The organism is Epilithonimonas sp. JDS (genome assembly GCF_021261315.1).
Lineage (GTDB): Bacteria > Bacteroidota > Bacteroidia > Flavobacteriales > Weeksellaceae > Epilithonimonas.
The window spans coordinates 115,343-230,685 of sequence record NZ_JAJSAX010000002.1 but is presented as its reverse complement, the minus strand read 5'-3'; the positions used below and the strand labels follow the sequence as shown (position 1 = coordinate 230,685).

The following is a 115,343-nucleotide window of genomic DNA, read 5'->3' as shown; positions in this document are numbered from 1 at the left end:
CTTGACGTTATGAAGTTCTGCCCAGCTTTTTGCATAATTAAAATCGGGCTGAACCAAAGCGCAAGGCATTTTCTCGCCATCACCGACAACCATAATCTGTTCTATGAATTTTGAAGCTTTTGCCAGATTTTCAATCACTTGTGGTGCAATGAATTTACCGCCAGATGTTTTGAACATTTCTTTCTTTCGGTCTGTAATGAACAGGAAATTATCTTCATCCAGCATTCCGATATCGCCGGTTTTGAAGTAACCATCGCTTGTAAAAGCTTCTTTCGTTTTTTCCTCATCTTTGTAATAACCTTCGAAAACAGAAGGTCCTTTTACTACAATTTCGCCGTCAGATTCTATTCTAACTGTAAGGTTTTCTAATGGAATTCCGACAGATCCGGCTTTCACTTTCCCGAAACTATTTACTGAAATTACAGGTGAAGTTTCCGTCAGTCCATAACCTTCCAGGATTGGAATTCCTGCGGCGTGAAACATCACGTTCAGTCGTTTTGATAATGCAGCCGATCCGGAAACTAATGTGATCAGATTCCCGCCCAGACCTTCTCTCCACTTTTTGAAAACCAATTTGTCAGCAATCGTGTGCATAAAGGTTTTTGGCTTTTCAATCTCGTATTTTTCGGCGATGCCCAATGACCAAAGGAAAATCTTAGATTTTAGTCCACCGGATGCAGTTCCTTTGTTATAAATAGAATCGTAAACTTTTTCAACAAGCCTTGGTACAACCGTCATATAATGTGGCTTCACTTCCTTTACATTTTCACCGATTTTCTCGATGCTTTCAGCAAAATATAAAGAGATTCCGTTACTCATATAAATATAAAAAATCATCCGTTCGAAAACGTGGCAGATCGGAAGGAAACTCAAAGATTTCAGTTCTTTATAATCAAGGCTTTTATCTTTTGGAACTCGCGGATTGCTTGCTATTACATTAGAAACCAAATTATTATGAGTCAAAGGAACACCTTTTGGTTTTCCAGTTGTTCCGGAAGTGTAAATGATGGTGGCGATATCTTCAGGATTGATGGCTTTTGCTAGATCATCAACTTCGTCCTGCGTCAGGTCATTTTCTCCAAGGTCCAATATTTCATTCCAGTTTGGAGCGCCATCGATATCATCAAATGTAAACACACCAACCAGCGATGGAATCTGAGACTTTGCGTTCGTCAGTTTTTTATAAAGATCTTTATCGGAAACGAAACAGTATTTGATCTCAGAATTATTAAAGATATAAACATAATCTTCCTCAGAAATGGTGGGATAAACAGGAACAGTCACAACGCCAATCTGAGAAATTCCCAAATCCATAATTGCCCATTCTGTTCTGTTGTTGGAAGTTACAAGTCCGATTTTGTCGCCAGGTTTGATACCCAATTTCAAAAGTCCGCGAGAGATTTTGTTCCCTTGATTCACGAATTCCATCGTAGAAGTTTTGACCCAGGTTCCATTTTTTTTGGTCACGAGACAATCATCTTTGGGGAATTTTTCCAACGCCAGCGCAGAAAAATCAAAAATTCTTTTAACGTTCATAAAATATTGTTGTTAATATATTATTAAAATTGAGTTTACATTATCGTAAATATAATTTTTTTTTCTCAGATAACAAAATGCTGCATTTTCCTTTGATTTTTTGCCAAAAAGTTTATATTTACGAACGAAAAATATAATAAAAAAACTTATGGATTTCAATCTTACGGAAGAGCAGCAAATGATTCAGCAGGCCGCAAGAGATTTTGCTCAGGCAGAACTTTTGCAAGGCGTTATCGAAAGAGATAATGAACAGAAATTCCCTTACGATGCCGTGAAAAAGATGGGCGAGATGGGATTTTTGGGGATGATGGTAGATCCGAAATATGGTGGAGCAGGCCTGGACAGTATCTCCTACGTTCTGGCAATGGAAGAAATAGCTAAAATTGACGCTTCAGCGGCTGTTGTAATGTCGGTGAACAATTCTTTGGTTTGTGCAGGAATCGAGAAATTTGCCAGCGAAGAACAAAAAATGAAATATCTAGTGCCTCTTGCAAGTGGAGAAGTGATAGGTGCGTTTGCATTGTCTGAGCCGGAAGCCGGTTCTGATGCGACTTCACAATCTACAACAGCTGAAGATAAAGGTGATTATTATCTATTAAACGGAACCAAAAACTGGATCACAAACGGCGGCAATGCAACTTATTATGTCGTTATAGCACAAACTGATCCGGAGAAAAAACATAAAGGCATCAACGCTTTCATCGTAGAAAAAGGTTGGGAAGGTTTTCAGGTTGGTAAGAAAGAAGATAAATTGGGAATCCGTGGAAGCGACACACATTCACTGATGTTTACTGATGTGAAAGTGCCTAAGGAAAACAGAATTGGCGAAGATGGCTTCGGATTCGCATTTGCAATGGCTGTTCTCAATGGTGGCAGAATCGGGATTGCTTCCCAGGCTTTGGGAATTGCTGCCGGTGCTTATGAACTGTCACTTAAATATGCCAAAGAAAGAAAATCTTTCGGGACAGAAATTATCAATCATCAGGCAATCGCTTTCAAATTGGCAGATATGCACGTGAACATTATGGCTGCCAGAATGTTGATTTACAAAGCAGCAGCTGAGAAAGACGAAGGCAAAGACATTTCAGAAAGTGGTGCGATGGCAAAACTGTACGCTTCTCAAGTAGCGATGGATACGACGATAGAAGCCGTTCAAATCCACGGCGGCTACGGTTATGTGAAAGAATATCACGTGGAAAGAATGATGCGTGATGCGAAGATTACGCAGATCTATGAGGGAACTTCCGAGATTCAGAAAATCGTGATTTCCAGAGCGATTTCCAAGAAATAAGAATTTCATCAGATAGAATTTTAAGCCTTTCATTTTGGAAGGCTTTTTTGTTGAGCTGAAATAAAAATTTCTATAACATGATTTGAATTGCTAAATTTGGTTTTAAAATCAGTTATCATTAATCATTTATCGATTAATTAATGTCGGAATTAAAAAAAATTAGAGAAGAAAAGAATCTCACGCAGGAAGAATTGGCTGAAAAGTCTGGTCTTTCTGTTAGAACCATTCAACGCATCGAAGCAGGAACAGAACCGAAAGGCTATACGCTGAAAACTTTGGCTTCTACGCTTGAAATTTCTGAAAAAGATTTATTGATTCCAATTATTCAAACTGAAGAAATTAAAATTGAAGAGCCTATTTTAATTAATGAATTTGAAACTGAAAAACCAATTTCAACCTCAGAAAAAATTGAAGTTTTCAATTCAACTTTAATCAAAATCACCAATCTTTCTTCACTTCCTTTTGCGTGGTTTCCAGTCGCCAATTTTTTGCCTCCATTATTTGTTATGTTATTTACGAAAGAGAAGTCTTCAATCGTGAAGCAAATCATTTCTCTCCAAATATTTTTAGCGATTATCGCGCCCCTTATTTTTATGATTGTTGCTTTGTTAAAAGTTGGTTCCGGCTCTGTAATGGTCACGATGATAGGTTTAGCGCTTACAAATGTCTTCATTATTTTGAGAAACGCTTACGAAATTGATAAAAATCAAACTCTTCGTTACAAGCTGAATTTCAATATTATATAAATTTTAACGGTAATTGTCGGGTTTTTGTCGGGTAGATTTTTTGAATATAATTTGATTAATTCCGAATCTTTGTCAAAAATAATTTCAATGACAACAAGGTTCTACATCAGCATTTTCATTCTCTTCTTTTCTCTGGGAAATCTACAAGCTCAGATTGATAAAAATTCACCATTATTTTTAGAGCTCAAGAAACAGGACAGCCTTTTTTTCGAGCGTGGTTTTAATAAATGTGACATCGCTTATCTGGAAAAAACGATGGACGAAAATCTGAAATTTTACCACGATAACGGCGGTTTTCAGGACAAGAAATTGTTTCTGGAAAGAACAAAACAAAATATCTGCGGTAACCCAAATCAAAAACCAATTCGCAAAGTGATCGAAAGCAGTCTGGAAGTTTTTCCTTTGTATAATAACGGCGAATTGTACGGCGCAATCCAAACCGGAGAACATCAATTTTTTATTCGGGAAAAAGATAAGGAAGATGTTTTGGGCGGACAGGCAAAATTCACATCCGTCTGGACAAAGAAAGATGGAAACTGGATGATGAGCGATGTTCTAAGCTACGATCACGGCGATCCGAATAAAACAAAAATCATGGATGATTTAGAAAAATTGTTAAGAGATAGCAATATTCCGACATTGGGATTGGGCGTGATTGAAGACGGGAAAATAACTCAGATAAAAGTCTATGGAACTTTGGATGGAAAGAAAACTGCGCCTTACAACAGCCTTTTCAATGTTGCATCTCTGACAAAACCAGTTACGGCAATGACTGTTTTGCGCTTGGTAAGTCTCGGAAAATGGAATCTCGACGAACCGCTTTACAAATATTTTACAGATCCTGATATTGCGAATGATCCAAGAATCAAAAAACTGACCGCAAGATTAATCTTAAGCCATCAAACCGGATTCCCGAACTGGAGATGGATGAATAAAGACAATAAATTGAAATTTGAATTTGATCCCGGAACTAAGTACCAATATTCGGGTGAAGGTTTTGAATATTTAAGGAAAGCTGTCGAGAAGAAATTTAATAAAAGTCTGGAAGCATTAGCCAAAGAATATGTTTTTCAACCTTTGGATATGGATGATACGAGCTACATCTGGAATGAGAAAAAGGAAGCTGACAGAATCGTTATCGGTTTTGATAAAAGTGGAAAACCGTATGATATTGTTAAAAACAAAACTGCCAGTGGAGCAGACGATTTGGTAACTTCGGTTGAGGATTACAGTAAATTTTTAGTCGCTGTAATGAATAATGATTTGCTCTCGCCAGATGTTTTTGAAGCGATGAAAACCAAGCAGGTTAAAACCAAAGACAACAAATATTTCGGACTTGGATTTGAAATCTACGACTTAGGGAATAACGAAATTGCTCTATCACACGGCGGTTCTGACAAAGGCGTCAACACGATTGTTTTTATTTTGCCAAAAACAAAACAAGGATTGGTAATCTTTACCAATGTTGATGACGGTTACAAAGTTTATGAATCTATTATCAATCAATATTTTGGAGCAGTCGGGAAGAAGATTGTGGAAATTGAAACAAAATAAAAAGGTCAGAAAATAATTACAGTTATAAAATTTAACTGTAATTATTTTTGTTACATTTAAAATTATTTATAAATTTGCACCATTATGAGCAACACAAGATTTGCAACCGCCATCCATATTATGACACTTCTTGCCAAAGATCCGCAGGAATGGCTCACGTCTGACTGGTTGGCAGGAAGCATCAATGTGAATCCGGTGATTGTTCGGAAAGAATTGGGTAACCTGAAAAAATCTGGTCTTGTAGAAAGCCGACAAGGAAAAGATGGAGGTGTCAGAATTGGTAAAAATGCAGACGAAATCAACGTTGCGGAAATCTATCAGGCGATAAAAAACTCAGAAGTTCTCGGTAAGAAAAACTTAAATCCAAATCCGCTTTGCAACGTAGGGAAAGACATTAATAAAAATCTAAACGTCTTATTTTCCGAGACAGATGATTTGGTTGATCAATTTCTTAAAGACAAAAAGTTATCAGATTTTACGAACCAATTCGATTAAAAAATTTTAATACAAAATGTAACAAAATACATTACAATTAATTTAAATAAATTATTATGAGCAAAAAAGTAGCAGTTATCGGAGCAACAGGCTTCGTAGGAAAACAAGTTGTAAACGAATTAGCAAACAGAGGTTATGAAGTGAACGCCATCGCAAGAGACAGCTCAAAAGTAGAGGCGAAGGACAATGTAAATGCAGTGAGCGCGGATGTGAACAATGTGGAAGAATTTGCAAAAGTTTTGGAAGGAAATGATGCGGTGATCAATACTTTCAATCCTGGATGGACAAATCCAAATCTTTATGATGACTTCCTGAATGGTTCTAAACACATCGAAAGTGCGGTTGAGAAATCGGGTGTTAAAAGATTTATCACGGTTGGCGGAGCAGGAAGTCTGTTCATCGATGGAAAGCAATTGGTGGATGGTCCGGATTTCCCGGCTGACATCAAACCAGGTGCAACTGCAGCAAGAGATTATCTGAATGAAATTAAAAAGAATGAAACCTTAGACTGGACATTTTTTTCACCAGCTATCGAGATGCATCAGGGAACGGCTGGCGTACGAAAAGGAACTTACAGGACAGCTTTGGAAAATCCTGTTTTTGATGCGGACGGAAGAAGTATACTTTCTGTAGAAGACGTTGCTGTGGCTTTGGTAGATGAGTTAGAACAAAATAACTTTGTAAAACAGCGTTTTACAGCGGCTTACTAATTTAAACCACAAAAAGTAAAAACCCTTTCAATTCCAATTGAAAGGGTTTTGTTATTTTAAGACTTAATAAATCTATTATCTGTTAGTCTATTATCTTAAAGTACAAAAACTTATTTCTCATAAACCAAATATCCAAAAGCGTCCAGACTCACATCCGAACCTTTGATAAACTCGTTCTTCGATTTTGTAAAGACGTTTTGGAAACTGCCGATTGAGTTGTCATCTTCCAATTTGAAATTCACAGGATCTTTGGTTGTATTAATCAAAACCAAAACTTCACGGTTTCCATTTTTTCTAAGGTAAGCAAGGATTTTGTCGTTTGCGGTTGTGTTGACCCAGAATGTTGTCACCGCAGGATCGCCGCCTCTGAGTGCAGGATTTTCGGATTTCAAAGCGAATAATGTTTTGTAGAAATCTTCCAGCTCAAATTTTCCAGTCCAAGGGATTGGATCTTTCTCGAAGAATTCCAAACGTTTTGTTTTCATTGGTAATTCCTGTCCGTTATACAACAACGGAACACCATTCCAAGTTGCTGAGAAAACTGCCAATGCAGGTGCGAAATCACCATATTTTTCATACTCGGTTCCGTTCCAGGAGTTTTCATCGTGGTTGCTGGTGAACCAGGCTCTCATTGAGTTGTCTCCGATTTTTGAATATTGTTCTAATAAATTTTTCAGATCAGAAAGCGGCAGATGTTTTTGGTAGAAATCTTGTGACAAATGCATCCATTTCCAGCTGTAACTTGCGTCGAAAACTTTACCGTAATCAGGAGCTTCTAACTCGTCAAACTCACCTAAGAAGAAAAGCGGTTTTAGTTTTTCAACTTCGGGCCTTGCCTGTTGCCAGAAATCGACTTCTACCCAGCTTGCAAGGTCGCAACGGAATCCGTCGATGTTGGTTTCTTTGACCCAATATTTCATGGCGTCGATCATTGCCAGGCGCATTTCTTTGTTGGAATAATCCAGTTCTATAATGTCATCCATTCCGCTGGCTTTGTGGAAACTTCCGTCGGCGTCTTTCAGGTAATATTCCGGGTGGGATTTTGTCCAGACGTGGTCCCATCCAGTGTGATTTGCCACCCAGTCGATGATGACTTTGAAGCCCATTTTGTGCGCTTCGTCCACCAGATGTTTGAAGTTTTCCAGTGTTCCGAACTCGGGATTGATGGTTGTGTAATCGTATGCTGCGTACTGGCTTCCTAAGGTTCCTTTCTTGTTGAGCTGCGCAATTGGTGTGATTGGCATAAACCAAAGAGTTTCCACACCCATTTTTTTGAGTCTCGGAAGTTCTTTTTCGAAAGCGGCGAAAGTGCCTTCCGGTGTGTATTGTCTTACGTTGACTTCATATATATTCGTGGTTCGTTTCCAATCTTGCGGGTTTTCCATAGTTGTTATTTGTGGTGATTGCTGGGTTTTACAGGATACTAATAGGGCTGCGATTGCCGGAATAAGAATCAGTTTTTTCATCTGTATATTCTCTTGAGGTTGTGAATTTTTGTTTTGTCTATTCTGTAAATGTAATAAAAAATAAGAAAGGCGAAAAAATAGGGTTTGTTAATGTTTTATAAATATTTATTTCTGCAGATTCTTTGTTGAATTTTGGAATAGCCTCGATGAAGTTTCGAGTAGCCTTGTTAAAGTTTGGAGTAGTCTTGTTGAAGTTTGAAGTAGCCTTGTTGAAGTTTGGAGTAGTCTTGTTGAAGTTTGGAGTAGCCTTGTTGAAGTTTGGAGTATTCTTGTTGAAATTGGTGTAGTCTTGTTGAAGTTCGGAGTAGGCTTGTTGAACTTTGAAGTAGCCTTGTTGAAGTTTGGAGTAGTCTTGTTGAAATTGTATGATGCCTTGTTGTGTTTAAATTTTAGGAAAACTTTAATATAAATTAAAACAATAAGGTATCATTGTTGTATAATGAAGCAATGAAACATTAATACAAAATCATGTCAAATTTTAAAGGAAAAACAATCATAGTTACAGGTGCAGCAATGGGTTTAGGTCTTGCGGCAGCTGAATCATTGGCATCAAAAGGTGCTGACATTACATTAGTGGATTATAATGAGGAAGCATTGGACAAAGCCAAAGCAGAACTGGAATCCAAATATCCCGAAAGTAAGTTCTTAACTGTCAAAGCAGATGTTTCTGTAGAGGAGCAGGTGAAAAATTATGTGGATGAAACGGTAAAGGAATTCGGGAAAGTGGATGGACTTTACAACAATGCAGGGATTGAAGGGAAACAAGCGTCATTGGTGGATTATGACATTAATATCTTTAAGAAAGTAATTGATATTAATCTGCTTGGTGTTTATTACGGAATGAAATACATCATCCCGGAACTTCAGAAAAATGGAGGCGGAAGAATTGTAAATGTAGCGTCTGTAGGAGGAATCCGTGGGGTTCTGAATCAAACTGCGTATGTTGCAACGAAACATGCTGTAGCCGGAATGACGAAAAATGCGGCTTTGGAATATGGAAAATATAACATTCTGACCAACGCCATTGCGCCGGGAGCAATCCTGACCCCAATGGTTGCAGAGGCTTTTAACCAGGTGAATCCACAGGATCCGAAAGCGGCAGAAGCGGAATATGCTTCCCATAACCCAACCAGAAAACTCGGCGATCCGAAAGATGTCGGAAATCTTGTAGCCTATCTGTTAAGTGATGAAAATGGTTATGTTTCCGGACAAGTGATTGCTATCGATGGTGGTGAATCCAATATGTACGGGAATCCTTAGAATAATATTTTAAATTTTAAGTTTAGTTTTAGTTAGTGAAGAATGTCTGCAGAAATGCAGGCATTTTTCTTTTATCTGCCTAGTTGCACATTTTTTGTTGGTACTCAGCAAAACTTCAAAACTTACTTTATGAGAAATGTATTTTTAATTTGCGGTCTTGTTTTAATTTTCAGCTGTAAGAATGAAAAGGATAAAGATGGTTCTGTTTCTTCCAATGCCATCAGTACGAAAGTAAAATCGCATTCACTCAGTCTGGGTAAGGATTTGAGCTCAGTGAATGGAATAAGACAGGAATATCAGTTGGTCAATTCTCAGCTTTCCGAGAAGAAGCTGGATTCGGTGGGTTTTAAATATGAATGCGACGAGATCTCTGGCAATGTCGTCTATTATTCTGAAAACGGTACTTTGAAAGTTGTAAAGCATTTCCAGGCGGACAGTCATTTTTCTTCGACAGATCATTATTTTGTGAATGATGGAAAACCCTATTTTATCTTTAAAGATGAAACCGTATGGAGTTTCGATGGTGGAACTGCCGACAAGCCGGAGACGAAAGATGACGTCACGCAGCAGCGTTTTTATATTGTGGATGGTAAATCAATCCAATGTCTTGAGAAAAAATATACTTTGAAATCCAACTCTACCAGCAATCCGAAATCTGAAAATGTTCCGAACAAGGAAATGAAAAATTGCTCAATTACGACCTTGCAGAAAAGTTTTGATTTGCTGATGAAAAATATTAATAGGAGAGATGGTGGGAATTGTTTGTAGGGATTAAATTAAAATTTTAGAAAATTCTTAGATATTAATCATATTTTTGAATTCTCTATATGAGGATTTATACTTTTATAAATTTTCTTTTAATGATTTATATTCGCGATGATTATTAAACGGTTTTTTGCTTATGCTTTTGATGTATATTTTATTACAGTAGTTCAATTGTTGTTATTTAATTTTTACAGATATTTTTCTACAGGAGTTTCTTCCTTGAGTATGGTTTATATTTTAGAAAATTTTAGAAATTATTTTGTTGCAATAAGTATTTTTTATTTTTTAGCTACAGAATTCTTATTTAATAAAACACTGGGAAAGAAGATTTTTAAACTGGAAGTGATTTTTACAGATAAAACCTTTTTATCCGCTTTAATTAGAAGCATAATTCGATTATTTCCATTTGACATTTTTTTCATACTAATCTTTAAGGATAGATTTTTACACGATTATTTATCAAAAACTTATGTTGTTGATAGATCTAAATTAGAAGATAATAAGTAAGTCGAGATATATGATCTGAATAACTTAAACAAAGAGAAAGTCCTACCAATTGGCAGGACTTTCTCTTTGTTTAAGTTTAATTTTCTATGGTTTATAAATAAGTTTACTGGTCATTGCTTTTATTAGTCTTAGACCCGTAATATAATATTAAAATAACACCAGTAACAAATAATCCAAATTCTATACTCAGTATTTCAACCATCATATCAGGATTTGTCCTTATGGTTTGGAAATAAGTTTACCGGTTTGCTGTTTGCCGTTTTTGGCTTTCAATTGGTAGAAATATGTTCCAACAGGCAGTTTCATTTGCAAAGCATTTGTTTTATCAGATAAAACTTTGCTCACAACAACTGATCCTGCTGCGTTGTAAATAGTAAGATTCGATCCCAGATTGCTGTCATTCAGACTCACATTAAGAACTGAGGTAAATGGATTTGGGTAAAACTTAGCTTCTTGTTTATCTAAATTTGAAGCGCCTGTTGCCAATGTTCCGGTATTACAACCAGCGGTCATTACGGCATTGATGCTGGCAGTTGCTACAGCTCCGGTGGTGGTAAGAACGCGGCCTTCAATGTCTACACCGGTATTCAAATTAATTGCACCGTTGTTGCCAATTAAAGTTCCTTTGAATTTGGAATAGTCGTTTAAGCTAATTGCTCCGTCTACTTTCCAGAATACATTTTTTGCCTGAGCGCCGTTTTGCAAAATCACTGAAGCGTAAGTACTGGATGACAAAGCGCCAACAATTTTGATCACGAACACTGCATCTTCATTACCTTGTGCATTCAGGATTACATTTCCGTTCAGAACTGTAGCTGCATTTAAAAGATAAGTATGCGGCGTCAAAACAAGATCGTTTCCGAATGATGCAGGATAAAGTAACTCAATATCTGTAGGTAATACATTAAGATAAGTATAAACCGTACCTAGATCTGCAGCACAAGCGGCTGTTGACATATCCGGATTGGAATGGATAGTTCCCGTTACATTAAGTGCTGAAAAGCCTGTTGTAAGACCAACGTTGGATCCAATATCACCTGTCACTGTGGAAACACCCGAGTTGGTAACCGTTCCGCTTCCTGTAAAAATCGTGTAGCAAGCCACAGAATTTAGTACCGGCTTCACCGGTCCTGTAAGCGTTGGAGAGCCACAACCAATTGGTTTGGTAACTGTAACACCAGATACTGAGATAGCACCTGTGGTGGAAAGTGCGCGGCCTTCAATTTTTACGCCGGTATTAAGGACTATTGCTGCATTGTTTGCAATCACAGTTCCTTTCATTTCTGTATTTGTAGCAAGGTTTACAAGACCTTCAATCTTCCAGAAGACGTTGCAGGCAACCGCACCGTTTGTAAGAATCACCTTAGAACCCGAAGTAGAGGAAAATGCACCTTGAATCTGAATGATAAAAACAGAATTTGCATTTCCGCCACCGTTAAGTGTCAAAGTATTATCTAGTGTAGCACTTTGCCCGATGGAATATGTGCCGGCGGTCAATGTTTGTCCATTCCCTAAAAGTGGTGCCGGGAAAAAATTAGGAACCGCAGCATTAAGGTAATTGTACGCAATCGTTAACGAAGTAGCAGCAGCTGCAGCAGCGCCATCTGCGTCGTGCATCACGCCATCTACATTTCCGAAATTGGTGGCAGCGCCATTTGCAGTTCCTACATCACCAGTGAGATGAGAAAGTCCTGTGTTTGTCACGGCACCATTGCTGGAAAAAAGAGCAAAGTTGGAAGAAGCGCCAAGAGTTGGAGCTTGAGCCATCAGTAATGAGTTAAAACCCACGAAGGCAACAGAAGCTACCAGTTTTAGATATTTTTTCATATTATTATTTAATAAGTTAAAATGTAATTAATTTAACTTATTAATTTATGTTCTAAAATCGTACCATAAATTATTTATTTTTATAATTATTTTAATAATATTGTTTATTTGTTTAAAATATATAAATTATTTTGTTTAATTATTATTAAATATTTAAAAATTAGCTTATGTATATTTTGTTTTATTTTTAATCATACTTATAAATATTTTAATAATTAATAATTTTATTTAAACTATTGACCGTCAAGACTGTTATGTCGAATCTTAAAGAATTAGAATGATCTTTTGAAAATCTGATTTTTCGGTTTTAAAATACCAAACAGACTTAAAATTAGAATTTTAAGCATAAAAAAACCCGAACAAATCGGGCTTTAAATATTTTTAAAAAAAGATTTTTAATCTTCATCGTCTTCTTCGAAAACGTCGTTGTATCCTTCTTCTTCCTCGTCATCATTGTAATCATCATCCTCATCCTCGAAGCTTGTTGCTTTGAACTCAGATTCGAAATCTCCAAAATCATCGTCCAGCAAAGGCATTGCGGAGTTTTTGCTTTTTCCGTTTAATGAAGATCCTGTTTTGCTCGGCGCTTTCAAAGGCACATTTCCGAATCTGTAAACCGTAATCGGGTAGTTGACCGCCGGTTTCTCATCAATAATTTCCAAAAGCTCGCAGAAGAAATCCCAAAGCTCTATAAATCCGTACTGGAATCTCATTTTCTCCCCAACCGCAGGAAAACCTTCCGGCAGATAGATGTCAGACATTATCTCACCGTCACCATCATCACTCATATCCTCCAAAGGAACCGCGCGGCCTTCATTCCATTCATCATCCGAAAAATAAAAAGAAGACAACTCTTCGCCCGGTAAGCTGAACGCGCTTTTGATACCCAGCTGCAGATTCCAAAGTGTCTGTTTTTCTTTCACCTCGATGTCTCTGAAGATCGTATCCTTTGCGTCTAGAATTACTCTTATCTTATAAACCATTGTTGTTTTACTTTAACTTTATTAGCTTGATTAATGTTGCAAATATAAAACAAATGAAATTCCATAAAAATTTCTTGTAAATTTTTTTTCAAAAAAGATTTTTATAAATTCAGCGTTTTTGAAGTGCCGCATTATTCGATAAAACTCGCTTTGGATTTCTTGATTTTGTCAACAGAAGATTTGGCGAGCTTGAATTTAAATTTAGTTCCGGAAAGATAAACACTTTCTACCACAATTGTTTGTTTATGGGCTTCCATAATATGTTTTACGATGGCCAATCCAAGTCCGGATCCGCCTTCTTTGCGGTTTCTGCTGGATTCCACACGGTAAAAACGTTCGAAAATTCTCGGCAGATTCTCCGGTTTGATTCCCATTCCGTTGTCTTCCACAGAAATATGAATACTCTGCGTGCCTTCTCTTGTGGAAACGATGATTTGCGCTTCTTCCCGGTTGGCATATTTTACGGCATTCGAAATTAAATTAATCAAAACCTGCGAGATTTTCTGCTTATCCGCAAAAACAAATAATTGCGACTGAGTCGTCTGAAGCTGCATCGTCATCGATTGTCTTTCGGCTTCCATTTCCAAAAGATCGAAAATCTCCTGAATCAAATGGTTGATGTCAAACGTGCTGAATTTCAGATTGATTTGACCGGATTCAAAACGGTTGATCATATCGAGATCTTTCACGATATTAAGAAGTCTCTCCACGGAACTGTCAATTCTTTGAAGATATTTGTCTCTAATGTTGAGGTCTTCAACGCCGCCATCACGAAGCGTTTCTATGTATCCTTGGATTGAGAACAAAGGCGTTTTCAGCTCGTGAGAAACGTTTCCGATGTATTCTTTCCGGTAATCTTCCATTTCCTTCATCAGATCCATTTCGGCGTTTCTCTGGTTCATCTCGTGCATCTTTTCGCCGAGTTCTTTGAAGCCGAGATCCGTGTCGTAATCGTGGATGATGTCTTCCGGAAGGATGTTGGTAATTCTTCTGATTTGATTTCTACTGTAGAAACTGAACAGGAACTCCAGCACAAAATAATTGAGAACGAATAAAAACCAAAGTGTGAAAGCCAGAAAATAATTGAAGTCGCGGGTTTTGAAATAAACGTCGTCCGTGTAAAATTCAAACATTAGAACCACGACGCCGACTACAGCCACCAATAAAAATGATGCTGCAGCTGATATCCAATTGATCTTTACCGAACTTCTAAATCCCATTTCACAAAAAAGATTTTCTTTTCAGAAAACCTTAAACTACTAATTTATAACCAATTCCTTTGAGTGTCTGGATGGTGTTAATTCCTAATTTCTCTCTTAATCTACGAATGTGTACATCGATGGTTCTTTCTCCCACAATTACGTCGTTGCCCCAGACTCTTTCCAGGATTTCTTCTCTTTTGAATACTTTTTCAGTATTAGAAGCTAAAAGGTAAAGCAAATCGAATTCTTTCTTCGGCAGCAAAAACTCTTCTTTCGCTTTTGAAACTTTGAAGTTGTCTTTGTCGATGATCAAATCACCGATTTCGATGTAATTCGAATTTTCGTTTGAATTGGCACCCAATTGCAGAAGTGCTGCAACCTTAGAAATCAGAACTTTTGGTTTGATTAATTTGACAATGTAATCATTTGCCCCAGCCTGATAACCAGCTAATTGAGAAAATTCCTCGCTTCTTGCAGACAAAAATACGATCAGCGTTTTTTGCAACTCTTTAATCTTTCTGAGGTCCTGGCAGGTTTCGATGCCGTCTTTTTCGGGCATCATAACGTCCAGAAGTATTAAATCCGGCAAAATCTCTTTTGCTTTTGCGATTCCTTCATTTCCGTTTCCTGCGGTGAAGACCTGATAGCCTTCTTTTTCCAAATTATAAGAAATGATTTCAAGGATGTCCTGTTCATCATCAATTAAAAGGATTTTTTTACGATTCATTTCGATTTATTAATATGTCAAAATTAAAAAAATTTGAACTCTATATGACTAAATGTTTAAAGTTCACACAAATTTAACATTTAAAAGTCAATAAAGAACGTTTACAGAAGCTTTTTTTATATTGAAAATGATACAAATTTATAGATGGAATTCGTTTCATTTTTTGAGTAAATTAAGTTAAATTTGCACCTCACGTTTCAGATTATGGAAGAAGAAGAAAAAAAATCACTCAATTTTATAGAACAAATTATAGAAGACGATTTGGAAAACGGCCTGAAAGCCTCGCAGCTGCGTTTCAGATTTCCGCCGGAGCCAAACGGTTATCTTCATATTGGTCATACAAAAGCAATCTGCATCAACTTTGGTCTGGGTCAGAAATATAATGCACCAGTAAACCTCCGTTTTGATGATACGAATCCGGCTAAAGAAGAGCAGGAATTTGTAGATTCCATCAAAGCTGACATCGATTGGTTGGGTTTTAAATATGAACAGGAATTATTTACTTCAGATTATTTTGAACAGCTTTATAATTGGGCTGTAGAGCTCATCAAACAAGGCAAAGCTTATGTAGATGAGCAATCTTCGGAAGACATTACCGCTCAGAGAAAAACACCATTTGAGGATGGCGTTGAATCGCCTTTTAGAAACCGCCCAATCGAAGAAAGTCTTGAACTTTTTGAGAAAATGAAAAACGGCGAATTTGAGAAAGGCGCGATGAGTTTGCGTGCAAAAATCGATATGACTTCCCCAAATATGAATATGCGTGACCCTGTGATGTACAGAATCCTAAAAGAGCCGCATCACAGAACCGGCGAAAAATGGAAAATCTATCCGATGTACGATTGGGCACACGGAGAATCTGATTATATAGAGCAAATTTCGCATTCGTTATGTTCATTAGAATTTGAAAATCACCGTCCACTTTACGAATGGTATTTGGATCAAGTTTATGATAACGAAAGCGTTGCGCCGAAACAGAGAGAATTTGCAAGGATGAACGTTTCTTATATGGTGACTTCTAAAAGAAAACTTCAAAGATTGGTTCAGGAAAATATCACGACTGGTTGGGACGATCCAAGAATGCCGACCATCTCTGGACTCAGAAGAAAAGGTTATACGCCGACGGCCATCAAAAATTTCATAGAAAAAGTGGGTGTTGCAAAACGTGAAAACCTGATTGATATACAATTGTTAGAATTTTGTGTGAGAGAAGACCTTAACAAAGTGGCGACTAGAGTGATGGCTGTGGTAAATCCAGTAAAACTGATCATCGAAAATTATCCGGAAGATAAAGAAGAATGGTTGGAAACTGAAAACAATCCTGAAGACGAAAACGCCGGAACAAGACAAGTGCCTTTCTCAAGGGAGATTTACATAGAAAGAGAAGATTTCAAGGAAGAAGCTGATAAGAAATTTTTCCGTCTGAAACTGGAGGGAGAAGTTCGTTTGAAAGCGGGATACATCATCAAAGCGGAAAGAGTTGAGAAGGATGCTAATGGCGAAATCACAACTATTTTTGCAACTTACGATGAAGATTCAAAATCGGGAAGCGGCACTGAAGCAAGTCTGAGAAAAGTGAAAGGAACGCTGCATTGGGTTTCTGCAAAACACGCTTTGCCAATTGAGATCAGAACTTACGAACGATTGTTCACCACCGAGCAGCCGGATGCAGAGAAAGATGTTGATTTCATCCAATTTATCAATCCTCAATCTTTAAGTGTAACACACGGATTTGCTGAACCAAGCCTGAAAGATGCTACTTTGGAAGATCATTTCCAGTTCCAAAGAATTGGCTATTACAAAAAAGACAGAGATTCTTCTGAGGAAACTTTGGTGTTCAACAGAACGGTGACTTTGAAGGATGGTTACAAACCTTAAAAATGTAAAAAAGTAGAATGTAAAATGTACAAAGTATATTTCCATTTTAATAAATATAAAATTGAAAATCAGGCAATTGTCTGATTTTTTTTGTTTTGATGTAACAGAGTTGTTCGCTGATTTGTCTCATTTCAAGAATAAGCTTTACTATGAAAACTAAATTTTGTATTCTCGGATTGATTCTCTTTTTTGGGCAGATTACTGCACAAAAAACAATTGCTGCCGATAGTATTGTCAGACGGCAAATGAGTGCTGTGAGAACAGACAAGTCTATAAAAATTGACGGAATCATTGATGAGGAAGCCTGGGCCAATGCAGCCGTCGCCGACAAATTCATTGAGTTTCAACCGTCAAATGGAAAATTGGAATCAGACAATCAAAAAAGTGTAGTAAAAGTCTTGTATGACAATACTGGAATTTACATCGGAGCGACACTTTATGACAGCGAGCCTGCCAAAATCGCAAGACAGTTTACAGAAAGAGATGCTATCAACAATGATGATTTTTTTGGTGTTTTCGTCAATGGTTATAACGACAAGCAGCAGAGTTATGAGTTCATCGTAACCGCGGCTGGTGTTCAGTTTGATGCAAAAGCAACGAATGACAATGGCGAAGATCCTACTTGGAACGGAATCTGGTATTCGGCCGTGAAAATCACTGACAAAGGCTGGAATGTAGAGATGAAAATCCCTTATTTTGAGTTGAGATTTCCAAACAATAACGTTCAGCAATGGGGCGTCAACTTTTTCCGGAATATCCAACGTGAACGTAAAAAACTCGCCTGGAATCACATCGATAATACCAAGGGAAGCTTCACTTTATATGACGGGATTCTAAACGGAATAGAAAATGTAAAAACCCCAACCAGACTTTCTTTCACCCCATATTTTTCAACGTATGTCAACAATTTCGATGGCAAAACTGAAATGAACGTGAATGGCGGAATGGATTTAAAATATGGAATTAATGATGCTTTCACTTTTGATATGACTTTGGTTCCGGATTTTGGTCAGGCTAATTTTGATAATTCGATTCTCAATTTAACACCATTCGAGCAGCAATTTTCCGAACAGCGATCATTCTTTATGGAAGGCACGGAACTCTTCAGCAAAGGCGATATGTTCTATTCCAGAAGAGTAGGCGGTGAACCGTCAATTTACCCAACAGTGGGCGAAAATGAAACCGTCACGGAATATCCGGGAAAAGTAAAATTATTTAACGCTTTCAAAATTTCGGGAAGAACCCAAAAAGGTCTTGGAATCGGGATCTTCAATGGTGTGACAGAAAAAATGGAAGCTGTAATCCAAAATAATGAAACTGGTGAAACCCGAAAAGAAACAGTAGAACCTTGGACCAATTACAATGTTTTGGTTTTCGATCAGAGATTTGGCGGGAATTCATCCGTGACTTTTGTCAATACAAGCACGATGAGAATGGGTGATTTCCGCGATGCCAACGCAACTGGACTGCTTTGGAATATTGCTAATAAAAAGAATACTTACAATTATTTTGGGAATTTCAAAGGCAGTTGGGTCAGAGATGGCGATACGAAATTTGGCAACAGAGGAAATCTCGGAATCGGAAAATATTCAGGAAAAAACCGTTTTGAAATCATTGGAAATTATGTCAACAAAAATTGGGATATCAATGATTTGGGATTTTCAACAAAAACTAATTATGCCTCATATTCAACGTGGTACGGGTACAGAATTTTGCAGCCAACAAAGAACTTTAATAATATCTTTTTGAATTTCAATCTCAATTACGATCACCGTTTGGAATCGTTTCTTTACAGCACACTGAGATTCAATCACAATAACCAATTTACCACTAAGAATTTCCAGAATTTCGGTGGTGGAATTGAGTTCACGCCGATTGGTGAAAATGATATTTACGAACCAAGAACTTTTGGACGACATTTGAAAGTTCCCGGCTATTTTGACAGCTGGATTTGGTTTGAAAGCGACAGCCGTAAAAAACTTCAGTACAACATCAATATTGATTATTATGCTTACGATGAAAAAGGTAGAAACAAAGTGATTCCGTCACTATATCTACGTTACAGAGCTTCGGACAAACTGAATTTGATTTGGCAGTCCAATCCAGTTTTCAGCAATAACGAAGTTGGTTTTGCAGGAAAAGACGGCGACCAGATTTATATGGGAAGAAGACAGCGAAATACGTACGAAAATGCAATCACCGGCCAATACACTTTCAATAACAAAATGGCATTATCATTAGCTTTCCGTCATTATTTTTCGGATGTTACTTACAAACAATTTTACAGTCTTAACAGCGATGGAAGCCTGAATGAAAACACAACTTACAGCCCAAATCTTGCCGGTACATACAACTCCTGGAATGTAGATTTGCGCTATTCGTGGTGGTTTGCGCCAGGAAGTCAATTGACTTTGCTCTACCGAAACGCGACGAGCAATTATCTCGAAGTTTCAAGAATGAGATTTAAAAATAATTTTGATCAGCTATTCGATGCGCCGATGATCAATAATGTTTCACTGAGAATCACTTACTTTCTGGATTATAATCGAGTTAAAAACTGGTTTTAAAATAATTTGACTTCGTCGAACCACTTTGTTAGGTTTGGGCAGCTTTATCCGCCTTCCACTCCCAATCTTTTTGCCCTCGCTTTTCCAACCGCAAAAAGGATTTTCGTTCAAGTCGGGCTGCGGATTCAATTCATATTTAAAAAAGAAATCCATTTCAAATTTTCTTGAAATGGATTTTTATCATCAACTTATAATTTATCATTTATAATTACAAAACATCTCTGATCTCTTCATTCTTTTTAAAAGTCGCTGTCGCAAAAGGACAAAGCGGAATGATTTTCAAATTATTTTCTCTTGCAAATTCTACAGCTTTATAAACCAATTCTTTCCCAACGCCTTTCCCGTTATATTCAGGTTCTACTTCAGTATGATCAATGATGAATTTGTCTGCTCCAGCCCAGGAATATGTCATCAATCCGGCTTGTTTCCCATCAAGAAAAGCTACGAATTCGCCTTTTGTTTCTTTATTATTTTGTTTTATTTCCAGCATTTTATTTAGATTTTAGTTAAGATTTCTATATTGTTTGTCAATATTTTATGGATGGGACACGCATCAGCAATTTTGAAAAGTCTGTCCTTTATTTCTTCGCTGATCTCCGTTGTTCCAAAATCAATTACTCTGCAGAACTGCGCCATTTTTGTCTGCGGAAAATTTTCCAAATCCACTTCTACATTGATCACGGGAATATCCCAGCCTTTTCTGTCGATGTACATTCTAAGCGTTGCAGCTGTGCAGCTTGCCAGAGATGTTGCAAGAATTTCGAATGGATTGAAGCCTTTGTTCCCTCCGCCTTTATCCACAGGTTCATCGGTAATGAGTCTGTTTTCACCAGCAATTACTTCTGTGTAATATTTTTCGGTTCCAAGTGTTGCTTTTACTTTGACTCCCATTTTTATGAATTTAATTTGTAGCTTAATGCGCCAGACGGACATTTTTCAATTTGATTTTTCAGTTCTTCAGCGGTTGCATTTTCTGTTTTGATCCAAGGTCTTTCTTTTGGATTATAAACTTTCGGAAGCATTTTTACGCAAACACCTGCGTGGATGCAGACTTTCGGTTTCCAAAGTATGGTGATTTCGCCTGCGTTATATTCGTGAGTGTCCATTTATATTTGATTTTTAAAGTTTTCAATTTTCGAATGGATTGTTTTCAGTAATTCCGGTTCCACAATTCCGTTTTCTAAATCAAAATTTTCATAAAACTTAGAAAGTGAAAAAGTTTCCTTGATGTCTGCACCAAACTGCGGAAAGAATTTTGACGCTTCTGCCATCACATTTCCACCGCCGTATCCGCCTGGCGAAGTCGTCATCAGGAACATTGGTTTATCCTCGAAAACTTTCACATTGATTCTGGAAGCCCAATCAAAAATATTCTTGAAAGCTGCGCTGTAGGAACGGTTGTTTTCCGCCAGAGAACAAATGATGATGTCAGATTCTTCTATGTTTTTTAGAAATTTATAGGCTTCTTCCGGAAATCCTTTTTTCTCAAGATCTACAGAGAAAACGGGCATCAGATAATCATTAAGATCGATCAGATTAACTTCATCACTCGGAAAACTTTTCAGAACAAATTTTACCAATTCCTTATTAATAGACGTGGAAGAGTTGCTTCCTGCAAATGCAAATATTTTCATAGTTTGAAATTTTAAAGTTTATCGTAAGCCCCAAATTTTTCATCTACAATCGCTTTCCATTCCGGATGTTTCTTGATGAATGCAAAAACGTACGGGCAGAATGGCAACAGCTTTTTGCCACTTTCTTTTATGAACAACAAAGTTTTTTCAACCACAGCTGCTGCTGCGCCGGTTCCTGCCAATTCTGGTTCGGCTTCTGTATGAACTAAGGCAATCTGATTGTCAGTTTCTCCGTAATTGATAAAGGCAAAATGACCGTCAACTTCTATTTCGAAACGTTTTTTAGATTCATTTTTTGCAAGCGGAATAGATTCGAATTCAGTTTTCATATTTTATTTTTTTAAAGTTAGCAATTATTTATTTTTCAAAATTAGAAAAACAGAATGCGACAGGAATTGATCTAGGATATGTAATTTTTCGTGTGATAAAAAACAGAAACTCCCATAAAAATTCATTTATGGGAGTTTCTTACAAACTAATAATTACTAATATGGATTACTTAAAGTAGATCTCTGATTGATGTATGATGTTTTTACAAGATCCATAGTATTTTTAAATTTATCAAACTGATTTTCAGGCAACTGTCCAATCTTATAATAGAAGTTTCTGATGCCTCTTTTTGTATTGATACTGATTACTAAAATATAGGTTATAATGCCTTTTTCTGTTTTTAGGGAAATGACCTTTTCAATTGGTACTTCCAAAGCTGGCTGTCTGGAGCGAAATAATGGATGGCTGTATTTGACCGAAAAAATATGTTCGGAAACTTCCAGAGAAAAAATTTTCAATGTCATTATTTTCCAAACAAAGAAAACAAAAATGACCAAAAAGATAACATAAACACTTGATTGCCGAATATTAATGAATTGTCTGGCGAAGATTAAGAATAGAAGATCCAGAAAAATTAGTAGTAGGAAGCCGTACATCGCTGTCGCGATCTCTTTTCGATTGTTGATTTTCATTGCTCATTTGTGTTTGTATAAATCTATAAAAATAAAATGAATTTTATTCAAAAATTAAATTGATTTTATTAATTGATTTCTGATTTTGTTTTTAATGAAATCTATTTTAAAAATGATTACACAAAAAAGCTTCAAGACTGAAAAAAACATAATTACAGATTCTGTACGAAACTGTAATTATGATAGTGGAATTTGCATTTGTGTTTTAAAGGTCTTTATTTGTGTTTTTGCCCTTTCTTTGGTGTTTTTACAATAATTGTATTTTAACACCGGATTCCATCATTTGTATCTTTAGAATCTTTGATAATTTGCGCTTCACCATTTGTGTTTCAAGAACCAAATATCAAATCTTATTTTCTTTGTGTTTTTATTGTCGATTATCTTGGTACAAAAATACCAACATCCACAATAAAATTATCCTAAATCATTTCGATATATATCGCTGCGTCTGTAGATATTTATCTACAAAAAAAGCTGATTTTCTAAAATCAGCCTTGTTTATGAGGAATATTGAATGACTCAGCTAAGAATGATCTTTCATCAATTCTACCAATTCTACGATATTCTCAATCTTCAGTTTGTCAAAAATTCTTTTTTTGAGCGTGCTTACCGTATTTTGTTTGATGTCGAGTTTATTGGCAATCTCGAGGTTTCCAAGACCTTCAGCATACATTTCTGCAATTTCACGTTCTCTTTCTGTCAATGAGAAAAGAGGATTGATCAGGTTTCTGTTTCTGAAAGAATTGACAAGCAAAGCCTGTGTTGCGGGAGAAATATATTCTCCTTTGTTTATCATTTCGAAAATGGCATTCTTCACATCTTCTTCTTCGCTCAATTTGCTAAGAAAGCCGTTTGCGCCTGCGTTGAGGAACTTCAGTGAATGCATATTTTCATCAATGCCCGAAAATATTAGGATTTTTAGATCAGGATTTATTTTTTTGATTTCGGAGATGATATTCAAACTGTTGCCATCCGGAAAATGCGCGTCTATAATTGCGATTTCAATTGGATTTATTTTTACAGATTCCAATATTTGCTGCAAGTTGGAAGCATGGAAAACAGCAAATTCCAAGTCCATCTCCTCCAAAAGGAAAACAATGCCCTGGCGAATAAGGCTGTGATCATCAGCTAAAAGAAAAGTAATCTTTTGATTTAATTCAATCATTTATTAATCTTTAAATTAATTGTGAAACTCACTGTAGTTCCTTTGTTTAGTTCGCTGTTCACAGATATTTTTCCGTTATATAACTCTACTAGTTCCTTACAAAGACTCAGTCCCAAACCGGCACCCAGATTTTCCACATCTTCGGACAAAATCCCTTGGTAATAAGGTTCAAAGATCTTTTCCAGATCCGATTTAGAAATACCAACACCGGAATCCTTTATTTCTGTAACTAATGAAACTGTATTGTTATCGATTGGCGATGCAGAAGTGTTGACTGTAATTTGTCCGTTTTCAGTAAACTTATTCGCATTGCCCAGAATATTCATAAAGATCTGATTAATTTTCGTGCAGTCGGAATAGACTACAATATTTGGATCTATATTTTTATTAATGACAAATTTGTTATTTCTAGTCTCAATATAAGGTTCAATAGACCTGAGAATCGCATTGATTTCATTGTCTAGATTGAAAACGGCTGGGTTCAGTTTGTTTTCGACTTGTTGATTTTTTGTGTATTCCAGAATTTGATTAGCCTGCATCAATAATGTATTATTTGTGAAGCTAATGGATTTTAAATAATCCTGTACAGTTTCGTCAGTTGTTTTTTTACTGATTCTTTTAATGAAGATCCCAATGATTTTAAGAGGTGATCTCAGCTCGTGACTCAGCATTCCCAAAATTCTGTTTTTGAAATTAAGATTTTCTTTGATCTGTTTATTAGCAGCATTCAGCTTTTTCTCATAAATAAATGCAATTCTGGTGAAATACATAATTAATATAGAGACGATGAACATCAGTATCATCGCGCCCAAAACAAGATACATTCTGATTTTATTGTTGATAGAATTTTGATGATCCAATTCTTTCTGCAATTCTGATTTGGAATCTTTGATCGCAACTTCATAAATGTTCATCAGATCATTGCTGTAAATCAGCATGTTATTGAAAGTTTTGTAAAACTTCCCATTGCTGTTTTGGTTTTTTGTGACGTTGACCTGTATCTTTTGAACTTCTTTGGAATAATGATTATTAATGGATCTCATCAGGCTGTCAAGCTCCGATTTCATTTTTGACGCATCGGTGGTTCTGCCATTTTTTAGAGTGATGACAGTGCTTTCTTTTTGGACATTTACTTTTCCTGCAATCGCATCTCCCAAACGTCCAAACAGACCTTTCTTCTCAATCGTATCAGCGAATGTCTGCTGCTGAATGTCAAATTTATCAAAGTTATAATTGAAATCGTATTTTTTAAATTTCGGCAGTTCATCTCTCATTTTGAAAGTCGATTTCGTTGAAAACTGAAAGGTAGAATCTACCAAAAGTTTTAATTTTTTCAGTTCTGCCGTATCTTTTTTCTGAGTGATCAGAATGGATTTTAGTTTCGGATTTTTTGCTTTATAGCCGTTGATGCTGTCGAGATTTTGACTTAGTTTATTGACAGATTGAAAGTAGGACTCAAGAAATTTATTATCATCCGTAATCAAATATTTTTGGAAATAATCCTGAGAATTAATGAGTTCTTTTCGGGAATTTTCTGTCAGATTTTCCAAAGAATGGACATCTTTCAGCTGATTCTCGATGAATGCCAGGTTCTTTTTGTTGTTGAATTCATTATAAAAAAAAGCGGCGATAATGATCTGTATCAGCAAAATACAGAGGATAAGCGAGTAGTGGACGAATTTTCTTAATTTAAAATTCAGTGATCTTGATTTCATGTGTTTTTTTATTTTCAAGTTTATTCTAAAATGAATAATGTTGAATGATAATCTTATATTATGTAAAAATAAACAATCTGTTGAAGATAGGAATAATTTATTACAGTATAATAGAGAAATCAAAATCCTGTGAAAATTTTTCACAGGATCAGATTTATATAAGACTTATTTTTTTTATAGACTTTTGAATTGCTCCAGCATTCTCACGTCATTTTCGAAGAACATTCGGATGTCGCTCATTTGGTAAAGCAGCATTACGATTCTCTCAATTCCCATTCCGAAAGCATAGCCTGAGAATTTATCTGGGTCGATATTTACATTTTTAAGAACTGCAGGATCTACCATTCCGCAACCCATAATTTCCAGCCAGCCAGTTCCTTTTGTGATTCTGTAGTCGGTTTCTGAGTTCAATCCCCAATAAACATCAACTTCCGCACTCGGCTCTGTGAAAGGGAAGTAAGAAGGTCTCATTCTGATTTTCGACTTTCCGAAAAGTTCCGTCGTAAAAAATTGAATGGTTTGTTTAAGGTCTGCAAAACTCACATTTTCGTCAATATAAAGTCCTTCGATCTGATGGAAAATACAATGCGAACGTGAAGAAACAGCCTCATTTCTGAAAACCCTTCCAGGCGCCAAGATTCTCATCGGCGGCTCGTTTTCCTCCATATATCGGATTTGAACAGATGACGTGTGCGTTCTCAGTAAAACATCCGGATTTTGCTCTATGAAAAACGTGTCCTGCATATCTCTCGCTGGATGATATTCCGGAAGATTTAGTGCAGTGAAGTTGTGCCAGTCGTCTTCGATCTCAGGTCCGTCTGCAACGGCAAAACCAATGGATTTAAAGATTTCGATGATTCTGTTTTTAACCAGATTGATTGGATGACGGGAACCAAGTTCCAGAGGAAATGCAGGTCTGGAAAGATCTTCCTTTTCAAGAATGATTTTGCTTTCTGTAGCCAATTTTAATTCTTCCAGTTTTTCATTCACAGAGTTTCTTAAGATATTGATTTTCTGTCCAAAATCTTTTTTCTGCTCATTGGGAATTTGCTTCAAAGAATCATAGAAATCATTCATGATTCCTTTTTTTCCATTGAACTTCAGTCGGAATTGTTCTATTTCATCTTTGGCAGAGGACTGGAAATTCTGTACTTCTACCAATAGGTCATCAATTTTCTCTAGCATTGTATATATAAAATATAGATTGCAAAAATACGATTTTAAAATAAAAAAATCTGCCTTTTTGTAAAGCAGATTTCAATTTTTAATTCTAAATCCTGATTCTTAAGTCTTGTTTCCAGAATCTTTAAATTATTTCTTTTCCAGTGCTTTTATTTTCACCTGAATGTTGATTTCGTTTTTAATCAATCCTTCCGCAGCTGGCATTTGGAATTTAATTCCGAATTCATCTCTGTTGATGTCCTTTGGTTCTGTAGCAATCATCAGTTCTCCTTTGTCAACTTTTACATTTGCGTTAAAACTGAATGGTTTTGTAATACCTTTTAAAGTTAGATTTCCGTCGAGAATAGTGTTGTAGTCGCTTCCGGAAGGTGCTTCAGTCACTTTCGTGATTTCGTAGGAAGCATTCGGGAATTTGGCAGTGTCGAAGAAATCCGGACTTTTCAAATGTCCTAGAAGTTTTCCGTTCGATTCTGCATCGGTCAAATCCTCGTTTGTAAGTGAATTCATTGCCAATACAAATTGCCCGCTTTCCAGTTTTTTGTCTTTTACGGTCACTTCGCCGCTCTCAAACTTAAGGCTACCAATGTGGCTTGTGTTATCAGACTTTACAACTTTGAAACCTTTCCATTCCGCTTTACTATTTAGCGTATCCACAACATAAACTTGTCCGTCGGATGTTGTCAAAACTTCATTGCTTTCGCTGGTCACAGGTTTGTCTTTTCCACAAGAAATAATGAAAACCGAAGCGGAAATCAATAAAATGGCGGAGATTAAAGTTGTCTTTTTCATAATGAAATTTTTAAATAATGTCTAAATTTGTGTTTTTGCTAAAATAATAAAATTATTACGATTTCAACCACTAATTTTGCAAGATGTTGTTAGAAGTTAAAAACCTGTATTTCAATTATCAGACCGATAAACCATTGTTTCAAAATCTTAATCTGAATGTGGATGAAGGACAAATCATCGCTTTGGTTGGCGAAAGTGGCTGTGGAAAATCGACTTTATTAAGTTTGATTTATGGTTTGATTGATTGGCAAAGTGGCGACATTTTGTTTGAAGGCGAAAAACTATTTGGACCAAAAGGCAATCTCGTTCCAGGTGAATCTCAAATGAAATTTGTAGCTCAAAACTACGATTTGATGCCGTACGGAACCGTTTATGACAACGTCGGGAAATTCATTTCCAACATCAATCTCAAAGAGAAAAAAGCGAAAGTAGAAGAATTATTGGATGTCGTTGGTTTGACGGAATTTGCGAAAGTGATTCCAAAGAATCTGAGTGGCGGACAACAGCAAAGAGTTGCGATTGCAAGGGCTTTGGCAGTTCTTCCTAAAATGCTTTTGTTGGATGAGCCTTTCAGCAACTTGGATTTTTCCAGAAAATTTGAGTTGAGGGAAAAGCTTTTTAATTATGTCAAAGAAAATAATCTCAGTTTGATTATTTCAACGCACAATTTGGAAGAAGTTTTACCTTGGGCAGATAACATTGTGGTTCTCCAGCAGGGAAGATTAATTCAAAATGATTCTCCGAAAGAAACCTACGAAAATCCTTACAATGATTACGTTGCAAGGCTTCTTGGAGAAGTCAATATTTTCACGGAAGCAGAAAAGTCTCAATTGAATTTAAAGAAAACCAATTACTTCCCACATCAAATAAAAATTGCCGAAAGTGGAGTAGAGGCCACCGTTTCTGACAGCCGTTTCGCCGGTTCTCATTACCGAAACAAGTTATTGATTAATGATAAGCCAATCATTATATATACAGACGAATTTCTGGAAGGGAAAGTGAATCTTAAATTTTTATAATTAAATTATATTGCCTGATTAATTATAAACTTTGATGAGTTTTACGTCTTTGCGAACCTTAAAATATTTTCAATAATTTCAAAAAAAATCTTTGCGGACTTTGCGTTAAAATTCCCACTCAATAATTAAATTGTTTTTTTTGTGGATAAAATATGGATAACTTATAGATTTCCAGTTTGTTGAATTAAAAATAATTTCTAATTTTGCTAAACGAAAATACATCAGGAAATTTTTGGTTAATTCTCTTTCTGCCCCTAAGGACCGAAATTAGCGCAAGCAATCAAAGTCTTTGAAAGTCGACCCTGCCAAATTTTTCCTTTTTTTTGTTTAATATCTAAAAGGCTTCGACTCCGCTCAGCCTGACAATTAATATTAAACTTGTCACACTGAGCGGAGTCGAAGTGTTTTTTATCTATTTTTTCAACTAAGCTTTTCTCACAAACTCAGACTTCAAAGCCATCGACCCAAAACCATCAATTTTACAATCAATATTGTGGTCACTTTCTGGTCTTAGTCTAATGTTTTTTACTTTCGTTCCAGCCTTGATATCTTTTGGAGCGCCTTTTACAGGAAGGTCTTTGATGACAATCACAGAATCTCCGTTTTGCAATTCCTTGCCAAGAGAATCGAAAATTTTTCCTTCCGTAGAAACTTCCGCCGGGTCCCATTCGTAGAAACATTGAGAGCAAACCTGCAGATTGTCTTGTTCGTAAGTGAATTCGGATTGGCATTTCGGGCAAAGAATCGTGTCGCTCATAGTTTTTATTTTGAATCGCAAAGTTAACATTAATGTCGCAATCTAAAAATGATATTAATTTGGAAATGTAACTTACCATTCATAACCAAAAACTCATAATAAATTTTTAGATTTGCTTGCAATAAATAAATTAATAAAAAAGTAGATGAAAAAGACCGCTTTATACGATAAACACGTTTCTTTGGGAGCTAAGATTGTTCCTTTTGCAGGTTTCGAAATGCCTGTTCAATATGCCGGAATCAACGAGGAGCATTTTGCTGTCCGCGAAAAAGCGGGAATGTTCGATGTGTCTCATATGGGACAGTTTTTCATCGAAGGTCCGTCTGCCAAAGACCTTTTGCAATTTGTAACTTCCAACAATGTGGATGCGCTTGAGAACGGAAAAGCACAATATTCTTGTTTGCCAAACGAAACTGGTGGAATTGTGGACGATTTGATTGTTTACAAAATGGAAGATGAGAAATATTTCGTCGTCGTAAATGCTTCAAACATCGATAAAGACTGGAATCACATCGCTAAATACAATGAGAAATTCGGAGCGAAGATGACCAACGCTTCAGACGAAATGTCATTGATTGCCATCCAAGGTCCAAAAGCAACTGAGATTCTTCAAAAACTGACCGAGACAGATTTGTCAGCGATTCCATATTATCATTTCACAGTGGGTTCTTTAGCCGGTTTTTCGGATGTCATCATTTCGAATACAGGTTACACAGGAAGTGGCGGTTTTGAGATTTATTTTAATAATGACAATGCGGAGCAAATCTGGGACGCGCTTACAGAAGCTGGACAAGATTTTGGGTTGATTCCTTGCGGATTGGCTTCCAGAGATACTTTGAGATTGGAAAAAGGATTTTGTCTCTACGGAAACGATATCAACGACTCAACGTCTCCACTTGAAGCTGGATTAGGTTGGATTACAAAATTTGATAAAGATTTTGTGAATAAAGCATTTTTGGAAAATCAAAAAGCAGAGGGAGTTATCAAAAAATTGGTAGGTTTCGAAATGCTGGAAAAAGCAATCCCAAGACACGATTATGAAGTGGTGGATGCAGAAGGAAAAATCATCGGAAAAGTAACTTCCGGAACAATGTCACCAATGAAAAAAGTCGGAATAGGATTGGCTTACGTGGATAAACCGAACTTCAAATTAGATTCAGAGATTTTCATCAGAATTAGAAACAAAGACATTCCTGCGAAAGTGGTAAAATTGCCTTTTGTTTAAATCGATTTTGATTTTAAAATAATACAAGCGACTATTTTGGTCGCTTTTTTGTTGACTAAGGTTTTATTAAATTCAAAAAAATAATTTGTTATGAAATTAAATAATCTAAGTTTAGTAATGCTGCTGTCGGGAACTTTGTTTTTGCAAGCTGCTGACAAGAAAGAAATTGCTTTTAAATCAGAAATGAAGTCAACTAATGTTTCATTGAATTTCCAGCAAATGCCTGCAAATATCAAAAGCTTTCTGGCAAAATATTATCCAAAAGCAACGGTATCTAAGTACGAAGCAAAGACGACGGTTGTTGGAAAGAAGTATGAAGTGAAACTGAACAACGGCGCAGAAATCGACTTCGATAAAAATGGCAATTGGGAAGAAATCAGCGACAAACAAGGCGTTCCAGCAGCTTTGATTCCAGCAAGCATCAAGACATATCTTGCTAAGAACTATAAAGGTGTAAATGTTGAATCAATCGATAAGGAAAATAATAAAATAAAGGTTGATCTCATCAACGACATTGATTTGGAATTCGATAAAAATGGAAAGTTTTTACGAATCGATAAATAGAATAGAAAACGCGTTCAATAATTTGAACGCTTTCTTTTTTTTAACTTTTGACTTCCATCATCCAACTTCCGTCTACTTCAAATATTTCGTGATGCTTTCGCTCGTTGGATTTGTGGTGCTGATGAAGCTGTCAATCACATTTCCTTTTTCATCAAGCAAAATCTTGGTGAAGTTCCATAGGATTTTTGTGTTTTTCACACCGTTTTCTTTCTTGTCTGTCAGGAATTTGTAGATTGGCGCGATGTCGTCACCCTTTACAGAAATCTTTGCAGCCATAGGAAATTGGACACCGTAATTTCTTTGACAGAAGGTAGCGATCTCGTGATTTGCGCCAGGCTCTTGTCCTCCAAAGTTATTCGCCGGGAAACCAACGACAACCAATTTGTCTTTGTACTGCTCGTAAAGTTTTTCAAGATCAGCATATTGCGGTGTAAAACCACATTCCGAGGCCGTATTTACAACCAATATTTTTTTGCCTTTGAACTTAGAAAAGTCAATCGTAGAGCCATCCAAGGCTTCTACTTTGAAACTGTGAATCGATTTTGCCTGCGCTTTGTTTTTTGAAAATCCGAAAAGTGAAAACATAATTATAAGTAAGTATTTCATAAAAGTAATTTAAATTTTTTTTAAAGACAATTTAAAAATCAAATTTAAAACAAGTTTGGGGATTTTTAATGTGATTTTTTACAAATCTGTCTATGAAGATGATTATCAAAACATTTAAGGTTTGTCTTATTGATGAACCACATAGAAACATAGTTTTTATAAGGCAATTAAGAGAAAATAGTTGAACGACTATTTCTATTTTATCTAACTTTAATAAATTTGCAGTTTTTCTATGTGCCTATGTGGTTAATTTTAAACTCTCTTTTGTCAAATTTAAATACCTTTAATCAAATTTAAAATCGATAATGAACCGAAAAGATTTTATCGCCTTGTCTTCGTTAGGATTTTTAGGATTGTACACTTGCGGAACTTCAAATATGATGAATATTAGAAAACCTTTAGCCATCCAATTGTACACGGTTCGGGATGCGATTTCTGATAACTTGGAAAAAGCGTTGGAAAAGTTAGTGAAATTGGGATTTAATCAAGTTGAAATTTACGGGTACGACGGCACTTTCTTCGGGAAAACCAGAACGGAATTTCTAGCGATTCTGAAGAATGTCGGTTTGGAAGTCATCAGCTCGCACCACACGACCGGAATTGTCCATAATACTAAAGGAACTTTGCTCAACGATTGGGAAAAATCTGTGGAAGATTTACATTTCATCGGTTCCAAATATATGGTTTGCTCTTATCTTTTCGAGGAAGAAAGGACTTTGGAATATTATAAAAAACTGCCCGAATTGCTTAATCAATCTGGCGAAATAACCAAGAAAGCAGGAATCGAATTCGCGTATCACAACCACGATTTTGAATTTGGAAAATTTGATGAAATAACTGTTTATGATTTCATTTTAGATAATACGTGTCCTGATTTGGTCAAAATGGAACTCGACCTTTATTGGATGGCGAAAGCGGGTTTGAATCCGCTTATATATTTTGAAAGATATCCCAAAAGATTTCCGCTGTGGCACGTGAAGGATATGAAAGCTGGGACCAAAGATTTTACCGAGATTGGAAACGGAACGATTGACTTCAAAACTATTTTCGAAGCAAGAGAAAAAGCTGGACTGAAACATTGGTTTGTAGAACAGGATTCCAGCGATAAGGATATGTTTGATAGCTTAAAAATCAGTGCAGATTACATCGCAAAAAATAATTTTTTCAAATAAATCGTCACTGCTTCGACTTTATTATTTTAACAAAATTTTATGATTTGTAAAATAAATCCCTTTTCTTTGTCGTTCATTTCTTTATGAAACAACTTTATGAGCGTTTACAGTAAGCTTGCTGAGAATCTACAATACATTTCGCCAACCTTCTACAAAAGCCGATTTTTCAAAAAACTGAAAGGTCTGGATGCTCATAATCTGTTGGCAAGAAAAGTGGAGCCTGAGTTTCTTTGGATTAAAAATATTCTTTCGAAAGATGCTGTCTTTATGGATGTTGGAGCCAATGTTGGTGCCTATCTTTTCACTTTGGAAGACCACTTGAAACCAGGAAATATTTACGCTTTCGAACCCAATCCGCAGTTGTTCAAAAGATTGGGAAGATTGTTCCCGAAAGTGAATTTGTCGTCGGTTGCTTTATCTGATATTTCAACAATCGCCGAATTTAAAATTCCTGTAATCAATGGTGAAAAAATCCATACGAGAGGGACTTTGCAGACTTCCATCAAAGAGAAAAATGAAGAGAAAACCATTCTTCAAAAAGTAGAGGTGAAGCCTTTGGATGACTTGGTCTTCGACGCTCAGACTGACAATTTGAATTTTCAACAACTCGATTTTATCAAAATTGATGTGGAAGGCAATGAGATGCAAACTTTGCGAGGCGCGAAAAAAACGATTGAGAGATTCAAACCAATTTTGATGGTGGAAATGGAACAACGCCATCACGAAGACAATCTATGGACTTTGATTTCCGAAATTGCAGAGTGGGGATATTCTGTCAATTATCTCGACAGAGAATCTTTGAAGCTGAAAACTTTGACAGAAGAATTCCTGAATCTGCAAAACCCTGACAATGTGAAGAATTACAAAGATTACATCAATAACATCATATTTTTACCAAGTCTTCAAGAACTACAGGCTGACAAAAACTTAGAACTTTAAATTGAAACTATGAGCGTCGTTGCAAGACAAGGTATAAAATATTCCATCATTGGTTATCTCGGTTTTTTGCTGGGAACGTTTTCGGCGATTTTCATTTTTCCGTACGATATGGAGTTTTATGGAAAGCTCCGTTACATTTTGCCAACTGCCGAAATGATAGTTCCAATCGTGGTTTTTGGACTCAGTTTTTCCAACGTCAAATTCTTCAGCAAAGTGAATGCTGATGGGAAACACCATAATATGTTGTCGCTCAGTTTGCTAGCGATTTTCATCAATTTTGCGATTTTTATCGGCGCTTATTTTCTACTCAATAATCTCTTTCCGAGTCTCAAGGAAAGTCGACTCTGGGAAATGAAACGCCTGATTCTGCCAATGGTTTTGGTTTTGGCCTTGTCTTCGGTTTTCAATAAATTTCTGACCAATTACAAACGAATTGTAGTTCCGAATATCTTCGAAAACTTTGTCCCGAAGATTGCCAATCTTGGCGCATTTTGCCTTTTCTTTTTTATGGGATTCGCAGAAAAATCGGCTTATGGGTTTTTCTTTATGATGTTCGTGATTTCATTGTTTGGATACGGATTTTACACCAATCGTTTGGAGAAAATCAAACCGGATTTCAATTTGGATTATTTCAAAAAGGACAAATTTTACAGTGAGATTTTCACTTACAGTTTGTTCGGATTTCTTGGGAATATTGGGAATTACATCGCCATCAGAATTGATAATTTTATGATTGGCGAATACATCAGTTTTGAGGAAAACGGGATTTACAGCAATATTTTTTCAATCATCTCTATTATCGTAGTTCCGCAGATGGGACTTTTCAATATTTCTGCGCCTATCATCAATAAAGTTCTTGCGAACGGCGATTACGACGAGCTGGACAGGTTTCATAAGAAAACCTCGCTCAGTCTGTTTTTTTTAGGCTTGGTTTTGTTCTGTTGCATCGTTGTAGGATTTCCTTATTTGGCAGATTTTATGAAGAATGGCGAGGATTTGCGAAGTGCAGAGCCAGTTCTTTGGATTTTAGGATTTGCGATGTTGTTTGACTTGGCGACTGGTTTCAACGGTCATATTATTTCGTTGTCCAAGTTTTACAAATTCAATATTGTGGTGATGCTGATTTTAGCGGTTCTCACGATTAGCCTTAATATGATTTTCCTGACTTACACAGACTTGGGAATTCTCGGAATTGCCGTTGCTTACGCGATTTCGTTGTCTTTATTTAATATCATCAAAATCGTTTTCAACTACGTCAAGTTCAAAGTTTTTCCATTGGGAATCGAGATGATGTACGCTTTGATTTTGGGATTTCTGTCAATCAATGTGGCGATTCTGTTGCCAGATTTTGAACATAATATTTTGAATCTTTTCTACAAACCAAGCGTCGTTTTGATTCTGCTTTTCATTGGAAATTACTTCCTGAAAATCTATCCGTTGGACAAGTTTTTGAACAAGGATTTTATCAAGAGTTTGTTTAAATTCTAATAATTAGACCTAATCATACTTCGGATTAATTAAAATTTCTTCCTTTTCGTTTGATTTCGTGGAAGTTCTGGTTTGTTTCAGGCAAGTTCCATTTTCGTCTTTTGAGATGCATTTTATTGTTAATTCATCAATCTTTTGATTGTCTTTTCCTGTGACGACAATCTTGGAAAGTTCATCATTAGCATAATGAAATTGACGCGTGTTGAAGGTCTCAAAATTATCAACTATTTTGTCGATGCTACCGTTTTTGTTGTAATGGTAGATGCTTTCGTTCTGTTTGTATTGTTTTTTCGTGTAGCAACTGATGCGTTCCCGCTGATTCGGTTTCCATCGCGTTTTGCAATAGTAGGAATCTTTGTCGGGATATCTTTCCACCGTGAACCAAAGTTTTTTTTCGGTGGTTTGCAAGAGCTTTCCGTCGGAATCAACGGTTTTGGAAGATTTGATTCTGCCATTTTTGGTGAAGACCATTTCCTTTTTCTGGAGAAGTTTTCTTTGACCATTTGAAACGTCATAGACTTCTTCTGTCGCAGATTTTATGCCTTTGGGAAGTAAGTTGGCTTTGGTGTATTTTTTTGTCGCGCAAGAGGTGATTGCTAAAAATAGAATTGAAAAACAAATGATTCTCATAACTTTCATTTTGGGAAAGCAACAGCAAAATGCTTTCCAAGAATGGTATTGTTTGTTCTGGTAATGTGTGAAGAATTTTCTTCTGGGAAATTATTTTACTGCTTCATTATCGCGAAATCGTGCAAACCAATTTGCTGAATCATATAGGGCCAAATTTCTGTTCCTTGTGCATTGGGAAAAGTTCCGACATTTGAAGTTTCTTTGAATTCTCTATCCTCAACAGTCTGGATATCTGATTTGTAGGAAAGAGCATATTTTGTCCTGTTCTTCATCAAAAGCAACACTTTCATATTTTTTTGTTTCTCTTCTTCGGTCTTGCCGTGTGTTCCTAAACAAAAGTAAAATTCTATTGTTCCATCCAGACCTTTTTCCTTAAATAGTTTACTTTTTTCCCAACTATCGATTACTTCTTGAAATGGTTCAAATTCGATGATTGAAAAATCAAAATTAGTAGAGTCGGTAGGATGTAGTTTGATTGTAAACTTTGTTCCGATAGGGAAGGCAAAACCTTTTGCTGGTTCGGTTGGCAATTCTTGTGCAGAAGCGAGGATGCTGATTGTAAAAAATAAAGTTAGTAGTAGTTTTTTCATCTCTTGATGTTTGAGTTTTTATGATTGATTTGTTTTAACGGAATTGTTGTTACTTTTTTTATTATAATTATGAAGTTTTCTATTTAAAATGTTAATTAACTCATCTCGTTTTATGTCAATCATATCGCTGTCTATCCACAAAAGTTCTGGCTTGGAAGTGAAGTAAAGTCCAAAACATTTTTTTCGTGGAAAGTGATTTGGATTTATTGGTTTAATGTAGATTTGGCGGGTTCTGAAATGTCCAATTTCAAAGGTGCTAATCTCACTCCAGCTGATGAAATAACTTTTAGCTTGCGTATTGTTTTCAATACCGAATTCATCAATTTTCAGCGCAACATTATTTCCTGAACTGTACATTTTGTAGAATTGTTTTAATCTAAATATTAAGACAAATAAAATAGCAATTAGAAACAAACTCAGTGCAACTCTTTCAGGAATGTTGTATTCATTGTAGATTAAATAGGAACAAACAATGATAGCACCAACACAAAGAATAATGCTGGTGTTGAAAGCGCTTCTTTTAAAATTGATTTCTGTCATTGGATTCGGACAAGATGATTAAATAGTCAACGGTATGTGTCTCGTCACACTGCGAATATCCCGATTACTGTGAATACAGCCTGAACAGACATAGATTGTTCCGTTTTTATCACAAACGATGTTAATCATCCTTATTTCATCTTCGGTCAATTTTGAGTCAGCGGTTTTTAATTGTTGAAGTCCTTCAACTGCGTACACTTGTTTTTCTGCATTTGCTGATTTCAACCACTTTATTATTTCGGTTTTATTATTAGATTTGACCCATTCGTCCATTTGCGCTCTGCCTTCTGGACTTGTGCCAGCAATACCACATTGTGAACCGTACACAAAATCTGTTATAAATAAATCATTTTCATTTAAATCTAACTGATAAATGCTCTTGAAAGAACTTTTTAATTCACCAAAAACACTATCATTTTTAAAACTATCAATGGTCTCATAGTACGGTTGCCAATCGTTTCCAACACTTTTGTATTTCTTTTCACTAAGTTCATAGTACACAATATTGGTTTTGGTCGTAACGAGGTTCACACGATAAGTGTACATCGAACTTGTCTCTGGATTGTGTTTGTCTGGAACTGATTTGTCAAAAATAAAGACTCCTTCCTGAAAATCAGTTGTCAGGTCACGCAAAAATGCCCAATGTAAGCTTATTTGCTTTTCATTTTTTGATAGATTGTCAGTATATTTTTTTAACGCAACGAAGTCCTTTGTAGCGAGAACTTTTTTAACATCATTTTGAACTTGTCCAAGTAATGGAATTGTCCAAAGTAGTCCAAGGAAAATTGATAAGAATTTTGTTTTCACGTAATTATGCAAAGTATTTCGGCTAATAAATTTGGAATGTAATAAAGCCAAAAATATGAATAGATTTTTCAAGGTCCTTCACTGCGAGATTGATAAAAATTTGTTTTGCCATCATTACTGTCTTAAAATTTTGTCCATTTTTTTTCCTTTTGCCAATTCATCAATCAGCTTATCGAGGTATCTTGTCTTTTTTGTCAAAGGATTTTCGATTTCTTCGATCTTGTATCCGCAGATTGTTCCTTTGATCAGTTCTGCATTGGGATGAAGTTTTGCAAGATCAAAAAAAGTTTCGAGGGTTACTTTCTGATCAATGAGTTCCTGAATTTTTTTGTAATCAAAACCTGTCAACCATTCAATGACTTGCTCCAGTTCCTCCAATGTTCGTCCCTTTTTTTCAACTTTAGTTTTGTAATGGGGATAAACGGAAGCAAAGGTCATTTTTGCAATTCTTTCGTTGTGTTGATCCGTTTCTTTCATTGTTTTTCTTTTAACTAAAAGTACAAATTTTGAGGAATGCACGAAATGTAAATTGGAAATTTTCCGCCCGCTATTAAAAATTTGTAGTTAGGTTTTATTCAACAAGTTAATTTTCGGAGTACTCTACAATTTATATATTTAGAAAATCTTTTAATGTCGGTCAGATTTTCAGTTTCAGTTTCGTCATCAAAGATTTTGTCTTCCAATAGTAAACTGTCTTTCAAATAATCTTCGAGCTCAGACCTTGTTACCCGAAGCAGATTTCCTATCATATCCATAAGTGAAATTTTATTTTCATTAAATTAAGAATTTATCATTTCAATTGATGATTTGGATAAAACTGAACTAATTTTTTTTTGCCTTTATGCATTAATAGGTTTATGTACACAATTTATTAAAAGTCGATATACCAATTATATCGACGAGACTTCAAAATCACTTTCTTTGATTTTTACAACTAGATGAATTCAATTACCATCAAAGAATTTTACAAGGATATTTTATGAGAAAGTTGTCTGGACATCAATTGGTTTTTGACGGATAATATCAACAAAGACGTTGATCATTTCAATATTTTTGATATTTCTGAGCTTTCCTAGAACTGTACTTCGAAGATAGGAATGCCCTATAATAGAAGAACATATTACCAAATAAGTCTGATGAATGGTCAGAAGAGAGCAGAGTACGCAGATAAAACCATTTAGATTGAGGATTGTGCAGACTTGTTCGCTTCTCCATAAATCCCTTACAATTGCGCAAATCTCTGCGCGGAGCAATCCGGATATTTTTGCGTCTTTACCGAAGATTTTCCACCACTACCAGCTAAAATTGGATTGGAGATGACCAACTTCCAGTTTTCTCAGTTTCTGGCGGGTTCAGAATTTAATTCAATCAAAAAATAATCAAAAAATCCCATTCGGCTGAGTGTCTAATGGGATTTTCAAATTATTGCTAGCTGTGGTTTTTTAATGATCAAAAGGAGTTTTGATTTAAGTTTTTCTGACAGCTCTATTTTTTTGAGATATCTCTTCTTTCAGAGTGCTTCCTCTATATTACTGGGACGAGTGCTGAAATTTCCATTTTGTTGCAAGACCAATTCATACTCCAAAATATTATTAAACAATGATTGAGGGTCATCTTTCCCTACTTCTTCGTTTGATACGAAACCACCCTCTAGTTCTCCATTTTTCATGACTTTGTTTGGGTTCCAACCTTTTCCATAATAGAAAAAAGCTTGGTAAGTTCCGTTTGGAAAAGAAAAAGTGTAGCTGTCTCCTGCTTGAATATAAGCGTGGCGAACGACCTCATCATTCTTTTTAATGGTAACTAGAACATCAGAATTACTGGCCGTTACATTGATTTTTGAACATCCTCGATCTTCGCAATCTGAATTGTCACCATAATATTTGGAGTAAGGAGTAGCGCCGGTTTCCAATGAATTATTCCCATACAGTTGTTCCGCTTCTTTTTCCTTTCGAAGTTTTTCTTCATTATTTTTACGGATTTTTTTTTCTTCTTCAGTTTCTTGAGGCGTTACGTTTTCATAATTGTTAACTGAAGAAGTACTATCATGAATGATATTCGTTTCATTAAAATTTGTTCCTTCTTTTTGTGTGCAAGAGAGAAGTGATAAGCTAAGAACTGTTACCAAATTAATTTTTTTCATGGTTTTTTTTATTTTTTAAAATTGAAATAATTAGAAATACTGCAACCACCACATCTATAATATTCCAAATAAATCTGCCGAGTGCAATTTTTATAAATGGCTGAAACAATAGTGCTAAAGCGATAAATGCAATAACCATTTTCTCATCTTTGTTTTTGTTTGCTTCAAATGCCAAGTATCCGAAACCTACAAAGCTGATAAACCGCACGAGTTGGTAGTAGCCGTAGGGCATTTTTAGAAGACAGAGTAGGAGGAGGGTGGCGAGGATGAGTTTGATGATGGTCATTTTCGGAAGCCAATTTTATTATCTTGAGGATTGTTATTTTCTGCTCTTTCCATTTTAGCTCTAATTACTAAATAGCTGTTCAATTCCTGTAAAGAAACCGATGGTTTGTTATTTCTAATTGTTTCCAAAACAATAACGTTTGTTATTCTTACACTTTCTTTCAAAGCTTTTCTTGAAGCTTCATCACATAGAAATTTGATGTCGCTTGAAACATAGTTTTCTGTTGACTTTGCTAGTTCTTCGTAATTCAAACCGATTTCTGTCGGACGTTTTTTTAAGTACAATTCAAACATCAATTTTCGAGCTTCAAAGTCCGGCGGTGGCAAATAAATGTGTTTGTCCAGTCTTCCTGAACGTAAAATTGCTGGGTCAATAGCATTTGGTCTGTTTGTAGCACCAACAATAAAAATTCCGTCTTCTCCGCAATTATTCATTTGTGCTAAAAATTCATTTACGGCACTAGTGTTCATATGGCTTATGTTTGATGTATCTCTGTTTGGAACAAGTGCATCTAATTCGTCAATAAAAATGATACTTGGTGCGTTTTGTTTTGCTTCATCAAACAAATTTTTAATATTTTCCTGCGAAGCATTAACCCATTTACTTTGAATGTCAGAAGGTTTTATTTGATAAAAATTAAAGCCGATTTCTTCTGCCATTTTCTCCGCAAAAAAAGTCTTTCCGCAACCTGGCGGACCGTACAATAACATACCGTTCGGAATAGTCAAGCCGTATTCTGCGTACCTTTCTTTATGATTCAAAGCATCAATCACATCTAACTGTATGGTGTCTTTCAGTTCTTGCATTCCTGCAATGGCTGAAAATCCTTTTCCTTTCTTAATTTCTTTGGGCTGAACTTTGGCAAATTTTTCTGATGGAATTGAAAGCTCAACTTCCAGTTCTCCGTTCAATGTTTGAATAAATTCTTTTACAGATTTAAAACGGTTTTCTGCTTTTGGTTGTAATGCTTTCTTTATGATGTTTTGTGTCCGTTCGTCAATCTTGTCAGAAAACTTTAAAGGCTTTTTTCGCTCATCTAAAATAACATCCTCTAATTGTATTTTATCGGATTTATATTTTGAGATTTCTACAAAATAGGGTGGAAGACCTGTCAATAATTGATAATACAATGCACCTACAGAATAAATATCACTTTGGAATGAAAAGACTTTATTAAAAGTTTCATTTGCTGTATAAAATAAATTCAAACCGTCTTTTAAAAAATCTTTATTCGATTGTTTTAAGAACCGAGCATAACCAAAATCTATGATTTTAGGAATGGCGACTTTACCTGATAAGTCTAACATTACATTTTGGTTGGTAATGTCGTTGTGTATGATTTGTTTGTTGTGTAAATTATTCAAACCATTTAAAACACTTAAAATAATATTTTTTGCTTCATATAAATTCAGCGTGTTCTCACGTTTCATTTTATCTGCTAAAGTTTCGCCACTTACAAAATCCAACACTACATAAGCCAATTTTTGGTTGTCAATTACGATATTTCCATCATCGCTGTACTTTACTAAATTGGAATGTTTGATTTGTTTTAGTATTTCGATTTCCAAAATATCTCCGCTTTCTGTAAACTGTGTACGATGCAATTTCGAAAAGTCAAAAAGTTTTAGAAATTTCGTTTCTTTAGCTTCGTTTTGCACACGATAAGTTTCGGCATAGCTTCCTTTTTTCAGAAAGAAGCTAACCGAATATTTGTTGTCAATGATTTGACCTTTTGTTAATATAGATTTCGTGTTACTCATTTATCCTTCAAGAATACATTCATTGTTGCAACCTAATTTACCACAAGAAGGACAAGCCTTGCTTGGGTCAGAAACCATTAAATTGATTAATTTAATAACAATGGGATGTAAGTCCTCTGATGTTGGATTTTCTCCAATTTGTTGCAAACCTTCATTTAGCAATTGTCTTGCTCTGTTACTATCTTTCCAATGGTATGAACCAAAATTTTGATTGTGTTGTCTGATGAAGTTAATCAATTGATATACTAAAGTCATTTGGAAGAATACGGAATGAATTTCTTCTGCTAACGCTTTACCTAATTTTATGTCTTGCGTTTTCAAAACTTCTTCCAGCTGGTTTCGTAATTGATTTACAATTTGAGTTGTTTTATCATTCCCTAAGTCCTTATTTACTTTCTCTAATCTGTAAAATTCCTCTTTTAGTTCTTCTTCTAATTTTGGCCATTCTGTGGTTTCACTTAACTCATCAATGGATTTAAGCGTTTTTCTAAGGTTGGTCAAAACTTCTTGTTTGCTGTCCGCATCATTTTTGTTGTTTTCAAATTTCTTTTCTAACTCAGCAATTTCACTTTCTATTTTCTGAACTTTATCTTCTTGAATTCCTTGTTCTTTGAGTTCTTCAATACTTCCTTTTGCTTTTCGGATTTCATTAGAAAGCCAATTGGTTTCTACTGATTGAACGGTTCTTTCTACAGTGGCTTCAAAAGAAAAGTCTAAGTAAGGGAAATAGGCTGTTACGGTAATCTTTTCTGACCTATCTACATTTACAGTTAAATCTACATCACTGTTTTCCGGAAGTAATGCAGGTAAATCTAACCCACTAATAATTATATCTTTTACGTGATTATTGTAAAGAGCTCTCGTTCCATCCGCTTCGTGTTCTCCTTCATAGATTGGAATTTTAATAAAATCAGAATCCATTCCTGGGCGGATTTGTTTTTGTGTTTTCAGCCCATTTCTTGTGCCAACAGCAGGAATAGAGTTGTTTTTTTCTAGGTTCTTCACCGTTTCAAAAACAATTTTTCCCGTTTCTCGTTTCTTGATTTCAATACCTATATTATAAGCCAAAGTTGCACTTCCGATTTTTGAACCTTGAATTACCGTAAACTCTTTCGGTTCACTTTCTAAAATGTTTCCTTTGTCATCATATAATGTAACTACAAAACGATTAGTCCTACCTTCGTTTAAATGAGTTTCAATCACTTCGCCAATTTCATTGATTTCAACTTTTCCGCTTGACCAGTCCCTTCCAATTCCACTCTGGCTAATTTCTGCAAATACTTTTTGGGGAATATTTCCATCCGTCTTGTCAGCTAGTATTTTCAGCGTAACAAATTCTTCCAATTCTACGGTTGATGCTTCGTGTCCGATTTCGATTTGAATTTTTGATTTATCTCGTGTTTGTTCTTTGATTTCTTCTAAAATATCAACAGTTGAAGCATATAATGCCGCACCTTTTGAAACCACTGTCATTGGGTCAACGCTTGTATCGGGTTTACAAATTTGTTGCTCCAACATTTTTCTAACAACAGGCGAAAAAGTCGGTCCGCCAACCAAAATCAAAGAATCTAAAGACGAAACTTTTAAGTTGTTTCTATCTAAAAGTTTCTTACAAATATCAATAGATTTTTGGAAAATAGGAGCTAATGCTCTTTCCATATCGTGTTGTGTAACAGTAATGTCCAATTCAAATTCTTCTCCGTTATCGTCTTCGCCTGGAATATCTCCTAAATCAGATAGTACATTATGTGTTTCGTTAAACGAAAGTTGTATTTTAGCTTCTTCTGCATAAAATTTCATTGCATTACGCAAAATCTGCTTTTTATTATCATCCTCCAGAATGGAATCAATTGAATAATTTTCCTTGATATAAGGCAAAATAATTTCATCAACAATTGCTAAATCTAAATTTTTACCACCTAAATAATTATCCCCTTCCGTATCTGCAACCTTCATAATTCCATCTTCTACCTTCAGTAAAGCCGCATCAAAGGTTCCACCTCCAAAGTCGAAAACCAACCAATAGCCGTTTTTCTTTTTGCTATCCAATCCATAAGCCATTGCAGCAGCTACTGGCTCTTGCAATAATTCAATATGGTCAAAACCAGCTAATTTTGCTGCTTCTCTAGTAGCTTCTTTTTGATTATTTGCAAATGCAGCAGGAACAGTAATCACAACAGCGTTGATATTCTGGTCATCTTTTACAAAAGATTTTAATGTTTTTAAAACTTCTGCCGACAATTCTTCTGAATTTAAAGAGAATCCCAAATTAGAACTAGAGTATTTTTTATCAGTTCCTAAGGTTCGTTTAAATTCGATAAAGACATTAACCTCATCACTCCAATTTTTCATAGCTTTAAGTTTGTCATTTCTCAATCTATTGTATGAGGTGTCACCAACTTTAATAGCCTTTTTTGGGTCAAAATATACACAAGAAGGCATTGTGTCTTTTCCTAAATCTGTTTTTTTTATAATAATTTCTCCATTTTCCATTCTTGAAATAGCGGAATTGGTTGTACCTAAGTCGATACCATAATCTATTTTTGTTCTTGCCATAGTTTTGTTTTTTTATTCACCTACACTGACTTCAATTTGTGCAGATTGAATCATTTCGTTTTTAAAATTAACTTGAGGTTTGATAATTCTTGTAATAATTTGTTTTCCTGTTTCAATATCTTCGCTTGGAATAAAATTGGCTATTACTTTCATTCCTTCGTTGTATTCTTTTCCAAGCATTTCAACTAATTCATAACCGTTGGAAGCGAAATTGTCTTGGATTCTTTTTACAGATGCAGAAAGTTGTTTTAATCCTTTGGTATTGACATCCATTTGCTGTAAATTTTTATGAATACGAACAATTTCATCAGCCACTTTCAAAGCCAAAGAATGGTCGATTTCGATAGTTGAATTTGCAGAAACGATTTGTTTTTCTTCTTGTCTCAATTTCAATTGAGTGTCCAACACCTCCACCAGTTTGCTGTCTAATTTAATGCTTTCTTCTTCCAAAGATTTTTTGGTGTTTTTGATTTGTGTTTCTACATCGGTTTTGCTTGTTGCTATACGTTTGCCTAAAAGCCAATATAAAACACCACCTAAAAGCAAGGTTGCTAAAGTTGCAATAATCCAATACAAACGGTTTGTATTTACATCTTTGTCCAACTTGGAAATGCTGTCTTTTGCAGTAGTTTCTGTTTGTTGAATTTTTGTACCTAAATCATTGGCAATTGCTTGAATATTTTGAACATTCTTATTTGTTTCAATTTTCAGACTATCAATTTGTTTTTCCTGTTTTTCGGTCTTAACAGAAAGTTTTGCAAGTTCAGTTTTTTGTTTACTGATTATAATTTGTTGATTGTTTAATTTTTGGTTTAATGCAACAATTTCCTTCTGTTGCAAGTCTGATTTTTTTTCTTGTGCGAAAAGTGGCGTTGCACAAAGAAGAATGGGAATGAGTAGTGTTTTGTTCATTTTAATAGTTTAATAAATTGATTTAGTCCTTTTCTGATAAGATCATTTATAGTTTTATTATTTTTTAAAATTTTAACAAGCTTAGGTGAAATAGAATAGTAAATTTTAATAAAAAGCCTACCTGCAAGAGTCTTTCGCAAAATTTCATCTCTAAATTTTCTTAATTCTAATACTTTTGGATGTTCATAGCTTCCGTATGCCATAGTGGCGATATAACAACCGTCAGTAGCTTTTCCAATAGTTGACCCAACTTGTTTGGCGGTCGATTTAGCTTGTTGTGGTGTTACATCCTTCCAATAGCAAAGATGTTTTAACTTGTTTATCTGAAATGGACCAAGTTTTGAGAATAGGAAATTGACAAGTTCTTTATACTCGTTTATTTTCGTTTGATTTGAACTTCGTTGGATTATATTTGCATCATTTGCATTTATTCCATTACTTACCAGTTCAACCACTTTATCCCAATTAAGACATTTTGCTTTCATATTGTCTATTTTAGAATAATTGATTGATTGATTAAATGACATTGTTATTCTCATCTTTGCAACCTGTACATCAATCTCAGTGATTGCCTTTTCGTAGGCAAATTTAATGGAACTCAATATCGCAATAGCTTGATTAAGCTCTTTGTCTTTCATCCCTTCAATCGTCTTAATATCTTCTCTGACCTTAGATTTTGTGGCTTCGCTAACAGCTACGCTTTCTGCCCATTTTGATATTTTTAAAGAATCTTCAAGGTAATTGTTACTTTTTTTTAATGCTTGGCTTTCGTTGAAATAGTCGACTGAACATTGCAGTAATTCCTTAGCTATGTTATCAGCCAAGATTTTATATTGCAGATTGGTATTTCCTAAAATAGATTTTAAGAGCGTTAAATCACTTTTCGTATTGTCATATAATTCCCTCCCAAAACGGAAACTGTCAATTTTTTTCTTGCTACGTTTGTTTTTTGTTTGCTCAATATGAATTTCAATTTTATGAATCGGCCCCTCGGTAAACTTTTTAGAAAGGTATTTCTGTATATTTCCGTTGCAGCTACTGAACAACTCCATTGTTTCAGAAATGGAATATTTATTTTTAAATTGAATTAACAATTGATTAATCAATGTTTCAATTTGTTTGTTTTTATCAATGGAAAAAGTTTCATCAGCAACTGAATGAACAAAGTCTATAAAACTTTCCGATTCTATTAGTTTTATTTTAGATGTAATTCCGTGCTTTATCTTTTCTTTATTTTCTTCAAGTAAATAAAGTGTTCCGATATTATTAAACGCAGAAAAGTTTTTCGAATTAATTTCTTTATTTTGAGTAAGTTTACCCCAAATTTCTATCGCTTTAAATCTTTGCCCTCCAACTAAATATTGTATAGCTGTATTGTCAACGGGATTCGAATTTGTAAACCAAAAAAGAGAATGGATTACTTTATTCTGATTTTGTTCTATATCCGAAACTGCTTTTTCTAGTATGATACTATCTCTCTTTATACTTTGCAAAAAGCTAAAATCAAATTCAGACGTAATTTGTTTTCCAACTTTGGCATAAGCTTGTATTTTACCTTTACGAGCTTGTATTTCTCTTGCAGACGCATTAGCTGTTATGCCAATTATCCGATAAGGATTATGTGTTATAAAATTCATTGATTATTATAAATATTACTAGTTTTTCCTCACAAAACAAAACCCCGCATCCTCCGTATAGCAATAGCTCTGTTTCTTATAATTATACACGATCGGCGCATTCATTTCAGACTTCATGTATTCAGCCAGAGTTTTTGGATTACCCGTTTGCTGGATGTTGACCAAATTGTGTATTCTGATGATAATTCTAATGTCCATAAAGGCAAAATGCAATACGAAACACAATTTTAATATATCGTACTGCAATAATATTTCAGTGATTCGTTATTTATTTGCAAACCTACATTTGCACATTCAATTTTTTGTACGGTTTTCCGTAAAAGACAAAATATTCTCAAAAAAATCAGAAAAAAATTACCTATTCCTATTTTGCATATATAACTTATTGATGTTCTAATTGAAAACAAAGTATAAAAGTCACAATCCATCTCAATGCAAGTGGAAAACAAATCCAATAACTTACCACAAAACATTAACAAAACACCAAAAAAGACAAGATTGAAAAAGAATTATGGTTAAGCGTTGTCGTAGGAAACCTTGTTGTAGACAATGTTGGCGATATGGTCTATGTTCGTGAAAAATGGAAAAACCAAAGCGGATTAAAAAAAAAACAGAAGCCAAAAATCATCAAAATGATTTCGGGCATAATGAAGGATTTAACTCCATAGTAACTAAGGCCACCTTCAATCTATCACGTATTATCAAATTAACAAAAAAAAATTCTATGTATCGATTAATTTCTTTATCTTGGTAAGGTTGTAATATTTGATCATAAATCATTTATCAATTATCATTCACCAGCAATATTCTATGACCGTTCAGCCTTATTCTCTATTTTCCGATTTTGATATTTATCTTTTCCGCTCGGGAAAACACACCAGACTTTACGAAAAGTTTGGTTCTCACAAAGTTGAAGTGGATGGCGTTTCCGGCGTTTATTTTTCAGTTTGGGCACCAACGGCAACGGAAGTTTCTGTGATCGGAAATTTCAACCAATGGAATTCGTTTTCTCATCAATTGGCGGGACGTTGGGACCAATCTGGGATTTGGGAAGGTTTTATTCCAGGTCTTGATTTTGGGGAAGTTTACAAATACGGAATCCGAACCAACACAGGAATTCTGCTGGAAAAAGCAGATCCTTACGCTCTTTGTCTGGAAAACGCTTTGCAGGCAGGTTCAATAGTTGCCACTACTTGGTGCGAATGGGAAGACAAAGAATGGATGAAAAACCGCGCAAAGCACAACAGCCTGGAATCTCCAATGTCTGTCTACGAAGTCCATCTGGGTTCGTGGATGCGCGATCCGGGAAATCCAGAACGCTATCTCAGTTATGGTGAAATTGCAGACAAACTTGTTCCTTATCTCAAAGCCATGAATTTTACCCACGTAGAATTTATGCCCGTTATGGAATATCCTTATGATCCAAGTTGGGGTTACCAAATCACTGGATTTTATGCTGCTACAAACAGGTTTGGATCTCCTCAGGATTTAATGTATTTGATTTCTGAGCTTCATAAAAATAATATTGGCGTTTTCCTGGATTGGGTGCCTTCCCATTTTCCGGGCGATGCCAATGGTTTACATTTTTTCGATGGTTCTTTTTTGTATGAACACGAAGATCCGAGAAAAGGTTTTCACCCCGACTGGAAATCTTATATTTTCAATTACGGAAGACCAGAGGTCAAATCATTTTTAATTTCAAATGCCATCTTTTGGCTGGATCGTTATCATGCAGATGGTTTGAGAGTAGATGCCGTTACATCAATGCTGCATCTCGACTATTCCAGAAATGAAGGCGAATGGGAACCGAATATTTACGGAACCAATGTGAATCTGGAAGCGAAACAATTCCTTCAGGATTTTAATATCGCGGTTTATGGCGAATTTCCGGATGTGCAAACAATTGCTGAAGAAAGCTCCGACTTTCCAAGACTTACAAAACCTGTCCACGCTGATGGAATCGGCTTCGGGATGAAATGGATGATGGGCTGGATGCACGATACTTTGGATTATTTCAAAGAAGATCCGATTGCGAGGAAATATCATCACAACAAGATCACTTTCACAAGTGTCTATATGTATAATGAAAATTATATGATGCCACTTTCTCACGACGAAGTAGTTCACGGAAAAAGTAGTTTAATTTATAAAATGCCCGGCGACGAGTGGCAAAAGTTTGCTAATCTGCGTGCGATGTATGTTTACATGTTCACAAATCCGGGCGCAAAATTACTCTTTATGGGCGACGAAATTGCCCAAACCAACGAATGGAATTTCACAACCTCATTAGATTGGCATTTGCTGGAATATCCGATTCATAAAAACCTTCAGGAGTTTGTAAGAGATCTTAATGGACTTTATAAATCAAATCCGGCTTTGTACGAACAGCAGTTTTCGCCAAATGGTTATGAGTGGATCAACGCCGATGATTGTGATAACTCAATTTTTATTTTTCTGAGAAAAAGTAAAAACAACAAAGAAGTTTTGATGACAGTTCTGAACCTGACGCCAAACACTTTTGATTACAGAATTGGCGTTGAGAAAGATACAAAATGGGAAGTCATGCTAAATTCTGATGATGAAAAATACAGCGGAAGCGGAGTTGAAGCGGTAATTTCTCAAGAATTGGATGAAGGCTGGGACAATAAGGAAAACTCAATTATTTTAAAATTACCACCATTGTCAGGTTTGGTTTTAAAACAGTCAAAAGTGAGTAAGCCAAAACTGGAGAAACCAAAAGTTACTAAAAAGAAAAAATAATCTTGTAAGAGAAAAATATGAAAATATTTCACCTTTCTATGGAGTGTTATCCTGTTGCAAAAGTCGGCGGACTTGCAGATGTAGTGGGAGCATTGCCAAAATATCAGAACCAAATGGGATTGGATGCCAGCGTGATTATGCCCTGGTACAACAAACCTTTTTTCTATAACCACGATTTCGAAGTGGTGTTTGATGGTTTTATCCATCAGTCTTTTCATATGTATCAGGTTCAGGTTTTCAAAGAGAAAAGCAATGCGCTTGGTTTTGACCTTTATCTGGTTAAAATTCCAGGACTTCTGGATCGGGAAAGTGTTTATGGCTATTGGGACGAGAGTCAGCAGTTCATCGCTTTCCAGCACGGTGTTCTGCATTGGCTGAGTGCGATGCATATTCGTCCGGACGTTTTTCATTGCCACGATTATCACACAGGATTGGTTCCGTTTATGATTGATAATTGTTATGAATTTCAGTATTTAAAAGGTGTAAAAACAGTCGGAACTATTCATAACGGCGAATATCAGGGAAGTATGGATTGGAAAATGTCCAGTTTTCTGCCACATTTTGATGGCTGGAAATCCGGACTTCTGGATTGGAGTGGCAGAATCAATCCAATGGCGGCGATGATCAAGAGTTGCAATGCTTTCAATGCAGTTTCAGGTGGCTATCTAGAAGAATTGTTTTACAGTTTTCAAGGTCTGGAACCATTGATGAATCAGGAAAGACAGAAAGCTTTCGGAATTATCAACGGAATTGATATGGAAGTTTGGGATCCCGAAAAGGATGAAATGCTGAAATTTAATTATAACAAAGATTACGCAGAAGAAGGAAAATGGGAAAACAAGAAAGTAATCTGCGCAGAATACGGACTGAATCCAAATCTTCCACTATTCGGTTTTATCGGACGTTTTGCCGGTGAAAAAGGCGCCGATCTTTTACCCGAGATTGTAGAAAGGAGTATCCAGGAAACCAATGGCTCGTTGAATATTATTGTTTTGGGTTCTGGAAATCAGGAGATTGAAAATAAACTCAAAGAATTACAATACAAATACAATATCAATCTGGCGATAGATTTGGGCTACAAAGAATATTTATCACACCAGATTTATGCATCAGCAGATTTTTTATTAATGCCAAGCAGAGTAGAACCTTGTGGACTGAACCAAATGTATGCGATGAGATACGGAACTGTTCCGATTGTGCGATACACTGGCGGATTGCGTGATACGGTTCAGGATATTTCCACTGGCGGAAGCGGACTGAATTTTACCAATGCGGGTGCAGAAGATGCTGTTCACGCCATCAAAAGAGCATTACACATCTACAGCCAAAAGGATTTGATGAAAGGTTTAATCTACAGCAATATGTCTTTTGATTTCTCCTGGGAAAAGTCAGCAAGAAATTATGAAAATCTTTATAATTACTAATAATTTCCATTCACATTGGCTTAATATTGGTAAATAAATTTTAACTTTAGTCAAATAATAAACTTATAAAAATAACCAAACACATCTATGAAAGAAAGTGTAATCTCCATTGTCTTAGGAGGCGGAAGAGGAAGCCGGCTTTTCCCATTGACCAATACAAGATCAAAACCAGCAGTTCCGATTGCAGGAAAATACCGTTTGGTAGATATTCCAATTTCAAATTGTCTTAATTCGGGACTCAACAGAATTTTGGTTCTGACTCAGTTTAATTCTGCATCATTAAATTCTCACATCAAAAATTCTTATCACTTTGATATTTTCAGCAAAGGATTTGTAGATATTTTGGCAGCTGAGCAAAATGTTGAAAATGAAAACTGGTATCAAGGAACGGCGGATGCAGTTCGTCAAACGATGAAACATTTGGAAAAATATGAGTACGAATATATTCTAATCCTTTCCGGAGATCAGCTTTATCAGATGGATTTTAAGGAAATGATAGAATTTCATAAAGAAAACGGCGGCGATATTACCATTGCAACCATCCCTGTAAATGCCAAAGATGCTACAGGTTTCGGAATTATGAAAGCGGATGAGGAAGGCAATATTACTTCTTTTACAGAAAAACCAAGCTATGAAGTATTGGGCGACTGGAAATCCGAAGTAAGCGACGAAAGCAGAAACCAAGGGAAGGAATATCTGGCTTCTATGGGAATCTACGTTTTCAGCAAAAATGTTCTGAGAAAATTATTTGATGAGCACGAAGGCGATGATTTCGGTAAAGATTTTATTCCGGCTGCTATTGGAAACTACAGTGTTTTGAGTTATCAGTATGATGGCTATTGGACAGATATTGGGACGATAGAATCTTTCTACGAAGCGAATTTAGATCTTGCTCAGGATTTGCCTCAATTCAATTTATTTAGCTCAAATCCTATTTATACGAGAGCGAGAATGCTTCCACCTTCCAAAATCAATGGATCTTACGTAAGCAAAACCATTATTGGAGACGGATGTATTATTTTAGCAGATAAAATAGAAAATTGCATCATTGGCAACAGAACCAGAATCGATCGTGGTTCTACGATTGTCAATTCTTATGTAATGGGAGCAGATTATTACCAGACTGCCCAGCAAGTTGCTCAGAATGAAGCTGATAATATTACAAGTATGGGCATTGGAAAGTATTGCTACATCGACAAGGCTATTCTGGACAAAAACTGTTACATTGGGAATAATGTAAGAATCATAGGAGGGAAACACCATCCGGACGGCGATTACGACACGCATTCTATCAAAGAAGGAATTGTGGTTGTAAAGAAGAACGCAGTCATTCCGGACGGAACCAATATTATGTAATTTTAATATACATTTACAAAACCCTTCGCCAAGAAGGGTTTTTGTTTTTTAAATTTGGCAAATAATTTGTCTTAGAATATTTACAAACAACAATTAATGAAGAATATTTTTTTATTTGTCGGAATTTTTATCTTTTCTGCGCTTTCTGCTCAGTTCGATAATATCAATGCAGGGGAAACCATCAGTTTTAGAATTCACTACGGATTTATTACGGCTGGTAACGCAACGTTGTCAACCACCAAAACTTCTTATAACGGTCAGCCTGCTTTCTACGTGAGAGGCGTTGGGAAAACTAGTGGAGCAGCCAAAGCTTTCTTCAAAGTTGAAGATGTCTATGAAAGTTATATCAGTGCCAGAAAAGAGCCGCTTTACTATGTCAGAAATGTTTCCGAAGGCAGTTACACACAGCATTTGCAAAGTACTTTCAATACCAATAATAATACTTTGGTTTTAGTCGATAAAAAACATACGGACAGACCGGCAAAAACGATTAAAGTTCCCAATGATGTTCAGGATATTCTGTCGTGCTTCTATTATTTGAGAAGTATGGACAATCTGAAAGTTGGGAGCGTAGTGAAAATGAATGTTTGGATTGATGACGAATTATTTCCGTTTCAGCTGAAAGTGGTGGGAACTGAAAACCTTTCTACCAAGTTTGGTAAAATCAATTGCTTGAAAATTATTCCTTCAGTAATCAGCGGCAGAGTTTTCAAAGACAAAGAGGGTGTCACAATGTGGGTGACGAATGATCAAAACAGGGTTCCGGTTCTGATAAAAGCAGAATTAGCGGTAGGCTCACTCAAGGCAAGTATTGACAGTTACAGCAATGTCAAATACCCTTTGAACTTCAAAAAATAATTATATTGAAAATCACTCTATTACGGGTGATTTTTTGTTTTATTAAGAAGATATTGCCTTATGACAAGTTGCGAATTGCAGAAGAATTTTAACTTTGAAATAAAACAAATTCAAAACAACTAAAAATGCAAAAACTTACAGTCACAACAGAGATTAACAAGCCTGTAAACGAAGTCTGGGATTTCTTCAACAATCCAAAACATATCGTTAATTGGAACTTCGCCCACGAAAGTTGGGAATGCCCGTCGGCAAAGAACAATTTGGAAGCTGGCGGAAAACTTGAAGTGAGAATGCAGGCTAAGGACGGAAGTTTTGGTTTCGATCTGGTTGGGATTTATGATGAGGTTAATGAAAATCAAAATCTGAAATATCATTTAGAAGATGGCAGAAATATCGAAGTGATTTTTGAAAAAATATCTTATGATAAAACAAAAGTCACAGAAAATTTTGATCCTGAAAATCAAAATCCTTTTGAGTTTCAGAAAGAAGGGTGGCAGGCGATTTTGGATAATTTCAAAAAATATGCTGAAAGCCATTAATGATGGATGCTCATAGTTTTAATATCAGCTTCCTGATCGATCAGACACCAAAAGAAGTTTTTGATGCAGTTGTAAATGTTCGTGGCTGGTGGTCGCAGGATTTGGAAGGCAGTTCAGAAAAGTTAGATGACGAATTTTCTTACAGACACGGCGATATTCATTACTCAAAACACAAATTGATAGAAGTGATTCCAAACGAAAAAATAGTTTGGTTGACTCTGGACAGCAAACTCACATTCGTCGAAAAACAAGATGAGTGGAATGGTACCAAAATGATATTTGAAATTTCAAAACAAGATGAAAAAACCAAATTGGAGATTGTCCATTCAGGTTTGATTCCAGAATTTCAGTGTTATGAAGGATGTTCAAAAGGCTGGACATATTATCTTCAGAACAGTTTATTACCATTGATAACCAAAGGACAAGGCAATCCTGATCTAAGTAAAAGATAGTTTGATATTATTGATCTAACATCTAAAGTCTAATTTCTAATACCTCAATTATGAATAACGATATTTTTCCCTGCATTTGGTTCAATCAAAACGGGAGCGAAGCGGCTAAATTTTACACTTCAATTTTCAAAAACTCAAAAATTACAGTTGATACACAGATCGTCATCAATATAGAAATTGAGGGTCAAAAGTTAATGTTTCTGAGTGTTGGTCCGCAATTCAAGCCTAATCAAACTTTATCTTTGATGCTGATGTGTGATTCCCACGAGGAAGTGGAAGATTACTATCAAAGACTTTCCGAAAATGGAAAAGTAATGATGGAACTGAACTCTTATCCCTGGAGTGAAAAATACGCTTGGGTAGAAGATCAGTACGGAATCTCGTGGCAATTGTATTATGCATCGGAAAAAGCAAAACAGAAATTTTCTCCGACAATGATGTTCACCGGAACCAATGCCGGAAAATGCAGAGAAGCCATCAGTTTTTACACCGATATTTTCCCAAATTCTCAAGTTGAAGGAATTATGGATTATCCGGAAGGACAAGGCGAACCAGCCGGAAATATTGCCCATTCTCAGTTTCAAATCGATAATTACACGATGATGGCGATGGACAGTTCCCACGATCACAAAGTCCAATTTTCAGAAGGCACATCAATGGTCGTGATGACAAATGATCAGGAAGAAACTGATTTTTACTGGAACAAACTGACGGAAGGCGGCGAAGAAAGTATGTGCGGCTGGTTCAAGGATAAATATGGTTTCAGCTGGCAGATCACCCCAAAACGGCTGATCGAACTAACAAATAGCGGCAATCCGGAAACTTCCAAAAAAGCATTCGACGCTATGCTGAAAATGAAAAAAATCATTATCAAAGATATAGAAGACGCCGTAAATTCTTAAAATCAAAAAGTTATGGAAACATTAAAGTATCAAACAGAAATTAATGCATCTGCAGAAAAAGTCTGGGATGTTTTGTGGAATGAAAATACCTATTCCAAATGGACGCATTTTTTCAGTCCGGACTCTAATATGGTAACCGATTGGGAAGTTGGCGGCAAAACTTACTTTACCGACAGCAGCAAAAAGAACGGAATGGTAAGTACAATCGAACGTATTGAAGAACCAAAACATTTGGTGTTTAAACATTTGGGCGAAATTACGGATGGCGTAGAAGATGTTACCAGCGACAAAGTGAAAGCCTGGAACGGTAGTCTGGAAGGCTATTATCTCGAAGAAAATAATGGAAAAACAATTTTGAAAGTAGAAGTTGATTCCAATGACGAATTCAAAGATATGTTTGACAACGGTTTCAAAAAAGGTTTGGAAATCATCAAAGAATTATCTGAAAAAAAATAAAAAATGGACACGCCAAAATCAAACAAACTGGATATCATTATTCCTGCATTTCGTGGTCATTCGCAAAACTTCTTACTGGTTTTGGATGGCATTTCAGAGGAAGATGCAAAGAAAAGAATCGAAGGGAAAACCAATCACATTGTCTGGATGGCTGGTAATTTCCTCGATATGCGTTATGCTTTGGGAAATGTCCTGGGACTGGATGAGAAAAATCCACAAGGCGAATTGTTCTTTCAGGGAAAAGCGCTGGACGAGAATTTTGTTTATCCGACTTTGGAAGAATTGAAAGAAAGTTTTCACAAGATTTCGCCTTTGGTTTACCAAAAGCTTTTGGAAATTTTTGATGAGGAATTGGACAAAGCTTTCCCAATGGGAATGAACATCGATTTTTTCCCAGAGAATGTTCTCAATTTTGTGGGAATGTGTATCGGAAGAGAAGATTATCTCTGCGGACAAATTGGCTTAATGCGAAGAATTCTCGGCTACGAAGGGATGAAATACGATTTCGACACCAATATGAAATATTAATGGAACCAATCTTAAAAGGCTTCAAAAACGCTAACGGAATCAATCTTTACTATGAAATATACGGTGAAGGAAAACCGTTGGTGCTGATTCACGGAGGCGGCTCTTCCGGCTTTTTTGACTTTGAAGAAACTGTAAAAAGACTATCTGATAATTTTCAGTTGATCCTAATCGATTTGCAAAATCACGGAAGATCTGAGCATCGCGATATTCTGGAAACTTTTGATCAGGATGCAAAAGATATTGTGGCTGTGTTAGATCAATTAAATATAGACAAAGCAATGTTTTTTGGTTTCAGTAATGGTGCAACAACTGCTTTGAAAATCGTCCATCATTTCCCTGAAAGGGTTGAGAAAATAATTTTCGCTTCAGGAAACACCAGCAGAAACGGACTCATCGACGGATTCTTTGAGAATATGCTGGCTTCAACTGTAAAAGATATGCCGGAATATCTCAAGTCAAATTTCCAGAAACTTAATCCTGATTTGGACAAATTCTACAATATGTTCGAAAAAGACAGCCAGAGAATGGTTCATTTCAAAGATTTTGAAGATGACATTTTAGAAAATATAAATATTCCGGTTTTCCTAATCGCCGGCGACCGAGATGTTGTGAAAGCAGAACATTTTGTAGAACTGAACCGGAAAATTCCAAATTCCCGGCTGATGATTTTGCCCGCAACGCACGGCAATTACATAATGGCTGACGAAAACGGAAAAACAAACACAGAATTGATTGATTTTACAACTAATCAAATCAAATTTTTTTTAACTTCATAAATTAAACTATAAAAATCAACAAACTATGGCAACAGTAAACCCTTATCTCACATTCCACGGACAGTGCGAAGAAGCTTTCAAATTTTATGAATCCGCATTCGGGACCAAAGTTCCTTTTTGGGGAAGATTTGGCGAAATGCCTCCAATGGAAGGAATGCCGCCTCTGGCGGACGAATATAAAAACCAAATTATGCACGTCTCACTTCCTATTTCCAAGGAAACTACTTTGATGGGCAGCGATTCACTTCCGGGAATGGGCGAGTACAAAAACGGCAACGACTTTTCAGTTTCCATCAACACAGAATCTAGGGAGGAAGCACTAAATCTTTTCACCAAACTTTCCGAAGGCGGCAAAGTGACGATGGAACTTCAAGACACTTTTTGGGGCGCTTATTTCGGGATGTGGGAAGACAAATTCGGAATCCAGTGGATGGTCAATTACGATGATCCAGCGAAGGCTCAGGCTCATTAATAAAATTCAAAAACCTTATTTTAACCACAAAAGTCACAAAAGATAAAGTTTATTTACTATGAAAATTTGAAGTTTAAAAAAGTAATAATAAGAATTAAAAACTTTGTCAACTTTATAAACTTTAGAAGATCTATTAGTTCTTTTGTGACTTTTGTGGTTTACAATTATTAAAAATTAAGTTATGCCAAAATTAAATTCATACCTCAATTTTGATGGGAAAGCGGAGGAAGCTTTCACATTTTACAAATCCGTCTTCGGCGGAGAATTCGTCGGCGGCGTGATGAAAATGGGTAATGCACCCGGAACGGAAAATCTTTCCGAAGATGATAAAAACCGAGTGATGCACATCGCATTGCCAATTGGAAAAGACTTATTGATGGCGTCTGACATCGTTCCGTCTATGGGTCAAAAACTAAATCAGGGAAATGGGAATTACATCTCAATTTTTCCGGAAAGCAGGGAAGAAGCGGACAGGATTTTTAATGCATTGTCTGCTGGTGGTGAAATAGAAATGCCAATGGAAGATCAGTTTTGGGGCGATTATTTCGGGAGCTTCAAAGATAAATTCGGCGTCTACTGGATGGTAAACTTTAGCAAAGATTCAGGCTACGAAGGATAATTGGCAATGAGAAAACTAATTTCTTTTATGCACATATCTCTCGACGGTTATGTGGCTGGTCCAAACGGAGAAATGGATTGGATAAAAGTTGACGATGAGATTTTTGATTTTGTAGCGAAACGCATTGGTGAAAGTGATACGGCAATGTACGGACGCGTGACTTACGAAATGATGGAAAGTTACTGGCCAACCGCAGCAGACAAACCGAATGCGAGCAAGCACGACAGAGAACATTCTAAATGGTATAAGGATGTTGAGAAAATCGTGTTGTCCAAGACATTGAAATGTAATCTTTCCAAAACAAAAGTAATCAATGATCATCTTGCGGAGTCAATCCATAAGATAAAGAGTGAAGCAGGAAATGATATACTGCTTTTTGGAAGCCCGTCAGCGACCCATTCGTTAATTCGTCAGAATTTGATTGACGGCTATTGGCTGTTTGTCAATCCAATAGTTTTGGGTTCAGGCATTCCGTTGTTTGTGGACATTAATGAAAAAATTAACCTGAAACTTTTGAGTACACACCAATTCGCCAATGGCGTAACTGAACTGAACTACATCACAGAAAAATAATTATGGAAAAACTGACGGCAAAAGCATCCATCGGAATCCAGAAACCGGTTTCGGAAATTTTTGAAGCAATAGTGAATCCGGAAATTATGCAGAATTATTTCATTTCAAAAGGTTCTGGAAGAATGGAAACTGGAAAGGAAATCTTCTGGTCATTTCCAGAGTTCGAAGGTTCTTATCCTTTGACGACGAAAGAAATAATCCCTGATGAAAAGATCATTTTTAGCTGGGATCCAAAGTCTGTTGTAACCATAGAATTACAGAAAATGTCTGAAAATGATACCGTTGTGAAAGTTTCAGAAGAAGGTCATCAAAGTGATGAAAAGGGAATCAAATGGGCAATAGGACAAACGGAAGGTTGGGCAAATTTCCTAGCGTGTATGAAAGCCTGGCTGGAATATGGAATTCATCTACGGAAAGGTGCTTTCGACTTTATGAAAACGAATTAGAATAAAAGCTTTCCGATTGCAAAGCTTTTTGATTTTGTATGCAGTTACTTTTACATTTTCCATAGGCTCCATTTTGATTTGATGGAGGTAGGATTTATAGCTTTCAGCTTTTCATAAAAAAGGAGAAAATTTTTGTTCCAAATAGTATAATTGTGTGCGAACTTGAAAATTAATTTTTCTTCTTTATGATTAATTTTGACTTGCCATATTGTACTGTTATTAATTCTGATGGAAGTCCTGCTTAATTCTGTAATGCTATTCAGATTAAATTTCGCAGTTTCGTTATTATCATTCAATACATAAAAATTTTCATCATCAAAATAAAACTCACCGTCCGAAATTATTTTCTTTTCGAGACCAAACAAAAAGGGTCTCTGTGAAATCTTATTGAGATTTTGAACATTTGAACTGGTGTATTCTAAGTTGTAATTTTTTGGTTTCGAACCAGCAATGTATTGTTTATAAACTTCGAATATGATTATAATTCCGAATCCTAAACCAGAAATCACGATTGCTAATAGAAAAAGAGTTTCCATTTCAGACAATGTATAAACAATGGTGATGAGAATTGCGGCATAGATTATTAAATAAATTATAAGTCTTTTAATCATAAAAAGTTGTTTTTATTTTTTTAGTCTCGTTTATCTAAAAACATTTCATTACCAAATTTACATAAAAGTTAAATTGCAATCTAATAACAAAAACCTTCAACTCTGCGAAGCGCGCCCCGGCTTGAACGTAGCTCTTTTTGTGATTGCGATTGTTGAAATAGTCAACTGAATGGTTCACTTCTTTCGCAATCACAAAAAAGCGGGAGTGGAAGACGGATAAAGGCGCCCAAGAAATTATTTAAGGTAAACAAATTCACATTGCGTCTTCCTAAATGTAAAACGTAAAATTTTAAAATAATGAAAAAAGGAATTTTAGCGATCGCAGGTTTGGCCGCCATCGCAATCATCGCAAAAAAAGCACAAAAAAGAAAAGCATTCGTAAAAGGGATTTTTGACGAATATGATGTGAAGGAAAGAACGCCGTTCGGTTTCGCAGACAGAATCAGAACAATGAATGACGAGGAGTACAACTCGCTGAAAGAGAAAGTGAGAACGCAATTCGGAAGAGGATGCTGCAAAAGCAGAACTGCGGAAGCGGAGTAATTTTTAGGAAATTAAATTAAATTGTTAGAAAAACGGGAAGTTATGCTTTCCGTTTTTTGTTTTTGAACGCGCGAAATCGTTAAATTTGTTCTGTGAAGGACTATTACTACTTTCTCGGGATTCCTCAAAATGCTTCTGCGGAAGACATCAAAAAAGCCTATCGGAAATTGTCTTTGAAATACCATCCGGACAAAAATGAGAACGATGACTACTTCTCCGACCGTTTCAAGGAAGTGAAGGAAGCGTACGAAACACTTACAGATCCTCAGCGAAAGACAATCTACGACCAGAATCTTGGCAGCCAGCAACGCAATGTCAAAAGTATTTTGCCTCCTAAGATCAAAAATTTTTCAGCCAGTAAAATCCGTGCTCAGAAAGATGAGGAAATTACAATCTATTGGAATACGTATGATGCTGATCTTGTGAAAATTGTGCCTTTCGGATTGGAAAAACCTAATGGTGAACGAACGATTAGGATTAAGGAATTTGATTCTCAGGGGAAATTTCAGATTTTACTTCACGCGACGAATACTATTCTTCACAAAACCGTTGTTCAGGGAATTACTATTACAGAAATGTTGGGAGCAGAAACTGAGTCTGACCAAAAAGAATCATTGAGCAATCCATCCGAATCTTTCCAGAAAGTCCAAAAAAAAGAAACCAAATCTAAAAGACTGGTTTCCTTAATTATATTTTTAGCATTGGCTGCTATGATCATCTGGCTGATGCTTAACTGATCTTTTCGCGACCAGGACACTTTTTGCAGCGTTTTCCTTTTTTGAATTTCTTACAACAGGTCTTTTTTCCACAATACATCTCTTCTGTATTTCCCAATGCGGGTGCGAGAGGTGCAATTCTAAATGCGATAACTGGCTGATTCATATCTGCAAATATATAGTAATTTAGACTAAATACAAATAGAAAATGAAATATTTGTTTATTTGCTTCGAGAGCCTTAGCATGACATTCTAATTTGTCAGTCTGCGGCTCTTGAAGCATTTAGAATTACAGTTGAGGTTCTCGAAAATTATTTTAGATATGGCGCCATTACCTTTGTCCAAAGTTGGTAGCCTTCCGGTTTCATATGCAGCATATCTTCTAAGAAAATGTCTGTTCTAACTTTTCCGTTTTCGTCGTTCATTACTTTTGTAATGTCAATGTAATCGGTTCGTTTTTGAGTTTTAAGATAGGATTCGATCATTTGATTGACTTCCGTTACGATTGGCCAGAATTGCTCTCGGCTTGGTGAGTATTTGATGGAAACATACGCTACGGGAACTTTCGGATATTTTGCTCTGATCTTTCCAAAAAATGTTTTGAATCTTTCAAATACTTCTGCAGCTGTTGGATTTTCCATTGCAACATCATTTTCGCCGCAGTAGATCAGAATCTGTTTTGGTTTGTAAGGATTCAGCAATTCATCAGAATAATTATTAAGATCCAATAATCTTGAGCCGCCAAAAGCTCGGTTGACAATTGTCTTCCCTGGAAAATAATCGCTGACATCTGTCCATTTTGTGAAAGACGAACTTCCAACCAACAAGATTGGTTTCCTCGGAATTCCGTTTTGTTGATCTAGTTTTTTGAATTCCTGAATCTCTTTCCAATATGGTTTTTCCTGACCAAAGAATAGGAGAGAGTTGAGAATGAAGGCTAAGAATAAAAATTTGAATAATCGGTAATGTCTCATTATTTAAAGGTTTTGAGATTTCAAGGTACAAAAAAACAGCTGCTTTGGGCAACTGTTCTGGTGATTTTATTATTTGTTTTTGTGTGCTTTTCCGTTATTGGATTTATACACTTTGGCTTTTTTTGCCATGTTTTTGTAGCGTTTGTTGTTGTTTTTGTTACTGTTATAAACGGCTACGGGATTTTTGCCTTTGTAATATTTGGTTTTGAACTTTGTGTATTTTGTAGGACCAAGGATTCTTTCTATCTCCGTGTATCTGTCTGTTCTCCATCGGTCTGGATTACTTCCGTAGACTCTGTTCCAGGCGTCGTAGTCTGCGTATCTGTCATTCAGGGCATAAAGTTCATTTGCCTGAGTTGCAGACAATACCAGATCTACCGCTACTGTCTGCCAGTTGACGTCTGTTACACTTCTTCTGTAATCATTGTAATAGTCTGACTGTGCATATCCCAAACTAAATGTTCCGAGGAATAATGCTGTGATCAATAATTTTTTCATTATTAATATTTTTTTATTTGTATCAATCCTATTTCCAATATAGATGCCAGAATCAGAATTTAATTCATAACATTTGTTAAATTAATTAAGAATATAAAAATGAAAAAGGCAGAAACGTTAATTTCTGCCTTGTCAATTGAGTATTATAGAATCTTATTCTACAATGAATTTAGTGTTCAATTCTCCGGTTTTAAGGATGTAAATTCCTTTAGGTAAATTATTCAAAGTAATTGTACTTCCGTTTTGGAAAGGATTTTCAATGGTCTGAACATTTTGTCCTACCATATTGTATATCATCGCTTTCTTGAATTGTTTCAAATCTTTGTCTCCGGTTACAGCAATTACATTTCCTTTTACAGGATTTGGTGCGATCGTCAGATTTTTAGAGAAAGAAGCATCATCTACCGCCATTGGCGCAGCGCCCCAGATTGCAGTAATCCATTCCGGATGATCGATGTACGGATTTCTGTTTCCCTGATAATTATAAACTGCAACATTTCTGTCAATCTCTTTTTGAGAAACCGGATCCTGCTGATTCCATTTCAATAGCATGGATAGGAAAGGCTCTGCAAAAACTTTGGTTTTAGAACCGTCGTACATATCGTAAACGAACGTTTGGATGTTGTTTTCGTAGCGTGTCGCAAAGTAAAAATAGATTCTTGCAAGGTCACCTTTGAACTCATTGATTGGCTCGAAAACCGTTCCGGCGTAACCATTTAGCTTGCTTGAACCCAACTTTGAACCGTTTTTTGAAGTCCAGCTCGCAGTTCCCACTTCCCCGTAAGGCCAGTTGCTTCTTTTTCCGTTCACATAGCCGTCCGTTGGTAAAAGGTGGTTGTAATCGTTGTGCATCGGCGTTCTATCATCAAATGTAGATTTGGGAATCGTGTGCTCTCTGTTGTAGCAAGATGCTTCGCCACTGTAATTTCCGCACTGGTTGGTTCCGATGCTGTATTTATAAGGATCTGCACCGGTCGGATTTTCTGAATAGATATCCAAAACACTATTGTCATTTTCATAGTATTTGTCTCTGTCCGCAGTAGAGAATACAGCCCAGTTATAACCTTTGTCCTGATGACCGTTTGTTATAATCTGACTGATTTTAGTCTTCAAAGCAAAACCGGTAAGTCCGGTGGTACCGTCGTAATAACCTGTTGGGATCTGAGCCAGTCCTAAGCCAAAAACACCTACAGATAGAAAAGAAATTATTTTTTTCATTAATTTTAATTAGGGCGGCTAAGGTATAAAAATATTTAAATATTAAAGTATTAAGTTGTTAACAATAGAGATTGTGAAATAGTGTTAAATAAATATTTTCAATTGATAATAAATTGAAAGTAGTTCATTACTGTTGTAAAATAAAAAAAGACAGAAATTAATTTCTGTCTTTTTCTTAATCATATTCTTTATTAATTATTCAATAATAAACTTAGTGTTTAATTCTCCGGTTTTCAGGATGTAAACGCCTTTTGGTAAATTGTTCAAAGTAATTATATTTCCGTTTTGGAAAGGATTTTCAATGGTCTGAACGTTTTGTCCAACCATATTGTAGATCATTGCTTTTGTAAATTTCTTCAAATCTTTGTCTCCAGTCACGTTGATCACATTTCCTTTCACAGGATTTGGAGCTATGTTAAGGTTTTTAGAAAAAGAAGCATCATCTACAGCCAGTGGAGCAGCGCCCCAGATTGCTGTTACCCATTCCGGGTGATCGATGAATGGATTTCTGTTATTCTGATAAGCATAAGCCGCGTTGTTTCTTGTGATTTCTCTTTGAGAAACAGGATCCTGCTGGTGCCATTGCAACATCAGATTAAGTTCCCAATCTGTAAGACCCTTGTTGACATTGCTTGTGTTAAGGATATTTCCGCTGGAGAATCCGGATAATCTTGTTTGATATCTTGTTACAAAATACAAAAGTACTCTCGCAACATCACCTTTGAACTCATTGATTGGTTCGAAAACAGTTCCGCCATAGCCTGCTGAAGTATTAGGGCCAACTTTAGAACCGTTTTTAGAAGTGTAGGAAGGATTGCTTACTTTCCCGTAAGGATAATTACTTCTCATTCCGTTCACTTTACCGTCCGTTGGCAAGATGTGCTGGATGTCAGAAACCATTGGACTCGCTTCATTGAAAAGACTTTGAGGAATCGAATGTTCTCTGTTGTAGCAATCGCCTTCTACAGAATAGTTTCCACATTTTTTCACACCGTGCTGATAATTGTAAGGATCAGCTCCCGTTGGATTTTCTGAGTAGATGTCCAAAACACTGCCGTCGTTTTCATAGAATTTGTCGGTGTCTGTAGATGGATAGCCATTGTAAAGATTATCATAACTTTTAGTCTGATAACCTGCGGTAATGATTTCGCCAAGTTTTGTTTTCAGTGCAAAACCGGTAAGTCCCGTTGCTGTACTGTAATAGTTTGCAGGTTCCTGGGCATTCGCAAACCCAAAAATTCCAACAAATAAAATAAGGATAGATTTTTTCATTTCAAAAAATTAGGGCGTAAAGTTAAGATTAAATTTTATTCAATATTCATTCCTAATATTTTTTAAGCAAAATTTAAGATGATGTAATATTTTGTTAAAATTCCTAAGGTAATTGTTTATTTCTCAACAAGATATCTCTTATTGATTTTTGAGAACAAAAGAGAAATAATAATCCCGAAAAACAAAGCCACTGCGGAAACTACCACGTAATTGAAGATCTCAATTTTCACGGGAAATGCCAGATTTTCACTCGCTTTGAAAAAGCCTGTCTGGATCTGCGTGAAACAAATCGCCGAGCCAATCAGAAGTCCGCACACAACTCCAAAAAATACAATCAGAAGTCCTGTAAAGAAATACGTCAGCCGAAGATCTGTTTTGTTGAAACCCAATGCAATCAAAGCTTTTGCCTGCTCTTTCTTATCAAGCTGAAGTATTGTAATCGCGCCGGCCAAATTGAAAGTCGTAATGAAAATCACCAGTCCGAAGATCAAATAAATCATCAGTTTCTCCGTATTGATCATCTTCCAAAACGCTGCATTTTCCTCAGATTTGGTATTGACAGTGATTTGATTACCAAACTCTTTAATTAGATTTGATTTTACCAATTCCGAATTCGCAGAGTTTTTCAGTTTGATCACAATTTGGTAACAAGCCGATTTTGGAAGTCCCAGAAGTTCCTGTGCCAATTCTATCGGCGCAATGATGTAATTATCCAGCTGATCATTTCCAGGAAAAATTCCGCTTACGAAAATATCTTTTTTATTAAAAATATCATTTTCCTGCTGTATGATTCCTTTCCCGGCTTTCGGCATCAGGATCGTTGCAAAATCCTCGCTGGAGTTCACGGGGAGCGAAAGTCTGTTGTCTAGACCATTTTCCATAATGACCTCATTGCTGTATTTGAAGTCAGGATACTTTCCGTAAAAAATAGTTTCGTTGATGGGATTGACGTGCGTGTAAGTGGAATCTACACCGCGCAGATAAGCAATCTCGCCATTGTCTTTGTAGCCGAGATAGACTTTTTCTTCTATGACTTTAGAAAAATTTGTAACATCGGTATTTTTCTGAAGCGCATTTTCCAGTTTATCAATATCGGGAATGATTTTTCCGTTCTTGCTTTTGATCGTAAGATCCGCGTGCAGATTGGCAATCATATCTTTGTTCAGCTCTTCCAGACCGGAAAAAACCGAGATGATGATGAACATTGCCGCCACTGCTGCCACCATTGCAAACGCCGCCAGCCACGTGATAAACGTAACGGCCGTGCTTCCTTTTTTAGAAATCAGGTATCGGGATGCTATGTAAAAAGCATTTCTCAATCTTTCGGGAAATTAAAGAATTGGGTTGTCGCCTTCGCCTTTCAGCTCTCTCTCGATGCGTTCTACATCATCAAGACTTGTGTCGATGTAAAAGGCAAGTTGCGGAATGATACGCACTTGCTTGGACATTTTCTGGCCGATGTAATTTCTGTAAAAAGAATTATTGGTGTTGATTTCCTTCATAATCGGCTTGCGCAATTCTGCCGGGAAAATGCTGAGGTATATTTTGGCAATGCTGAGATCCGGCGTTACCTTCACGTCCGAAACCGAAACCATAAAGCTCTGTTTGCTTTCTGATGCCTGCTTGCGGAAGATTTCTGCCATATCTTCCTGAATGATTTGTGCTACTTTTCGTTGTCTGTTACTTTCCATAAATGCTGCAAATTTAGTGTTTTTGTTTTGATTTTTGAGAAGCAAATTTCAGTAGTGACCGATGCTTTTGATATTATTAATTATTATGGCAGCCTATGCGATAAAAACCTATTTCAACAACCAGATTAAGCCCGCCTTCAATTCCCGTTTCCAGTAACTTTCAGAATGTGTTCCGTCTTCATCTATCTTTACAACGATATTCTTTTTCGGAACCGATTTTTTCAATAGTAATCCATTCACATTTTCAATTTCCGGCGCCATCGTTTCATCTTCATTTTTCCCGGCTACAAAATAGAATTTGGAATTTTTGAGATTGTTTTTGTTGACATTCAAATACATTTTCAGATCCTTGGAAACAAACCAAAACGCAGGACTGAAGATTCCCGCTTTTCCAAAAACATTCGGATATTTTGCAGAAGCATAAAGAGAAATTAATCCGCCCATCGAACTTCCAATGATGATGGTTTTGGATGACTGTCTTTCAGTTCTGTAAGTTTTATCGATGTAAGGTTTTAAAGTTTTAGCCAGAAATTCAACATAGAGATCGCCTTCACCGGTGGTTTTGTATTTCTCATTATTCCAGGGAGAATATTCTGCCAGACGCTTGTCGCCGCCATTATCGATTCCTATGACGATTGCAGATTTCCCGGTTTCTTCAAAAATTTGATTTAAGCTTTCATCCACGCTCCATTCGCCTGAAAAACTGGTGAAATCATCAAACAAATTTTGTCCGTCGTGCATATAAATGACGGGATATTTTTTCTTCGAAATTTCATAATCGGGTGGGAGATAGATCCAGATTTTCCGGCTTATATTCAGCTGTGGAATTGTAAAATTTTCACTGAGGATTTTGACATTCGATGCCAAAGTATGCTTCTTTTCTTTTGCCGTACTCCAGCCTTTGATTTGTAATTCTACCGTCTGAGCTTTGGTTGAATTTTCCAAAATCCGGTTTGATATTCCGTTTCCATTTTCATCCGTTTCGGAAAAATCCCAGCTTCCCTGCGTGATTTTATATTCAATCTTTTCTGTCTGAGAAGGAATTGTCAAAGAGTAATAGCCGTCAGTATTTTTCTTAAACTCAAATTTAGAGTCATCGGGTTTCCAGCCATTGATGTTGGAAGCCATAAAAATTTTTGCGTTCCCTTTCGTGTTCGCAGGAATATCTTTAATGTTAAATGTAATCTGTGCATTTGTCATTGCAAACATCAATACTGAAATGATTGAACAAAATCTTCTGAAAAGTAAATAATTAATTGACATAACTTGTATGAGATTTAATGAAATCTACGGTTTTCTTCGAAACGTCCTTGGCTTCATTCAGCGTAATATTTCCGAAAGTATGTTTTGCATTTTCTACAGCGTGCAGCTGATATGGAATTTTGTTCTTTTTCAAAGCTTCTTCCAACTGCTGAGACTGCGCAAAATTTACAACTGTATCTCCGGTTCCGTGAAAAATAAGAGTCGGCACAGTGGTTTTCGATACATATTTGATGGGAGAAAATGCCGTTGATTTTTCCACCACTTCTTTCTTGTTTGTATTAATGTCAAAACCTGTTAATTCTCGTATTTTATCGTGTCTGGTCTGAAATCTTTTAGGTGAATAAATTTTGAATAAGTTAAGTAAAATGCCATTTGCTTCCGTCTTGAAAAGCTCATTCAAATCCGTTGGTCCGTAGAAATCAACCACATATTTCAGATTTGGATAGGTGAGGTCTGAATTGTTTTTTTCAACATCCTGATTGTAAGCAGTCATCAGCGCAATGTGAGCGCCGGCAGAACCGCCCCAGATTCCCATATTCTGGGTGTCCATATTATATTTGTCAGCATTATCCTGTATCCATTTCAGGGCATCTTTGGTATCCTGCAAAGGTTTTTCGAGGTGTGTTTCCTTATTGAGTAAGGTGTAATTGATGCTAACAACTGTGTAATTATTTTTGAGAAGTTCTTCTAAAATATATTCTCTAAAGTTCTGTCTGATCATCGTTTTGTCGCCTTTGTCCCACGCGCCGCCGTGAACGTAGACCACAACTGGCGATTTTCCTTTGCCACTTGTTTTTGGCTGATAGATGTCGAGCGTCAGAGAATTGTTTTTGTACTCGATGTCATTATGCAGATTGAAATCGAACTTGAGTGCTGGCAGATTGATATCAGATTTTATTTTTTTTGCACTGAGTTTGTAGCTCAGAATACTCAGGATGATGAGAGAAAAAACGAGTATGATTTTATAAGTAGTCTTCATCTAAAGGCTTATGGAATCTCAAATATAGAAAAATTAAAGTTTAATATTATGTTAAATCGTAATTTATGAAAAATTTAAGTCCGGGTTTTAAATTTAATCTTTTTAGGTTTTGTAAATTTGGAACACTTTTTACCAATTCTTTTTTGTAGATGCGGTATTTAATTTAAATCAACAATTGAAATGACGACAAAATACGAACAGATTCCGAGTTCATTATTCGTAAAAAACAGAAAGAAATTTGCGGATTCATTATTGCCAAAATCTTTAGCAGTTTTTAATTCCAACGATATTTATCCCATCAGCGCAGATTCTACAATGCCTTTTCAGCAGCACCGCGATATTTTTTATCTCAGCGGCGTAGATCAAGAAGAAAGTATTCTGGTAATTTTCCCTGATGCTTATTTGGAAGAGAACCGCGAGATCTTATTTTTAAGAGAAACTAATGATCATATTGCAGTCTGGGAAGGCGAAAAACTGAATAAAGATCAGGCTTTTGAAACGTCAGGAATCAAAACTGTCTATTGGCTGAGTGATTTTGATAAGATTTTCAAGACATTAATGTACGAAGCGGAGAATGTTTACCTTAATAAAAATGAACATTACAGAAGTTCTGTCGAGACCGAGACGCGCGAAGATCGCTTTATCAAAAAGATAAAAGCAGATTTTCCGATGCATAATTACAAGAGAAGCAATCCCATTCTTCAGCGTTTAAGAAGTATCAAAGAGCCAGAAGAATTAGCCCTGATTCAAACGGCTTGCAACACCACAGAAAAAGGAATCAGAAGATTGTTAAACTTCATTAAACCAAATGTTTGGGAATATGAAATTGAAGCTGAACTGATCCACGAATTTGTAAAAAACAGAAGCAAAGGTTTTGCATACACGCCAATCATCGCAAGCGGAAATAACGCCAATGTTCTTCATTATATTGCTAATAATAAGCAGTGTAAAGATGGCGATGTGATTCTTTTGGATGTAGGTGCAGAATATGCAAACTATTCAAGCGATTTGACCAGAACAATTCCTGTGAACGGAAAATATTCCGACAGACAGAAGGAAGTTTATAACTCGGTTCTGCGATGTAAAGTGGAGGCAGAACAACGCTTGGTTGCAGGAAATAACTGGCATAAATTCCATAAAGAAATGGGCGAAGTTTACACAGCGGAATTACTTCAATTGGGATTAATCGACACGGCTGATGTTCAAAACGAAGATCCAAAATGGCCGGCTTACAAGAAATTTATGATGCATGGAACGTCTCATCATATGGGATTGGACACGCACGATTACGGGATTTTGACGGATGATTTTGTAGAAAATATGGTTTTCACAAACGAACCAGGATTTTATATTCCGGCAGAAGGTTTCGGTGTAAGAATCGAGGATGATTACGTGATTCAAGCTTCCGGAGCGCCATTTAATTTGATGGCCAATATTCCGATTACGGTGGAGGAGATTGAAGATCTGATGAATTCTTAAGGTAGAAATTAGAGTTTAGATGTTAGAATTTAGAATAATTTTGCATCAAAATTCCACATAAAAAATCCCGATCATTTAAGTAATGGTCGGGATTTTTGTGTTATTAAGTCTGATTATTTCTTGAAGAACTCCATCAGATCTATATAGTTTTTCTGATTTACGCCGTGTCCGGCCATATATTCTCTGAAAGAAAAGTAAGCGCTGAGATCGTACAGCAATTCGGCACCTTTTTTTGCCCATTCAATAGGGATTGCAGCGTCGTCAGTTCCGTGAGAAATGAAAAATCGCAGATGCTCCAGTTTTTTCTTGTCTCTAACTATGTTTTTCAACAATCGGTCTTCGGGAAAAGTGCTTAGAAGAGCCACTTTAGAAAACAATTCCGGATAATGCAATGCCAATGAATAACCAATCATTCCACCTTGGCTGAAGCCACAAAGATGGGTTTTGTTGTTGGTCAGACCATAATGGTTGGAGATTTTCAAAATATTTTCCAAAACCTGTTTTACGGCAGCTTCGGCTTGAGGTTCGTTAAGAAAATTTTCTTCACTCATAAAATCGATATCAAACCAAGCATAGCCGCCATTGTTTGCATCTCTTGGTGCGCGGAAACTTACGACCAACCAATCTTCCGGCAGAGTCGGGATAAAGCTGAAAAGATCCTGTTCATTGCTTCCGTACCCGTGAATTAGAAACAAGACCGGCGTTTCGGGGGTGATATTTTGAGGTTCTCGTACGAGATATTGTAAGTCCATAAAACAAAGATAACTAATATCAGAAATAGTTTAAAATTTTTGACTTAAAATAACTCATCTCAAAGGATATTTCAAATTTCCAATCATGAAAGTCTTCGAAGCGTTGAGTGCTCTTGAAGTAGCTGTATTTTCCTTTACAACACCTTGATGGTTAATATAATTGGAATGAATGAAATAAGTGTCTTTATTTTCCCGCGTCACAAAACCTGTATGAAAATCTAGACCAACGATGTACACTTGATTTCTTTCTTTGTTTAAAACATAATTTTCCAAATCTTCTCGCTTAGAAAAATATTTGATGTCGGTACACAGCTGTTTAATCATCACAGAAGAGGCTTGCTGAGCGAGATATGCTCTTTTTATATCAAAACCATAATCGCTCAAAATATTGGTCACAAAATATCCGCAGGCAATGCTTCCTTTCTGTGGTTCGCGCGAAGTTCCGCCAAAACTCCAAGGTGTATTTTGCCAATGTTCTGGGATTTCTGAATTGATGTATTTGAAAAAATAATTCTTCTTTTCTTCTTCGTTTTTTTGTTGAATGTTGTTTAAAAAATCTTTGTAACTGAGCTTTACAACAGGAACTTGTTTTTCTGTGTTTACAGTGTTTTCATCAGATTTTTTGCAACTTAAAATAGCAAGGAGCAAGGAGAATAGAATTGTTTTTAATTTCATCATTTTTAGTCTTCTCTTTTTATAAATATTGATGGGTCGTCAATCATTGTTCTTTTGAAAAATTTAAGAGCTGGAACCAAAATTAATCTGTAAACAATAAAATAATAAAAGAACCCAAAAATTAAATTTAGCAATATAAACCAAACTTCAGTTCTTCCTTGTGTGATGTTTTTCGTTCAAGTCTATCTATTGTTATTGCTTTAAAAGGATGTCCTTATCCTATATCTTTCATAAGTTGTTAATTCTTCTGTTTCACCACCGGTATGAAACGTTATTTCAGTAGTTTGATTATTATTATTTTGTCCAATTTGATCTTTATAGGTAAACAATCCCCATTGATAACCTTGTTCAAAATCTTTTTTTTCGTAAAGGAATAGCAAAAGCAGTAAGATGAATTTTTTTGCGCAAAAATTTACCTTTTTCTCCACGCTAATTTGATAAGGTTGAATTTATCAATAATATTTCATTCAATATATTCCTTTTTTCTTCTTTGATTTTTTTCGTTTTTTGAGAAATAAGTTTTCAATTAAAATCCGGAAATAACCAACCAAACAAAGCGCAAGAAAAATTCCCAATCCCGATAAAAATATTGCAGAATTTCTGCTGGTGTGTCTTTTATTAAGCAAAAAATATTCATAGCCAATATTTAAAAATAAATAAATCAGAACCCCAAAAGCAATGGGAAAAATCACAAAACCAAATATGGCAAGAGCGACTGTTCCTACGTTTTCAAAGGATTGGGTCTTGGCGTAATTATAAAAAACATAATAGAAAATGATGAGAAAACACAGCACTACAATGTTGATCACAAAGGTGAAATTCTTGATGGGCGTTATCATCCTTGCTTCATTATTTTCTACAATTATTTCTATTTTATCGCCAACCGCTTTTTGATTGTTTGCACTGAAAGAGACATCTCCGAAAGTTTTTTTGAGATTTCCATTGGTGTCTCTGTATTCTAACAAAGGTCGGTAAAAAGTATTTCTTCGAGTTCGTGAGCCTATGCTTTTTCCGCTTCTGGAAGTGGATTTACTAATGTGTTTTTCATACTTTAAGATCGTTGCGAATTGTTTGTTTGGGTTGAAATTATCTTTTACTGTGGTGTACGAAAATTGCAAGATCCCGAAGAAAAATATCGCAACAAAATAACTTGCGAAACCACTGATCCCGGCACCAATTAATCGCAAAATCAATTTCACGTGGGCAGAATTGTAAAGCCAAGTCCCAACAACAAAAAGGGCAAGAAGAACAGAGATTATTTTGAATACTAAGTTGTCACTTTCGTGAAAGCTAATGGAATAGGGATGCATCGATTGTGTTTGAAAAACTAAGATAACATTATTTTGAAATTAATTCTGAAATTTGGTTACAAAAAAACCACTCGAAAGTGGTTATATAAATTTTTATCTGTTGAATTTCTAAACAGCTTTCACAATGAAATAATTCTTTTTCCCTTTTTGAATAAGCAAGAATTTTCCATCGATCAAATCATTTTCGGAAACTGAATAATCTTCTCCGACTTTAGTTTTATTAATAGAAATTGAATTTCCGGCAAGTTCTCTTTTGGCTTCGCCTTTGGATTTTAAAAAACCTGTTTTCTCAGAAATCAAATCAACGATATTAGTTCCAATTGCTTCTGCTTTTGACAATTCTTTTTGTGGAACGCCGTCAAAAACCTGAAGGAACAATTCTTCGTTCAAACTCACGAGATCTTCCGCTGTCGATTGTCCGAAAAGTATCTGAGAGGCCTTTACCGCTTTTTCAAATTCTTCTTTTCCGTGAACCCAGATTGTTACTTCCTCAGCCAGTTTCTTTTGAAGTTTACGTTCGTGAGGTGCGGTTAAATGTTCCTCAATCAAAGTTTCAATCTCTGCTTTTGGAAGGAAAGTGTAGAACTTGATGAATCTTTCTGCGTCTGTATCAGTGGCGTTCAGCCAGAATTGGTAGAATTTGTAAGGCGAAGTTTTCTTAGCATCCAACCAGTAATTTTCGCCGCTTTCTGACTTTCCGAATTTGGATCCGTCTGCTTTTGTAATCAGCGGAACCGTTAAAGCGAAGGCTTCTCCACGGGCTTTTCTTCTGATTAATTCTGTTCCGGTTGTGATATTTCCCCATTGGTCAGAACCTCCCATTTGAAGTTTGACACCTTCGTTTTGGAAAAGGTGGAGGTAATCATAACCTTGCAAAAGCTGGTAAGTAAATTCGGTGAAACTCATGCCGTCCACTCCGGAATCGCCGGAGAAACGTTTCTTCACAGAATCTTTCGCCATCATATAGTTTACAGTGATGTGCTTTCCAATGTTTTTAGCAAAGTCAAGGAAAGTGAAATTCTTCATCCAATCGTAATTGTTGACAAGAATCGCCTTGTTATCGCCATCGCCAGCAAACTCCAAGAATCTTGACAATTGGTTTTTCAGACAATCCACATAATGGAGTAGAGTTTCTTCACTTAGAAGATTTCGCTCAGCAGATTTTCCGGACGGATCGCCGATCATTCCTGTTGCGCCGCCAACTAAGGCAATTGGCTGGTGACCGTGCTGTTGGAAATGTGCCAGGATTTTAATTTGAATCAGACTTCCGATATGCAAAGAATCTGCTGTGGGATCAAATCCGATATAGGCTTTCGTCAATTCTTTATCGAGTTGTTCTTCCGTTCCCGGCGTCATATCAGAAAAAAGTCCGCGCCATTTCAGTTCTTCTATAAATGCATTCATTGTCTTAAAAAATTTCGTGCAAAGATAAGAATTAGAAGCTGTACTTCATTTGTGATCTTTTGAAATGTTACATTTTGCTTGATAACGATAATTTTATTATAATTGATTTAATTACGGATAAAATAGTTCTTAAAACATTTGAAATTAATATCCTGAACGCCACAACGCTAATCGCAGCAAAAGTAGAATACAAATTATTTTGATATCTTGTGTCAAACCTGGATCTGAAGACAAATCCCTAGCCCTGATGGAAACGGCATCCTTTTTTATTTTTTTTTGCGCAACAATGATTCTTATACGAATCGTCGGAAAAATAAAAAAGATATAGTGGACAGCAGGTTCCCGGCTCCTAAAATTGCTCAAAATCACGTAACTTTGCAAGATGAATCAGGATACAATCTGTGCATTAGCAACGGCAAACGGAATAGGCGCCATCGGAATTATCAGAATTTCCGGAGCGCAGTCTTTTGAAATCGTGAACAAGATTTTTGAAGGAAAAAACTTGGAAAAAGTAGATTCTCATACAGTTCATTACGGTTTTATAAAAGATGAAAATGAGGTAATTGATGAAGTGATGCTATCCGTTTTCCACGCGCCAAGGACTTTTACGACGGAAAATTCTGTGGAAATCTCTTTTCACGGGTCGCCTTACATTGCCAAAAGACTTTTGGAAGTTTTGATTAAAAATGGCGCTCGAATGGCGAAAGCCGGAGAGTTTACGATGCGCGCTTTTATGAACGGACGGATCGATCTCTCTCAGGCAGAATCTATCGCAGATTTGATTGCTTCTGATAACGAAGCGTCTCGGAAAGTGGCTTTGAATCAGCTGAAAGGCGGGATTTCGCAGGAGATTTCGATTCTTAGAAATGACCTTTTAAATTTCACATCCTTAATTGAACTCGAACTTGATTTTGCGGAAGAAGATGTGGAATTTGCTGACAGAACGGCGCTGAACCAATTATTAAATAAAATTGAGATAAAATTAAGTTCTTTGATAGACAGTTTCCAATACGGAAATGCTATCAAAAATGGAACTGCGGTTGCGATCATCGGGAAACCAAATGCGGGAAAGTCCACGCTACTAAATGCCTTGCTGAAGGAAGAAAGAGCAATTGTCAGCAATATTGCCGGAACAACGCGAGATACAATTGAGGAAATTCTGCACATTAAAGGGAATGCTTTCAGGTTAATTGATACCGCCGGATTGCGTGAAACTGTGGACGAGATAGAAGCAATCGGCGTAAAAAAAGCAAAGGAAAAAGTGGATTCTGCGGATGTTTTAATTTATTTGGCTGATGCAGCAACAGAAGACTTTTCGGAAGATTTTGAAATTCTAAAACCTCTGTTGAGAGAAGATTTGAAACTAATCATCTGTGCTACTAAAATCGATGAAGTGATACCTACAAAATATGATTTGGTAGAGCTGGCTTTTCGGAAAGAAATCATTTCTGATTTCGATTTTATAAAAATTTCTGCCGTTGAAAATCAAAATATTGAGGATCTGAAAAATGAGTTGTCCTCCTTCGTAGAGCATTTGAAATCGGAAGAAAATAACGTCATTATTACCAACCAACGTCACTATGAAGCTTTGAAGAAATCTTTGGAATCTGTCGGCAAAGTTGAAGATGCAGTCAAATCTCAAATCACAACAGAACTTCTCGCCTATGAATTGAGAAACGCTTTGGAATATCTTGGTGAGATTTCAGGGGAGTTTAGCAATGACGAGGTTTTGGGGAATATTTTTTCGAAGTTTTGTATCGGGAAATAAATCCGTTTTCTCTTAGTTTCTTTTGATTTCTTTTATTTGATTTACAGCATTTTATGTAAATTTTATTTTCTTTTGTCAGAGTTTGTTTATACTTTTGTTACCACATATGTACTACTTCAAAATAATAATTGGTGTAAAGTAGTACAAAAAGGTACAAAAGACAAATTATGAAAATAGCATTGAATAAAAGAAAACTGAAAGATAGTAGAATCAGCCTTTCTATCGAGTATTATCGTGGTTCTGAAATTTCGGAGGAAGGTAAAAGAAGACATCTCCGAAGTTTTTAAAATTTAGACACCTACATTTTTTTAAACCCAAAAACACCAGCTGAAAAGAAACATAATAAGCAAAGTCTTGAATTTGCTGAAAATGTATTGTCTATTCGTAAAGCTGAGTTTGTACAAGGGAAATGTGATTTAAAGAACACCACTAAATCAAAAAGAACATTTCTAAATTACTTTGCTGAGAAAACTGAAGAGAAACAAGAGCAAGATTCTTCCAACAATTACGGCAACTGGTTTTCAACTCACCAACATTTAAAAAAGATTATTTCGAAAAATCTAACTTTCGATGAGATTGATGAAAATCTAGTCAAAAAAGTGAGGTCCTATTTTGATAATATAGCTCGGACAAAAAGTGATTTACCACTGTCCCAAAATTCTAAATATTCTTATTTCAATAAATTTAAAGCTGCCTTAGGAATGCTTTTGATGATGGCTATTTGACTATCAATTACGCTTCAAAAATAAAATCTTTTGAGCAAGCAGAAAGTCAGAGAGAATATTTGACTTTTGAGGAAGTTCAATCCTTAGCTAAGTCAGAATGTAAATATCCTGTATTAAAACGAGCTTTTCTTTTTTCTTGTTTATCCGGCTTGCGCTGGTCAGATATTAATACTTTAGTTTGGTCAGAAGTACGTGATGAGGGCGATGTGACCAAAGTGAATTTCCGTCAGGAAAAAACTGATGGTGTTGAGTATTTATATATCTCAAAGCAAGCGAGAGAATTGCTTGGAGAAAGGCAAGACCAGCAGGACAGAGTTTTTAGGGGCTTGAAATATGGTATGACCTACAATACTGAAATCATACGTTGGTGCAACCGTGCAGGAGTTCCTAAACACATTACCTTCCATTCTGCTAGGCATACAAATGCTGTCTTGCTCTTAGAAAACGGAGCGGATATTTACACAGTTTCCAAAAGATTGGGACATCGGGAAATTAGAACCACTGCTATTTATGCCAAAATAGTTGATAAGAAAATGAAAGAGGCGGCTGAGATGATTCCGGAATTAAAAATTGAAATTTGATTTTTTTTTATGACAATACCTTTGGAAAGCAGAGAATTTCTCTGCTTTTTCTGATAGATAGAATTTTTGAAAAAATGAATGCTTGTACGAAAGTTGAGATATTCTGGTAAAATTAAACTTCAAAAAAAGTAGTTTTTAAAGTTATTTATTAGTCTTTAGACTTCAACACACTGATTCTCTTGTATGTTGTATTTCCAATGCTGACTTTTGTCTCATTAAAACAAATAAATGCAAAAAAAAATGAACAAAGAAGAAATCATTATTACAGCGCTTAATCAGGTTCTTCAAGAAGTCTCAGACTTAAAGGAACGGCTTTACCTATCAAAAAAAGTTTTCAATGTTAAAGACTTCAGTTTTTACAGCGGATTTAAAGAATCTCATATATATAAACTCACATCTCAAGGAGAAATCGAATTTTCCAAACCAAATGGAAAAATGGTCTTTTTCGACAAAGAAATAATTGATAAATATTTATTGCAAAATTCAGTAAAAGCGAGAACATCAATTGAGAGTGCAGCAATAGAATATGCTTATCGAAAAAAATAATTTTATGAATACAGATAATATTTTTACTCCAAAGCATCATAAGATGGTTTTAGTTTCAAAGGACTTCCGAAGCTTTCTTGCAACTAGAGAAACCACACTTATAGAACAGCGGATTATTTTCGTAATTCTTTCAGCGCTTAAGGGGGATCAATCACTTTTTATTGCTCCAAAAGGAGATGCATCTTTCACTAAATCACCAATTACGTTCGAAGAATATCTCGAAGCGTGGCCAAATCAAGAAGCGGTTGACTTTACTGCTACATTCAAACACTTTAAGTCAGACATAATGCTGAAAAATATAAGTATCAAAAATGCCATAAATAAAATGGCTGATAGTGAATGGTTAAGACTTGAAGACGATCTAACCAGTACATTTAAAAGCTTTCCGTATATTATCGAACCTAGATATAATCTCAAAAATATTTCGTTCAAAATTCATAAAACTGTATTAAAGTATTTGATGAATATGAGTCCGTATATTTCAGTAAAACAAGAACTACCATTTAAAGCCTCTTCCAAAAATACGCTTAAGTTTTTGTTGTGGCTGTCCCCATTTAAGAAAAGAGGATTTGCTATCAGAGAGTATAGTCAACTTCTGAGAGAACTTAACATTTCTAAAAGTAAATATGAGGGCCGTAGCAGGTTTGAAAGAGATTTCATAAAGAGTGTGCAGAATGATTTAGATAGTTATAGTGATATTAGCTTTAATTATTCCTGTAATAATGATATATTTAAATTTACCATTCAGAAAAATAAATTTCTAGTTGGTGAAACTGAAAAACATAAAATAGCGGAAGATATACGTAGAGAAAGGTCAATGAAATACCTTAAAACTGCAAGAGATTTAAGTCAAGATGAGTTCAGTGCAATAAACAGTTTATATATTGTAAGGGGATATGAAGAAATGGCTGAAATAATAAAACGTAAAATTGATATAAATTTAAAAGGTTCGAGTTTCCTAAAAGAGGTTTATGCCCGACTCTAAAATAGCTAGGATATTAATTCCTACTTTAAGGTTTTTTTCTCCCTAATTCAAGATATTTTTTCCTCATTTATAGATAATAATACCGAGTTTTGGGATGCTATTTCCAAATTTAGGGATATTATAGCCGTAAATTGCAGGGTAATAATCTTCTAAAATCCCTTGTTAAGGCCAGTTTTGAGCTGGCTTTTTTTTGTTTAATTATATAAATATTTTTAAATATTTAATTTTTATAAATAAATAATAAAAGTGGATAGCTTTCTTTAGTATTCTAAAAAAAAAACAAAACACCTGCTAAGTCCTACTTTAGTCTTATGTAGGTCTTAATTGTTCAACATACTAAAAAATAAGCTGTCGTAATTATTAAGATTGACTCGTATAATTTCTATTTTAAAAAATATACTGCGGAGAAAAAAAACTTTATATTCTTGGAATTCAACAAAAATTAGAAATTATTAAGCTCAAAATAATCAAATCATGCTTTGTAATTTTATTAGAAAAACATACAGGCTTAACCCCATTTCTTACTTGCTTGAAAAAGTACGAAATTTTAATTCATTACCTGCCTAAAATAGTACTAGCTGGATTTCAGTGACCTGCTCGAAAAAGTATGGAGTTGTAATTCATTACCTGCCTAAAATAGTACTAGGTGGATTTCAGTGACCTGCTCGAAAAAGTACGGAGTTGTAATTCACTACCTGCCTAAAATAGTACTAGGTTTCTCACAAAACCTGCCTAATATAGTACAAGGTTGTACTCCCCAACCTGCCTAGAAAAGTGCAAGGTTACAATACTAACAATTTAATAGCCAAGTAGATGTGTTTTTTAGAGTTATAAAAAGACAATTAATTCTTTTTTCTTTTTTCTGCATTCTTTTTATCTTATTTTAAATTTCCGACACTTTTCAAAATAAGAATAGAAAATTAACACAATGATAATCAGGGTGTTATGATTTTTTTCTTATCTCTTAATTTTTTTTGCGAATAGTTTATAAAAAATCGGTGTGAATAGCAAGATGTGTCTTTGTACCCACAAACTTTTCAAGTTTGGGTACAAAGACCTTCTTGCCTTTTTTGCAAAAGGGGAAAAAACTTCGGAACTCGTTATTTACATTAACTGTCAATTTTTTAATGATTTTACTGATTTGATCTTATCGAATTCGGCTTCTAATTTACAGTGAACCTGTTCATAATTTTGAACCAAAATTGATAAAAATTTCAGTTCCTCAGATTCTTCAGAATCCTCCTTCAAATCCATCTTCATCAAAATATATATCCTCTTTATATAGCTTTCATACTGTTCTTCTGTTTCGAGTAGCTCTAACATAATCAATTCTTACAGTATTTATTATATTTTTTATTAGTTATAGGAAAATAGTAATTGTTTGCAGCTTTTTTTTAAATCTTGACAAAAAAATTTGAGTGATTCTATTCCTCAGTTTCACTAAATTAAATTTTTATAGACAGAGAAAACATATTATTCCCAAACCACAGGAATATTTTCAAAAACAGCACTGTACGGATTACTCTTGTTATCTTTTGCGTATACTTTCAGAGTTAGAATCTTTATGATAGGGAAATCAGTTTGTTTTAAATCAGCCACTGAAAATGTCATAGTCGCTTTAGTTGGTATTTCTGGTAAAATGTTCTGTGCTCTAATTCTTTTGTTTGGGGCAACAAGGACTTCGGAGGTTTGGAATTGATTTCCCTGTGGATCAATTAGAAAAGCTTCTTCACATTGAAAAGATTTTCTCGCAGTAGATTCAGTATTCTGATAAATAAAAGTGACAGAAATTGTCTTACTTAATTTTGTACCATTTACTTTCACAATGTCTAATTTCATCCCATCAATATTTACAGTTCGAATTGGTTTCAAAAGACTCAAAGTTTCTTTGTAGTAATCTACTTGCTTGCTGAGTTCTAAAATTTGTTCTTTATTATTTTTTAGTTCATTTTTCAAATCGGAGCAATCTGATTTTTGAGCAAATAGAATTTGAGAAAATGCTAATGTGATTAAAATTAATTTCGATTTCATTATCTATGTTTTTAGGTAATTTTAAGAAGCTTGCGTATCTCTACTAGCATATTGCTTCAATATTTCTTCATAGTCAGTATGTCGAAGAAAATGTTGTCGTATTTTTTCATATTGTTCTTTTGAGAGATGGTTCGCACTCATTGGAATAAAATTCAAAATTTCGGAAAAATGCCCTTTCATAAACATCAATATCTCCTCAGGAATCTCCTTTTGATGAACGAGCTTCTGCGCCATTTCAATTTCCTGGAATTCTTGATCATCTTTGAAATTATTTTTTGGATTCAGAAGTTTGAGGATCTTTTTGGCTGTTCTGACATTACTTTCCATATAGCACAATACCAAATTCATGCGGTCAGATTTCGTTGATTTTACAACAAATTTTCTAAAAATATTTTCGAAATAAAAGATCGCTGATTTAATGTCAGATTTGCCATCAGCCGTGATTTCTTCGATATGTTTTACAAATTCAGGATTAAACGGGTAAGCTTTTTCCGAAATCAATTTCGGTTTTACTGAATTACCAAAAAGATAAAAATTAATGAACTTTTCAAGAACTACAAAATAGTCTTGGTTTTCAAGAGATGATTGTGATTTCATTTGTGTATTGGCTTGAAATACAGTCCCAGTATTTCGGATTTAAAATGAGAAAGCGTGGAACTGGAAGCCAATCTGTAACAGAGGTACCGCTAAGAACCCACAATCCAAATAGAACTTACAGCCCACGCCTATATAAGACACGGGCGTAAGCCTATCGAATTTGGATTGTTTTGAAAATTAGCGGTTTTCTGTTACCAATACGATAGCTTACGCTTTACGTTGATTTAATTTTTTTCTAAAGCAAAGATAATTAAAAGCTTTAATTTAACATATTTGAATATTAAACTTTGCTAATTTTTTTAGTGTTTTATGGTTTTCCGTTTTTTCTTTTGTCCTCCTTTAGTAATATCTACGATTTAATAAAGAAGATGATAATTTTTTAAATACATAATACTCTAAAAACTGTTTAATCGTTAATGTGCATTCCTTGTATACGAGGAACCTTCTTCGAAAATATTTGATAATTACTTTTACAACGATGATTTTTATTGCGGAAAGATTTTAGTAGAAGCGAGCTTTGCTACTAAATATATATTATTTCGTATCATTTTATTTGATTTTTTTTGACTCATTACGGTTTCCCGTATTTTCGAAGAGTTTGTTTTTTATAGATTTACGATAAGTAATTCTAAGTCAAAAATGGCAACCAATAAAAACGCACAACTTCGTTACAAAGCATTAGATAAATGTTTTTCCAATCCGTACAAAAATTTTTTTATCGATGATCTAATTGAGTATTGTTCACAAAAATTATCTGAACACAATACCACAGAAACTACAGTTTCTCGGCGTCAGATTTTTGATGATATAGATTTTATGAAGAGCGATGGCGGATTTGAAGCTCCGATAGAATCTTACAAAGAAGGGAGAAAAGTATATTATCGTTATTCAGAAAAAGATTTTTCAATTCTGAAAAAACCATTAAGTTATTCGGAACTAAACATTTTGAATGAAGCATTGGAAACACTCAGTAGAATGAATTCGTTACCAGGTTTTGATTGGGTAAATTCTTTGCAAACTAAATTGAAATCGGGCTTGGATTTAGACAAAAATACTCGTCAAATCATCGGTTTTGAGGAGAATGAATTTTTGAAAGGCTTAGGATTTCTAAACGTTTTGTACCAATATATTTCACAAAATCAATCAGTGGAAATTACCTACAAAAGCTTCAAATCTGATGCAGAATCCCATTTTATAATTTCGTCATATTACCTGAAGCAGTACAATAACCGTTGGTTTTTATTTGGATGGAATCACCAATTTGGAAACATTCAAAATTTAGCATTAGACAGAATTATTAGTATTAAAAATTCAAAAGAAACCTTCATTAACAATGAAATTGATTTCAACGAATATTTTGAAGACATCGTAGGTGTAAGCAATAATCTGGAAGAAAATGCAGTAAAAATTTCGATAAAACTTTCAGACAATATTCTTCCGTACATCATTTCTAAACCAATCCACGGTTCGCAGAAAATGTCTGGAAATACTTTAAATCTTGAATTAAAACTCAACTACGAATTAGAATCTCTTATTCTTTCTTTTGGCGAAAATATGCAGGTTTTGGAGCCTGTCGCTTTAGTTAAAAAGATTAAAGAAAGAGTTTTGAAAATGAGTAATTTTTAATGATGCAGATCTACTGCATAGTTGATGTTTAATGTTGTAAAAAATAACCAATGAGCGAATTTGATAAAATCTTAATTTCCAGAAATATTAAAAATCATTTTGGAAATCCTTTGTGGAAGTTTCAATTATCAAATACTGAATTTCAGCAATTGAAAACTTCTTTTTCTCTTTGTGAAAATAAAAATAGGATAAACCCTATCGATACTGCATTGTATTTTGCCGAATGGTGGAAAAGATGCTACAACGGAGGAAAACCAAGCAAAGAAGTTATTTTTCAATCTTTGGGAAGTACAGTAGAAAAGATAATTGATTGCGAAAGTTTTTTTAAAAAAGCCAAAACTGGAGCAGAGATTTTGGGTGTAAAATGGTTGAAAAAACAGAATGTTTTATTTTTCAGAACATTGCTTTTGCAAGGTGGTTTGCCAATTCAGCATATTTCTGAAAACGAAGGAAGTTACAAGAATTTCTTACTTGCTGTCTTAGAGGAACAGCCAGAAAGTATAGAAGATTTTATGTTTCAACCTCAGATTACGAACTTATTGCCTCCTTCCAGCAGGAATGATATTGTTTATGAAAATTGTTTAGAAATTGTAAAATCAATTTTAAATGACGAAAATACGTATGATGATTTATTGAATTCTAATGTTGCAATCACAAAAATCACAAAAGAATTAAGGGACAGAAAAGTTCATTTACAAAAAAAAGAGAGGGTTTCCAAAATTCAAAATTATTGGTTATTAAATAGTGACCCGCAAAAAACAAATTTAAGTCTGCGATTGGGTTTAGGAGCTCATTACACCAAAGAATCTTTAGAACATATTTTGGGTTTTGAAGTGACTGAAAAAAGTTATCAGTTTTTCATTAATGACCAATTGGTATGCGTTTTCCAAAGAATGCTGAGCGGGAATTACAAAACAGATTGGAACAATCAGCTTTCGCAAGATTGGACCAATGAAAATCTTTTGCCCAATTGTTATGTAATTGTGAATGATAAAAAAATTGAAGTAAAAGATTTTATCACCTTGATTCCGGATTTTTCTGAACCTACGCTTTGGGCGCCTTTTTCTGATAACGAGTGGCGACTGATAAAAGGAAATAGCACGAATAGTGAGACGGCCGCCGTTTTGTTCCCTGAAACTTGGAAATATCAAAGAGAATCGGAAGTATTGAGTATTTTTAATCTAAATTTTAATTGGGTCAGATTTGAAGGACAAATTGAAATTAGCAATGATTCATTTACAAGACATTACACCAGCAATGTATGTTCTTTTGATTGGACGATTATCAGCCAAAATCCGAAATGGATGGTAAAATCTAATATGGTAGTTGTGCAATCTATCCCGAAAATCATTGTTTATAACGACCAAAATGAAATTTTAAAACTCAATGATTACGAAATATTTCTAAAAACAAAATCTGCTAAAGAATGGGATAATATCAAAGAATTAAACCAAATTCCGGCAGGTTGTATCGATTTAAAAATTCTGAGAGACCAAACTATCGCTTACGACTGTTTTTATAATTTAGGAAACCTTAGAATAGATTTTCAGAACCAAAGTATTTCTTCAGCAGAATTGTCTATTTCTAATGCTAGTTTTGATGTTAAGATTAAAGAAACACCTATTTTACAAGTCTTTGAACAATCAAAAAATCAATCATACAAACTTTCGGTAGACACTTTACACAATAAAATACCAAACAGTATTCTCGCAAGTTTAAAAAAGGGCAACTCAAAAAGTTTGTATTTTGAAATCGCCTCGCCATTTGTAGGAATGACACTCATAGACCAAGATGGAAAAATTATCCCAGAGAAAACGCATCTTACCTTCAATCATTTGCACGGCATCAGAATCCTAAGCCAAACCAATGAAACTGTCATTATTAAATTTAAAAATATTCTAAGACCAGAAGTCATCATCTCAAAAGAATTGCATTTGAAAGCGCAACCTTTGATTTCTTTCAGGGATGAGCTTATCCGTTTGTACTATTTGGCAGATGCTATGAACCACGAAAATATGGTCAGTATAGAATTACAAAAAGACGGCATTTGCAGACAATATTTTTTGAAAGGCTTTACGCATTCTTTGAATGTAGAACATCAATCTCAAGGAAAATTAAGTTTATGGAATTCTGACGATGACCTTTCTTTGTACGCCGTTCCGCTCAATTGTTCGGCAGAGAAAATCAATTTAATTCCATTGTTTAGAGAAGATAATAATTATACGATTACGCAGACTAATTTTACCAGTCAATACATCATTATCTCCTCTTATGAAAAAAACAGGCATTTGATGCCAAGATTTGTGAATACTGACAATGATTTTCAAGGTATTGGCAAAAACGAAAGGATAGAATTGTATCATAATCAGCTCAATAGCTCAGATTTTAATTCTAATATTTGGAAAGAAGTTTTAGCTTATTTTACTATTTGCATCAACCAGAATATTCCCTTTTCTACCTTCGACCAGTTAAGGGCGGTTTCCCGAAGTTCTGCTGTAGCTTCCAGAGTTTTCTTTTTTTTAGGTATTAATCATATAAATCCTGATGAGTTTATCCAGAGAATAATTCCGGAATTTGAGAAAGATTTAGGTTTCTGCTTCCATTGGGTAAAAAAAGAAGACTGGGGAATTTCGATTAATGAAACATCTCAATTTATTGTAGATAGATATTTTACAAAAGGTGATGAATCATTTACAAAAGTTGTTGAATTATTTTCAAAATATATGTGTGAGAATAATTTGTCCCAACTTATTCAATATTTTAATAATCAAAAAATATCTACTCAAAAAGTCTATAATCCTTTTGTAGATGAAATAAGAGCCAATTTGGGACAACGTGTTTTGAAAGAACTTCCCGATATGAAGCCTAATGTAACTCATTATTACGACATCCCCAAAAACAATTACGGAAAGTTTTCTCTATTGATAAAAGCGCCGATTGCAGTCGCTGAATCAATAAAAAATGTTCAAAAAGAATTCCCTATTTGGGGCGGCAACGATTTCCGGGAACAAATACGAAGAAACATTCAGTATGCGCAATATCTCTCGCCAGAATTTTACAACAGAATCATCTTGCAAGTATTATCTTAAAAAACAAACACCTATGAATTTCAAAAATTTTTATACAAAAGCAGAGAATCGTTTAACAGATTCTATCCTTTCACTTTGGGCTACAGGAGACAAAGAGATGCAAGATTATTTCAAATCGATTTTAGCTGATGAGCCTATAATGGCAGATGTTGTTTTTCAAGCTATGTTTCCTTGGGAGCAATCGCAAACAAGTTTTGAGAATACCAATTCTTTGTATCATTCCAATTTTATAAAATCCTTAGACTCCATTAAAAATCCGGAATTTCAGTTCCCAAAAAAGCGATTTCCATACAAACACCAAATAGAAAGCTGGAAATCTTTATTAAATGAAAACAAATCTATCGCAGTAACCACAGGAACAGGTTCTGGAAAAACGGAGTGTTTTATGTTGCCCGTTTTACAAGATATTTATGAAAACAGCAGAAACCAAGAAGGTGTAAACGCTATTTTTCTTTATCCTCTAAATGCTTTAATTGCAAGCCAACAAAAGAGAATGCACGCTTGGTGCGATGCTTTGGGAGGAATCAATTATGCTTTGCTCACAGGAAGTACAGAAAATAGAGAATCCAGCATCGAAAAAAAAGACAAAGCAAAACCGCAACTTATTTCACGAGAACAAATTAGAAATTCGCCACCACAAATTTTGTTTACTAACCCAACAATGTTAGAATATATGTTGGTTCGTAATGCAGATGTTCCCATCATAGAAAAATCTGAAGGAAAACTACGCTGGATTTTACTAGATGAAGCCCATACTTTGACGGGTTCTAAAGCTGCAGAAATGGCATTGCTCATCAGAAGAGTGATTTCAGCTTTCAAGGTTGATATAAAAAATGTACGTTTCGCCATCACTTCTGCTACAGTAGGAAATGGTAATGCTGATGTTTTGAGAAAATTTATGTCAAATTTATGTGGGATTTCCGAAAACCAAATCAAAGTAATAACAGGTTTCAGAGTGAATGATTTGCCAGATGAAAATATTCCCAATATTTCTGAAGTTTTAAATCAAAATCAAATTAAAAATCTAAGCAATGAATTGCTGAATCGTTCGGGTTTAACCAATACAGAAATCGGGCAACGTTTAGGTATTCAAAACAAAACAGACCAGATTGAAGCAATGGACATTCTTGCAGAGCAAAACATCAATGGCAAAAATCTTTTACCATTGCGAGGTCACTTTTTCACAAGAGGAATTGGTGGCGTTTACGTTTGTACCAACGCCAATTGCACAGAGCCGCATATTCCCAGAAAAGCTTTGGGGAAAATGACAACCATTGCAGAAACCCATTGCAGTTGTGGTTTCCCGATGTTGGAATTAATTGCCTGTAATAGCTGCGGAAATATGATGATGGAAGGAGAACAGAAAGACAATAAAATCTCGCAAAAAGCCAGCAACGGCTACGAAGCCTTCCAAATTGATGAGGAAAATGAGGAAGAAACAACAAACAATGTTTCACCAAAAATCATAAGATTTATAAAAAAAAATACCACTCAGCGACTAATAAACGAAGATTTTATAGAATGTTCTATCAATCAAGAAGGGAAGATTTTATATGAAAATGAAAATCTATTAAAAATTGATGACTGCAAGTGTCCTCATTGTGGAAATCAAAATGAAAAATCAATTCATTTCCGGATTTCTTCTGCGTTTACCAATCGTATTTTATCAGATATTGTTTTAGATGAAACCCAACCCTCATCTAATCCCACAACCAAAACATTGTACGACGGCAGAAAATATATTTCATTTACCGACAGCAGACAAGGCACAGCAAAAATCTCAGCTTTAATTAACATTGATGCAGAAACTGATTGGATTCGGTATCAGGTTTATCATTTGATGACAAGCAAACTAGCTCATCAAGCAAATGGATTTTCTGTTGACGAACTTTTACAGGAAAGAGTTTATAGAACAGAAGAATTAGAAACTGCACCTCCATTTTTAAAAACAGGAATCGAAGCCAGATTATCAGAAATTGAAAGGCTATTAGCAAATGAAATCAATCATACAGCAACCAGAACAGGATGGCAAGAAATTATAGATGAAATCAAAACCAAGCACGGTTTCAAAACACTTTTCTACAAAGCAGCAAAAGGACAAGATTTTGAAAGAGATTCAGAAGTTTATGCTAAAAGCCTATTGTACGGTCAGTTTGCTAGAAGAATTGGAAGAGAAAGGTCATTGGAAAATCTCGGTTTAATCAATGTGGTTTACCCAGATTTAGATACTATTATTTTACCAGACGAAGCTTCATTGCTGAATATCAATCTTCAAGAATGGAAAGCATTACTGAAAATTGCTGCAGATTATGTCGTTCGTTATGGTTTCAATTTTACTTTTGATGATGGTATGCGTAGATTCAATTCTAAGTTATACAGACCCAATTTAATTTTTCCAAGTTTATCTGAACAAAAAAATAAATGGAAGTTGTATAAATCTGATTCAAAGATTCAGCCCCGATTGATTTTGTTAATTTGCGCCGGTTTAGGTTGGCATAATCACGATGTTATAGATGCTGTAAGAGAAAGCCAATTAAATGATTTATTAGAAAGAATCTGGAAAACTTTACAAGCGAAAATTCTAATCAAAGATGGAGATGGTTACAAATTAGATTTCTTTAGCAAAACAAAACTTGAAATTGCAGGCAGAGAAACGCTTTGTCCTATCACGAACCGACTTTTAGATGCTACTTTCCGAGATTATACGCCTTGGATGAAAGGTTCTCTGACGGATGAGAATATTCAGAATTATAAAATTCAAGATAAAGTAGAAATTCAAATTCCTGTTTATCCAAATCCTTTTCATTTATCTGCTGAAAATGAAAATTTAAATGATGAGGAAATTAATAATTGGTTAAACGAAAATAGCACGGAAGCCAGAGAAAAAGGCTTGTGGAATGATTTACACGAAAGAATTTTCGATAATGAAAAATTATACCTTGCAGGCGAACATTCTGCGCAACAGCAAAAATCCCGGTTAGATGAGCTTGAAGATCAGTTTGAAAAAGGAGAAATCAATATTTTGAGCTGTTCCACAACGATGGAGATGGGCGTGGACATCGGCGGAATCTCAGCTGTTGTGATGAGTAATGTGCCGCCAATGCCCGCCAATTATTTGCAAAGAGCCGGACGAGCTGGGAGACGAGCTGAAAGTAAATCGCTTGCACTTACATTTTGCGCACCCAACCCAATAGGTTTGAGAACAATGAATAACCCAAAATGGGCTTTGGAGCACCCAATAGCGCCGCCAATTTTGAAATTTGACAGCAAGAATATTGTTTTGCGCCACGTCAACTCATTATTGTTTGGTCTGTTTATAAGAAATAATGCTAATAAAGGCTTAAACATCAAAGAAAATATAGAAAAATTCTTTTTTGGGGAACAGCCTAATCTCGGTCAGGAATTTTTGAATTGGTTATCTGATTTGCCTGTTGCAGATTACAGAGAAGACCTTTTGCATCTTATAAAAGGAACACCTCTTGAAAATACAGATTCTGTTCAGTTAAAATTTTCTGTATTTGATAATTTCATGAAAATAGTGACCGATGTTACAAAACAATTTAGAAGTTTTGAAGAAAAACTTGGTGTATTGTTGGAAACAGATGGGGAAAACAGCACTTCTTACAAAGCAATAAAGTATCGAAAAAATCAATTTCTAAAAAAATATATTCTCACTTATCTTGCCGAAAACGGTTTTTTACCCAACGCTGGATTACCAACCGGAATTGTCGATTTTGATAAAACAACTTATGACGATATTAAAAATAATAACCAGAAGATTATTCAAAACCCAACGTATCCACTTGCGAATGCATTAACAGAGTTTGCACCAGGAAATAGTGTCTTGATAGATGGATTAAGTTACAAATCTGCAGGTATTATAATGAAGAATAACTGGGGACAAGAAGGAGAGAAAAATGCCGTGCAAGCTTGTAGAAACTGTGGGTACCAAAGAATCGTTTCATTGAATAACAAATTGGATGATAGCTGTGAGCATTGCAATGCAACTGATTCTTTAATTGGAATAGATTTAAAAGAGCATCGAGGTAGATATACAGAACTTGTAGAGCCCGTAGGATTTGCAGTAGATTTATTTGAAAGACCTACTCGTGTTATTTCAGAAAAGTCAAAACCGCAATATTTGGAACCCTTGTTATTGAATATTAAACCTTGGAATAACAACCAAAGTAGCATTATAGATATACGGTCTACAGACGATGATAGTTCTGAAATCTTGTTTTACAATATGGGCGATGGAGAAGGTTATAGTCTATGTACAACTTGCGGACGGGTAGAAACCAATGACGAAAAATTAATTGGTCACAACAGATTGCGAGGTGGGAAAAATAATGATGGAGAAAATATCTGTGACGGAAAACAAAAAGACCATATCATTTTAGGGGCAAGATTCAAAACAGATTTTACAGAAATTCGTATTCTTGATGCAGAAGGACATAGAGTGAATGATAAAACTTTGATGTACACTTTGGGTGTGATTTTTACAAAATCTTTGGCAGAATTTTTAGCCATTGAAGAAAGTGAATTAGGATTCGGAATCAAAACTTACCAAGGCTACAATACGATTTTCATCTACGATACTGCAAAAGGAGGAGCAGGCTACTCTTCGCAATTTTCTATGTACACCAAAGAAATATTGAGGAATGCATATCACACCTTAAACAATTGCGATTGTACAAAGGCTTGTACGAAATGTTTGATAGACCGTTCTTCGCAATGGCATCTGGAAGAATTGAACAGAAATATTGCCTGTGATTGGCTTCGTTTTGCAAATACAAACCAAGTGCCCGAAAATCTTCAAAATACTGGTCTTTCTATCTCAAATATTTTTGGAACCATAAGCAATGAAGTGATCAGTTTGCAATACCATCAAGGTGTAAAGGAGATTAATATCCATATCAATAATGAAATTTCTAATTGGGACATTGATGACTTGCACGATCTGGAAGAATTGAAAAGAAATAGGATCACAATAAATTTAATCATTGAAGGTAATTTGGAATACCATAATCATCAGGAAAAAATTTCTGTTCATAAACTTTCAGCTCTATATAATTTAAAAAAAGGAACTTCTCATAAAATAATAAATTGCCCACTGCATTTTTCCGTTGTTTTGAATAATAATCAAGTCATTTCCTACATAGCAGAAGCAGGCTACCCAATCCTTGCAAATAAGATATTGAAAAATACAAACATCACTTATTACAAAGTGGTAGAACAAGAAAATATAACTTTGGAAAACTTTATTCTACCAACATTTACTGCCAATATCTTTGAAGCCAGAGTGGGATCGTTACCCTTTAATTCTAATAGTGATAGTCTTGCAAAATCGATGTTCCATAACCTTGAAAATAAATCGGATTTGATAGATAAAATCAAGGGCAAAACCTTCTCCGTAGATTACTTTGATAAATACAACCAATCCGAATTTTCAATGCGTTTACTCTTGCAGTTTATTAATGAAATTAAAACGATTTCTGATATAACAATTGGTGATTTTAGAATTCATTTATCAGAGAATGATTTTAGAAACAATAGAGAACCTTATTACATTCTAGACAATTACAAAACTATTAATGATTATGAAAATGATTTATACCAGATTTCGGAAGACTTTGATTTCAATATAAATCTTATAAACGAAGACCGTTTGCCTCATTACAGATTCTTTCAGTTTAAGAATGGTGAAATGTCTTTCAGCGTAAGGATTGATGGTGGAATTGCACACGGATTAAAACCAGTAGAGTATTTAAAATCTGAAGAGATGACATTAGTGAATACAATATTTAAAATCAAAAAAGACATCCATCACGACATTATTTACACTATAAATATTGGATGATTATAAATCTAGTCCAACTATGCACATCCGCTGCATTGCTGGATTTTACTTTTGCTTCATTAATATAAACAAAAGTAATTATTATGAAAAATTCAACTACCATTCCTTGCCCTCACTGCGGAAAATCTATTGATGTAAATGATGTACTTAAGCATCAGATTGAAGACAGCATCAGAAATGAGTTTGAAGAGAAGGCAAAACTCAGGGAAAAAGAATTATCTGTCGAGAAGGAAAATTTAGAAAAGCAAAAATTGGAATTTGAAAAAAAGAAAAGAGAAGAGAGCGACCTTTTTGCAGAACGTTTAGAAAAAGCTAAAAAACTATCAGAGAAGGAAATCTCAGCAAAAATAAAAAAAGAACTTGAGGACGAAAATAAAGAAAGTCTAGATGCTCTACAGAAAGAACTTGCTGAAAAATCAGAGAAGGTAAAAGAATTTAATAAAATGCAGGCTCAAATTTCGACACTCGAAAGAGAAAAATCTGAAATGAGAGATGCCATCAAAGCCGAATCTGAAAAAGAACTGAATAAAAAAATACTTGAAGAAAAAGAAAAAATCAGCAAGCAGCTGGAAGATGAGGGTGAATTAAAGTTGGCGACAATGAGAAAACAGTTGGAAGACCAAAAGAAACTGACCGAAGAAATGAAACGCAAACAGGAACAAGGCTCTATGCAATTACAAGGCGAAGTTCTAGAGCTGGCTTTGGAAGATTTTCTTCAGGAAAATTTCAGATGGGATAAGATTGATGAAGTACAGAAGGGTACTTTAGGAGCAGATGTTTTGCAGACTGTAAATAATGATGCTCTTCAAATGTGCGGTAAAATAATCTATGAAACAAAGCGTACCAAAAATTTTGACCAAAAATGGCTAGACAAATTAAAGCAAGACCAGTTGAATGCAAAAGCAGAAATCGCAGTTTTGGTTACGGAAACATTACCCAAAAATATTGAGAAGTTTGATGTACAAAATGGAATCTGGATTTGCTCTTACCAGGAAGTAAAATCTTTGGTCGTCGTACTTCGCCAGATTTTAATTGAAACCCAAAAAGTAAAAATAGCCAACGAAAACCGAGGCGACAAAATGGAAATCTTGTACAGCTACTTTACCAGTGGTGAGTTTTCTCAAAAAACAAAAAGAATTCTGGAAATTTATGATGGTATGCTTTCACAACTTGATGCAGAGAAAAAGGTAACCCAAAAGCTATGGGCAAAACGTGAAAAAGACATCAGCATTATGAAAGAAAACCTCTCCATCGTTTCGGGTGATATTGCAGGAATTACCGGCAAAGAAGTCAATCTTTTGGAAGAATATGATGCAATTATTTTAGAATAAAAACAAATAAAATGAATACTAAAAAAGAACACCTCGCCAATTTCCAGATCGCCGGATTTACTTATTACGATGGCGCTTTAGCTTTCAAAGATTTGAAGATTGGAACCAAACTAAAGCTCAAACTGGATGCTGACAACAAATATGATGCAAGAGCAGTCGCCATCTATTACAAAGACCATAAGTTAGGCTACATACCAAAAGCAGAAAACAGAATTTTCTACAAACTTTTCACCGTTGGTTTGCAACGCTTTGTAAAAGCCCGCATCCAAAGAATTTCTAAAGATGAGCACCCGGAAAATCAAATTCAGGTTGTGGCACATATCATCGATTAAAAATTGTTCAATGTTAAGAGCCTTCTGTACAAATTTTGTTTTGAAGGCTCTTTCTTAATCCTTAAATTTACCCAATACAAATAAAATCAATGATCACAGGCGAATTAAGATCTCAAATAGACAAAATATGGAACGACTTCTGGACCGGAGGTATTTCAAATCCTCTTACTGTAATCGAGCAGTTCACTTATCTTATTTTTTTAAAACAATTAGATGACCGGCAGATCCTGATAGAAAAGGAAGTCGCAATGCTGGGTTCTACACTTAAAGAGAACATTTATTCAGAAAACCAGAAAGAACTTCGCTGGAGCTATTTTAAAGATAAAGATCCGGAAACGATGTTTTTGCTTTTCACACGTCCGCAGGTGCAAATTGACAATCTTACGGCTTTTGATTTTATGAAGACCATTGGTGCAGATGGCGGTAAATTCTCAGAATATATGAAAGGGGCAACGTTTATGATTGCCACACCAAAACTTTTGGATAGAGTTGTTCAGCAGATTGACAAGTTGCCTCTGGACAAAAAAGATACGAAAGGAGACCTTTACGAGTATATGCTCAGCAAAATCGCCGAAGCAGGAACCAACGGACAGTTCCGCACACCAAGGCATATCATCCGGATGATGGTGGAGCTGATGCAGCCTCAAAAAGATGACACCATTTGCGATCCTTCTTTGGGAACTGCAGGATTTCTGGTAGCCGCAAGTGATTTCATAAAGCAAACTCAAAACCAGTGGTTTCTGGAAAAAGATTTTCGTGAACATTTTAACCAAAAAATGTTCAACGGAATTGAGATAGATCCTTCTATGATGCGGATTGCGGCGATGAATCTCCAGCTCCACGGAATAGAGACCCCCAATCTTATTGGCGGAAATGCATTGGCAGAAAGCAATTCTATTACCGGTAAATATTCTTTGGTATTGGCAAATCCTCCGTTCAAAGGAGCTTTGGATTATGATGAGGTGGAGAAAAGTCTGCTTCAAACCACCAAAACCAAAAAGACCGAACTTCTATTTTTATCATTGATTCTTAGAACCTTAAAGTTGGGCGGTCGTGCGGCGGTAATCGTTCCGGATGGTGTACTGTTCGGAAGTTCCGGCGCGCACAAAAACATCCGTAAAGAACTGGTAGAAAACCAGCAATTGCAGGGTGTGATTTCTATGCCGAGTGGTGTTTTTAAACCTTATGCAGGTGTGAGTACCGCTATTTTGTTGTTTACCAAAACCAATTCTGGAGGTACAGACAAAGTTTGGTTTTACGATATGAAAGCCGATGGTTATAGCTTGGATGATAAACGAAATCTCCTGATTTCTGAAGATGCAATGGAACAATGCTTCACAGAGCCGGAAAATATTGTAGCGGAGACCGCAGGAAAATGTGACATTCCAAATATCCTTTTGGATTGGAGTGTCATCAACCAACAACTATCAACCAACAACTATACAGATAGAACACAGCAATCTTTCCTTATTCCCAAAGCAGACATCATTACCAATGATTATGACCTGAGCATCAACCGTTACAAAGAAACCATTTATGAAGAAGTAGAGTACGAAAAACCAAGCGCACTGATTGCAGCCATCAAGGCGATAGACACCCAAAGACAAGTCGCCATCTCAGAACTTGAAAAAATGTTGAGCTGATGTATACAACACAGGAAATCATAGAAATCTTAAACACCGTTGATGAAAATGTAGATTTGGAGGTGAAAAAAGGCAATGCGATAGATAAATCAGTAATGGAATCTATTTGTGCCTTTTCAAACGAGCCCAATCTCAATGGTGGACTGATTGTTTTAGGAATAGAAAGAGAAGAACATTCTTTATTCCCGTCTTATATTGTTTCCGGAGTAGAAAATCCGGATAAACTTCAATCTGACATTGCGTCTCAATGTGCCTCTGTTTTTAATTTCCCAATTCGGCCAAGAGTCGAAATTGAAAGATTCGATGATAAAAATATTATTAAAATTGAAGTAGATGAATTATCTGCGGAGAGAAAACCTTTGTATTTTCAAAAAACAGGAATTCCAAAAGGTATTTTCAGAAGAATCGGTCCCACAGACCAGTCTTGTACTGAAGAAGATCTTTCTGTTTTTTTTGGCAATTCGGCAGAGAATTATGACACCACCGTTATTCACAATTCTTCATTGGATGACATTAGTGAAGAATCCGTAGAACTCTATCGTAGATTGATTAAAAAAGTAAAGCCAAATGCAGATGAGCTTGAATTTGAAACTCAAGAACTACTGTATGCACTCAATGCAATAAATACAACAAAAGAGTCGGCAAAACTTACGCTGACAGGCCTTCTTATTTTTGGAAAAAAAATGGCGTTGCGCCGGCTTTTGCCAATGTGCAGAGTAGATTATATCAGAATTTCTGGAAAAGAATGGGTAGAAGATCCCGACCAACGTTTTGAATCTACCATAGATATGCGAGGATCTCTACTAGAATTGCTACCTAGAGCCATTGCTGCGATTGCTGATGATTTGCCAAAAGGTTTCTATCTTCCCGAAGGTGCTTTGCAATCGAAAACAGAAACAGGATTGCCATACAAAGTGCTTAGAGAAGCAATTGTAAACGCATTTATCCACAGATCATATAAAGTAAACAGCCCAATACAGATCATCAGATATTCAAACCGTATTGAAATCAATAATGCAGGCTATTCCCTGAAATCTATCGACAGCATCGGCGATGCAGGATCTTTTGTGAGAAATCCGCACATTGCTTCTATTTTTCACGATACCAACCTTGCAGAAACCAAAGGAACGGGTATTAAATCGATGCGTAAGCTACTGGCAAAAAGCCAAATGCTGCCGCCAACTTTTGAAAGCTCGCACGCAGCAAATAATTTTACCATCAGATTGCTTTTGCACCATTTAATCAATGAGCAGGATCACAACTGGCTTACAAAATTTGAGAAATTCCTCCTTAATGACGAGCAAAAAACTGCCCTTATCTTTCTTCGGGAAGTAGGCGCTCTGGATAATTTGGCTTACAGACAACTTACAGGTGTCAACCTCTTTCAATCCAGTACAGATCTTAGAAAAATGGTTACCTGTGGGATACTACAACAAAAAGGAAACTCAAAGAAAAACACCTATTATGTACCCGGGAAAATATTTTTAGCATCATTGGAACTCCACCAGTTAGAACGCTTATCTGAGGAGTCCGATCCCTTATCAGTGGAGTTCAATCCTTTATTGGTGGAGTTCGATGGCTTATCTGGTAACCTCCAAGGCTTATCTGGTAACCTCCAAGGCTTATCTGGTAACCTCCCGGGTTTATCTGGTAAGTTAGAAGAAACACAAAAGCCAATATCAGAAGAATTGCAAAAAAAAATAAATACAATAGGACAGCGTACAAGCCCGGAAATAATAAGGGGAGTAATTATAGAATTGTGTGCACAAAACGAGTATAATGGGGAAGAACTTTCGCAATTGCTTAAAAGAAACGAATCCTACATCAAAGAACAATACATCCAGAAACTTTTAAAAGAGAAAAAAATAACATACACTATTCCCGAAGTCATCAACCACCCAAAACAAGCTTATAAAACCATCACTCAATCTGACAATAACGAATAATGAAAGACTTAAAAACGATAGATTCCCATATAAAAAACACCATCTTAGAACTTGAAAAATTGTTGGGGTAATGGAGAAAGTGAAATTAGGAGATGTTCTTTTATATGAACAACCTACAAAATATATTGTAGAATCTGATAGATATAATGATGATTTTGAAATTCCTGTTCTTACAGCTGGTAAATCTTTTTTGTTAGGATACACAAGTGAGAAAACAGGGATATTTAATGATTTACCTGTTATAATTTTTGATGATTTTACTACAGCTATAAAATTTGTTGATTTTCCCTTTAAAGTAAAATCTTCAGCAATGAAGATATTAAAACCGAATAAACAAAAAGCAGACATCCGTTATCTATACTATAAAATGTTAACTATCAAAACCGATAGTGAACAACATAAAAGATATTGGATTTCAAAATTCGCTAATATCCAAATCCCACTCCCTAAACTTCCCGAGCAAAAAGCCATCGCTGCAAAGCTCGACAAAGCACAGGAAATCATCTCGTACAACCAACAGCTCATAGAAAAATACGACCAGTTGACCCAATCGCTTTTTATCGATATGTTCGGCAATCCGGTGGGGAATGAGAAGGGATGGGATTTACTTCAAATCAAAGATGTTGGTTCTTCAAGGTTAGGAAAAATGCTTGATGGAAAAAGAATTATTGGAAACAATTTAAAACCTTACTTAAGAAATTCTAATGTTGGTTGGTTTAATTTTAAACTTGACGATCTACTAAAAATGGATTTCGATGAAAATGACAAAGTAGAATTTAGCCTTAAAAATGGTGATGTATTGATGTGCGAAGGAGGTGAAATTGGAAGATGTGCAATTTGGAGAAATGAAATTGAAGATTGTTATTTTCAAAAAGCGATACATAGAATTCGGTTAAATAGTGAATACGTTTTGCCAGAATATTTTGTCTATATGTTCAAAAATTTATCTGATAAAGGAGGTTTGAATGAATTTAAATCAGCAGCAACCATTTCACATTTAACTGGCGAAAAATTAAAAAAAATGAAACTTCCTATTCCCCCAATCTCCCTCCAAAACCAATTTGCCGACCGCATCGAAAAAATAGAAGCCCAAAAACAAATGGCGCAGGAAAGTCTGGCAAAAAGCGAGATGCTTTTTCAGAGTTTGCTGCAGGAATCTTTTAAATAAAACCCAATGACAGAAGAATTACTAAAATCCATCCTCAATGAGCTAATGAGTCTCAACAAGAAAATCGAAAACATAGAAGAAGTTGTAGAAGTCATCTCTCTAAAAATGACAGAGGCAGAAGACCAAAACAACGCACTCATTGCAGCCTCCAAAGCAATAGAGAAAAGCACAGACGGCGTCCGCACAGATATTTCAGAACTCCAGTCCAAAGTCATTTACAATATGCCAAATCTTGGAAACCTGGAGTACACTGCAGAAACCATCGACTTCAAAGCCATTACAGAGAGTTTGAAGCAGATTGAGAAGAATACAAGATAAGCTTCATCAGCGAAAAATGGAGACTTCTACATTCGTTTACAACAAGCTGCGGATAAAGAAGCCTCAAATTAATTAAAAAAAAAACTACAAAACTAACCGTGAATAAAAATACCATTTTATTATTACCAATCAATAAATTACAAGGTATGACCTTCGAAATTGGTAATTACCAAAGAGGATACAAGTGGGGAAAAAAAGAAATTTTGGAACTCCTCAATGATATTAATGATTACAAAAGTGACTCAGGGTTGTACTGTCTTCAGCCTCTTATTTTAAAACCTACAACTCACGAACCAAAAAAAATGCAGATAGATGGAGAGACCTTAGAAATCTTTCCTAAGAATGAAGTAATAGATGGCCAGCAGAGAACTACGACACTATTCTTGTTGTTGTCTTACCTGGAGTTTATTAATGTTATTGATTCTTCTTGGAAGTATGAGATTGATTTCTCAACCAGAACCCGCAGTGGTGCCTTTCTAAAAACAAAACTTCCGGAGCTTTTTACTTTCAATATAGATGCACTTCAGGATTCTGATGTTACAGAGCGGGATTATAGTGATTTGACTAGAGTCAATGAGCTTTGGTCCGCTTTTATAACGGCGCATAAAGAGTATGATACGGTAGATGTGTATCACTTCTTTGTCGTTAGTCTTTTTGTCCGCAAATGGTGTGAAGTAGTGCTGACTGACAAAGCGGATTTTAAAAATAAACTGCTGGAAAACGTCAAAGTGATTTGGTATTCTTTGGATTCGGCAATGAACAATGATAAAGTGATCGAAGTTTTCCTGAATAACAATAAAGGTAAGATAAAGCTGACAAGCTCCGAACTGATAAAAGCACTTTTCATATTGGACATCAAAAGAAAAGAAGTGCAGGAATTGGCAGATCTCAAGATCAGCCAGTTCGCTTTGGAGTGGGATGCTATAGAAAAATCGTTACAGCAAAATTCCTTTTGGTATTTTATACAGCCAAACGAAAATTTGTACAAAGAAGGAACTAGAATCGATTATCTATTTGATCTGCACCTTAACAAACACAAAAAACAGGATGATCTTTTTGCTTACAGATTCTATGAGAAAAACTACAACCAGAACACAGAACAGTTGTCATCATTCGCAGATGAATGGGAAAAAATAGTACAGCTCCACAATAAAATTGTTGACTGGTTCAAAAATCCTGAGCTTTATCATTACATTGGCTATTTGACTAATGCCCATATCAAAAATCTGTACGAAATAATCAAAGAGCTTAAGAATAAAAATAAGGATGATTCTAAGATCCAGCTTAAAACGTTGATTGTAGAAGCTTTTAAAAAAGAGGCAGAAGATGATAATAAAAAGGTTTATCAGATTTATAAACTTGAAAATCTGCATTTCGAAAAACATAAACCAGAGACGCAAAGGGTTCTCTTGCTCCACAATGTGTTGTACTATATCAATAATATTTCTGAAAACAAATTTCCTTTTGAACTCTATGTAAATATGAAATGGAGCATAGAGCATATTATCCCGCAAAACCCTAAAGAGATTACAGATTTTGAACTGTACAAAAACTGGTTTGAAGAGCAGATGAAATTTCAATATGAAGGAGATGGAGTGGAAGAAATAGAGGTTGTGAATGCTTTGAAAAGTAAAACATCATTTGAAGAATTAAAAGCAGATGCAGATCTTAGTGAAAAGATCAATGAATTGATAACGTCGTTCGCAAACAGAACGCATCAGATCAATAATCTTTTACTTCTCGATAGAAACACCAACAGTGCATTGCAAAATGATCCTTTTGAATTAAAAAGAAAAAAAATATTGAGATTTGACAGAAATGGTCAGACCGATTCAGGGATACGTGTTTTCATACCTGTAGAAACATTAAATGCTTTCAATAAAACTTTCAATGATCATATTTCTTACACCCATTGGACTAATAAAGATGGAGAAGCCTACAAAGAAGGAATTGAAGAAAGATTAAAAGAATTTTTACCAAACTAAAACTAATAAAATGTCAATATCAAATTATACATTTTGGAAACTACTGAACGACCAGGGCGTTGAGATACCATCTATCCAAAGAGATTACGCACAAGGTAGAAATTATGGTAAAATCCCCATCATTAGAAAAAAGTTTCTTGAAGCAATATTCAGTGCGCTTGATGACAAAGAAAAATTAGGCCTTGACTTTGTTTATGGAAAAATTTTTGGTCTCAGAAATGAAGAAGAATATAAGAGAAATAAAAAAGCAATTGAATCCTTGCTGCATAGTATAAAAACTTATGCTAACTCTATTGACCTCACTATTGGAGAAACTTCCGTTGCCGAAAAAGATTTTGAAGATCAAAAGTTAATTTATTTGATTCCCTTAGACGGACAGCAGAGATTGACAACTTTGTTTCTTGTTCATTGGTATTTGGCAAAAAGATTGGGAAAGGTATCAGATTTAGCGATCCTTAAAAATTTTAAGTATAAAACAAGAAAAAGTTCTGAAAGCTTTATTAATTTATTATGTTCTGCTGACAAGTTGGAATTCGGAATTAATCTAAAAGAGGAAATTATCAATCTGGAAGGCTTTTCAAATACTTGGGAGAATGATCCTACAGTCAATTCTATGCTGAATGTTATAGGAGAAATACACGAAATTTTTGTTAGTAATTATTCCGAGGAGCAATTGCTATCATTTTACAATGGCCTTACAGCTGATGATTTGATCTACTTTGATTTTTTAGATTTAAAGGATTTTAATCTTTCTGATGATCTCTATGTGAAAATGAATGCGCGGGGGAAACAATTGTCTGATTTTGAAAATTTCAAAGCTTGGTTATTCAATAAAATTGAGCAGGAAAATTTAATTACAGATCAGTCATTGACAGATTACAGCCTAAATTTCGACATCAGCTGGAATGATATTTTTTGGAATGCGAAAAGTAAAAACGTTTATGAAATTGATGATAGTTATTTTGAATATTTCAAGCTGAGTTTTCTAAGCCATTTCATTAATGATTATGTTGCAAAGGAAAATTCTATAATTCCTATAAAAGCAGAAGAGTTTTATCTCAATTCGGAAGTCGTAGATATATTAGTTAAAAAATCGATAGACTTTGATTTTGAAAAGTTCTTTGATAATAATATTTTTAAGAAAAATCTAAAAACCTATTTTAGATTTTTAGAATTATGTAAGGTGGAAACAACTGGAGAATCTAATATGGAAATTTTGGATTCAGCATTGCAGGAGTTTTTCAGCTTTTATTTGGAGAATGACACTTGCAAAACTTTTAGTCAGTTCTATTTTTCAGAGAATATAATGAACACAAATTGGTGGCAAAAGCTTTATTTTTTTGCAATCCAGCGCTACATTTTAAAAGTTGACAAATACCTTATTCATTACAGTCAAGAGGATCTAAACCACTTAAGTGATTACAATAGAATTATTTCAAACTTGATCTTCAATACCTATGTAGATTCGCCTGATGATTTTAAGAATTATCTTTATTCAATCGAAGTATTGCTTGACTCACTAGATCTTTCAAAATCACTAATATTTCAGAATGATCTAATAGGCGATACATCTTTCAGAAAAATCCAAAAAGATGAGGAAATCACAAAATGCGAACTTTTACAAAATATAAAAGAAGTTGATACAGATTGGAGAACAGCGATTGTGTCTGCTGAAAAGCACCCGTATTTTTATGGGCAGATTAATTTTATTCTAAAAGTTTCGGAAAAAGTTATAGATGCATTCATCACTGTTTTTGAAAAATTAGATCCGTTGTTTGAGAGAGAAATTTTGAATCATAAATCTTTCATTTTACAAAGAAGTCTTCTTACAAAAGGCAATTATTTTGTTTCAAAATCAAATAATAAAGAATCGTTTATCAAAAATACCTTCGGAACAGTTCGAGATAGAGATGAAAACTGGAGACAGGTTTTCAATAACGCGAATAAAGTCCAAATTTTAAAATCTTTGATTTTTGATGTTGATTATGATAAGGAAAATGTTGAAGATTCATTAGACAGGATAATTCAAAAGTATGTTGCCTCTAATCTAATTGATGAGATTAATTTTGAAAAATTACATTATAAAGAATTATACATTAGGTGTCCTCAGATTTTCACTTATGGAAGGGAAAACTTAATTCAACTATTTGATGGTCATTATGCTTATCAGCTTAATTCCTCATCAACTATTGGTTATTTTAATGAGCTTATCACATTCTACATTAAAAATTTATATTTTGATGATTTAGATATAGTCAAATATCGATTTGAAATAGGATGGAATCATAATCCTGGATTAGATATTGAAAATTTTAAAGTCAACTTGATACCTTCAGAAAATGTAATAAATGTTACTGACGGATCTTTGGATAATTATGATGTATATCAAAATCTGAAAGGTGTAGTAGAGAAAATTGAAAGTCTTGTTAGCAATATTTAGAGTGATATCAATAATATTTGTATTTTTAAGTTTGTAAAAACATTATGACCACTAATTTTCTATTTCTTCAAAAAGAATTTCCACAACTCTACGAAGAGATTACCGAAGCAGAGCTGCACACGTTCACGGCACCACGTTATGCCGCACTGTTATGTAGAAGTACGTTGGAGAAAACCCTCTTTTGGTTGTATAAAAATGATGAAGATCTGGAATTTCCTTATGATACCAAACTGGCTTCACTGCTTTTAAATGATGGTTTCAAAAGAATTATTAAGCCAAGTATGTCGGTTGAACTCGACATCGTCCGCCGTTTTGGGAATGATGCGGCACACGGCAAAAAGATCCGAGCATTGGAAGCTTTGCAGTGCCTTAAAAATACTTTTCGGTTTCTCTCCTGGATCAGCAAATATTACAGCGAAGCCGATCCCGATATTCCCGATTTCAAAGAAGGACTCATTCCTTATGGTGATATTGAAGATAAATCCAACAAACAGTTGGAAGAACTCTCCGCCAAATTTGAGCTGCAAAGAAAAGAGGCCGAAAAAGCATCTCAGGAGCAGGAATATCTGTTGGAAGAAAATAATAAGCTGAAAGCGCAGGTAGAAGAACATCTACGGAATATCGCGGAAAGAAAAGAACTCCGCGTACAGGAGTATCAAAATCAGGATCCAGTTCCTGAGCTTACATCTGAGCTTCAAACCAGAAAGATCCTGATAGACCTTTTATTAAGAGAAGCCGGCTGGGAAAATCTCGCTCAAAGTGTGGATGTAGAATATCAGTTAAGAGGAATGCCGCTTTCAACCAATCCCTCCGGAATTGGCTATGCCGATTATGTTTTGTGGGATGACAATGGGAAACCTCTTGCAGTTGTAGAAGCAAAGAAAACACTGCACGATGCTACAAAAGGAAGACATCAAGCCTCTCTCTATGCCGACTGTCTGGAAAATCAGTTCGGGCAGCGACCTTTAATTTTTTACACCAATGGTTTTAATACCTATCTGTGGGACGATACATTTTACATCCCGAGAAAAGTGTATGGGTTTTATAAAAAAGAAGAATTACAAACCTTAATAAGACGCAGGAAAGAAAGGTTAGATCTGCGCTCTTTTCAGGTCAATACAGAAATTGTAGGAAGACCGTACCAATTGCAGGCAATCCAAAGAGTTGCAGAGACGCTGGTGACTGAAAAAAATAAAACGCTTTTGGGCAAAAACCGAAAAGCGCTTTTGGTAATGGCAACAGGAAGTGGAAAAACAAGAACTGCGGCCGCCATCGCAGATATGATGACTAAATGCAACTGGGCAAAACGAATCCTATTTTTAGCTGACCGAAACGCACTGGTAACGCAGGCCAAAAATGCTTTCAAAGAACATTTGCCACATCTCTCTGCCATAGACCTTACCAAAGAAAAAGAAGATATGCACGCACGCGTGGTCTTCTCCACATATCCGACCATTATGAACCGCATAGATTCTGCAAAAACAGATCAGCAGAAGATGTATGGTGTGGGACATTTTGATTTAATCATCATTGATGAAGCGCACCGCTCTGTCTATCAAAAATATCAAGAGATTTTTGATTATTTTGACTCTGTTCTGATAGGACTGACGGCAACGCCAAAAAAAGATATAGACATCAATACCTATCATCTTTTTGAAATCGAAGATGATAATCCTACCTTTTCTTATGAATTGGATGAAGCCGTGAGCAACAATTATCTGGTTCCTCCGAAGGCTTTTTCAGTTCCTGTAAAATTCCCGCGCGAAGGCGTAAAGTATAAAGAACTTAGCGAAAAAGACAAAAAGCATTTTGATGATCTCTTCGGAATAGATACTGTCTCCACAGAAGAGGATGAATATAGTCCGATTATTAATAAAAGTAAAATAAACAGTTTCCTTTTCAATGCTGATACTGTGGATTTGGTTTTAGATTATCTAATGACAAACGGGCTTCACATAGAGCAAGGGGATAAACTGGGAAAAACCATAATCTTTGCAAAAAACCATAAACACGCACTTTTTATAGAGAATAGATTTAATAAAAATTATCCGGAATATAATGGAAAATTTCTACGTGTTATTGATAACTATGAAGACAAAGCACAAGATCTTTTGGAAAAATTTTGCTTCGATAAAGGCGACGAGAAAGAACCTCAGATTGCAGTGTCTGTAGATATGATGGATACGGGAGTAGATGCGCCAAGAGTTCTTAATTTAGTTTTTTTCAAGGAAGTAAAATCCTATTCCAAATATTGGCAGATGATCGGTCGAGGAACACGTCTTTGCAAGAATATTTTTGGACCTAGGCAAGACAAAACCTGTTTTCTGATCTTCGATATTTGCGGAAATTTTGAATTTTTTGATGAGTTTCCCGAAGGTATGTCAGCTACCAAGGCAAAACCTTTACAGCAACAGCTTTTTATTGCACAATTGGAAGTTATCCAAAGTATTAGAACAAACCAAGATGCGAACGAGGAGGACCTGGATTTTGCTAATCTCTATGCAAACGAATTGTTTAGGAAAATTCTGAATCTTGACGAAAACCGCTTTGAGGTTCGCAAACATTGGGAGTTTGTGATGAAGTACAAAAATCAGAAATCTTGGGAGCATCTGACTAATACTTCTGTCATAGAAATAGAAAATCATCTTTCACATTTGGTTTCCTATACAGAGGATAAGGATGAAATGGCGAAAAAATTTGATCTTTTGATTTACCAGCTTCAGTTCGCAATATTGAATACCTCTCAAAGACAGAGCAATCTTATTCAGAATATTAGAAAGGTAGGGAAACTATTGCACAAGAAAATAAATATTACCGCTGTCAAAGCAAAAGAAAATACAATCGATGCCGTAGTTTCAGATGAATTTTGGGAATCCATCAATCTTAAAAAACTGGAAAGAATAAGGGAAGATTTGAGAGGCTTGATTCAATTATTAAAAGATGACGAAAAAGAATTGCCCGTCTATTCCAATTTCAAAGACAGTCTGAATGTTGATATGGTAAAAGAGCGTAACCTTATAAATAGTTACACATCATTACAAAGTTATAAAGACCGTGTTGAGAATTTTATAAGAAAAAACAAAAACCATTTGGTTATAGATAAAATTTATAAGAATGTTCCTATTTCACCAAGTGATTTGGTGGCTTTGGAAGAGTTCCTTACCTATCAAAAATTCTATACTCAGGAAATAGAAAAAGAATACGGAACCAAATCTCTGGGCGTATTTGTACGTCGTGTTTTAGGTTTGGACATTGAAGCCGCAAACCAACACTTTGCAAGCTTTATACAAGAAGAAAACCTCAATGCCAATCAAATTTTATTTGTTCAGAAAATAATTGATTATCTCAATAAAAATGGTGTCCTAGAAAAACATATGCTCACTCAGGCCCCATTTACAGATTTGGATGACCAAGGGATTTTTGGTGTTTTTGAAGAGAATCAAAAATCGGCTAGAATCATCAAGTTGGTAGAAGAAATCCACCGTAGGGCTGAAACTGCTTAAGATGAATGAAGAAAATCACACTTCAATGATTTCAAAAGCATCTACTATATCGAAAATATATCTGAAAATTATTAATAAATATATTGATTGGATTCCGAATCCCATTACAGATAAAAGAGCAATAAATTTGATTTTTAAAAAATTAATCAGATTTTTCTTAATGAGAATAATGGACTTAAATCAGTAAATAAAACATAACTTAGTAATCTTACAGTAATTAATAGACAGTTTCCAAAATTAATACTTTTGGTGAATTATTAGAGTTTTAAGAAAAAAGGATGATTTACTAAATCATAAAATCATATGTTTCATTGATATTATATAATTTTTATAAGTACCTTAATCTTGGAATCTAAATATTTGAAGCAGTTATGATAAATGATTTAAAATAATTTCAATTTGATAACCCTAACAGAAAAACGGTGGTAGACCCAAAGGACTTAACGAAAAATACAAGAAAATTGCTCCTTTGGTTAAAGCTTCGTATGAAAGTAAAGAACTCACAATAGAGGATATTATGAAGGCATTTAATATTGGTAGTAAAACAACTTTTTATAAAATAGTAAATTACAAATAAGTATTTTGTATATTATATACATTTTGTATATTTGGATAAATAAAATTATTACAATGCGTAAGAATATTGATATTGACGATAGCCTTTTAACAAAATTGAAAATCATTTCTGCTTTTGAAGAATTAAGTGTTAAATCTGTTATGGAAAAAGCTGTTTCTTTCTATGTTGAATACAGAGAAAATGAAAGATTGAAATCTTTATCGGAAGAAGATAGAGAAGACATTGGGTTGCTTTTGCTTATGCTACAAGCGGACAGAACAGATGTTGTAAGTCGTGAAGAAATAATGAACGCTTTAGACTAATGGAAGTAATTTTTTTACGAAGTTTTCTAGCAGATATTAAGAAGCTGAACGATAAAAAATTGAAAATTAAAATCAAAGGTTTTATTGAAGAACTTGAAAATGCTCTAACATTAGAAGATGTTGGAAATGTTAAAAAAATGACTGGATATACGACTGCTTTTAGATGGAGAACCGGAGATTATCGTTTAGGTTTTTATAAGAATGAAAACTCTATTGAATTAGCAAGATTTCTAAAAAGGAGTGATATTTACAATGTTTTTCCGAAATAATATATTTAACTAATCTAAAAAACTATAAGATGGAAATTAAAAATTTAACTGAATCACAACTCAATTTACTTTTTTGCTCTGCTATGGGGTGGCATAGTCAATTATCAATTACTGATGATAATTATTCAGTTGAAAAATTTGATAAATTTTGTGAAGGGAAATAAATCGGTTTTCTTTTAATTTAGTTTGTTTTCTTTTATTTGATTTACAGCATTTTATGTAGATTTTATTTCTTTTGTCAGAGTTTGTTTATACCTTTGTTACAGCTTTTGTACACCTTTAACATAGAAAGTAGTACAAAGTTGTACAAGTGTACATCTCAACAAATACAGTATGAAAATAAGTTTAAAACAAAAAAAATTAAAGACGGACGAATCAGTCTTTATTTGGAATTCTACAAAGGTTCGTCAATCGACAATAACGGTAAAAGAATACATCTCCGAGAATTTGAGTACCTGAAGATGTATTTGATTGCTGAACCCAAAAATCCAAAAGAGAAAAAAGAGAACAAGGAAACTTTAGAATTAGCAGAAAACATTCTTGCAATACGAAAGACCTTCTTCCCTTTTTTGCAAAAAGGGGAAAAACTAATTGCACTCACTGAGTTTAGTAAGTACAACAATCAAATACTTCTTTATTATGGCTTCAATTAAATTAGTACTTGCGTACACAGCAGGAAGATGCCACAGGTCAAAGCCCTATTTATATTCGGTTAATCAAAGACCGCAAAGCCAAATTTGTTGCAACTGGCGTTAAGGCAAAAGCAAACGAGTGGGACGATGAAAAGCAAAGGCTAAAAAAGAATTATACCAACAGCGCCAGGATGAATGTTTTCCTTTCGCAAAATGTAGCCGCTGCAAGCGCAGGTAGCCGACCATGAACGCACCAAAAAATCAGTTTCAGCACGTAAGCTTAAAGAAGCCATTAAAGGAAAAACAGACCCCAATTTCTTCGAGTAATGTGAACAGCGATTGGAAGTATTGAAAGGCATTGTTGCTTACCGTACAACCGTTATTTATGGTGTTTACATCAATAAGTTTCAAAAATTCTTAGGACATTGGGAGTTTTATTTCTCGGATATCAATGTGGGTATTTTGAACGATTATGCAACGTATTGCAAGAAGATATTAAAAAATGAGAATACCACCATTTTTACCTCAATAAGAATTTTGAGTTTCTTTTATAACGATGCAATGGAAGAAGAATTAATTGAAATGGCACCCTCTCCTTTCTACAAAGTCAATATTTCGAAAAGTAAAGTAGAACGCTAATACCTCAATAAAAAGCAGATTGAAGAATTAGCAAATTTAGATTTAAGCCAAAGACCAAAAGCTCAGGTGCATCGGGATATGTTTTTGTTTAGTGCCTTTGGTGGCGGTTTGCGTATCAACGATGTGATGCTATTGCAGTGGAAATGTTATGACGAAGAAACCAAAAAAAGCACCAAGGTTATTCAGAAAACACAAAAACAGCATAGTTTTAAATTAGGTGCAAAATAGATTGTCATTCTCAATAAATACAAACCGAAACGATAGACCCCTAAGCTTTTGTATTTCCTGTTTTAGAACATCCGGAAAAGATATTTGCCAATGAAATTAACAAGAGTACACGCATCCGTTCCAAAATCCGTTTGGGCGATGTGCACCTGAAAAAAATGGGCGAAGATTTGAAATTGTCTTTCAACCTGCATTTCCATTTAAGCCGTCATACTTTTGCTACCAATGCTTTGAGCAACGGAATGCGGGTTGAGTATATGAGCAAATTACTCGACCATTCTTCTATCCAGCTAACACAGGTGTATGCAAAAATTGTAAGCAAGGAATTGGACAATGCGGTTGATAAATACATCAATTAAAAATCCAATAATCAACCAGTAACTTATCGGTCTTTACTTAAAAAGGCGGGTAAAATGTTGCGAATTAGTCAACCCCTAAACTTCCCAACAATACAAAATTGAACCTCTCACAAACACCAAACAATCTAAAGTACTTGACCTTTGTAATAATAAAACAATCTTAATTTCAAAAATTATGAACAAAGAACAAATCAAGAATTTATTAGATAGCCAAAGAAAGTATTTCCTTTCGGGAGCAACTTTGGATGTTGATTTTAGATTAGTACAACTGGAAAAACTAAAATCAAACTTTGTAAAATACGAACCACAAATTCTCGAAGCCGTAAAAAAAGATATGGGCAGAAATGAAATGGAAACGTATTTGATTGAATTGGGTTGGGTAATGGATGAACTCAATAATACCATCAAAAATCTGAAAGATTGGACGAAAGACCAGCACGTGAAAACGCCTGCAAATTTTGCTGCAAATGAAAGCATCATAAAACCCCAACCTTTAGGAACGGTATTTATTCTGAGTGCTTGGAATTTTCCAAACTGGCAAATTTTCGGGCCTTTGCTTGGTGCAATTGCAGCCGGGAACACAGCCGTGGTAAAGCCTTCGTCTGATGCGCCTGCTTGTGGCGTAGTAATTAATGAAATTGTGGAAGCTACTTTTTCTCCAAATTATGTAAAATGTATTTTAGGCGATGTAGAGTTGATTAATCGTGTGTTAGACGAGCGATTTGACCTTATATTTTTCACAGGAAGTCCGAGAGTTGGTAAAATTATTCAGGCTTTGGTAGCACGGTTAGATGAAATCACTACACGTCCCAATGCCAAAAACGAACCTAAGAAAGACACCTTCTTAGACAACCAGGAATTTCTTATCCTGATGAAAATCTCCAAGCGCACCGCACAAATTTGGCGTGATGAAGGGCGTATTTCTTTCTCACAAGTCGGCAATAAAATCTACTACAAACTTTCAGATGTAGAAAAACTCTTGAACGAACACTACAACAAATCTTTCGCTAAGAAGTAGCTCGTTCATCGTCATTTCGAGCTTGTCGAGAAATCTTTCCGACCCAGAAATGAAAATCTAAAATCTCAAGTCTAATATCTAAATTCTAAAAAGAATGGTAGTAAGTATTTTTAAAAACTTCAATGAAGTGGTGCAAACCAAAAAATCATTGAGGTATTGGAAGACATCAAAACGGGTAAATACAAAAACGTGATTACCTATTTGAGAAAGTCGTTAGCAGAAAGCAAGATGGAAGCTTACGAAAGGGCAAGAAATCTCACGCCTTCGGCGTGTTTCAAAGGCGGTAGAAAATTAGAATTTATTACATCTTATACGCAAATAGTAGTGTTGGATATAGACAAACTTTCTAAAGAACAATTGACCAATGCTAAAGCATTGGCAAGCCAATCGCCATATACCTTCGCATCGTTCACAAGTCCGTCCGGAAATGGGTTGAAAATTTTTGTAGAAGTCAATTCAGCACAGGAAAATCATTAAGATGCTTTTTTGGCTTTGCAAAAATACTATTAAGAACTATTGGCTTTTCCAATAGACAAATCGGGCAAAGACGTTACACGACTTTGTTTCGTGTCTTTCGACACCGATTTATTTCTGAATGAAAATGCAAGCATTTTCCCTGTTATAGAAGCCGGTAATTCTGAGCCTGTCGAAGAATTTTCTCCAAATTCAATCCCAGAAACTAAAATCGAAGATTTTAGCTCAACAAATTCCAGCATCCATCTTCCGACTTCCTGCCTATTTATGAGCATTGCGTAAGATTTACAGAGAAAAAAAAGAAAGATATATCAATGGCAATCGCAATAATTTCGTTCATCTGTTAGCCTTCAATCTCAACCGCAAAGGCGTACCATTGCATGTGTCAATGGGCTTTATTTTGTCTGATTACAATTACGATGCACAGGAAGTAATGACCACTGTAAACAGTGCGTACAAAAACGTCGTTGAGCACAACAAAAGCAACACATCTATCTTATCGATCATCTTGTTTAAATAACCGGCCTGAGAATGCCTGTAATTCTAAATCGATTTATTGGTGTCTAGTTCAATATTTAGGAGATATTCATGGTAGTGGTAATGATTGCTATTGCGAGGTATTTTGATACGTGTTGGTATCGTCATCAACTAGTTTTAAATTAAGTTTAACAAAAAAAATTAGAATATTGTTGTCGCATATACTATATTTGCGACAACATTTTAATACAAAACAATGAAACAATTAACATTCGCATCTTTACAGGTAAAAAATTTAGAAGCATCAAAAATATTTTACACCGAAAAACTAGGATTTGAGATACAAGATGTCAATCCTCAGGCATGTGTCTTTAAATATAATGAGGGTGAGGCAAGTTTTGCTATTCGTACACCGCTTGAGCCAATTGACGATCGAGAACTGGGTACCGGGGTAGCGCTTTGGTTTGCTGTAGATCAGAACGTAGATGAATTAAAAGAACAATTGATTAAAAAAGGAATACAGACCGCTGGATCAGTTATAGTAACTCCTTTCGGAAGGGCATTTCATGTATTGGATCTTGATGGTTATAAACTCACTTTTTTGGAATCGAAATAGCTTTAAAAGTGTTTCAAGACTTGTTTTTATCTTCAATAAAGAAACGAGCATATCGATTCCGCTCATTTTTTGAGACCAGCAAACAAGATTTCGAGTTAATTATATCAAAAATGCTTTATCTAATGTCAGAAGAAATTGAATTTCACTTTAAGAGCCCAAAGGATAGTCCAGGTTATTTACTTGGTAAGGTAACAATGCTGTGGCAGCGTAAGATCAAAAAATGTTTAGATCCCTTGAATTTGACTCAGACCCAGTTCGTTTTATTGGCTGCCTTAGGCTGGCTTTCCAAGGCCAGTGAGTCAGTGACCCAAGTAGATATTGCCAATCAAAGCAATACTGACAGAATGATGGTGTCAAAAGTCTTGCGTACATTGGAAGAAAAAGGGTTTGTAACAAGAAAAGAGCATGGGAAGGATACCAGAGCAAAAACAATTAGATTGACAAGTGCAGGTGAAGTAGTTTTACAGAGAGCATTGGTTGAAGTAGAAAATAGCGATCTTGAATTTTTTTCTGTCCTAGGTAATGAAATATCTTTTTTCAATAATTATATGTCTTTACTTATTGAAAGGTCTGGTCATTAATATTTAGTGATTTATCTATAGTTTCTAATATTGAAGCAGGGCTGGCAGAAAACAATATGTTAAAAATAGAAAATGCGCCGACTGAAGACAGTTGGCGCTATTTGTATCTTGTAATATAACTCACTCTGCTATTTAATTTTTTCAACCTTTTGTTGAACAAATGATACCAGATCTTTGATTTCCTCATCAGAAATAGAATGTCCCATTCCTTTGTACACGTGAAATTCTGACTGATAATGATGACTGTCCATCCACTTTTTAGAATTTTCTGCCTCACTGAACGGAATTCTTTCATCACGATCACCGTGGGCAATAAAAAAACTTGTTGCTGAGGCTTTCGTTTTATCATGCTCTGTCTTCAATGAATTAAAAATAGTTCCGCTCATCACAGCGATGCCGTTCATAAGGTCCGGGAACTTCAATCCCAGTTTATAGCTCATATTGGCACCCTGACTGAATCCTCCTATAAAAGTTCGCTGTGCAGAAACTTTATATTTTGACTGCAAATGTTTAACTAAAGTCTGCATTTTTTCAATGCTCGATCGAAGTTCTTCAATGTTTGCTTCAGGATTCCCTTCTTTGCTTCTTTCGTTGGTGTACCATTGATAATGCTCGCTCCCGATCTTAAAAGGTGCCTGTGGTGTTACGATGATGTAGTTTTCCGGAAAGGATTGGGAAAGTGGCAGCAGGTCATATTCATTGGCGCCAAATCCGTGCATCAGGATTACGAGAACAGGTTTTTCGGCTTCTTTTGCTTCACGGACTTTATAGAGCAATAAACCTTCTTCGTCATTTTTTTGATGAGTAGGAATATTGATATCTGCTTTATTTTTTTCACACGCAAAGCAAAAACTGGTCGTAATTAACAGGAATGCAAGCGGTGCCCTTTTTTTTAATTTCATTTTTCTAAATTTTGAAGGAATTGTTTTTCTAATTTTTATACAACATTCTATCAAGGTCTAGCAGAAGGTAATTGATGCTCTGGTTGATCGTTCGGGTGATAGACTGCATTTGGTTGAGCATCTGTACGCGGTTGTGAAGTTCTTCGGAGTAATATTTTCCGCCGTCAGAAAAGATGACCGATTGGTCTGCCAATTCTTTTTTGTCATCGAACTGGTATTGAAGCCATCTGCTTTTAATGTTTTCCAGCATTGATTTTCCGGCAACGGGAGAGAATTTTTTCTCGGTGTACATATACCAGATGAATGGTGGGAAGTTTTTGTCCTTCAAATTCTCTGTCCAAATATCTCGCAGGATATTTCTGTGATGATAAAATTCTGTTTTACGACCTTTGGGACTGAGTGTTGCTAAACCGAAGCCTGCTCCCAAAACACCTCCGGCAATCTGAGAACCGTCTTTCCAGGAGTTATTGCTGGCAATTCCACCAACGACCGATGATACCGCACCAGTGACGATTGATGCAATGATCAGTTTGTTGTTTCTGGATTGGTTGAGATTGTCAACGTACCGCGCCATTTGTTCAACCCGTTCTCCTTCACAGTCAAATTCTGCGGTCACGGAACTCAGTTCGGTCAAAGCAATGTTCACTTTTCCATCGATTTGACTTTTAAGTGTCAAAATTTCAAGCTGAGAATTGGGACTGGGATTTTTTTTAAGGTCAACAATCGCTTTTGCTTCATCTACACTGCTCAGCGCATTGAGAATTAAAATACTCTGGTCTTTGAAATAAGGTTTAAGGTCTCGATTGGCGTACAAAATGGAATCTGAATTTTTTGAAGGTAAATTGTATTCATAATCATAAGATTCCGGTGGTTGGCAGTAACTGTTTTTTAAGGTTAAGATGTTCTGCATCAGACTTTGTTTCTTCTGCGAAACACAACTTGTCAATACGAAGAAGGAAAGTAAAATATATAGAGGATTTTTCATAGCGTTTTGTCATTCTGATATCATCAAAATGAATAAGTAGTAAATAATGAATGCAATGGGAATTATGAAATATGCCAGCTTTGATTCAGCATATTCAAAATTAAATCATCGAATGTCCAGCCGATCTTCCTTGCAGAAAGCGCAGTCAAGCTGTCCTGATCCTGCCTTTGAGGTCGGGATGCGCCGGTCATATTGGGTTTCATATTCAAATCGAACAATAGGAAATCACCTTTGTCATTGGCCCTGCAATCGATACGGACAGGCACTTTTGCCTGGACAATAGCTGCAGCTTTTTCACACTCAATCATTGCTTTTTCAATTTCGTGATCTTGTATCTCTTCGTCAGTCAGTACAGCGCTGTTGTCGATGACCGCTACCGTTCCGTTGTACGGGGCGATTCCGTTTTGATGGTTGAATCTCTTAACCGGAGGAAGTGACCAATGTTTATCTTTTTTGACAGTTTTATTACCGATCACATAGTCTCCCGGTGGCATTATGGTAATAGTGATCTCTTCTCCCTGAAGAAATTCTTCTAAGTATAAAGCATCTCCAAACTGATGAGAATCAAACATATTTTTGATCACCGAAATTAGTTCAGAATCATTATTGACGATAGAAACGCCTTGACTTCCTCTTCCTCTGATGGGTTTTGCAACAACGGGAAATGGAAAGTCT

The 115,343-nt window shown here is 35.4% G+C and carries 113 protein-coding genes (2 of these 113 running past the window's edge); 62 read left to right on the top strand and 51 right to left on the bottom strand.

The genetic code is table 11. The annotated features are described in order from the left end of the window. Positions 1 to 1,536: the 5' portion of a long-chain fatty acid--CoA ligase gene (locus LUD75_RS07820; protein ID WP_232705125.1), read on the bottom strand. It extends 231 nt beyond the left edge of the window; only the first 1,536 of its 1,767 coding nucleotides appear in the window; its start codon is at positions 1,534 to 1,536; its stop codon lies off the left edge, out of view. Positions 1,537 to 1,684: 148 nt separating this feature from the next. Here LUD75_RS07820 and LUD75_RS07815 point away from each other — a divergent pair, with 148 nt between their 5' ends. The 5 genes from LUD75_RS07815 to LUD75_RS07795 all read left to right on the top strand — a co-directional run bounded on the left by LUD75_RS07815 (position 1,685) and on the right by LUD75_RS07795 (position 6,332). After that, positions 1,685 to 2,827 (top strand): acyl-CoA dehydrogenase family protein, encoded by a 1,143-nt coding sequence (locus tag LUD75_RS07815; RefSeq protein WP_232705124.1) that lies wholly within the window; start codon positions 1,685 to 1,687, stop codon positions 2,825 to 2,827. 140 nt (positions 2,828 to 2,967) lie between these two features. Then, positions 2,968 to 3,573, top strand: coding sequence for a helix-turn-helix domain-containing protein (locus tag LUD75_RS07810; RefSeq protein WP_232705123.1), 606 nt, complete (start codon positions 2,968 to 2,970; stop codon positions 3,571 to 3,573). Positions 3,574 to 3,660: 87 nt separating this feature from the next. Further along, entirely contained in the window at positions 3,661 to 5,127 is a 1,467-nt protein-coding gene (locus tag LUD75_RS07805; RefSeq protein ID WP_232705122.1) for a class A beta-lactamase-related serine hydrolase, read from the top strand. An 84-nt stretch (positions 5,128 to 5,211) separates the two neighbouring features. Continuing rightward, entirely contained in the window at positions 5,212 to 5,622 is a 411-nt protein-coding gene (locus LUD75_RS07800; protein ID WP_232705121.1) for an Rrf2 family transcriptional regulator, read from the top strand. Between the two features lie 56 nt (positions 5,623 to 5,678). Continuing rightward, complete coding sequence (locus LUD75_RS07795) at positions 5,679 to 6,332, top strand: NAD(P)H-binding protein (protein ID WP_232705120.1); 654 nt, start codon at positions 5,679 to 5,681, stop codon at positions 6,330 to 6,332. 110 nt (positions 6,333 to 6,442) lie between these two features. On the opposite strand, the gene LUD75_RS07790 is transcribed toward LUD75_RS07795, so the two are convergent. Then, entirely contained in the window at positions 6,443 to 7,798 is a 1,356-nt protein-coding gene (locus tag LUD75_RS07790; protein ID WP_232705119.1) for an alpha-amylase family glycosyl hydrolase, read from the bottom strand. 468 nt (positions 7,799 to 8,266) lie between these two features. On the opposite strand from LUD75_RS07790, the gene LUD75_RS07785 reads away from it, so the two are divergent. The 3 genes from LUD75_RS07785 (at position 8,267) to LUD75_RS07775 (ending at position 10,330) form a co-directional block, all read left to right on the top strand. Further along, positions 8,267 to 9,058 (top strand): glucose 1-dehydrogenase, encoded by a 792-nt coding sequence (locus tag LUD75_RS07785; RefSeq protein ID WP_232705118.1) that lies wholly within the window; start codon positions 8,267 to 8,269, stop codon positions 9,056 to 9,058. A 129-nt stretch (positions 9,059 to 9,187) separates the two neighbouring features. After that, positions 9,188 to 9,826: a hypothetical protein gene (locus LUD75_RS07780; RefSeq protein ID WP_232705117.1), complete on the top strand. Its 639-nt coding sequence runs from the start codon at positions 9,188 to 9,190 to the stop codon at positions 9,824 to 9,826. A 108-nt stretch (positions 9,827 to 9,934) separates the two neighbouring features. Continuing rightward, a complete protein-coding gene (locus LUD75_RS07775) occupies positions 9,935 to 10,330 on the top strand; it encodes an RDD family protein (RefSeq protein ID WP_232705116.1) in 396 nt (131 codons plus the stop codon). Positions 10,331 to 10,549: 219 nt separating this feature from the next. Here the strand turns inward: LUD75_RS07775 and LUD75_RS07770 are convergent, their stop codons facing one another. From LUD75_RS07770 to LUD75_RS07755, 4 genes are all read right to left on the bottom strand, one after another. Next, entirely contained in the window at positions 10,550 to 12,157 is a 1,608-nt protein-coding gene (locus LUD75_RS07770) for an ice-binding family protein (RefSeq protein ID WP_232705115.1), read from the bottom strand. A 395-nt stretch (positions 12,158 to 12,552) separates the two neighbouring features. Then, the gene (locus tag LUD75_RS07765) at positions 12,553 to 13,140 is read right to left on the bottom strand and encodes a plasmid pRiA4b ORF-3 family protein (RefSeq protein WP_232705114.1); all 588 of its coding nucleotides are present in this window, start codon (positions 13,138 to 13,140) and stop codon (positions 12,553 to 12,555) included. 131 nt (positions 13,141 to 13,271) lie between these two features. Next, positions 13,272 to 14,360, bottom strand: a complete 1,089-nt coding sequence (locus LUD75_RS07760) for an ATP-binding protein (protein WP_232705113.1) — start codon at positions 14,358 to 14,360, stop codon at positions 13,272 to 13,274. A 31-nt stretch (positions 14,361 to 14,391) separates the two neighbouring features. Next, positions 14,392 to 15,069, bottom strand: a complete 678-nt coding sequence (locus tag LUD75_RS07755) for a response regulator transcription factor (protein ID WP_063969606.1) — start codon at positions 15,067 to 15,069, stop codon at positions 14,392 to 14,394. A gap of 204 nt (positions 15,070 to 15,273) precedes the next feature. Between LUD75_RS07755 and LUD75_RS07750 the strand changes: the two genes are divergently transcribed. Continuing rightward, on the top strand, positions 15,274 to 16,947 hold the full coding sequence (locus LUD75_RS07750; RefSeq protein ID WP_232705112.1) for a glutamine--tRNA ligase/YqeY domain fusion protein: 1,674 nt from the start codon (positions 15,274 to 15,276) through the stop codon (positions 16,945 to 16,947). A 149-nt stretch (positions 16,948 to 17,096) separates the two neighbouring features. Next, a complete protein-coding gene (locus LUD75_RS07745; protein ID WP_232705111.1) occupies positions 17,097 to 19,514 on the top strand; it encodes a DUF5916 domain-containing protein in 2,418 nt (805 codons plus the stop codon). Positions 19,515 to 19,722: 208 nt separating this feature from the next. On the opposite strand, the gene LUD75_RS07740 is transcribed toward LUD75_RS07745, so the two are convergent. From LUD75_RS07740 to LUD75_RS07695, 10 genes are all read right to left on the bottom strand, one after another. Beyond that, positions 19,723 to 20,001, bottom strand: coding sequence for a GNAT family N-acetyltransferase (locus LUD75_RS07740; RefSeq protein ID WP_232705634.1), 279 nt, complete (start codon positions 19,999 to 20,001; stop codon positions 19,723 to 19,725). 8 nt (positions 20,002 to 20,009) lie between these two features. Continuing rightward, entirely contained in the window at positions 20,010 to 20,405 is a 396-nt protein-coding gene (locus LUD75_RS07735) for an OsmC family protein (protein WP_232705110.1), read from the bottom strand. A gap of 2 nt (positions 20,406 to 20,407) precedes the next feature. Further along, positions 20,408 to 20,620 (bottom strand): (4Fe-4S)-binding protein, encoded by a 213-nt coding sequence (locus LUD75_RS07730; RefSeq protein WP_232705109.1) that lies wholly within the window; start codon positions 20,618 to 20,620, stop codon positions 20,408 to 20,410. Next, positions 20,621 to 21,148, bottom strand: a complete 528-nt coding sequence (locus LUD75_RS07725) for an NAD(P)H-dependent oxidoreductase (protein WP_232705108.1) — start codon at positions 21,146 to 21,148, stop codon at positions 20,621 to 20,623. 11 nt (positions 21,149 to 21,159) lie between these two features. Continuing rightward, complete coding sequence (locus LUD75_RS07720) at positions 21,160 to 21,477, bottom strand: GNAT family N-acetyltransferase (RefSeq protein ID WP_232705107.1); 318 nt, start codon at positions 21,475 to 21,477, stop codon at positions 21,160 to 21,162. Positions 21,478 to 21,633: 156 nt separating this feature from the next. Further along, positions 21,634 to 22,110, bottom strand: coding sequence for a hypothetical protein (locus tag LUD75_RS07715; RefSeq protein WP_232705106.1), 477 nt, complete (start codon positions 22,108 to 22,110; stop codon positions 21,634 to 21,636). Positions 22,111 to 22,633: 523 nt separating this feature from the next. Further along, a complete protein-coding gene (locus LUD75_RS07710; protein WP_232705105.1) occupies positions 22,634 to 23,275 on the bottom strand; it encodes a response regulator transcription factor in 642 nt (213 codons plus the stop codon). Next, positions 23,272 to 24,990, bottom strand: a complete 1,719-nt coding sequence (locus tag LUD75_RS07705) for an ATP-binding protein (protein ID WP_232705104.1) — start codon at positions 24,988 to 24,990, stop codon at positions 23,272 to 23,274. The genes LUD75_RS07710 and LUD75_RS07705 overlap by 4 nt, the downstream gene beginning before the upstream one ends. Positions 24,991 to 25,164: 174 nt before the next feature. Further along, positions 25,165 to 26,175, bottom strand: coding sequence for a phenylalanine--tRNA ligase subunit alpha (gene pheS, locus LUD75_RS07700; protein ID WP_232705103.1), 1,011 nt, complete (start codon positions 26,173 to 26,175; stop codon positions 25,165 to 25,167). A 126-nt stretch (positions 26,176 to 26,301) separates the two neighbouring features. Further along, on the bottom strand, positions 26,302 to 26,961 hold the full coding sequence (locus LUD75_RS07695) for a YceI family protein (protein WP_232705102.1): 660 nt from the start codon (positions 26,959 to 26,961) through the stop codon (positions 26,302 to 26,304). 83 nt (positions 26,962 to 27,044) lie between these two features. Here LUD75_RS07695 and LUD75_RS07690 point away from each other — a divergent pair, with 83 nt between their 5' ends. Continuing rightward, positions 27,045 to 27,980, top strand: a complete 936-nt coding sequence (locus LUD75_RS07690; protein ID WP_232705101.1) for an ABC transporter ATP-binding protein — start codon at positions 27,045 to 27,047, stop codon at positions 27,978 to 27,980. A 424-nt stretch (positions 27,981 to 28,404) separates the two neighbouring features. On the opposite strand, the gene LUD75_RS07685 is transcribed toward LUD75_RS07690, so the two are convergent. Next, the gene (locus tag LUD75_RS07685; protein WP_034965113.1) at positions 28,405 to 28,737 is read right to left on the bottom strand and encodes a zinc ribbon domain-containing protein YjdM; all 333 of its coding nucleotides are present in this window, start codon (positions 28,735 to 28,737) and stop codon (positions 28,405 to 28,407) included. A 145-nt stretch (positions 28,738 to 28,882) separates the two neighbouring features. Between LUD75_RS07685 and gcvT the strand changes: the two genes are divergently transcribed. Together gcvT and LUD75_RS07675 are read left to right on the top strand one after the other, a co-directional pair. After that, positions 28,883 to 29,962 (top strand): glycine cleavage system aminomethyltransferase GcvT, encoded by a 1,080-nt coding sequence (gene gcvT / locus LUD75_RS07680; protein WP_232705100.1) that lies wholly within the window; start codon positions 28,883 to 28,885, stop codon positions 29,960 to 29,962. 90 nt (positions 29,963 to 30,052) lie between these two features. After that, complete coding sequence (locus LUD75_RS07675; RefSeq protein WP_232705099.1) at positions 30,053 to 30,526, top strand: PepSY-like domain-containing protein; 474 nt, start codon at positions 30,053 to 30,055, stop codon at positions 30,524 to 30,526. A 72-nt stretch (positions 30,527 to 30,598) separates the two neighbouring features. Here the strand turns inward: LUD75_RS07675 and LUD75_RS07670 are convergent, their stop codons facing one another. Beyond that, entirely contained in the window at positions 30,599 to 31,132 is a 534-nt protein-coding gene (locus LUD75_RS07670; protein ID WP_232705098.1) for a glutathione peroxidase, read from the bottom strand. Between the two features lie 305 nt (positions 31,133 to 31,437). Here LUD75_RS07670 and LUD75_RS07665 point away from each other — a divergent pair, with 305 nt between their 5' ends. From LUD75_RS07665 to LUD75_RS07655, 3 genes are all read left to right on the top strand, one after another. Further along, positions 31,438 to 32,304 (top strand): sugar phosphate isomerase/epimerase, encoded by an 867-nt coding sequence (locus LUD75_RS07665; protein ID WP_232705097.1) that lies wholly within the window; start codon positions 31,438 to 31,440, stop codon positions 32,302 to 32,304. 96 nt (positions 32,305 to 32,400) lie between these two features. Next, positions 32,401 to 33,243, top strand: coding sequence for an FkbM family methyltransferase (locus tag LUD75_RS07660; RefSeq protein ID WP_232705096.1), 843 nt, complete (start codon positions 32,401 to 32,403; stop codon positions 33,241 to 33,243). Between the two features lie 9 nt (positions 33,244 to 33,252). Next, the gene (locus LUD75_RS07655; protein WP_232705095.1) at positions 33,253 to 34,731 is read left to right on the top strand and encodes a lipopolysaccharide biosynthesis protein; all 1,479 of its coding nucleotides are present in this window, start codon (positions 33,253 to 33,255) and stop codon (positions 34,729 to 34,731) included. A 9-nt stretch (positions 34,732 to 34,740) separates the two neighbouring features. Here LUD75_RS07655 and LUD75_RS07650 read toward each other — a convergent pair whose 3' ends face one another. The 12 genes from LUD75_RS07650 to LUD75_RS07595 form a co-directional block, all read right to left on the bottom strand. Then, positions 34,741 to 35,361: a hypothetical protein gene (locus LUD75_RS07650; RefSeq protein ID WP_232705094.1), complete on the bottom strand. Its 621-nt coding sequence runs from the start codon at positions 35,359 to 35,361 to the stop codon at positions 34,741 to 34,743. Positions 35,362 to 35,456: 95 nt separating this feature from the next. Further along, positions 35,457 to 35,951: a hypothetical protein gene (locus LUD75_RS07645; RefSeq protein ID WP_232705093.1), complete on the bottom strand. Its 495-nt coding sequence runs from the start codon at positions 35,949 to 35,951 to the stop codon at positions 35,457 to 35,459. A gap of 18 nt (positions 35,952 to 35,969) precedes the next feature. Beyond that, positions 35,970 to 36,389 carry an STM3941 family protein gene (locus LUD75_RS07640; RefSeq protein ID WP_317207315.1) on the bottom strand — a complete coding sequence of 140 codons (420 nt, stop codon included), beginning with the start codon at positions 36,387 to 36,389 and terminating at the stop codon, positions 35,970 to 35,972. A 120-nt stretch (positions 36,390 to 36,509) separates the two neighbouring features. Further along, the gene (locus tag LUD75_RS07635) at positions 36,510 to 37,298 is read right to left on the bottom strand and encodes a hypothetical protein (RefSeq protein ID WP_232705091.1); all 789 of its coding nucleotides are present in this window, start codon (positions 37,296 to 37,298) and stop codon (positions 36,510 to 36,512) included. A 114-nt stretch (positions 37,299 to 37,412) separates the two neighbouring features. Continuing rightward, positions 37,413 to 37,775 carry a DUF2200 domain-containing protein gene (locus LUD75_RS07630; protein ID WP_232705090.1) on the bottom strand — a complete coding sequence of 121 codons (363 nt, stop codon included), beginning with the start codon at positions 37,773 to 37,775 and terminating at the stop codon, positions 37,413 to 37,415. 98 nt (positions 37,776 to 37,873) lie between these two features. Continuing rightward, positions 37,874 to 38,047 (bottom strand): YfbM family protein, encoded by a 174-nt coding sequence (locus tag LUD75_RS07625; RefSeq protein ID WP_232705633.1) that lies wholly within the window; start codon positions 38,045 to 38,047, stop codon positions 37,874 to 37,876. Between the two features lie 761 nt (positions 38,048 to 38,808). Next, the gene (locus tag LUD75_RS07620; protein WP_232705089.1) at positions 38,809 to 39,441 is read right to left on the bottom strand and encodes a hypothetical protein; all 633 of its coding nucleotides are present in this window, start codon (positions 39,439 to 39,441) and stop codon (positions 38,809 to 38,811) included. Then, positions 39,428 to 39,727: a DUF6804 family protein gene (locus LUD75_RS07615; protein ID WP_232705088.1), complete on the bottom strand. Its 300-nt coding sequence runs from the start codon at positions 39,725 to 39,727 to the stop codon at positions 39,428 to 39,430. Before LUD75_RS07615 ends, LUD75_RS07620 begins: the two co-directional genes overlap by 14 nt. Further along, on the bottom strand, positions 39,724 to 41,487 hold the full coding sequence (locus LUD75_RS07610) for an AAA family ATPase (RefSeq protein ID WP_232705087.1): 1,764 nt from the start codon (positions 41,485 to 41,487) through the stop codon (positions 39,724 to 39,726). The genes LUD75_RS07615 and LUD75_RS07610 overlap by 4 nt, the downstream gene beginning before the upstream one ends. Then, positions 41,488 to 44,043 (bottom strand): Hsp70 family protein, encoded by a 2,556-nt coding sequence (locus LUD75_RS07605; protein WP_232705086.1) that lies wholly within the window; start codon positions 44,041 to 44,043, stop codon positions 41,488 to 41,490. A 12-nt stretch (positions 44,044 to 44,055) separates the two neighbouring features. After that, on the bottom strand, positions 44,056 to 44,955 hold the full coding sequence (locus LUD75_RS07600) for a hypothetical protein (RefSeq protein WP_232705085.1): 900 nt from the start codon (positions 44,953 to 44,955) through the stop codon (positions 44,056 to 44,058). Further along, positions 44,952 to 46,592, bottom strand: a complete 1,641-nt coding sequence (locus LUD75_RS07595; RefSeq protein ID WP_232705084.1) for a CFI-box-CTERM domain-containing protein — start codon at positions 46,590 to 46,592, stop codon at positions 44,952 to 44,954. The genes LUD75_RS07600 and LUD75_RS07595 overlap by 4 nt, the downstream gene beginning before the upstream one ends. An 810-nt stretch (positions 46,593 to 47,402) precedes the next feature. On the opposite strand from LUD75_RS07595, the gene glgB reads away from it, so the two are divergent. From glgB to LUD75_RS07525, 14 genes are all read left to right on the top strand, one after another. After that, entirely contained in the window at positions 47,403 to 49,352 is a 1,950-nt protein-coding gene (gene glgB, locus LUD75_RS07590; RefSeq protein WP_232705632.1) for a 1,4-alpha-glucan branching protein GlgB, read from the top strand. 17 nt (positions 49,353 to 49,369) lie between these two features. Next, a complete protein-coding gene (locus tag LUD75_RS07585) occupies positions 49,370 to 50,776 on the top strand; it encodes a glycogen/starch synthase (protein WP_232705083.1) in 1,407 nt (468 codons plus the stop codon). An 87-nt stretch (positions 50,777 to 50,863) separates the two neighbouring features. Beyond that, positions 50,864 to 52,132, top strand: coding sequence for a glucose-1-phosphate adenylyltransferase (locus tag LUD75_RS07580; RefSeq protein WP_232705082.1), 1,269 nt, complete (start codon positions 50,864 to 50,866; stop codon positions 52,130 to 52,132). A 96-nt stretch (positions 52,133 to 52,228) separates the two neighbouring features. After that, positions 52,229 to 52,990 (top strand): DUF3108 domain-containing protein, encoded by a 762-nt coding sequence (locus tag LUD75_RS07575; RefSeq protein WP_232705081.1) that lies wholly within the window; start codon positions 52,229 to 52,231, stop codon positions 52,988 to 52,990. Positions 52,991 to 53,115: 125 nt separating this feature from the next. Next, complete coding sequence (locus LUD75_RS07570; RefSeq protein ID WP_232705080.1) at positions 53,116 to 53,529, top strand: SRPBCC domain-containing protein; 414 nt, start codon at positions 53,116 to 53,118, stop codon at positions 53,527 to 53,529. Then, complete coding sequence (locus LUD75_RS07565; protein WP_232705079.1) at positions 53,529 to 53,981, top strand: SRPBCC domain-containing protein; 453 nt, start codon at positions 53,529 to 53,531, stop codon at positions 53,979 to 53,981. Before LUD75_RS07570 ends, LUD75_RS07565 begins: the two co-directional genes overlap by 1 nt. Positions 53,982 to 54,031: 50 nt before the next feature. Then, positions 54,032 to 54,883, top strand: a complete 852-nt coding sequence (locus tag LUD75_RS07560) for a VOC family protein (protein ID WP_232705078.1) — start codon at positions 54,032 to 54,034, stop codon at positions 54,881 to 54,883. Between the two features lie 12 nt (positions 54,884 to 54,895). Further along, a complete protein-coding gene (locus LUD75_RS07555) occupies positions 54,896 to 55,339 on the top strand; it encodes an SRPBCC domain-containing protein (RefSeq protein WP_232705077.1) in 444 nt (147 codons plus the stop codon). Positions 55,340 to 55,342: 3 nt separating this feature from the next. After that, the gene (locus LUD75_RS07550) at positions 55,343 to 55,867 is read left to right on the top strand and encodes a DinB family protein (protein WP_232705076.1); all 525 of its coding nucleotides are present in this window, start codon (positions 55,343 to 55,345) and stop codon (positions 55,865 to 55,867) included. Next, positions 55,867 to 56,643: an alpha/beta hydrolase gene (locus LUD75_RS07545; protein ID WP_232705075.1), complete on the top strand. Its 777-nt coding sequence runs from the start codon at positions 55,867 to 55,869 to the stop codon at positions 56,641 to 56,643. Before LUD75_RS07550 ends, LUD75_RS07545 begins: the two co-directional genes overlap by 1 nt. A gap of 25 nt (positions 56,644 to 56,668) precedes the next feature. Continuing rightward, positions 56,669 to 57,115, top strand: coding sequence for a VOC family protein (locus tag LUD75_RS07540; protein WP_232705074.1), 447 nt, complete (start codon positions 56,669 to 56,671; stop codon positions 57,113 to 57,115). A 181-nt stretch (positions 57,116 to 57,296) separates the two neighbouring features. Then, on the top strand, positions 57,297 to 57,734 hold the full coding sequence (locus tag LUD75_RS07535; protein WP_232705073.1) for a VOC family protein: 438 nt from the start codon (positions 57,297 to 57,299) through the stop codon (positions 57,732 to 57,734). A gap of 6 nt (positions 57,735 to 57,740) precedes the next feature. Then, positions 57,741 to 58,307 (top strand): dihydrofolate reductase family protein, encoded by a 567-nt coding sequence (locus tag LUD75_RS07530; protein WP_262908183.1) that lies wholly within the window; start codon positions 57,741 to 57,743, stop codon positions 58,305 to 58,307. Between the two features lie 2 nt (positions 58,308 to 58,309). Then, positions 58,310 to 58,753, top strand: a complete 444-nt coding sequence (locus LUD75_RS07525; protein WP_232705071.1) for an SRPBCC domain-containing protein — start codon at positions 58,310 to 58,312, stop codon at positions 58,751 to 58,753. A 50-nt stretch (positions 58,754 to 58,803) separates the two neighbouring features. Here LUD75_RS07525 and LUD75_RS07520 read toward each other — a convergent pair whose 3' ends face one another. Next, complete coding sequence (locus tag LUD75_RS07520) at positions 58,804 to 59,364, bottom strand: hypothetical protein (RefSeq protein ID WP_232705070.1); 561 nt, start codon at positions 59,362 to 59,364, stop codon at positions 58,804 to 58,806. Between the two features lie 297 nt (positions 59,365 to 59,661). On the opposite strand from LUD75_RS07520, the gene LUD75_RS07515 reads away from it, so the two are divergent. Both LUD75_RS07515 and LUD75_RS07510 read left to right on the top strand, forming a co-directional pair. After that, positions 59,662 to 59,907 (top strand): hypothetical protein, encoded by a 246-nt coding sequence (locus tag LUD75_RS07515; RefSeq protein WP_232705069.1) that lies wholly within the window; start codon positions 59,662 to 59,664, stop codon positions 59,905 to 59,907. Positions 59,908 to 59,999: 92 nt separating this feature from the next. Beyond that, entirely contained in the window at positions 60,000 to 60,644 is a 645-nt protein-coding gene (locus LUD75_RS07510; RefSeq protein ID WP_232705068.1) for a DnaJ domain-containing protein, read from the top strand. Positions 60,645 to 60,934: 290 nt separating this feature from the next. On the opposite strand, the gene LUD75_RS07505 is transcribed toward LUD75_RS07510, so the two are convergent. The 8 genes from LUD75_RS07505 to LUD75_RS07470 all read right to left on the bottom strand — a co-directional run bounded on the left by LUD75_RS07505 (position 60,935) and on the right by LUD75_RS07470 (position 68,518). Then, positions 60,935 to 61,597, bottom strand: coding sequence for a GDSL-type esterase/lipase family protein (locus LUD75_RS07505; RefSeq protein WP_232705067.1), 663 nt, complete (start codon positions 61,595 to 61,597; stop codon positions 60,935 to 60,937). Between the two features lie 69 nt (positions 61,598 to 61,666). Further along, a complete protein-coding gene (locus tag LUD75_RS07500) occupies positions 61,667 to 62,095 on the bottom strand; it encodes a hypothetical protein (RefSeq protein WP_232705066.1) in 429 nt (142 codons plus the stop codon). 153 nt (positions 62,096 to 62,248) lie between these two features. Beyond that, positions 62,249 to 63,313, bottom strand: coding sequence for an endonuclease (locus LUD75_RS07495; RefSeq protein WP_232705065.1), 1,065 nt, complete (start codon positions 63,311 to 63,313; stop codon positions 62,249 to 62,251). Between the two features lie 195 nt (positions 63,314 to 63,508). Next, positions 63,509 to 64,585 (bottom strand): endonuclease, encoded by a 1,077-nt coding sequence (locus LUD75_RS07490; RefSeq protein ID WP_232705064.1) that lies wholly within the window; start codon positions 64,583 to 64,585, stop codon positions 63,509 to 63,511. A 116-nt stretch (positions 64,586 to 64,701) separates the two neighbouring features. Beyond that, positions 64,702 to 65,904 carry an ABC transporter permease gene (locus LUD75_RS07485; protein ID WP_232705063.1) on the bottom strand — a complete coding sequence of 401 codons (1,203 nt, stop codon included), beginning with the start codon at positions 65,902 to 65,904 and terminating at the stop codon, positions 64,702 to 64,704. A 12-nt stretch (positions 65,905 to 65,916) separates the two neighbouring features. Continuing rightward, positions 65,917 to 66,276, bottom strand: a complete 360-nt coding sequence (gene rbfA / locus LUD75_RS07480) for a 30S ribosome-binding factor RbfA (protein WP_232705062.1) — start codon at positions 66,274 to 66,276, stop codon at positions 65,917 to 65,919. A gap of 108 nt (positions 66,277 to 66,384) precedes the next feature. Next, positions 66,385 to 67,539 (bottom strand): alpha/beta hydrolase-fold protein, encoded by a 1,155-nt coding sequence (locus LUD75_RS07475; protein WP_232705061.1) that lies wholly within the window; start codon positions 67,537 to 67,539, stop codon positions 66,385 to 66,387. Continuing rightward, on the bottom strand, positions 67,529 to 68,518 hold the full coding sequence (locus LUD75_RS07470; protein WP_232705060.1) for an alpha/beta hydrolase: 990 nt from the start codon (positions 68,516 to 68,518) through the stop codon (positions 67,529 to 67,531). Before LUD75_RS07470 ends, LUD75_RS07475 begins: the two co-directional genes overlap by 11 nt. A gap of 180 nt (positions 68,519 to 68,698) precedes the next feature. Here LUD75_RS07470 and LUD75_RS07465 point away from each other — a divergent pair, with 180 nt between their 5' ends. Further along, on the top strand, positions 68,699 to 69,997 hold the full coding sequence (locus tag LUD75_RS07465) for an aminopeptidase P family protein (protein WP_232705059.1): 1,299 nt from the start codon (positions 68,699 to 68,701) through the stop codon (positions 69,995 to 69,997). A gap of 113 nt (positions 69,998 to 70,110) precedes the next feature. On the opposite strand, the gene LUD75_RS07460 is transcribed toward LUD75_RS07465, so the two are convergent. The 5 genes from LUD75_RS07460 to tyrS form a co-directional block, all read right to left on the bottom strand. Next, the gene (locus LUD75_RS07460) at positions 70,111 to 70,749 is read right to left on the bottom strand and encodes an alpha/beta hydrolase-fold protein (RefSeq protein WP_232705058.1); all 639 of its coding nucleotides are present in this window, start codon (positions 70,747 to 70,749) and stop codon (positions 70,111 to 70,113) included. A gap of 54 nt (positions 70,750 to 70,803) precedes the next feature. Next, positions 70,804 to 71,427, bottom strand: coding sequence for a hypothetical protein (locus LUD75_RS07455; protein WP_232705057.1), 624 nt, complete (start codon positions 71,425 to 71,427; stop codon positions 70,804 to 70,806). A gap of 197 nt (positions 71,428 to 71,624) precedes the next feature. Next, on the bottom strand, positions 71,625 to 71,852 hold the full coding sequence (locus tag LUD75_RS07450; RefSeq protein WP_232705056.1) for a hypothetical protein: 228 nt from the start codon (positions 71,850 to 71,852) through the stop codon (positions 71,625 to 71,627). A 39-nt stretch (positions 71,853 to 71,891) separates the two neighbouring features. Beyond that, positions 71,892 to 72,734, bottom strand: a complete 843-nt coding sequence (locus LUD75_RS07445) for a hypothetical protein (protein ID WP_232705055.1) — start codon at positions 72,732 to 72,734, stop codon at positions 71,892 to 71,894. 108 nt (positions 72,735 to 72,842) lie between these two features. After that, a complete protein-coding gene (gene tyrS, locus LUD75_RS07440) occupies positions 72,843 to 74,138 on the bottom strand; it encodes a tyrosine--tRNA ligase (RefSeq protein WP_232705054.1) in 1,296 nt (431 codons plus the stop codon). Between the two features lie 382 nt (positions 74,139 to 74,520). On the opposite strand from tyrS, the gene mnmE reads away from it, so the two are divergent. The 5 genes from mnmE to LUD75_RS07415 all read left to right on the top strand — a co-directional run bounded on the left by mnmE (position 74,521) and on the right by LUD75_RS07415 (position 78,743). Next, the gene (gene mnmE, locus LUD75_RS07435; RefSeq protein ID WP_232705053.1) at positions 74,521 to 75,906 is read left to right on the top strand and encodes a tRNA uridine-5-carboxymethylaminomethyl(34) synthesis GTPase MnmE; all 1,386 of its coding nucleotides are present in this window, start codon (positions 74,521 to 74,523) and stop codon (positions 75,904 to 75,906) included. A 374-nt stretch (positions 75,907 to 76,280) separates the two neighbouring features. Further along, positions 76,281 to 76,631 (top strand): phage integrase SAM-like domain-containing protein, encoded by a 351-nt coding sequence (locus LUD75_RS07430; RefSeq protein WP_232705052.1) that lies wholly within the window; start codon positions 76,281 to 76,283, stop codon positions 76,629 to 76,631. Further along, positions 76,628 to 77,212, top strand: coding sequence for a site-specific integrase (locus LUD75_RS07425; protein WP_232705051.1), 585 nt, complete (start codon positions 76,628 to 76,630; stop codon positions 77,210 to 77,212). The genes LUD75_RS07430 and LUD75_RS07425 overlap by 4 nt, the downstream gene beginning before the upstream one ends. 240 nt (positions 77,213 to 77,452) lie before the next feature. Continuing rightward, on the top strand, positions 77,453 to 77,758 hold the full coding sequence (locus LUD75_RS07420; protein WP_232705050.1) for a helix-turn-helix domain-containing protein: 306 nt from the start codon (positions 77,453 to 77,455) through the stop codon (positions 77,756 to 77,758). A 4-nt stretch (positions 77,759 to 77,762) separates the two neighbouring features. After that, on the top strand, positions 77,763 to 78,743 hold the full coding sequence (locus tag LUD75_RS07415; protein ID WP_232705049.1) for a replication initiation protein: 981 nt from the start codon (positions 77,763 to 77,765) through the stop codon (positions 78,741 to 78,743). A 1,116-nt stretch (positions 78,744 to 79,859) separates the two neighbouring features. On the opposite strand, the gene LUD75_RS07410 is transcribed toward LUD75_RS07415, so the two are convergent. The 3 genes from LUD75_RS07410 to LUD75_RS07400 all read right to left on the bottom strand — a co-directional run bounded on the left by LUD75_RS07410 (position 79,860) and on the right by LUD75_RS07400 (position 81,371). Continuing rightward, complete coding sequence (locus tag LUD75_RS07410; protein WP_232705048.1) at positions 79,860 to 80,066, bottom strand: hypothetical protein; 207 nt, start codon at positions 80,064 to 80,066, stop codon at positions 79,860 to 79,862. A gap of 150 nt (positions 80,067 to 80,216) precedes the next feature. Then, positions 80,217 to 80,774, bottom strand: coding sequence for a hypothetical protein (locus LUD75_RS07405; RefSeq protein ID WP_232705047.1), 558 nt, complete (start codon positions 80,772 to 80,774; stop codon positions 80,217 to 80,219). A 21-nt stretch (positions 80,775 to 80,795) separates the two neighbouring features. Beyond that, the gene (locus LUD75_RS07400) at positions 80,796 to 81,371 is read right to left on the bottom strand and encodes a hypothetical protein (RefSeq protein ID WP_232705046.1); all 576 of its coding nucleotides are present in this window, start codon (positions 81,369 to 81,371) and stop codon (positions 80,796 to 80,798) included. Positions 81,372 to 82,010: 639 nt separating this feature from the next. On the opposite strand from LUD75_RS07400, the gene LUD75_RS07395 reads away from it, so the two are divergent. The 21 genes from LUD75_RS07395 to LUD75_RS07300 all read left to right on the top strand — a co-directional run bounded on the left by LUD75_RS07395 (position 82,011) and on the right by LUD75_RS07300 (position 111,110). After that, positions 82,011 to 82,997 carry a WYL domain-containing protein gene (locus tag LUD75_RS07395; protein ID WP_232705045.1) on the top strand — a complete coding sequence of 329 codons (987 nt, stop codon included), beginning with the start codon at positions 82,011 to 82,013 and terminating at the stop codon, positions 82,995 to 82,997. Positions 82,998 to 83,047: 50 nt separating this feature from the next. Beyond that, positions 83,048 to 86,086, top strand: a complete 3,039-nt coding sequence (locus LUD75_RS07390) for a hypothetical protein (protein WP_232705044.1) — start codon at positions 83,048 to 83,050, stop codon at positions 86,084 to 86,086. Beyond that, positions 86,028 to 91,946, top strand: a complete 5,919-nt coding sequence (locus tag LUD75_RS07385) for a DEAD/DEAH box helicase (RefSeq protein ID WP_317207314.1) — start codon at positions 86,028 to 86,030, stop codon at positions 91,944 to 91,946. Before LUD75_RS07390 ends, LUD75_RS07385 begins: the two co-directional genes overlap by 59 nt. Positions 91,947 to 92,029: 83 nt before the next feature. Continuing rightward, entirely contained in the window at positions 92,030 to 93,277 is a 1,248-nt protein-coding gene (locus tag LUD75_RS07380) for a DUF2130 domain-containing protein (RefSeq protein WP_232705043.1), read from the top strand. A gap of 11 nt (positions 93,278 to 93,288) precedes the next feature. Further along, positions 93,289 to 93,609: an HIRAN domain-containing protein gene (locus LUD75_RS07375; RefSeq protein WP_232705042.1), complete on the top strand. Its 321-nt coding sequence runs from the start codon at positions 93,289 to 93,291 to the stop codon at positions 93,607 to 93,609. Between the two features lie 89 nt (positions 93,610 to 93,698). After that, a complete protein-coding gene (locus tag LUD75_RS07370) occupies positions 93,699 to 95,252 on the top strand; it encodes a class I SAM-dependent DNA methyltransferase (protein WP_232705041.1) in 1,554 nt (517 codons plus the stop codon). Next, the gene (locus LUD75_RS07365) at positions 95,252 to 97,198 is read left to right on the top strand and encodes an ATP-binding protein (RefSeq protein ID WP_232705040.1); all 1,947 of its coding nucleotides are present in this window, start codon (positions 95,252 to 95,254) and stop codon (positions 97,196 to 97,198) included. The genes LUD75_RS07370 and LUD75_RS07365 overlap by 1 nt, the downstream gene beginning before the upstream one ends. A gap of 70 nt (positions 97,199 to 97,268) precedes the next feature. Continuing rightward, entirely contained in the window at positions 97,269 to 98,366 is a 1,098-nt protein-coding gene (locus tag LUD75_RS07360) for a restriction endonuclease subunit S (protein ID WP_232705039.1), read from the top strand. A 6-nt stretch (positions 98,367 to 98,372) separates the two neighbouring features. Continuing rightward, positions 98,373 to 98,684: a hypothetical protein gene (locus LUD75_RS07355; protein ID WP_232705038.1), complete on the top strand. Its 312-nt coding sequence runs from the start codon at positions 98,373 to 98,375 to the stop codon at positions 98,682 to 98,684. Between the two features lie 146 nt (positions 98,685 to 98,830). Further along, complete coding sequence (locus LUD75_RS07350; protein WP_232705037.1) at positions 98,831 to 100,669, top strand: DUF262 domain-containing protein; 1,839 nt, start codon at positions 98,831 to 98,833, stop codon at positions 100,667 to 100,669. A 10-nt stretch (positions 100,670 to 100,679) separates the two neighbouring features. After that, on the top strand, positions 100,680 to 103,109 hold the full coding sequence (locus tag LUD75_RS07345) for a DUF262 domain-containing protein (RefSeq protein WP_232705036.1): 2,430 nt from the start codon (positions 100,680 to 100,682) through the stop codon (positions 103,107 to 103,109). A gap of 44 nt (positions 103,110 to 103,153) precedes the next feature. Next, entirely contained in the window at positions 103,154 to 106,612 is a 3,459-nt protein-coding gene (locus LUD75_RS07340) for a DEAD/DEAH box helicase family protein (protein ID WP_232705035.1), read from the top strand. A gap of 630 nt (positions 106,613 to 107,242) precedes the next feature. Then, positions 107,243 to 107,491 (top strand): hypothetical protein, encoded by a 249-nt coding sequence (locus tag LUD75_RS07335; protein WP_232705034.1) that lies wholly within the window; start codon positions 107,243 to 107,245, stop codon positions 107,489 to 107,491. After that, a complete protein-coding gene (locus LUD75_RS07330) occupies positions 107,491 to 107,760 on the top strand; it encodes a plasmid stabilization protein (RefSeq protein WP_232705033.1) in 270 nt (89 codons plus the stop codon). The genes LUD75_RS07335 and LUD75_RS07330 overlap by 1 nt, the downstream gene beginning before the upstream one ends. A 29-nt stretch (positions 107,761 to 107,789) precedes the next feature. Next, positions 107,790 to 107,924, top strand: coding sequence for a hypothetical protein (locus LUD75_RS19110; protein ID WP_262908182.1), 135 nt, complete (start codon positions 107,790 to 107,792; stop codon positions 107,922 to 107,924). 36 nt (positions 107,925 to 107,960) lie between these two features. Then, positions 107,961 to 108,413 (top strand): hypothetical protein, encoded by a 453-nt coding sequence (locus LUD75_RS19170; RefSeq protein WP_317207310.1) that lies wholly within the window; start codon positions 107,961 to 107,963, stop codon positions 108,411 to 108,413. An 8-nt stretch (positions 108,414 to 108,421) separates the two neighbouring features. Then, positions 108,422 to 108,640, top strand: a complete 219-nt coding sequence (locus LUD75_RS07320; protein WP_232705031.1) for an Arm DNA-binding domain-containing protein — start codon at positions 108,422 to 108,424, stop codon at positions 108,638 to 108,640. Between the two features lie 91 nt (positions 108,641 to 108,731). Beyond that, complete coding sequence (locus LUD75_RS07315; RefSeq protein WP_232705030.1) at positions 108,732 to 109,031, top strand: phage integrase SAM-like domain-containing protein; 300 nt, start codon at positions 108,732 to 108,734, stop codon at positions 109,029 to 109,031. Positions 109,032 to 109,399: 368 nt separating this feature from the next. Then, positions 109,400 to 109,615, top strand: a complete 216-nt coding sequence (locus tag LUD75_RS07310; RefSeq protein WP_232705029.1) for a tyrosine-type recombinase/integrase — start codon at positions 109,400 to 109,402, stop codon at positions 109,613 to 109,615. A gap of 97 nt (positions 109,616 to 109,712) precedes the next feature. Then, on the top strand, positions 109,713 to 110,633 hold the full coding sequence (locus LUD75_RS07305; RefSeq protein WP_317207313.1) for an aldehyde dehydrogenase family protein: 921 nt from the start codon (positions 109,713 to 109,715) through the stop codon (positions 110,631 to 110,633). A gap of 156 nt (positions 110,634 to 110,789) precedes the next feature. Further along, positions 110,790 to 111,110, top strand: coding sequence for a BT4734/BF3469 family protein (locus LUD75_RS07300; RefSeq protein ID WP_232705027.1), 321 nt, complete (start codon positions 110,790 to 110,792; stop codon positions 111,108 to 111,110). A 29-nt stretch (positions 111,111 to 111,139) separates the two neighbouring features. Here LUD75_RS07300 and LUD75_RS07295 read toward each other — a convergent pair whose 3' ends face one another. After that, positions 111,140 to 111,382 carry a hypothetical protein gene (locus tag LUD75_RS07295; protein WP_232705026.1) on the bottom strand — a complete coding sequence of 81 codons (243 nt, stop codon included), beginning with the start codon at positions 111,380 to 111,382 and terminating at the stop codon, positions 111,140 to 111,142. Between LUD75_RS07295 and LUD75_RS07290 the strand changes: the two genes are divergently transcribed. From LUD75_RS07290 to LUD75_RS07280, 3 genes are all read left to right on the top strand, one after another. Continuing rightward, on the top strand, positions 111,382 to 111,627 hold the full coding sequence (locus tag LUD75_RS07290; protein WP_232705025.1) for a hypothetical protein: 246 nt from the start codon (positions 111,382 to 111,384) through the stop codon (positions 111,625 to 111,627). The two genes, LUD75_RS07295 and LUD75_RS07290, sit on opposite strands and share 1 nt — an antisense overlap. A gap of 213 nt (positions 111,628 to 111,840) precedes the next feature. Further along, the gene (locus tag LUD75_RS07285) at positions 111,841 to 112,200 is read left to right on the top strand and encodes a VOC family protein (protein WP_232705024.1); all 360 of its coding nucleotides are present in this window, start codon (positions 111,841 to 111,843) and stop codon (positions 112,198 to 112,200) included. A 122-nt stretch (positions 112,201 to 112,322) separates the two neighbouring features. Further along, on the top strand, positions 112,323 to 112,781 hold the full coding sequence (locus tag LUD75_RS07280) for a MarR family transcriptional regulator (protein WP_232705023.1): 459 nt from the start codon (positions 112,323 to 112,325) through the stop codon (positions 112,779 to 112,781). Positions 112,782 to 112,909: 128 nt separating this feature from the next. On the opposite strand, the gene LUD75_RS07275 is transcribed toward LUD75_RS07280, so the two are convergent. The 3 genes from LUD75_RS07275 to LUD75_RS07265 form a co-directional block, all read right to left on the bottom strand. Continuing rightward, positions 112,910 to 113,683, bottom strand: coding sequence for a dienelactone hydrolase family protein (locus LUD75_RS07275; RefSeq protein WP_232705022.1), 774 nt, complete (start codon positions 113,681 to 113,683; stop codon positions 112,910 to 112,912). Positions 113,684 to 113,711: 28 nt separating this feature from the next. Further along, the gene (locus tag LUD75_RS07270; protein ID WP_232705021.1) at positions 113,712 to 114,668 is read right to left on the bottom strand and encodes a hypothetical protein; all 957 of its coding nucleotides are present in this window, start codon (positions 114,666 to 114,668) and stop codon (positions 113,712 to 113,714) included. A 62-nt stretch (positions 114,669 to 114,730) separates the two neighbouring features. Next, positions 114,731 to 115,343: the 3' portion of an ATP-grasp domain-containing protein gene (locus LUD75_RS07265; RefSeq protein WP_232705020.1), read on the bottom strand. It continues 443 nt past the right edge of the window; the window shows 613 of its 1,056 coding nt (coding positions 444–1,056); its start codon lies beyond the right edge, outside the window — the gene reads right to left on this strand; its stop codon occupies positions 114,731 to 114,733.

What these genes read in the sequence shown, in the direction of transcription:
- LUD75_RS07815 (WP_232705124.1), top strand. Translation starts at nt 1,685, where the DNA reads ATGGATTTCAATCTTACGGAAGAGCAGCAAATGATTCAGCAGGCCGCA.
- LUD75_RS07810 (WP_232705123.1), top strand. Translation starts at nt 2,968, where the DNA reads ATGTCGGAATTAAAAAAAATTAGAGAAGAAAAGAATCTCACGCAGGAA.
- LUD75_RS07805 (WP_232705122.1), top strand. Translation starts at nt 3,661, where the DNA reads ATGACAACAAGGTTCTACATCAGCATTTTCATTCTCTTCTTTTCTCTG.
- LUD75_RS07800 (WP_232705121.1), top strand. Translation starts at nt 5,212, where the DNA reads ATGAGCAACACAAGATTTGCAACCGCCATCCATATTATGACACTTCTT.
- LUD75_RS07795 (WP_232705120.1), top strand. Translation starts at nt 5,679, where the DNA reads ATGAGCAAAAAAGTAGCAGTTATCGGAGCAACAGGCTTCGTAGGAAAA.
- LUD75_RS07790 (WP_232705119.1), bottom strand. Translation starts at nt 7,798, where the DNA reads ATGAAAAAACTGATTCTTATTCCGGCAATCGCAGCCCTATTAGTATCC.
- LUD75_RS07785 (WP_232705118.1), top strand. Translation starts at nt 8,267, where the DNA reads ATGTCAAATTTTAAAGGAAAAACAATCATAGTTACAGGTGCAGCAATG.
- LUD75_RS07780 (WP_232705117.1), top strand. Translation starts at nt 9,188, where the DNA reads ATGAGAAATGTATTTTTAATTTGCGGTCTTGTTTTAATTTTCAGCTGT.
- LUD75_RS07775 (WP_232705116.1), top strand. Translation starts at nt 9,935, where the DNA reads ATGATTATTAAACGGTTTTTTGCTTATGCTTTTGATGTATATTTTATT.
- LUD75_RS07770 (WP_232705115.1), bottom strand. Translation starts at nt 12,157, where the DNA reads ATGAAAAAATATCTAAAACTGGTAGCTTCTGTTGCCTTCGTGGGTTTT.
- LUD75_RS07765 (WP_232705114.1), bottom strand. Translation starts at nt 13,140, where the DNA reads ATGGTTTATAAGATAAGAGTAATTCTAGACGCAAAGGATACGATCTTC.
- LUD75_RS07760 (WP_232705113.1), bottom strand. Translation starts at nt 14,360, where the DNA reads ATGGGATTTAGAAGTTCGGTAAAGATCAATTGGATATCAGCTGCAGCA.
- LUD75_RS07755 (WP_063969606.1), bottom strand. Translation starts at nt 15,069, where the DNA reads ATGAATCGTAAAAAAATCCTTTTAATTGATGATGAACAGGACATCCTT.
- LUD75_RS07750 (WP_232705112.1), top strand. Translation starts at nt 15,274, where the DNA reads ATGGAAGAAGAAGAAAAAAAATCACTCAATTTTATAGAACAAATTATA.
- LUD75_RS07745 (WP_232705111.1), top strand. Translation starts at nt 17,097, where the DNA reads ATGAAAACTAAATTTTGTATTCTCGGATTGATTCTCTTTTTTGGGCAG.
- LUD75_RS07735 (WP_232705110.1), bottom strand. Translation starts at nt 20,405, where the DNA reads ATGGGAGTCAAAGTAAAAGCAACACTTGGAACCGAAAAATATTACACA.
- LUD75_RS07730 (WP_232705109.1), bottom strand. Translation starts at nt 20,620, where the DNA reads ATGGACACTCACGAATATAACGCAGGCGAAATCACCATACTTTGGAAA.
- LUD75_RS07725 (WP_232705108.1), bottom strand. Translation starts at nt 21,148, where the DNA reads ATGAAAATATTTGCATTTGCAGGAAGCAACTCTTCCACGTCTATTAAT.
- LUD75_RS07720 (WP_232705107.1), bottom strand. Translation starts at nt 21,477, where the DNA reads ATGAAAACTGAATTCGAATCTATTCCGCTTGCAAAAAATGAATCTAAA.
- LUD75_RS07715 (WP_232705106.1), bottom strand. Translation starts at nt 22,110, where the DNA reads ATGAAAATCAACAATCGAAAAGAGATCGCGACAGCGATGTACGGCTTC.
- LUD75_RS07710 (WP_232705105.1), bottom strand. Translation starts at nt 23,275, where the DNA reads ATGATTGAATTAAATCAAAAGATTACTTTTCTTTTAGCTGATGATCAC.
- LUD75_RS07705 (WP_232705104.1), bottom strand. Translation starts at nt 24,990, where the DNA reads ATGAAATCAAGATCACTGAATTTTAAATTAAGAAAATTCGTCCACTAC.
- pheS (WP_232705103.1), bottom strand. Translation starts at nt 26,175, where the DNA reads ATGCTAGAGAAAATTGATGACCTATTGGTAGAAGTACAGAATTTCCAG.
- LUD75_RS07695 (WP_232705102.1), bottom strand. Translation starts at nt 26,961, where the DNA reads ATGAAAAAGACAACTTTAATCTCCGCCATTTTATTGATTTCCGCTTCG.
- LUD75_RS07690 (WP_232705101.1), top strand. Translation starts at nt 27,045, where the DNA reads ATGTTGTTAGAAGTTAAAAACCTGTATTTCAATTATCAGACCGATAAA.
- LUD75_RS07685 (WP_034965113.1), bottom strand. Translation starts at nt 28,737, where the DNA reads ATGAGCGACACGATTCTTTGCCCGAAATGCCAATCCGAATTCACTTAC.
- gcvT (WP_232705100.1), top strand. Translation starts at nt 28,883, where the DNA reads ATGAAAAAGACCGCTTTATACGATAAACACGTTTCTTTGGGAGCTAAG.
- LUD75_RS07675 (WP_232705099.1), top strand. Translation starts at nt 30,053, where the DNA reads ATGAAATTAAATAATCTAAGTTTAGTAATGCTGCTGTCGGGAACTTTG.
- LUD75_RS07670 (WP_232705098.1), bottom strand. Translation starts at nt 31,132, where the DNA reads ATGAAATACTTACTTATAATTATGTTTTCACTTTTCGGATTTTCAAAA.
- LUD75_RS07665 (WP_232705097.1), top strand. Translation starts at nt 31,438, where the DNA reads ATGAACCGAAAAGATTTTATCGCCTTGTCTTCGTTAGGATTTTTAGGA.
- LUD75_RS07660 (WP_232705096.1), top strand. Translation starts at nt 32,401, where the DNA reads ATGAGCGTTTACAGTAAGCTTGCTGAGAATCTACAATACATTTCGCCA.
- LUD75_RS07655 (WP_232705095.1), top strand. Translation starts at nt 33,253, where the DNA reads ATGAGCGTCGTTGCAAGACAAGGTATAAAATATTCCATCATTGGTTAT.
- LUD75_RS07650 (WP_232705094.1), bottom strand. Translation starts at nt 35,361, where the DNA reads ATGAGAATCATTTGTTTTTCAATTCTATTTTTAGCAATCACCTCTTGC.
- LUD75_RS07645 (WP_232705093.1), bottom strand. Translation starts at nt 35,951, where the DNA reads ATGAAAAAACTACTACTAACTTTATTTTTTACAATCAGCATCCTCGCT.
- LUD75_RS07630 (WP_232705090.1), bottom strand. Translation starts at nt 37,775, where the DNA reads ATGAAAGAAACGGATCAACACAACGAAAGAATTGCAAAAATGACCTTT.
- LUD75_RS07625 (WP_232705633.1), bottom strand. Translation starts at nt 38,047, where the DNA reads ATGATAGGAAATCTGCTTCGGGTAACAAGGTCTGAGCTCGAAGATTAT.
- LUD75_RS07620 (WP_232705089.1), bottom strand. Translation starts at nt 39,441, where the DNA reads ATGAAAAAAATTAATTTGGTAACAGTTCTTAGCTTATCACTTCTCTCT.
- LUD75_RS07615 (WP_232705088.1), bottom strand. Translation starts at nt 39,727, where the DNA reads ATGACCATCATCAAACTCATCCTCGCCACCCTCCTCCTACTCTGTCTT.
- LUD75_RS07610 (WP_232705087.1), bottom strand. Translation starts at nt 41,487, where the DNA reads ATGAGTAACACGAAATCTATATTAACAAAAGGTCAAATCATTGACAAC.
- LUD75_RS07605 (WP_232705086.1), bottom strand. Translation starts at nt 44,043, where the DNA reads ATGGCAAGAACAAAAATAGATTATGGTATCGACTTAGGTACAACCAAT.
- LUD75_RS07600 (WP_232705085.1), bottom strand. Translation starts at nt 44,955, where the DNA reads ATGAACAAAACACTACTCATTCCCATTCTTCTTTGTGCAACGCCACTT.
- LUD75_RS07595 (WP_232705084.1), bottom strand. Translation starts at nt 46,592, where the DNA reads ATGAATTTTATAACACATAATCCTTATCGGATAATTGGCATAACAGCT.
- glgB (WP_232705632.1), top strand. Translation starts at nt 47,403, where the DNA reads ATGACCGTTCAGCCTTATTCTCTATTTTCCGATTTTGATATTTATCTT.
- LUD75_RS07585 (WP_232705083.1), top strand. Translation starts at nt 49,370, where the DNA reads ATGAAAATATTTCACCTTTCTATGGAGTGTTATCCTGTTGCAAAAGTC.
- LUD75_RS07580 (WP_232705082.1), top strand. Translation starts at nt 50,864, where the DNA reads ATGAAAGAAAGTGTAATCTCCATTGTCTTAGGAGGCGGAAGAGGAAGC.
- LUD75_RS07575 (WP_232705081.1), top strand. Translation starts at nt 52,229, where the DNA reads ATGAAGAATATTTTTTTATTTGTCGGAATTTTTATCTTTTCTGCGCTT.
- LUD75_RS07570 (WP_232705080.1), top strand. Translation starts at nt 53,116, where the DNA reads ATGCAAAAACTTACAGTCACAACAGAGATTAACAAGCCTGTAAACGAA.
- LUD75_RS07565 (WP_232705079.1), top strand. Translation starts at nt 53,529, where the DNA reads ATGATGGATGCTCATAGTTTTAATATCAGCTTCCTGATCGATCAGACA.
- LUD75_RS07560 (WP_232705078.1), top strand. Translation starts at nt 54,032, where the DNA reads ATGAATAACGATATTTTTCCCTGCATTTGGTTCAATCAAAACGGGAGC.
- LUD75_RS07555 (WP_232705077.1), top strand. Translation starts at nt 54,896, where the DNA reads ATGGAAACATTAAAGTATCAAACAGAAATTAATGCATCTGCAGAAAAA.
- LUD75_RS07550 (WP_232705076.1), top strand. Translation starts at nt 55,343, where the DNA reads ATGGACACGCCAAAATCAAACAAACTGGATATCATTATTCCTGCATTT.
- LUD75_RS07545 (WP_232705075.1), top strand. Translation starts at nt 55,867, where the DNA reads ATGGAACCAATCTTAAAAGGCTTCAAAAACGCTAACGGAATCAATCTT.
- LUD75_RS07540 (WP_232705074.1), top strand. Translation starts at nt 56,669, where the DNA reads ATGGCAACAGTAAACCCTTATCTCACATTCCACGGACAGTGCGAAGAA.
- LUD75_RS07535 (WP_232705073.1), top strand. Translation starts at nt 57,297, where the DNA reads ATGCCAAAATTAAATTCATACCTCAATTTTGATGGGAAAGCGGAGGAA.
- LUD75_RS07530 (WP_262908183.1), top strand. Translation starts at nt 57,741, where the DNA reads ATGAGAAAACTAATTTCTTTTATGCACATATCTCTCGACGGTTATGTG.
- LUD75_RS07525 (WP_232705071.1), top strand. Translation starts at nt 58,310, where the DNA reads ATGGAAAAACTGACGGCAAAAGCATCCATCGGAATCCAGAAACCGGTT.
- LUD75_RS07520 (WP_232705070.1), bottom strand. Translation starts at nt 59,364, where the DNA reads ATGATTAAAAGACTTATAATTTATTTAATAATCTATGCCGCAATTCTC.
- LUD75_RS07515 (WP_232705069.1), top strand. Translation starts at nt 59,662, where the DNA reads ATGAAAAAAGGAATTTTAGCGATCGCAGGTTTGGCCGCCATCGCAATC.
- LUD75_RS07505 (WP_232705067.1), bottom strand. Translation starts at nt 61,597, where the DNA reads ATGAGACATTACCGATTATTCAAATTTTTATTCTTAGCCTTCATTCTC.
- LUD75_RS07500 (WP_232705066.1), bottom strand. Translation starts at nt 62,095, where the DNA reads ATGAAAAAATTATTGATCACAGCATTATTCCTCGGAACATTTAGTTTG.
- LUD75_RS07495 (WP_232705065.1), bottom strand. Translation starts at nt 63,313, where the DNA reads ATGAAAAAAATAATTTCTTTTCTATCTGTAGGTGTTTTTGGCTTAGGA.
- LUD75_RS07490 (WP_232705064.1), bottom strand. Translation starts at nt 64,585, where the DNA reads ATGAAAAAATCTATCCTTATTTTATTTGTTGGAATTTTTGGGTTTGCG.
- rbfA (WP_232705062.1), bottom strand. Translation starts at nt 66,276, where the DNA reads ATGGAAAGTAACAGACAACGAAAAGTAGCACAAATCATTCAGGAAGAT.
- LUD75_RS07475 (WP_232705061.1), bottom strand. Translation starts at nt 67,539, where the DNA reads ATGTCAATTAATTATTTACTTTTCAGAAGATTTTGTTCAATCATTTCA.
- LUD75_RS07470 (WP_232705060.1), bottom strand. Translation starts at nt 68,518, where the DNA reads ATGAAGACTACTTATAAAATCATACTCGTTTTTTCTCTCATCATCCTG.
- LUD75_RS07465 (WP_232705059.1), top strand. Translation starts at nt 68,699, where the DNA reads ATGACGACAAAATACGAACAGATTCCGAGTTCATTATTCGTAAAAAAC.
- LUD75_RS07460 (WP_232705058.1), bottom strand. Translation starts at nt 70,749, where the DNA reads ATGGACTTACAATATCTCGTACGAGAACCTCAAAATATCACCCCCGAA.
- LUD75_RS07455 (WP_232705057.1), bottom strand. Translation starts at nt 71,427, where the DNA reads ATGATGAAATTAAAAACAATTCTATTCTCCTTGCTCCTTGCTATTTTA.
- LUD75_RS07445 (WP_232705055.1), bottom strand. Translation starts at nt 72,734, where the DNA reads ATGCATCCCTATTCCATTAGCTTTCACGAAAGTGACAACTTAGTATTC.
- tyrS (WP_232705054.1), bottom strand. Translation starts at nt 74,138, where the DNA reads ATGAATGCATTTATAGAAGAACTGAAATGGCGCGGACTTTTTTCTGAT.
- mnmE (WP_232705053.1), top strand. Translation starts at nt 74,521, where the DNA reads ATGAATCAGGATACAATCTGTGCATTAGCAACGGCAAACGGAATAGGC.
- LUD75_RS07420 (WP_232705050.1), top strand. Translation starts at nt 77,453, where the DNA reads ATGAACAAAGAAGAAATCATTATTACAGCGCTTAATCAGGTTCTTCAA.
- LUD75_RS07415 (WP_232705049.1), top strand. Translation starts at nt 77,763, where the DNA reads ATGAATACAGATAATATTTTTACTCCAAAGCATCATAAGATGGTTTTA.
- LUD75_RS07410 (WP_232705048.1), bottom strand. Translation starts at nt 80,066, where the DNA reads ATGTTAGAGCTACTCGAAACAGAAGAACAGTATGAAAGCTATATAAAG.
- LUD75_RS07405 (WP_232705047.1), bottom strand. Translation starts at nt 80,774, where the DNA reads ATGAAATCGAAATTAATTTTAATCACATTAGCATTTTCTCAAATTCTA.
- LUD75_RS07400 (WP_232705046.1), bottom strand. Translation starts at nt 81,371, where the DNA reads ATGAAATCACAATCATCTCTTGAAAACCAAGACTATTTTGTAGTTCTT.
- LUD75_RS07395 (WP_232705045.1), top strand. Translation starts at nt 82,011, where the DNA reads ATGGCAACCAATAAAAACGCACAACTTCGTTACAAAGCATTAGATAAA.
- LUD75_RS07390 (WP_232705044.1), top strand. Translation starts at nt 83,048, where the DNA reads ATGAGCGAATTTGATAAAATCTTAATTTCCAGAAATATTAAAAATCAT.
- LUD75_RS07385 (WP_317207314.1), top strand. Translation starts at nt 86,028, where the DNA reads ATGCGCAATATCTCTCGCCAGAATTTTACAACAGAATCATCTTGCAAG.
- LUD75_RS07380 (WP_232705043.1), top strand. Translation starts at nt 92,030, where the DNA reads ATGAAAAATTCAACTACCATTCCTTGCCCTCACTGCGGAAAATCTATT.
- LUD75_RS07375 (WP_232705042.1), top strand. Translation starts at nt 93,289, where the DNA reads ATGAATACTAAAAAAGAACACCTCGCCAATTTCCAGATCGCCGGATTT.
- LUD75_RS07370 (WP_232705041.1), top strand. Translation starts at nt 93,699, where the DNA reads ATGATCACAGGCGAATTAAGATCTCAAATAGACAAAATATGGAACGAC.
- LUD75_RS07365 (WP_232705040.1), top strand. Translation starts at nt 95,252, where the DNA reads ATGTATACAACACAGGAAATCATAGAAATCTTAAACACCGTTGATGAA.
- LUD75_RS07360 (WP_232705039.1), top strand. Translation starts at nt 97,269, where the DNA reads ATGGAGAAAGTGAAATTAGGAGATGTTCTTTTATATGAACAACCTACA.
- LUD75_RS07355 (WP_232705038.1), top strand. Translation starts at nt 98,373, where the DNA reads ATGACAGAAGAATTACTAAAATCCATCCTCAATGAGCTAATGAGTCTC.
- LUD75_RS07350 (WP_232705037.1), top strand. Translation starts at nt 98,831, where the DNA reads ATGACCTTCGAAATTGGTAATTACCAAAGAGGATACAAGTGGGGAAAA.
- LUD75_RS07345 (WP_232705036.1), top strand. Translation starts at nt 100,680, where the DNA reads ATGTCAATATCAAATTATACATTTTGGAAACTACTGAACGACCAGGGC.
- LUD75_RS07340 (WP_232705035.1), top strand. Translation starts at nt 103,154, where the DNA reads ATGACCACTAATTTTCTATTTCTTCAAAAAGAATTTCCACAACTCTAC.
- LUD75_RS07335 (WP_232705034.1), top strand. Translation starts at nt 107,243, where the DNA reads ATGCGTAAGAATATTGATATTGACGATAGCCTTTTAACAAAATTGAAA.
- LUD75_RS07330 (WP_232705033.1), top strand. Translation starts at nt 107,491, where the DNA reads ATGGAAGTAATTTTTTTACGAAGTTTTCTAGCAGATATTAAGAAGCTG.
- LUD75_RS19110 (WP_262908182.1), top strand. Translation starts at nt 107,790, where the DNA reads ATGGAAATTAAAAATTTAACTGAATCACAACTCAATTTACTTTTTTGC.
- LUD75_RS07295 (WP_232705026.1), bottom strand. Translation starts at nt 111,382, where the DNA reads ATGCTCATAAATAGGCAGGAAGTCGGAAGATGGATGCTGGAATTTGTT.
- LUD75_RS07285 (WP_232705024.1), top strand. Translation starts at nt 111,841, where the DNA reads ATGAAACAATTAACATTCGCATCTTTACAGGTAAAAAATTTAGAAGCA.
- LUD75_RS07280 (WP_232705023.1), top strand. Translation starts at nt 112,323, where the DNA reads ATGTCAGAAGAAATTGAATTTCACTTTAAGAGCCCAAAGGATAGTCCA.
- LUD75_RS07275 (WP_232705022.1), bottom strand. Translation starts at nt 113,683, where the DNA reads ATGAAATTAAAAAAAAGGGCACCGCTTGCATTCCTGTTAATTACGACC.
- LUD75_RS07270 (WP_232705021.1), bottom strand. Translation starts at nt 114,668, where the DNA reads ATGAAAAATCCTCTATATATTTTACTTTCCTTCTTCGTATTGACAAGT.